The organism is Micromonospora sp. NPDC048905, assembly GCF_040649655.1.
Taxonomy (GTDB): domain Bacteria; phylum Actinomycetota; class Actinomycetes; order Mycobacteriales; family Micromonosporaceae; genus Micromonospora.
Map to the genome: position 1 here is coordinate 114461 of NZ_JBEZFV010000010.1, position 105332 is coordinate 219792.

The 105332-nt window shown below is 70.9% G+C and carries 71 protein-coding genes, 1 tRNA gene and 1 pseudogene (1 of these 73 cut by a window edge); 39 read left to right on the top strand and 34 right to left on the bottom strand.

Annotation, left to right across the window (positions count from 1 at the left end):
- From AB0C01_RS24995 to malQ, 3 genes are all read left to right on the top strand, one after another.
- A protein-coding gene (locus AB0C01_RS24995; protein ID WP_357248472.1) for a carbohydrate ABC transporter permease crosses the window boundary here: on the top strand, positions 1–339 show its end. 498 nt of this gene lie to the left of the window's left edge; the window shows 339 of its 837 coding nt (coding positions 499–837); the start codon falls outside the window, past its left edge; the stop codon is at positions 337–339.
- A gap of 10 nt (positions 340–349) precedes the next feature.
- Positions 350–1558: a sn-glycerol-3-phosphate ABC transporter ATP-binding protein UgpC gene (gene ugpC, locus AB0C01_RS25000; RefSeq protein WP_357248469.1), complete on the top strand. Its 1209-nt coding sequence runs from the start codon at positions 350–352 to the stop codon at positions 1556–1558.
- A 251-nt stretch (positions 1559–1809) separates the two neighbouring features.
- Positions 1810–3909 (top strand): 4-alpha-glucanotransferase, encoded by a 2100-nt coding sequence (gene malQ, locus AB0C01_RS25005; RefSeq protein ID WP_357572240.1) that lies wholly within the window; start codon positions 1810–1812, stop codon positions 3907–3909.
- A gap of 69 nt (positions 3910–3978) precedes the next feature.
- Here malQ and AB0C01_RS25010 read toward each other — a convergent pair whose 3' ends face one another.
- Positions 3979–5088, bottom strand: a complete 1110-nt coding sequence (locus AB0C01_RS25010; RefSeq protein WP_357248464.1) for a winged helix DNA-binding domain-containing protein — start codon at positions 5086–5088, stop codon at positions 3979–3981.
- A gap of 138 nt (positions 5089–5226) precedes the next feature.
- On the opposite strand from AB0C01_RS25010, the gene AB0C01_RS25015 reads away from it, so the two are divergent.
- The 4 genes from AB0C01_RS25015 (at position 5227) to wrbA (ending at position 7706) form a co-directional block, all read left to right on the top strand.
- Positions 5227–5619 (top strand): hypothetical protein, encoded by a 393-nt coding sequence (locus AB0C01_RS25015; protein ID WP_357572241.1) that lies wholly within the window; start codon positions 5227–5229, stop codon positions 5617–5619.
- A gap of 63 nt (positions 5620–5682) precedes the next feature.
- Entirely contained in the window at positions 5683–6441 is a 759-nt protein-coding gene (locus AB0C01_RS25020) for a HipA family kinase (protein ID WP_357248459.1), read from the top strand.
- Entirely contained in the window at positions 6438–6806 is a 369-nt protein-coding gene (locus tag AB0C01_RS25025) for a DUF3037 domain-containing protein (protein WP_357248456.1), read from the top strand. Before AB0C01_RS25020 ends, AB0C01_RS25025 begins: the two co-directional genes overlap by 4 nt.
- Positions 6807–7088: 282 nt before the next feature.
- Positions 7089–7706 (top strand): NAD(P)H:quinone oxidoreductase, encoded by a 618-nt coding sequence (wrbA, locus tag AB0C01_RS25030; protein ID WP_357248453.1) that lies wholly within the window; start codon positions 7089–7091, stop codon positions 7704–7706.
- Between the two features lie 86 nt (positions 7707–7792).
- Here the strand turns inward: wrbA and AB0C01_RS25035 are convergent, their stop codons facing one another.
- Entirely contained in the window at positions 7793–9712 is a 1920-nt protein-coding gene (locus AB0C01_RS25035; protein ID WP_357572242.1) for an anthranilate synthase family protein, read from the bottom strand.
- Between the two features lie 209 nt (positions 9713–9921).
- On the opposite strand from AB0C01_RS25035, the gene AB0C01_RS25040 reads away from it, so the two are divergent.
- From AB0C01_RS25040 to AB0C01_RS25050, 3 genes are all read left to right on the top strand, one after another.
- The gene (locus AB0C01_RS25040) at positions 9922–11334 is read left to right on the top strand and encodes an FGGY family carbohydrate kinase (RefSeq protein WP_357376997.1); all 1413 of its coding nucleotides are present in this window, start codon (positions 9922–9924) and stop codon (positions 11332–11334) included.
- A gap of 216 nt (positions 11335–11550) precedes the next feature.
- A complete protein-coding gene (locus tag AB0C01_RS25045; RefSeq protein ID WP_357572243.1) occupies positions 11551–13971 on the top strand; it encodes a nitrate- and nitrite sensing domain-containing protein in 2421 nt (806 codons plus the stop codon).
- 5 nt (positions 13972–13976) lie between these two features.
- Positions 13977–14390, top strand: a complete 414-nt coding sequence (locus tag AB0C01_RS25050; RefSeq protein WP_357248782.1) for a roadblock/LC7 domain-containing protein — start codon at positions 13977–13979, stop codon at positions 14388–14390.
- An 80-nt stretch (positions 14391–14470) separates the two neighbouring features.
- Here the strand turns inward: AB0C01_RS25050 and AB0C01_RS25055 are convergent, their stop codons facing one another.
- Entirely contained in the window at positions 14471–15814 is a 1344-nt protein-coding gene (locus AB0C01_RS25055; RefSeq protein WP_357248442.1) for a GH1 family beta-glucosidase, read from the bottom strand.
- An 842-nt stretch (positions 15815–16656) separates the two neighbouring features.
- Between AB0C01_RS25055 and AB0C01_RS25060 the strand changes: the two genes are divergently transcribed.
- On the top strand, positions 16657–19563 hold the full coding sequence (locus tag AB0C01_RS25060; protein WP_357572244.1) for a glycoside hydrolase family 48 protein: 2907 nt from the start codon (positions 16657–16659) through the stop codon (positions 19561–19563).
- A gap of 317 nt (positions 19564–19880) precedes the next feature.
- Here the strand turns inward: AB0C01_RS25060 and AB0C01_RS25065 are convergent, their stop codons facing one another.
- A complete protein-coding gene (locus AB0C01_RS25065) occupies positions 19881–20603 on the bottom strand; it encodes a DUF3159 domain-containing protein (protein WP_357248436.1) in 723 nt (240 codons plus the stop codon).
- Positions 20604–20685: 82 nt separating this feature from the next.
- On the opposite strand from AB0C01_RS25065, the gene AB0C01_RS25070 reads away from it, so the two are divergent.
- A complete protein-coding gene (locus tag AB0C01_RS25070) occupies positions 20686–21573 on the top strand; it encodes a phosphatase PAP2 family protein (RefSeq protein ID WP_357572245.1) in 888 nt (295 codons plus the stop codon).
- Positions 21574–21581: 8 nt separating this feature from the next.
- Positions 21582–22250 (top strand): maleylpyruvate isomerase N-terminal domain-containing protein, encoded by a 669-nt coding sequence (locus AB0C01_RS25075; RefSeq protein ID WP_357572246.1) that lies wholly within the window; start codon positions 21582–21584, stop codon positions 22248–22250.
- Between the two features lie 89 nt (positions 22251–22339).
- On the opposite strand, the gene AB0C01_RS25080 is transcribed toward AB0C01_RS25075, so the two are convergent.
- Positions 22340–23203 carry a DUF1028 domain-containing protein gene (locus AB0C01_RS25080; RefSeq protein ID WP_357572247.1) on the bottom strand — a complete coding sequence of 288 codons (864 nt, stop codon included), beginning with the start codon at positions 23201–23203 and terminating at the stop codon, positions 22340–22342.
- A 40-nt stretch (positions 23204–23243) separates the two neighbouring features.
- Complete coding sequence (locus AB0C01_RS25085) at positions 23244–24458, bottom strand: low temperature requirement protein A (RefSeq protein WP_357572248.1); 1215 nt, start codon at positions 24456–24458, stop codon at positions 23244–23246.
- Positions 24459–24611: 153 nt separating this feature from the next.
- Between AB0C01_RS25085 and AB0C01_RS25090 the strand changes: the two genes are divergently transcribed.
- Complete coding sequence (locus tag AB0C01_RS25090; RefSeq protein ID WP_357572295.1) at positions 24612–25595, top strand: LLM class F420-dependent oxidoreductase; 984 nt, start codon at positions 24612–24614, stop codon at positions 25593–25595.
- Positions 25592–26383, top strand: a complete 792-nt coding sequence (locus AB0C01_RS25095; protein ID WP_357572249.1) for an SDR family oxidoreductase — start codon at positions 25592–25594, stop codon at positions 26381–26383. Before AB0C01_RS25090 ends, AB0C01_RS25095 begins: the two co-directional genes overlap by 4 nt.
- Here the strand turns inward: AB0C01_RS25095 and AB0C01_RS25100 are convergent.
- From AB0C01_RS25100 to AB0C01_RS25125, 6 genes and pseudogenes are all read right to left on the bottom strand, one after another.
- Entirely contained in the window at positions 26380–27183 is an 804-nt protein-coding gene (locus AB0C01_RS25100) for a methyltransferase domain-containing protein (protein WP_357572250.1), read from the bottom strand. The two genes, AB0C01_RS25095 and AB0C01_RS25100, sit on opposite strands and share 4 nt — an antisense overlap.
- Before the next feature lie 116 nt (positions 27184–27299).
- Entirely contained in the window at positions 27300–29630 is a 2331-nt protein-coding gene (locus tag AB0C01_RS25105) for a transglutaminaseTgpA domain-containing protein (protein ID WP_357572251.1), read from the bottom strand.
- Positions 29624–30793, bottom strand: coding sequence for a DUF58 domain-containing protein (locus AB0C01_RS25110; RefSeq protein WP_357248414.1), 1170 nt, complete (start codon positions 30791–30793; stop codon positions 29624–29626). Before AB0C01_RS25110 ends, AB0C01_RS25105 begins: the two co-directional genes overlap by 7 nt.
- A 14-nt stretch (positions 30794–30807) precedes the next feature.
- Entirely contained in the window at positions 30808–31803 is a 996-nt protein-coding gene (locus tag AB0C01_RS25115) for a MoxR family ATPase (protein WP_357248411.1), read from the bottom strand.
- Between the two features lie 27 nt (positions 31804–31830).
- Positions 31831–34458, bottom strand: a complete 2628-nt coding sequence (locus AB0C01_RS25120; RefSeq protein ID WP_357572252.1) for a fibronectin type III domain-containing protein — start codon at positions 34456–34458, stop codon at positions 31831–31833.
- Positions 34459–34646: 188 nt separating this feature from the next.
- Positions 34647–35075 (bottom strand): annotated as a pseudogene (locus AB0C01_RS25125) (fibronectin type III domain-containing protein); the annotation flags it as partial.
- Positions 35076–37317: 2242 nt separating this feature from the next.
- Here AB0C01_RS25125 and AB0C01_RS25130 point away from each other — a divergent pair.
- The 3 genes from AB0C01_RS25130 (at position 37318) to AB0C01_RS25140 (ending at position 39084) form a co-directional block, all read left to right on the top strand.
- A tRNA-Leu gene (locus AB0C01_RS25130) sits at positions 37318–37404 on the top strand.
- Between the two features lie 139 nt (positions 37405–37543).
- Positions 37544–38020, top strand: coding sequence for a hypothetical protein (locus AB0C01_RS25135; RefSeq protein WP_357572253.1), 477 nt, complete (start codon positions 37544–37546; stop codon positions 38018–38020).
- Complete coding sequence (locus AB0C01_RS25140; protein WP_357572254.1) at positions 38017–39084, top strand: site-specific integrase; 1068 nt, start codon at positions 38017–38019, stop codon at positions 39082–39084. The genes AB0C01_RS25135 and AB0C01_RS25140 overlap by 4 nt, the downstream gene beginning before the upstream one ends.
- A gap of 492 nt (positions 39085–39576) precedes the next feature.
- Here the strand turns inward: AB0C01_RS25140 and AB0C01_RS25145 are convergent, their stop codons facing one another.
- The gene (locus AB0C01_RS25145; protein ID WP_357572255.1) at positions 39577–40611 is read right to left on the bottom strand and encodes a magnesium transporter CorA family protein; all 1035 of its coding nucleotides are present in this window, start codon (positions 40609–40611) and stop codon (positions 39577–39579) included.
- 335 nt (positions 40612–40946) lie between these two features.
- Complete coding sequence (locus tag AB0C01_RS25150) at positions 40947–41990, bottom strand: NAD(+)/NADH kinase (RefSeq protein ID WP_357572256.1); 1044 nt, start codon at positions 41988–41990, stop codon at positions 40947–40949.
- A 240-nt stretch (positions 41991–42230) separates the two neighbouring features.
- Between AB0C01_RS25150 and AB0C01_RS25155 the strand changes: the two genes are divergently transcribed.
- The gene (locus tag AB0C01_RS25155; protein WP_357572257.1) at positions 42231–42845 is read left to right on the top strand and encodes a superoxide dismutase; all 615 of its coding nucleotides are present in this window, start codon (positions 42231–42233) and stop codon (positions 42843–42845) included.
- 6 nt (positions 42846–42851) lie between these two features.
- Complete coding sequence (locus AB0C01_RS25160; RefSeq protein ID WP_357572258.1) at positions 42852–43112, top strand: superoxide dismutase; 261 nt, start codon at positions 42852–42854, stop codon at positions 43110–43112.
- Positions 43113–43195: 83 nt separating this feature from the next.
- Here AB0C01_RS25160 and AB0C01_RS25165 read toward each other — a convergent pair whose 3' ends face one another.
- Positions 43196–44023, bottom strand: a complete 828-nt coding sequence (locus AB0C01_RS25165) for an SDR family NAD(P)-dependent oxidoreductase (RefSeq protein ID WP_357572259.1) — start codon at positions 44021–44023, stop codon at positions 43196–43198.
- 625 nt (positions 44024–44648) lie between these two features.
- On the opposite strand from AB0C01_RS25165, the gene AB0C01_RS25170 reads away from it, so the two are divergent.
- The 5 genes from AB0C01_RS25170 to AB0C01_RS25190 all read left to right on the top strand — a co-directional run bounded on the left by AB0C01_RS25170 (position 44649) and on the right by AB0C01_RS25190 (position 50405).
- On the top strand, positions 44649–45131 hold the full coding sequence (locus tag AB0C01_RS25170) for a hypothetical protein (protein ID WP_357572260.1): 483 nt from the start codon (positions 44649–44651) through the stop codon (positions 45129–45131).
- A gap of 324 nt (positions 45132–45455) precedes the next feature.
- The gene (locus tag AB0C01_RS25175; RefSeq protein WP_357572261.1) at positions 45456–46253 is read left to right on the top strand and encodes an ATP-binding cassette domain-containing protein; all 798 of its coding nucleotides are present in this window, start codon (positions 45456–45458) and stop codon (positions 46251–46253) included.
- Positions 46250–47011: an ABC transporter permease gene (locus tag AB0C01_RS25180; protein ID WP_357572262.1), complete on the top strand. Its 762-nt coding sequence runs from the start codon at positions 46250–46252 to the stop codon at positions 47009–47011. The genes AB0C01_RS25175 and AB0C01_RS25180 overlap by 4 nt, the downstream gene beginning before the upstream one ends.
- Positions 47012–47056: 45 nt before the next feature.
- Positions 47057–47836, top strand: a complete 780-nt coding sequence (locus tag AB0C01_RS25185) for a MerR family transcriptional regulator (protein WP_357572263.1) — start codon at positions 47057–47059, stop codon at positions 47834–47836.
- 388 nt (positions 47837–48224) lie between these two features.
- A complete protein-coding gene (locus tag AB0C01_RS25190; protein ID WP_357572264.1) occupies positions 48225–50405 on the top strand; it encodes an MMPL family transporter in 2181 nt (726 codons plus the stop codon).
- A gap of 284 nt (positions 50406–50689) precedes the next feature.
- Here the strand turns inward: AB0C01_RS25190 and AB0C01_RS25195 are convergent, their stop codons facing one another.
- Positions 50690–52657 carry an amino acid transporter gene (locus AB0C01_RS25195; RefSeq protein ID WP_357572296.1) on the bottom strand — a complete coding sequence of 656 codons (1968 nt, stop codon included), beginning with the start codon at positions 52655–52657 and terminating at the stop codon, positions 50690–50692.
- Positions 52658–53333: 676 nt separating this feature from the next.
- Between AB0C01_RS25195 and kdpF the strand changes: the two genes are divergently transcribed.
- The 5 genes from kdpF to AB0C01_RS25220 all read left to right on the top strand — a co-directional run bounded on the left by kdpF (position 53334) and on the right by AB0C01_RS25220 (position 60573).
- Complete coding sequence (gene kdpF, locus AB0C01_RS25200) at positions 53334–53423, top strand: K(+)-transporting ATPase subunit F (RefSeq protein WP_357572265.1); 90 nt, start codon at positions 53334–53336, stop codon at positions 53421–53423.
- The gene (gene kdpA, locus AB0C01_RS25205; RefSeq protein WP_357572266.1) at positions 53424–55079 is read left to right on the top strand and encodes a potassium-transporting ATPase subunit KdpA; all 1656 of its coding nucleotides are present in this window, start codon (positions 53424–53426) and stop codon (positions 55077–55079) included. It begins immediately after the preceding gene.
- Between the two features lie 116 nt (positions 55080–55195).
- Entirely contained in the window at positions 55196–57289 is a 2094-nt protein-coding gene (kdpB, locus tag AB0C01_RS25210; protein ID WP_357572297.1) for a potassium-transporting ATPase subunit KdpB, read from the top strand.
- On the top strand, positions 57289–58167 hold the full coding sequence (locus AB0C01_RS25215; protein WP_357572267.1) for a potassium-transporting ATPase subunit C: 879 nt from the start codon (positions 57289–57291) through the stop codon (positions 58165–58167). The genes kdpB and AB0C01_RS25215 overlap by 1 nt, the downstream gene beginning before the upstream one ends.
- A gap of 36 nt (positions 58168–58203) precedes the next feature.
- Positions 58204–60573, top strand: a complete 2370-nt coding sequence (locus AB0C01_RS25220; protein WP_357572268.1) for a DUF4118 domain-containing protein — start codon at positions 58204–58206, stop codon at positions 60571–60573.
- A 102-nt stretch (positions 60574–60675) separates the two neighbouring features.
- Here AB0C01_RS25220 and AB0C01_RS25225 read toward each other — a convergent pair whose 3' ends face one another.
- From AB0C01_RS25225 to AB0C01_RS25265, 9 genes are read right to left on the bottom strand one after another with little or no spacing between them, the layout of a single operon-like run.
- Complete coding sequence (locus AB0C01_RS25225) at positions 60676–66030, bottom strand: amino acid adenylation domain-containing protein (protein ID WP_357572269.1); 5355 nt, start codon at positions 66028–66030, stop codon at positions 60676–60678.
- Positions 66020–67309: an ATP-grasp domain-containing protein gene (locus tag AB0C01_RS25230; protein WP_357572270.1), complete on the bottom strand. Its 1290-nt coding sequence runs from the start codon at positions 67307–67309 to the stop codon at positions 66020–66022. The genes AB0C01_RS25225 and AB0C01_RS25230 overlap by 11 nt, the downstream gene beginning before the upstream one ends.
- On the bottom strand, positions 67306–73602 hold the full coding sequence (locus AB0C01_RS25235; RefSeq protein ID WP_357572271.1) for an amino acid adenylation domain-containing protein: 6297 nt from the start codon (positions 73600–73602) through the stop codon (positions 67306–67308). The genes AB0C01_RS25230 and AB0C01_RS25235 overlap by 4 nt, the downstream gene beginning before the upstream one ends.
- On the bottom strand, positions 73603–78438 hold the full coding sequence (locus tag AB0C01_RS25240; protein WP_357572272.1) for an amino acid adenylation domain-containing protein: 4836 nt from the start codon (positions 78436–78438) through the stop codon (positions 73603–73605).
- A 58-nt stretch (positions 78439–78496) separates the two neighbouring features.
- Entirely contained in the window at positions 78497–79525 is a 1029-nt protein-coding gene (locus AB0C01_RS25245) for an isocitrate/isopropylmalate dehydrogenase family protein (RefSeq protein ID WP_357572273.1), read from the bottom strand.
- On the bottom strand, positions 79522–80691 hold the full coding sequence (locus AB0C01_RS25250; protein WP_357572274.1) for a pyridoxal phosphate-dependent aminotransferase: 1170 nt from the start codon (positions 80689–80691) through the stop codon (positions 79522–79524). The genes AB0C01_RS25245 and AB0C01_RS25250 overlap by 4 nt, the downstream gene beginning before the upstream one ends.
- Positions 80688–81311: a 3-isopropylmalate dehydratase small subunit gene (gene leuD, locus AB0C01_RS25255; protein ID WP_357572275.1), complete on the bottom strand. Its 624-nt coding sequence runs from the start codon at positions 81309–81311 to the stop codon at positions 80688–80690. Before leuD ends, AB0C01_RS25250 begins: the two co-directional genes overlap by 4 nt.
- Positions 81312–81318: 7 nt before the next feature.
- Positions 81319–82716 carry a 3-isopropylmalate dehydratase large subunit gene (gene leuC / locus AB0C01_RS25260; RefSeq protein ID WP_357572276.1) on the bottom strand — a complete coding sequence of 466 codons (1398 nt, stop codon included), beginning with the start codon at positions 82714–82716 and terminating at the stop codon, positions 81319–81321.
- The gene (locus tag AB0C01_RS25265) at positions 82713–83909 is read right to left on the bottom strand and encodes a pyruvate carboxyltransferase (protein ID WP_357572277.1); all 1197 of its coding nucleotides are present in this window, start codon (positions 83907–83909) and stop codon (positions 82713–82715) included. Before AB0C01_RS25265 ends, leuC begins: the two co-directional genes overlap by 4 nt.
- 611 nt (positions 83910–84520) lie before the next feature.
- Here AB0C01_RS25265 and AB0C01_RS25270 point away from each other — a divergent pair.
- Positions 84521–86197 (top strand): hypothetical protein, encoded by a 1677-nt coding sequence (locus AB0C01_RS25270; RefSeq protein WP_357572278.1) that lies wholly within the window; start codon positions 84521–84523, stop codon positions 86195–86197.
- 181 nt (positions 86198–86378) lie between these two features.
- Here the strand turns inward: AB0C01_RS25270 and AB0C01_RS25275 are convergent, their stop codons facing one another.
- From AB0C01_RS25275 to AB0C01_RS25295, 5 genes are all read right to left on the bottom strand, one after another.
- Positions 86379–86723 (bottom strand): YnfA family protein, encoded by a 345-nt coding sequence (locus tag AB0C01_RS25275; protein ID WP_357572279.1) that lies wholly within the window; start codon positions 86721–86723, stop codon positions 86379–86381.
- Positions 86724–86897: 174 nt separating this feature from the next.
- On the bottom strand, positions 86898–87077 hold the full coding sequence (locus tag AB0C01_RS25280) for a hypothetical protein (protein ID WP_357572280.1): 180 nt from the start codon (positions 87075–87077) through the stop codon (positions 86898–86900).
- Positions 87061–87507, bottom strand: coding sequence for a MerR family transcriptional regulator (locus AB0C01_RS25285; protein WP_357572281.1), 447 nt, complete (start codon positions 87505–87507; stop codon positions 87061–87063). The genes AB0C01_RS25280 and AB0C01_RS25285 overlap by 17 nt, the downstream gene beginning before the upstream one ends.
- Positions 87504–87836, bottom strand: coding sequence for a hypothetical protein (locus AB0C01_RS25290; protein ID WP_357572282.1), 333 nt, complete (start codon positions 87834–87836; stop codon positions 87504–87506). The genes AB0C01_RS25285 and AB0C01_RS25290 overlap by 4 nt, the downstream gene beginning before the upstream one ends.
- 353 nt (positions 87837–88189) lie before the next feature.
- Complete coding sequence (locus tag AB0C01_RS25295; RefSeq protein WP_357572283.1) at positions 88190–88681, bottom strand: hypothetical protein; 492 nt, start codon at positions 88679–88681, stop codon at positions 88190–88192.
- A 640-nt stretch (positions 88682–89321) separates the two neighbouring features.
- On the opposite strand from AB0C01_RS25295, the gene AB0C01_RS25300 reads away from it, so the two are divergent.
- The 4 genes from AB0C01_RS25300 to AB0C01_RS25315 all read left to right on the top strand — a co-directional run bounded on the left by AB0C01_RS25300 (position 89322) and on the right by AB0C01_RS25315 (position 96335).
- Positions 89322–89624 (top strand): hypothetical protein, encoded by a 303-nt coding sequence (locus tag AB0C01_RS25300; protein ID WP_357572284.1) that lies wholly within the window; start codon positions 89322–89324, stop codon positions 89622–89624.
- Positions 89614–90684, top strand: coding sequence for a site-specific integrase (locus AB0C01_RS25305; RefSeq protein WP_357572285.1), 1071 nt, complete (start codon positions 89614–89616; stop codon positions 90682–90684). Before AB0C01_RS25300 ends, AB0C01_RS25305 begins: the two co-directional genes overlap by 11 nt.
- A gap of 425 nt (positions 90685–91109) precedes the next feature.
- The gene (locus tag AB0C01_RS25310; protein ID WP_357572286.1) at positions 91110–95507 is read left to right on the top strand and encodes an AAA domain-containing protein; all 4398 of its coding nucleotides are present in this window, start codon (positions 91110–91112) and stop codon (positions 95505–95507) included.
- A gap of 9 nt (positions 95508–95516) precedes the next feature.
- Positions 95517–96335, top strand: a complete 819-nt coding sequence (locus AB0C01_RS25315) for a hypothetical protein (protein ID WP_357572287.1) — start codon at positions 95517–95519, stop codon at positions 96333–96335.
- 1052 nt (positions 96336–97387) lie between these two features.
- Here AB0C01_RS25315 and AB0C01_RS25320 read toward each other — a convergent pair.
- Genes AB0C01_RS25320 through AB0C01_RS25330 form a run of 3 tightly spaced genes read right to left on the bottom strand, consistent with a single transcriptional unit; the run spans position 97388 to position 100146 of the window.
- Positions 97388–98209: an S-methyl-5'-thioadenosine phosphorylase gene (locus AB0C01_RS25320; protein WP_357572288.1), complete on the bottom strand. Its 822-nt coding sequence runs from the start codon at positions 98207–98209 to the stop codon at positions 97388–97390.
- A 40-nt stretch (positions 98210–98249) separates the two neighbouring features.
- On the bottom strand, positions 98250–98786 hold the full coding sequence (locus AB0C01_RS25325) for a hypothetical protein (RefSeq protein WP_357256129.1): 537 nt from the start codon (positions 98784–98786) through the stop codon (positions 98250–98252).
- Positions 98779–100146, bottom strand: a complete 1368-nt coding sequence (locus tag AB0C01_RS25330) for a molybdopterin-dependent oxidoreductase (protein WP_357572289.1) — start codon at positions 100144–100146, stop codon at positions 98779–98781. Before AB0C01_RS25330 ends, AB0C01_RS25325 begins: the two co-directional genes overlap by 8 nt.
- 117 nt (positions 100147–100263) lie before the next feature.
- Between AB0C01_RS25330 and AB0C01_RS25335 the strand changes: the two genes are divergently transcribed.
- Positions 100264–101325, top strand: a complete 1062-nt coding sequence (locus tag AB0C01_RS25335; protein ID WP_357572290.1) for an NAD-dependent epimerase/dehydratase family protein — start codon at positions 100264–100266, stop codon at positions 101323–101325.
- 17 nt (positions 101326–101342) lie between these two features.
- Here AB0C01_RS25335 and AB0C01_RS25340 read toward each other — a convergent pair whose 3' ends face one another.
- Positions 101343–102743 carry a hypothetical protein gene (locus tag AB0C01_RS25340; RefSeq protein WP_357572291.1) on the bottom strand — a complete coding sequence of 467 codons (1401 nt, stop codon included), beginning with the start codon at positions 102741–102743 and terminating at the stop codon, positions 101343–101345.
- A gap of 145 nt (positions 102744–102888) precedes the next feature.
- On the opposite strand from AB0C01_RS25340, the gene AB0C01_RS25345 reads away from it, so the two are divergent.
- The 3 genes from AB0C01_RS25345 to AB0C01_RS25355 are packed head-to-tail and all read left to right on the top strand — an operon-like array spanning position 102889 to position 105061.
- A complete protein-coding gene (locus AB0C01_RS25345) occupies positions 102889–103563 on the top strand; it encodes a glycosyltransferase family 2 protein (protein ID WP_357256137.1) in 675 nt (224 codons plus the stop codon).
- The gene (locus AB0C01_RS25350; RefSeq protein ID WP_357572292.1) at positions 103560–104372 is read left to right on the top strand and encodes a TIGR04282 family arsenosugar biosynthesis glycosyltransferase; all 813 of its coding nucleotides are present in this window, start codon (positions 103560–103562) and stop codon (positions 104370–104372) included. Before AB0C01_RS25345 ends, AB0C01_RS25350 begins: the two co-directional genes overlap by 4 nt.
- A gap of 44 nt (positions 104373–104416) precedes the next feature.
- Positions 104417–105061, top strand: coding sequence for a class I SAM-dependent methyltransferase (locus AB0C01_RS25355; protein ID WP_357572298.1), 645 nt, complete (start codon positions 104417–104419; stop codon positions 105059–105061).
- The last annotated feature ends 271 nt before the right edge of the window (positions 105062–105332 follow it).

Below are 105332 nucleotides of genomic sequence, written 5' to 3' on the forward strand. Positions count from 1 at the left end.
GACCTGGAGAAGGCGGCGAAGATGGACGGCGCCACGCAGGCCCAGGCGTTCCGCCGGGTGATCGCCCCGCTGGCCGCGCCCGGGTTGTTCACCACGGCGATCCTGGTGTTCATCTTCTGCTGGAACGACTTCCTGTTCGCCATCTCGCTGACCTCCACCGAGCGGTCCCGAACGGTGCCGGCCGCGCTGTCGTTCTTCACCGGCGCGTCGCAGTTCGAGGACCCCACCGGGGCGATCTGCGCCGCCGCCGTCGTGATCACCGTTCCGATCATCCTGTTCGTCCTCTTCTTCCAGCGCCGCATCGTGTCCGGCCTGACCTCCGGCGCAGTCAAGGGATAGGTGAGTAGTCATGGCTGACATCGTGCTCGACAAGGTGAGCAAGAGTTTCCCGGACGGGACCGTCGCCGTGCAGGACGTCGATCTGGAGATCGCCGACGGCGAGTTCGTGATCCTGGTCGGCCCCTCGGGCTGCGGCAAGTCCACCACCCTCAACATGATCGCCGGCCTGGAGGACATCAGCTCCGGCGAGCTGCGCATCGGCGGCCAGCGGGTCAACGACAAGGCTCCCCGGGACCGGGACATCGCCATGGTCTTCCAGTCGTACGCCCTGTACCCGAACATGACGGTGCGGGAGAACATGGCGTTCCCGCTGCGGCTGGCGAAGCTGGACAAGGAGACCATCAACCAGAAGGTCGACGAGGCGGCCAAGGTGCTGGAGCTGACCACCCTGCTGGACCGCAAACCGGCCAACCTCTCCGGCGGGCAGCGGCAGCGGGTGGCGATGGGCCGGGCGATCGTCCGCCAGCCGAAGGCGTTCCTGATGGACGAGCCGCTGTCCAACCTCGACGCCAAGCTGCGGGTGCAGATGCGCACGGTGGTGTCCCGGTTGCAGAAGCAGCTCGGCACGACCACCGTCTACGTGACGCACGACCAGACCGAGGCGATGACCCTCGGCGACCGCGTGGTGATCATGCGCGGCGGCGCGGTGCAGCAGGTCGGCCCTCCCCAGGAGCTGTACGACCACCCGCGCAACCTCTTCGTGGCCGGCTTCATCGGCTCTCCGTCGATGAACTTCCTGCACGCCGCCGTACAGGACGGCAGCCTGCACACGGCCCTGGGTGACGTGCCGCTCGGCGACCGGGTCCGCCGCGAGCTGGAGGCGGCCGACGCACCTCGGGAGCTGATCCTCGGCATCCGCCCCGAGCACTTCGAGGACGCCGAACTTGTCGACGACGACACCCGCCGCCGGGGCATGGAGTTCGAGGCGCCTGTCGACATCGTCGAGTCGATGGGCTCGGACAAGTACGTCTACTTCACCGTGGAGGGCGAGAAGGCCAGCGCCGCCGAGCTGGAGGAGTTGGCCGCCGACGCGGGTGCCGCCGACTTCGCCGGTGCGGGTGGCAACCTGGTGACCCGGCTGTCCGCGGAGTCACCGGTGGCCGAGGGACAGTCCCGCCGGGTCTGGTTCAACCTGGAGAAGATCCACCTGTTCGACCCGGCGACCGGCCGCAACCTGACCCTCCACGAGGGCCGAGCAGCCGGCGCGCTCGCCGACTGACAAGGTCCTCTGCGTGTAGGCCCGTCCGGCCCGGGGCAGGCCGGACGTGTCGATCATGGAGTTGTGGTGCCGGGTCCGGGAGCTTACGGGCGTTTTGTTACCCACCACAACTCCATGATCGGCGAGGCGAGGCGAGGCGAGGCGAGGCGAGGCTAGGCGGCGCGGCTGGCGGCGGGGGTGGTCCCGCCCGCCCTGCGCCGCGCCGCCGGTCGTGGGAAGGTGTTTGGGTCGCTTTGTGAGGCGGGGGCGGAATGGACCGACGATTGACCGCGCTGGCCAAGGCGCACGGCGTGTCCACCTGGTACGAGGACTGGCGACACCGTCGCGTCGAGGTCGCACCGGAAACCGTCGTGGGCGTGCTCGGACTGCTCGGCGTGGACGCCACCAGCCCGACCGCGGTGGCCGACGCGCTCGCCGCCGCCCGCGCGGTCGACCGGAGCGCGCTGCCGGCGACCGTGGTGCTCACCCACGGCGCGACCCGGGCGCTGCCCGGCCCGGGTGTGGTGACCCTGGAGGACGGCGGCCGGCGTGCCGTCGACAGTGAGCTGCCGGGGGACCTGCCGCTGGGCTGGCACCGGTTGAGCTGCGCCGGCCGGGAGGTGACGCTGGTCGTGGTGCCCCGTCGGCTGCCCGTACCGCCGCGCACCTGGGGTTGGATGCTCCAGCTCTACGCGCTCAGCTCGGAACGCTCCTGGGGCATGGGCGACCTCGGCGACCTCGCCGACTTCACCGGCTGGGCCGGGGCCACCGGCGCCGGGCTGGTGCTGCTCAACCCCCTGCACGCGGTCGGGCCGGCGCACCCGGTCGCCGCATCCCCCTACTCGCCGGCCAGCCGCCGCTTCGTCAACCCGCTCTACCTGCGCGTCAGCGACACCGCCGCGTACACCACGGCGGACCCGGCGACCCGGGCCGTGGTCGACGCCCTGCGCCCCGACCGTGGGGACCTGATCGACTACGACCAGGTGTGGACGGCCAAGCGGCACGCCCTGGAGCTGCTGCACCCGTACGCCCAGCCGGTCGACCTCGACGCGGACCCGGCGCTGGCGAGCTTCGCCACCTGGTGCGCCCTGGCCGAGCGGCACGGCAACGACTGGCGGGCCTGGCCGGCGGAGCTGCACCACCCGGACGCCCCGGCGGTCGCCGAGCAGCGCCGCCAGCTCGCCGACCGGGTGGCCTTCCACGCCTGGCTGCAACACCTGTGCGACGAGCAGCTCGACGCCGTCACGGCGGCGGCTCGCGCCGCCGGGATGCCGGTCGGCGTGGTGCACGACCTGGCCGTCGGCATCGACCCGGGCGGCGCGGACGGCTGGCAGCTCGCCGATGTGCTGGCCCAGGGCGTCCGGGTCGGCGCGCCGCCGGACGACTTCAACCAGCTCGGCCAGGACTGGGGGCTCGCCGCGTGGCGCCCGGACCGGCTCGCCGCGACCGGGTACGCCGCGTACCGGGACATGTTGCGCCGGACCCTGCGACACGCGGGCGGCCTGCGGGTCGACCATGTCGCCGGCCTGTGGCGGCTGTGGTGGGTGCCGCCGGGCGGCGGGGCCGCCGAGGGCACCTACGTGCGCTACGACGCCGAGGCCATGCTCGGCATCCTCGCGCTGGAGGCGCACCGTGCCGGCGCCGTGGTGGTCGGCGAGGATCTGGGTACGGTCCAACCGGCGGTGACCCGTGGTCTGCGCGGGCGCAACATGCTCGGCTCGACGGTGCTGTGGTTCGCCCGCGACGACCAGGGTGACTTCGTCCCACCGGCCCGGTGGCCGCGCAACGCTCTCGCCACGATCTCCACCCACGACCTGCCGACCGCGCCGGGCTTCCTCACCGGCGAGCACGTGCGGGTACGCGACGACTTGAAGCTGCTCGACACCGACGTGGCGGTGGAGCGGGCTCGCGCCGTCGCCGACCGGGAGCGCCTGCTCACGATGCTGCGGACCGAGCGCCTCCTGCCCGACCCGGCCACGGCACCCGACCCGGCCACGGCACCCGACCCGGCCACGGCACCCGACCCGGCCACGGCACCCGATCCGGCGCTGGACCGGCCGGCCCCGACAGCCCACGACGGCGAGGTGGTGGTGGCGATGCACGCCGCGCTCGCGGCAAGCCCGTCCCGGCTGCTCGGCGTCTCCCTCTACGACGTGCTGGGCGAGGTACGCCAGCCCAACCTGCCGGGCACTGTCGACGAATACCCGAACTGGCGGTTGCCGTTGCCCTCCGGCGTGGCGCAGATCCGCGCGGACCCCCGGGTGGCCCGGGTCGTCGACCTGCTCAATGCGGCACGTCCACGATCGGGTGACGCGCGGTCGGCACGCCCACCATCGGGTGACAAGCGGTCGGCGCGCCCGGCCGAGGACTGACGCCCCCCGACCGGACCGGACCAGGCCGGACCAGGCAAAGCCGGCCAGACGGACCGGGGTGAGCAGTGCTCAGGTCGGCCAGTCGAAGCGGGGCGGCAGCCCGAGGTAGTCGGCGTACCGCTGTAGTGCCTGCTCGACGCGTGCCCGCTCGTCGGCCGCCATCGGGGTCAGCGGCTGGACCGTGATGGTGACGGCGGCCCGGCCCACCTTGCGCTTCCACACGCCCACCACCCGGCCGGCGCGGACCACGGTCGCCTGGAAGATGCCGTTGTTGCCCGGCACCACGGCCGCCTGGTGCGCCGGGTCGAGCATCAGCGTGCGATCCCGGTAGCCGAGCAGGTACTCGTCGAAGCCCGGCAGCGCCAGCACGTCATCGGGTGGGGTGCGCGGCGCACCGGCCAGCGCCGCGTCGATGTGCATCGGTGCGCCGTCGATTCGTACCGTGCTCAGCAGGTCGCCGGCCGCGGCCAGGCCGCGCCGGGCGTCGGTCAGGGTGAGGCCGGTCCAGCCGGCGAACTCGCGGTCGGTGACCGGCCCGTGCCCCCGGACGTAGCGGTGGGCGAGCAGGGCCAGCGCCTCGTCCCGCTCCAGCCGACGTTGCTCCGGCGCCCACTCGTCGAGCAGGGCGAAGGTCTGGTCGGTGCCGACGTTCGGTGCCACACAGGTCACTCCGCGCACACTCGCGTACCAGAGCAGGTGGTAGCCGCGTTGTCCGTCGGTGCCCAGGCCGGCCTCGCGTAGGGTCGCCAGGCACTGTGTACGGGTGAGCCGGCCGCCGCCGGTCAACGCGGTGCCGAGGACATCCACCGCCCGATCCGCGTCGGCCTCGGTGAGCCCGAGCTGTGCCCGGCGGGTCGCCGCTCCGGCCAGCGAACGAACGCCGGTCAGCTCCAGCATCCAGCGGGCGTCGGCGGGTGGGACGAGGTGCACGGTGCCCCGCATCGGCCAGGTGCGCAGCGCCTCGCGCCGCTCCAGGGCCGCCTGCACGTCCGCGACGGTCCGGCCAGCCAGCCGCGCGCCCAGTGACCACAGCCCACTGGCCAGGTCCTGTGCCTGCATCGCGCCGAACCACTCGACGACATCGGCGACACCAGCGGGTCGGGTGCTCGGATGCGGGCGCAGCAGCAGGCTTGTCATCCGCAGACCGAGCGCCTCGGATGCGGTGAGCTCCCCGGTCATCGGGCTCCTTCCCCGGAGGTTGCCGCGTCAGGGTAGGCCACCCCACCGACAGCACCACCTCGGGTGGCATAACCGCAGGTCCAGAGGGAAGGCGGCCGACCGGAAGTACGCGAGCCGCGCGTACGAAAGGGGAGTCTCATGACTGCCGCAAGCGAACCGGCACGGGGTGGCGGCGTATCGGCCGGGTCCCGGGCACACCGGGCGTCCACCGACGCCAAGACCAGCGCGGCCGCCACCTTCGCACTGGTCTTCGGGGTGGCCGGCCTGTTCAGTGTGTTGACCGCGATCCTCGCCTGGCTGGGGCTGGTGCTCGGCATCATCGGGATCATCCTCGGCATCGTCGGCCTCAAGATGGCACGCCGACCTGGGGTGACCGGCCGTGGCGTGTCGATCGGTGGTCTGGTGCTCAGCATCCTGGCGGTGCTGATCGGTCTGGGCCTCGCCGCGGGCATCACCACCTTCGTCAACAACGAGAACGCGGTGGACCGCCTGCAGACCCAGGTCGACAAGCTGCGCGACAAGATCGACTGACCGCGCGTCCCGGTCTGGGGCGGCCCGCCACCCGTCCCGGCCGGTCCCAGTAGGGTGGGCGGCGTGCTCCGCCAGGTCACCGCCATCCGCTACGTCACCCCGCTGCGCGAGGGTGGGTCGCTGCCGGGCGTGGTGGAGGCCGACGACCTGGGCACGTACGTGGCGAAGTTCCGCGGCGCCGGTCAGGGACCCAAGGCGCTGATCGCCGAGGTGATCTGCGGCGAGTTGGCCCGCCGCCTGGAGCTGCGGGTGCCCCCGCTGGTCGTGCTCGACATCGACCCGGTCATCGGGCGAGCCGAGCCCGACCAGGAGGTGCAGGAGTTGCTGCGCAACAGCGGCGGGGCCAACCTGGGGATGGACTTCCTGCCCGGGGCGCTGGGCTTCGACCCGCTGGCGCACCCCGTCGACCCGGTGCTGGCCTCCCGGGTGCTCTGGTTCGACGCCTACGTGGAGAACGTCGACCGGAGTTGGCGCAACCCCAACCTGCTGGTCTGGCACCGGGAGTTGTGGCTGATCGACCACGGGGCCTCGCTGTACTTCCACCACAACTGGCCGCGGGCCGAGGCGGCCGTGCACCGTGCCTACCGGGCTGACGACCACGTGCTCGCGCCGTACGCCTCCCGGCTGGCCGACGCCGACGCCGAGTTGGCGCCCCGGGTCACCCCGGAGTTGCTCACCGAGGTGCTGGCGCTGGTGCCGGGGGAGTGGCTGACCGCCGCCGACTTCGAGACGGCCGACGCCGCTCGCGCCGCGTACCTGGCACATCTGTCCCGCCGGGTCGCCCGCACCGCCGACTGGCTGCCGCAGGGGAGTGCGGCATGAGGCACCCCTTCGAGTACGCGCTGATCCGGCTGGTGCCCCGCATCGAGCGCGGCGAACAGATCAACGTCGGGGTGCTGCTCTACTGCCAACAGCGCGACTTCCTGGCCGCGCGTACGCACCTGGACGCCGACCGGGTCCGCGCGCTGGCGCCGGACGTCGACCTGCCGGCGGTGGCCGCCGTGCTCTCGTCCCTCGACCGGACCTGCTCCGGCGACGGGCCGGCGACCCGGATGCGGCTCGGTGAGCGGTTCCACTGGCTGGCCGCTCCGCGCAGCACGATGATCCAGACCGGGCCGGTGCACACCGGGCTCACCGCCGATCCGGCGGCCGAGCTGGAACGGTTGATGGCGGCCCTGGTCCACTGAGCGGCGGCGGCCCGGGCTCGGCCCCTGATCGCGCTGCGCCAGCTCCGTTGCTGGCGAAGCGCGATCCCCCGTTCAGGTGCTCGGTGCGGGGCGGCGGTTGGTTCCCGCCGGCACCGGTGACATCAGGATCGCGGTCCGTACGGGGCGCGGGGTCGAAACAGTCGGGAAGTTGCGGAAAACTTGAGCCGGCGGACCGGAACAGGGGTCCGCGTGCCCTGCCGTTAGAGGTCGCCCCCAGCGGGTAGTCGCGGGAGCTGACCCGAGACGAGAAGGGGACATCCGATGGCTGCCCAGACCAAGGTAGCGGTGATCTACTACAGCGCCACCAGCATCACGTACCAGATGGCGCAGGCTGTCTGCGAGGCTGCCGGAGATGCCGGCGCCGACGTACGCCTGCGTAAGGTCCGCGAGCTGGCGCCGGACGAGGCGATCCGCTCCAACTCCGGCTGGCAGGCGCATCACCTGGAGACCCAGGACGTTCCCGAGGCGATGGTCGACGACCTGGCCTGGGCCGATGTGGTGATCATGGGTGCTCCGACCCGGTACGGCATGATCGCGGCCCAGTTGAAGCAGTTCATCGACACCACCGGTCCGCTGTGGGCACAGGGTGCGCTGGCCAACAAGGTCTACGCCGCCTTCACCTCGACGGCGACCTCGCACGGCGGGCAGGAGACCACGCTGACCTCGCTCTTCAACGTCTTCTACCACTGGGGTGGCGTCGTGGTCGCCCCCGGCTACACCGACACCAGCCAGTTCATCGCCGGCAACCCGTACGGTGCCTCGCACACGAGCAACAACGGGGAGATCGCCCCGGACGCCGTGGCACTCGGGGCCTGCGCGCTGACCGCCCGACGTGCGGTGCTGCTCGGCACCGCGCTGAAGGCGGGCATGGCCGGCTGACGACGGAGGCGACCGGTGGCGCGGGCGGGGGCTCTCGGCCCGTCCACGCCACCGGTCGCATCCCGCACTACCCGGCGGCGGGACGGCTATGCGCGCCCGCCCGTGGCGGACAGCTCGTCGGCGCTCGGTGCCGGCAGCAGATCAGTCAACAGCTCGCTGAGCACCGCGAGCCCGTCCGGGCTGAGCACCGACTCCGGGTGGAACTGCACCCCGGCGAAGCCACGCCCCCGCAGGGCGTGCACGGCGCCGTCGCCCGCGTCCCGGGCGAGGTCCACCGGCCCGTACGCGCTGGCCACCCGGTCCTCGTCCGCGCGCGCCGTGAACGTGGAGTAGAACCCCACCCGGCGGTCCCGCCCGAACAGCGACACCTCCCGCTGCGTCCCCTGGTAGGGCGCCTCCCGGCGATGCAGAGCCAGCCCCAGCAGCCCGGCCAGCACCTGGTGGCCGAGGCAGACCGCGAGGGTGGGCCGCCCGGTCGCCAGCAACTCGGTCAGCAACTCCCGCAGCGCCACCATCTTCGGCTCGTCCAGGCTGCCCGGGTCACCCGGCCCGGGGCCGACCACCACCAGGTCGTAGCCGTCGACGGGCCCACCCGCGTGCCACGGCCGCAGGCTCACCGCGAGGCCCAGCGCGCCCAGTTGGTGGGCCAGCATCCCGGTGAAGGTGTCCTCGGCGTCCACGATCAACACTCGGCGGCCGACCAGTCCGGGCAACCCGGACGCGTCCGGCGCCCGCTGGTCCAGCCAGAACCGTGCCAGCGGCGCGTTGCGCGCGGCCAGCGCGTCGCGTACCTCCGGGTCGTCGGCCAGCCGGGCGACCGCGCCGCCGCCGGCGGACGCCGCCGGCCCGAGGCCGAGCGCGGCCAGCACACCGGCGGCCTTGGCGTGCGTCTCCGCCACCTCACCCGCCGCCGTCGAGTGTCGGACCAGGGTGGCGCCCACCGGCACCCGCAGGTGGCCGGTGGGGGAGATCTCGGCGGTACGGATCAGGATCGGTGCGTCCAGCGTCTGCCGACCGGCCTCGTCGTGACCGAGCAGCGCCAGCACCCCGGCGTAGTAGCTCCGGCCGCGGCCCTCGTGCCGGGCGATCACCCGGCAGGCGTTCTCCATCGGGCTGCCGGTCACGGTCGGGGCGAACATCGTCTCCCGAAGCACCTCCCGGACGTCGCGGGTGCCCCGCCCGGCCAGCAGGTACTCGGTGTGCGCCAGGTGCGACATCTCCTTCAGGTACGGGCCGATCACCTGGCCGCCGTCCTCGGCGACGGTGGCCATCATCTTCAGTTCCTCGTCGAGCACCATGTACAGCTCCTCGACCTCCTTCGGGTCGGCGAGGAAGCGCAGCAGCGCCGCCCGGTCCGCGGTGCCGCCGCCGGACCGGAAGGTGCCGCTGATCGGGTTCATCATGACCAGCCCGTCGTCGACGCTCACGTGCCGCTCCGGGCTGGCACCGACAAGCGTCCGGGTGCCGGTGTGCACGACGAACGTCCAGTACGCGCCACGTTCGGCCATCAGCAACCGGCGTAGCGCGGCCAGCGCGGCCACCAGCGGTCGGCCCTGCACGGTGGCGTGCAGGGTGCGGTGGATGACGAAGTTCGCGCCCTCGCCGCGGCCGATCTCCTCGGCGAGCACCCGTTGCACGGTCCGGGCGTACTCCTCGTCGGTGACGTCGAAGGCGGCGTCGCTGGTGCGGACCGGTTCGTCGGGCAGCGTGGCCAGGGCGTCGGCCAGCGCGATCCGCCGATGCTCGCGGACCTGGAGGCACTCCAGCGGAGCGCCGTCGTCGACGCAGGCGAAGCCGCGTTCGGTGATCTGGCGGTACGGCACCAGGGCCAGCGTCCGCGCTCCGGGCGTGCCCGGCGGCAGCGGGATGTCGGCCAGGCGCTCGACGGTGTCGACCGGGCCGGTGAACAACTCCAACTCGTCCGCGCCCTCCCGACGCAGCAACGCGAAGGGTCCCGGGTCGGCGCCGCTGGTCACGGCGGTGAGCAGGTCGGTCAGGTGGGTCATCGAGTGTCTCCGTGGGGCCGGGCGCCGCCGGTCGAGGCGGCCATCCGGGCCGGGGAGATCCGGCGGCCGCCTCGATGGCGGCCGCGTGGATGGAGCTACGCGCGGAGGGTGGCCGCCGGGTCGGCGGGCCACCAGCAGGTCGGATGCGCGAGCATGTGATCCACCCTACGCGCCCGGCGCCCGCCCGGCACCGGGTAACTTGACCGGCGATGAACATTCTCGCGCTCGACCTGGGTACCTCCTCGGTACGCGGGCTCGTGCTGGACCCCGACAGCCGTCCGCTGCCCGGTGCCCTGGCCCGGCGCAAGGTCGACCTCGCCATCGGCGACGACGGCACCGGCACGCTGTCCGGCCCCGGCTACCTCGCCTGCCTGATCGAGTGCCTCGACGAGTTGGCCGACGCGGGGCACCTGCACGACGTGGACCTGGTGGCGGTCTCCGCCCAGTGGCACTCGGTGCTGCCGCTGGACCGCGACGGCACCCCGATGGGTCCGGTGGTCACCTGGCTGGACACCCGGCCCGCGCCGGTCGGCGGTACGGCGGGACCTTCCGACCCGGACGGCTTCCATCAGCGCACCGGCTGCTGGTGGCACCGCTCGTACTGGTCGATGCGCCTGCCCTGGCTGCGCGAGCAGTCCGGCAGCCCGATCGCCCGGTTCGTCGGCCTGCCCGAGTACGTGCTGGGCGAGCTGCTCGACGACGCGCCCATGTCGGTGTCCCAGGCGTCCGGGACCGGTCTGCTCGACCTGCGCACCCTGCGCTGGGACGAGGAGGCGCTGACGCTGGCCGGGGCGCGGCCGGGGGACCTGCCGGCCCTCGGCGGGTTGGACTGGCACGGCCGGCTCCGGGCCGAGAGGGCCCGCCGGTGGCCGCAGCTGGCGCAGGCCCGGTGGTCACCGCCGGTGGGCGACGGTGGGGCGTCGAACGTCGGCTCGGGCTGCGTCGACCCGAGCCGGGCCGCGGTCACCGTGGGCACCTCGGCGGCCGTACGGCTGATGCAGCGCATCCCGGCCGGCGAGCCGATGCCCCGTCTCCCCGAGCGTCTGTGGCGCTACCGGGTCGACCACGACCACGTGGTCACCGGCGCGGCGTACGCCTGCGGCGGCAACCTGTTCGCCTGGGCGAACCGGGAGCTGCGGTTGCCCCAGGGCGCTGAGCTGGACGCGGCGCTGGCGCTGGTGCCGGTGGGCGGTGGCCGACCGGCCGACCCGCGCTTCGGTGGCGACCGGCCGCCCGGTCTGCTGCCGGCGGGCAGCGGGCAGCTCCGCGACCTCAGCTTCAGCACCACCTCGGTGGACATCCTGGCCGGGCTGATGCAGGGCCTGTGTGACCTGGTCGCGGAGGATCTCGCGGTGCTGGAATCCACCATCGACAAACCGGTGGGCGTGGTGCTGGGCGGCGGCGCGGTGGCCGCCTCGGTGTGGTGGCGGCAGGCCTTCGCCGCGGCGCTGGCACCGCGACCGGTGTCGCACCAGCGGAACCCGGAGATCGGTGCCACCGGGGCGGCACTTGTGGCGCTGGGCCGGTTCGGAGACGCGATCGGGCTCGCCGACATCGGCCGGACGGACGAGCTGGTCTTACCGACCACGGCAGGACGTTCCCACCCGCAGTATCCTTCCTGAACCTCCGCGTCGCCCGGGCCGTTGACAGCGCTCCCGAGCCTGGTTGGATGGACTGCGCTCCCCGGACCGCGGTGGACGCGGTAGGACCGAGGAGGCAGGGTGGCGGTGGGTTCCGACCCGGCGAGCGGCACGGTGTCGAGCCACCGCCGACGCCGTTTCGACGTCCGAGTCGTGCCGCATCGGCGTCGGTCACCGTTCCGGCTGCGGGACTGGCGGATGAGCACGAAGCTCGCGACCGTGCTGATGGTGCCGTCGATGGCGTTCCTGGTGCTCGCCGGGGTGCAGACCAGCGCGCTGGTCGGGCGGACGACGGCGTTGAACGACTTCTCCCGCCAGGTCGGGATCGGCCGGCAGATCACCACCGCGGTGCACCAGCTCCAGCAGGAGCGCGACCGCTCGGCCGGGGAGCTGGGTGAGCGGCGCGGGGGCGGCGACCGGGACAACGCGGCGTCCAACCTGAAGCCGTTGCAGACGGTGACCGACCGGGCGATCGTGGACCTGCGTCGGGCCGCCGAGCCGCTCGCGGACGCCGACGCGTCCTGGCGGGTCGCCTACTCCGAGGCGATGGAGGCGTACGACCAGGTTGTCGACATCCGGCCGGCGATCCCGCCGGCGGTGCTCAGCAGCGACACGATCCTGAGCAACTACCACCGGGCGATCAGCGCGATGCTCGACCTGCTGGCCGAGCCGACCCCTGGTCAGGACCAGCCCGCGTTGAACAACGCGGTCCTGCGCTACGTGCAGCTGGCCCGGGTCAAGGAACTCTCCTCCCGGCTGCGCGCCCAGCTCTACGCCGCCTCCCGCGCCGGCGGGTACGGCACCGAGGACCGGGTGCTCCTCGCGGACCTGCGCGGCCAGCAGTTGACCGCGCTCGGCGCGTTCCGGGTGGCCGCGACCGACGACCAGATCCGCCGCTACGACGAGACCACGGTGACCCCGGAGTTCCAGGTCGCCACACGGCTGGAGGAACGCAGCCTGCCGGCCAGCGACGCGCCGCCGAAGGTGCTGCCGTCGGAGCAGTGGTGGGCGGCCAGCCAGCAGCGCCAGGACCTGTTGCGCCAGCTCGAGGCGGGGGTGCTGGACGACGCGGTGCGGCAGGCCGACGATGCCAGCAGCGGTCAGCTTCGGACCACCCTGCTGGTCGTCGGCGGCATCGTCGTGGTCCTGCTGGTCGCCCTGCTGATCTCGTTGCTCATCGGACGGTCGGTGGCCCGTTCGATGCGGCTGTTGCGGAGTCAGGCGCTCCGGATCGCGCAGGTCGAGCTGCCGGACGCGCTGGACCGCCTCAAGACCGTCACCGGCGGGGTGCCCGCCATCGACGTCGCGCCCGCGGTGGTCCGCTCGCTCGACGAGATCGGCGAGCTGGCCGAGGCGTTCGTGGCGGTGCACCGCAGCGCCGTCACCGTCGCCGTCGAGCAGGCGCTCATGCGGCGCAACGTCAACGCGATGTTCGTCAACCTGGCCCGCCGCAGCCAGGTGCTCGTGGAACGCCAACTGGAGCTGCTGGACGACCTGGAGCGTGAGGAGAGCGACCCGGACCAGTTGGAGAACCTGTTCAAGCTCGATCACCTGGCCGCGCGCATGCGCCGCAACGACGAGAGCCTGCTGGTGCTCGCCGGCACCGACTCGACCCGACGGTGGAACCGGCCGGTCGGGATCGGTTCGATGTTGCTGGCCGCCGCCGCGGAGATCGAGCAGTACCAGCGGGTCCGCATCGAGTCGGTGTCCGACGGGTATGTGGTCGGGCACGCCGTCGGCGAGCTGGTGCACATGTTGGCCGAGTTGCTGGAGAACGCCACCGCCTTCTCCCGCCCGGACACCCTCGTGGTGGTGACCGCCAGGGTCGAGGCCGCGACCGCGCTGATCGAGATAGTCGACAGTGGTCTCGGCATGAGCCCGGCCGCGCTGGCCGAGGCGAACGCGGTGCTGGCCAGCCCTCCGGCCGCGGATGTCGCGGCGGTGGAGCGGATGGGTCTGTTCGTGGTCAGCCACCTGGCCGCCCGGCTGGGCGTCAGCGTGCGCCTCGACGGGGGCCAGGACGGCCTGGTCGCCCGGCTCGTGCTGCCCGCGGTGCTGTTGGCGCCGGAGGGTCCGGCGGAGCTGGATCCACCCGCGCCGGCGCGGATGCTGGCGACGAGCGCTGCGCGGGAGATGGTGGCGCCGCCCGGGGGCGCCCGGGAGGCAGACGCCCCGGGAGTGGGCTTCGGTGCCCGGGACCTGCCGGTGGCCGGCCGGCGGCCGGGGGCGGCCGTGCCGCGTCAGGCCCGTCCGGTGCCGGTGCGTTCCGAGGACGTGCTGACCCCGGCCGGCGATCCCGGCGCAGGGGCGGGCTGGTGGTCGCGACAGGGTCCGTCCGCTCCGGCGGTGCCCGCCGCGGCGGTGCCGCCGGCCATCCCGGTGACCGCCGGCACCAACGAGCGCGGACTTCCGGTGCGGGTGCCGATGGCGCAGTTGAGCGCGGTCACCCGTACGGCACAACCGACCTCGGCGCCGAACCGCGTCGACCTGGACCCGGAAGCGGTCGGTGGCATGCTCTCCCGGCTCTACAGCGGGGTGCGGCGCGCCGAGGCCGAGGCCACCACCGAGATTTCCGGGCCACCGCCCGGGGCGCACGACGAAGGGGGACGACGACAGTGACGACGTTGAGCCAGGAGGCGCGTGACCTGAGTTGGCTGGTGAGCGCGTTCGCGGACCGGGTGCCGGGCGTGGCGCACGCGGTGGTGGTCTCCTCGGACGGGTTGCTGGTGGCGATCTCCGATCATCTGCCGCGCGACAACGCGGACAAGCTCGCGGCGGTGACCTCCGGGCTGATGAGCATCACGGCGGGCGCGGCGCAGATGTTCGACGGCGATATCGTCAAGCAGACGGTGGTCGAGATGGGCCGCGGCTACTTCCTGGTGATGCAGATCCGCGACGGTTCGATCCTGGCCACCCTGGCCGCCGGGGACGCGGACATCGGTGTGGTGGGTTACGAGATGGCCCGGCTGGCCAAGCAGGCGGGGGAGATGCTCACCCCGGCGCTGCGAGCGGAGTTGCAGCAGGCGCTGCCCCGCTGAGCGGCCGGTCCGGGACCCGGACGGTCACCGGCTCACCCGAGCCGAGCCGTCCGGGCCCGGCACTCCGGGTGGCGGCCCGCTCAGAAGCCGCCGTCGGTGATGACGGAGCGGTACCAGGTGGCGCTGCTCTTGAGCACCCGCCGCTGGGTCGGGTAGTCCACGTAGACAAGCCCCCAGCGCTGGTCGTATCCGGCGTCCCACTCGAAGTTGTCGAGCAGCGACCAGACGTGGAAGCTCTCCAGTGGCACCCCGGCGGCGATGGCCCGGTGCACGGCGGTGAGGTGGTCGCGCAGGAAGCTGATCCGGCCGGTGTCCTGGACGGTGTCGTCCGCCCCCAGCGTGTCCGCCGTGGGCAGGCCGTTCTCGGTGATGGTGAGGGGAATCGGGCCGTAGTCACGGGTGACCCGGGTCAGCAGGTCGTACATCCCGTCGGGGTAGATCTGCTGCCACTCGGCCACCGAGGTCGACCAGCGTCGTACGGTGCCGCCGTCGCCGGTGACGTAGATCGGCGTGTAGTACTGAACGGCCAGCAGGTCGATCGGCGCCGAGATGATCTTCAGGTCGCCGTCGCGGATGCCCTGGACCATCCGGCTCTGCGGACCCAGGTCGGCCAGCAGGTCCTCCGGGTAGCTGCCCTTGAGCAGGGAGTCGAGGTAGAGGCGGTTCTCGTAGCCGTCGTAGAGGTGGGCGGCGGCGGCTGCCTGCGGGGAGTCGTCGGCGGGGTAGCAGGGGTGCAGGTTGAGCGCGGGGCCGATCCGGCTGTCGCTGCCGCTGGCCCGCAGCGTGCCGACGGCGAGACCGTGCGCGAGTTGCAGGTGGTGGGCGACCAGGTAGGCGGCGTCCGGGTCCTGTCGGCCGGGGGCGTGGTGACCGGTGAGGTAGCCGTTCTGCACCACGGTCTTGGGCTCGTTGATGGTGAGCCACGCCGGCACCCGGTCGCCCAGGGCGCGGAAGAGCACGTCGGCGTAGTCGGCGAAGCGGTGGGCGGTGTCGCGTGACTCCCAGCCGCCGGCGTCCTGCAGTGCCTGCGGGAGGTCCCAGTGGAACAGGGTGGCCATCGGGGCGATGCCCCGCTCGTGCAGGCCGTCGATGAGCCGGCGGTAGAAGTCGAGCCCGCGCTGGTTGGGCAGGCCGCTGCCGTCGGGCTGGATCCGTGGCCAGGAGATGGAGAAGCGGTAGCTGCGCAGCCCGAGGTCGCGCATGAGGTCGAGGTCCTCGGCGTACCGGTGGTAGTGGTCGGCGGCCACGTCGCCGGTGTCGCCGTTACGGGTGCTGCCCGGGACGCGGCTGAAGGTGTCCCAGACGGACTCTCCGCGCCCGTCCTCCTTCGCGGCGCCCTCGATCTGGTACGCCGAGGTGGCCGCGCCCCAACCGAAGTTGTCGGGGAAGCGCAGTGGGCCGGCGGGCCCGGTAGGTATCGACATGGATTCTCCTCGTGGATACGGGGCCACCGCCGAGATTCGGGAGCGCTCCCAGAATAGGCCAGGGGCGGCCGGCCCGGTCAGCTGGCCGTCATGGCGGCCGGCGGTGGCGGGTCGAGGCGGTTGGAGGCCCCAGACAGCGAACAAGGCCGCCGGGCGGCGCGGCGCGCCTGTCCCGTCGGCCTCTTTTCCCATCGTGTACGGGGGTTTAGTGTGGGGACGGGGGAGGGCAACCCCCGTCCCCACCGTAACTGCACACACACGGGCGGAATTTGGGTCCTGCCGTGCGTGTCGCGCGGGAGCCGGGCCACGCGAGTGGCTCTGGTTCCACCTCCCTCCGTAAGGCGGGACGATGGCTGACGACGGCGTCCGGGCTGGCCCGTCGTCGGCCCTCGGGTTGGTTCGCCGGGCCCGTCAGAAACGACCCCAGCGATCTTCTTGTTGGAACCTTGTCGATGGAAGCGCTCCCATCGACCGATGTTGCGACTGTAACGCCCGTCACCGCTTTGTGAAAGACCCAAAACGAGATCGAAACAACGGGCTGAACGAGTGGCGTGTGCGCTTGTTGTGGGAGCGCTTCCATGGCAGACTGTCGATTCAACGCGACAGGAGCCACATCGCGTGAGCGCGGGTTCACCGAGGGCAGCCGGCAGCACGATCCCGGTCACGGTCACCCGATCGCAGCCGGCGGGACCCCCTCCCGTGCGGGCCGCACCGCCCTACCCCGGCCGGGCCCGGGGGAGACCACCTTCCCGGCGCCTCGAATCTCCCGCGGACCACCACCCTCGCGGGCAGGCGCCTTCGCCGGGGACCGTCCCGGCCTGGTCCGAGGAGACACCGCGCACATGAGACAACTGGCAAGACGCCGTCGAGTGGCGATCATCGCTGCCGCCGCGCTCGCCGCCGGCGGGGTGACCCTGCCCGCCGGCGCCGCACAGGCCGCGCCCGCCTGCGACGTGGTCTACGCGACCAACGACTGGAACACCGGCTTCACCGCGAACGTGACGATCAAGAACCTGGGCGATCCGATCAGCAACTGGACGCTCAAGTGGACCTTCCCGAACAGCGGCCAACGGGTCGTCCAGGGTTGGTCGGCCAAATACAGCCAGACCGGCAGCGAGGTCACCGCGACGAACGAGTCGTACAACGGCAACCTCGCCGCCGGGGCCTCCACCACGATCGGCTTCAACGGCGCCCACTCGGGCAGCAACCCGAAGCCCACCTCGTTCACGCTCAACGGCACCCCGTGCAACGGCACCCCGGCCAACCTGCCGCCGACGGTCTCGCTCGGCCTGCCGACCGGGCCGTTCACCGCGCCGGCCGACGTGCCGCTGACCGCCACCGCCAGTGACCCGGACGGGACGATCAGCAAGGTCGAGTTCTACCGCAACGGCCTGCTGATCAACACCGACACCTCCGCGCCGTACGCCTACACGCAGGAGGACCTGCCGGCCGGCAGCTACACCGTCCAGGCCAAGGCGTACGACAACGCCAACGGCATCGGGGTCGACGAGAAGGCGTTCACCGTCGGTGCCGCCAACGGCCCGACACTCGTCGCCACGCCGTCCGCGGTGAGCGTCAGCGAGGGTGGCACCTCCACCTTCAACCTGAAGCTCAGCGCCGCGCCGACGGCCAACGTGCCGGTCACCCTCACCCGCACCGGCGACACCGACGTCACGGTCTCGCCGAGCACCGCCACGCTGACCCCGAGCAACTGGAACACCGGGGTCACCGTCACGGTCGCCGCGGCGGAGGACACCGACACCCTCGGTGGCGCCGCCACCATCACCGCGTCCGCCACCGGTCTCGCCTCGCTGGCGGTCACCGCCACCGAGATCGACAACGACACCCCCGGCGGCGACAACACCTACATCGCGAAGTTCCTCGAGCAGTACGGCAAGATCAAGAACTCGGGCTACTTCAGCCCCGAGGGCGTGCCGTACCACTCGGTGGAGACGCTCATCGTCGAGGCGCCCGACCACGGGCACGAGACGACCTCGGAGGCGTTCAGCTTCTGGCTGTGGCTGGAGGCGAACTACGGACGCGTCACCCAGAACTGGGCGCCGTTCAACAACGCCTGGACGGTGATGGAAAAATATATAATTCCGAATCATTCAGACCAGCCAACTGCTGGGTCCGCCGGGACTCCGCAGTACGCCGCGGAGTACAACCTGCCCAGCCAGTACCCGTCGGCGTTGAACGCGAACATCCCGGTCGGGCAGGACCCGCTGCGTGCGGAGCTGCAGTCCACCTACGGCACCGGCGACATCTACGGCATGCACTGGCTGATGGACGTCGACAACACCTACGGCTTCGGTCGCTGCGGTGACGGCACCACCAAGCCGGCGTACATCAACACCTTCCAGCGGGGCACCCAGGAGTCGGTGTGGGAGACCATCCCGCAGCCGTCCTGCGACACCTTCAAGCACGGCGGTCAGTACGGCTACCTCGACCTGTTCGTCAAGGACACCGGTGCCCCCGCCAAGCAGTGGAAGTACACGAACGCCCCGGACGCCGACGCCCGCGCGGTGCAGGCCGCGTACTGGGCGCTGACCTGGGCCAAGGCGCAGAACAAGCAGGCCGACGTCGCGGCCACCATCACCAAGGCCGCCAAGATGGGCGACTACCTGCGGTACGCGATGTTCGACAAGTACTTCAAGAAGATCGGCAACTGCGTCGGGGCCAGCACCTGCCCCGCCGGCACCGGCAGGGATTCGGCGCACTACCTGCTGTCCTGGTACTACGCCTGGGGCGGCGCGTACGACACCAGCCAGAACTGGTCCTGGCGGATCGGCTCCAGCCACAACCACTTCGGCTACCAGAACCCGTTCGCGGCCTGGGCGCTGACCAACACCCCGGAGCTCAAGCCGCAGTCGTCGACCGCGGTCGCCGACTGGACCAAGAGCTTCGAACGGCAGCTGGAGTTCTACACCTGGCTCCAGTCCGCCGAGGGCGGCATCGCTGGTGGCGCCACCAACAGCTGGGACGGCAGTTACGCCCAGCCGCCGGCCGGCACCAGCACCTTCTACGGCATGTTCTACGACGTCGACCCGGTCTACAACGACCCGCCGTCCAACCAGTGGTTCGGCATGCAGGCCTGGTCGATGCAGCGCATCGCCGAGCTGTACCTGCAGACCGGCAACGCGAAGGCCAAGGCGCTGCTGGACAAGTGGGTGCCGTGGGCGATCGCCAACACCACCCTGGGCACCAACTGGTCGATCCCGTCGGACATGGCGTGGACCGGTCAGCCGACCACCTGGAACCCGTCCAACCCGCAGCCCAACACCGGCCTGCACGTCGAGGTGATCAGCAAGGGCCAGGACGTCGGCGTCGCCGCCGCCTACGCCCGGATCCTGATCGCGTACGCGGCCAAGTCGGGTGACGCGGCGGCCAAGACGACCGCCAAGGGGCTGCTCGACGGGCTGTCCGCCGCCGCCGACGCCAAGGGTGTCTCCACCACGGAGAAGCGTGGCGACTACCGGCGCTTCGACGACACCTACAACGCCTCCACCGGGCAGGGCGTCTACGTCCCGCCGGGCTGGACCGGGAAGATGCCGAACGGCGACACCATCGCCGCCGGCAAGAGTTTCCTGGACCTCCGGTCCTTCTACAAGAACGACCCGGACTGGCCGAAGGTGCAGGCGTACCTGGACGGTGGCGCGGAGCCCAGCTTCAACTACCACCGGTTCTGGGCACAGGCGGACGTCGCCATGGCGTACGCCGACTACGGCAGCCTGTTCCCGAACGGCTGACGACGACCCGGGGTGGGTGGCGTGGACCGCCCACCCCGGGATTCGGCCGGGGTCCGAGGAACGACGGACCCCGGCCGGCGGACGGCCTGACACCCACGGTCAGGCCGGGGTGGGCCAGCCATCTGGCCGACGCAGCGGATCGGCTGGCCCACCCCACCGCCCGGACTGGAGCCAACCGCGAAAAAGCCCAGAAATTCGGGCCGTCACGGGATCACGCCGAGGTCCGCAACGGAGTAACGTACGTCACCGGAGAGGCCGCTCCCCCCGTGGCGGCCTCTCCACTTTTTTTGCCCGTCCCGCCCCCGCCCCGCCCCTGGTCAGCTCGGCGGTGCCGACGGCTCTCCACCCACCGGATGACGCAGACCGGGGTGCCCGGCCGGCAACGACCGCCGCAGCACCACCCAGCTCAGTGCCAGCGCCGCGGCCACCAGCGGCCAGGTCAGAGCCACCCGGGCCACCACCAGTGCGAGGACCTGCCCACCCAGATACAGCGGCACGAACACCGCCAGCCGCACCAGGTAGGTCGCCGTCCACACCCAACTCGCCCGGCCGTAGCCGCGCAGCAGCGCCCGGTCGCGCCGCCACCGGGTGCGCTGGCCCAGCACACCGCCGACCAACACACCGAGCAGCGGCCAGCGCACCACGATGCTGACCGCCCAGGCGAGAGCGCTTACGGCGTTGGACAGCACCTGAATGAGAAAGAAGTCCTCGGCTCGGCCGGTGCGCACCGCGATCAGCGCCGCGACGCAGACGGCCAGCAGACCGACCAGCACCGAGCGCGGCCGGTCACCCCGGCGCAGCCGTACGCCGGCCACCACCGCGCCCACCGCCAGCGCCGCGCCGATCCCACCCCACAGCGACTCGCCGCCCAGCAACCAACCCGCCGCGAATGCGAGCGGTGGCAGGGTGGCGTCGACGGCGCCGCCACGCCCGCCCAGCAGGTCCGCGAGCGACTCGGCCCGCGCCCGCCCACCGGAGCCCGACCGCTGGTCCGGGTCGGGTGCGGCCGGGCCACTGTCGTGCTCCGCTGGTCCGCCCATCGCCGCCTCCTCGCTCTGGCACAACCTAACCACCGGCGGGCGGCGGGCCACCGGTCGGCTGGCCGACACCTGCCGCTACGGTGTGCGGATGCGCGCGACGGCACGGGGTTGGACCGCGGTCTGGTTGGTCGTACTGGCCCTCGTCCAGACGGCTGCCTTCCTCGCCGTGTGGCGGGTCGCCGTGCACACCGAGATCGGCCAGTGGGTCGACACCGTCGCTCTCACCGGCAACCGGATCGGGCAGGACACCATCGAAGGTCCTGTCGACCGGATCCTCAACGCGATGTCGGTGGTCTCCCTCGTGGCCGCCACCGCGATGATCGGGTTCATCGCGCTGATCCGGGGACGGTTCGCCCTGGCGATCACCGCGACCCTCCTGATCGCCGGGGCGAACGTCTCGACCCAGCTGTTGAAGTACGGGCTGAACCGGCCCGACTACGGCGTCGACCCGGAGCGCTCGGCGGTGGGCAACAGCCTGCCCAGCGGGCACACCACGGTCGCCGCGGCGGTGGCGGTCGCGCTCGTGCTCGTGTTGCCGGCCAAGGTGCGGGCGGTCGGCGCCTTCCTCGCCGCGGCCTATGCCGCCATCGCGGGCGTCGCCACCCTCTCCGCCGGCTGGCACCGGCCCAGCGACGCGATCGCCGCGTACCTGGTGGTGGGTGTCTGGGCGGCGCTGGCCGGGCTGGTCCTGCTGATCACCCAGCGGGAGCAGGCCGAGGTCGCTCCCGGCGACGCGCACCGCACGGCCGTGCTGGTGCTCGGGGCGGCCGGGGTGCTCGGCCTGGTCGCCTGCGGGCTGTCCCTCAGCTGGCTGGTCGGCCTGCGCGACACCGGCCCGGACGAGCTGAGCCGCCAGCCCCTGTTCGTCGGGTATTCGGGCAGCGCCGCCGGGATCGCCGGCACGATGGCGGTGGTGATGGCGTTGGTGCTCACCGTCGTGCACCGGCTGGTGCCCAGGGTCAAGGGCTGAGCGGACCGATGGACCGGGTCCGCGTGGCGTTCTCCGCGGAGTGCGCGCAGCTCACCGAGATCCTCGCCGAGCTGGTCGACGCCGACCTGGACCGGCCCACCAACTGCGTACCGTGGACGGTCCGGGAGTTGATCGCGCACGTGCGGACCGGAGTCGGTCGGCTGACCGACATGCTCGCCGCGCCCGCCCCGCCCCGCGCCGAGGTCGACGCCGCCGGCTACTTCGGCAGGGCGAAGTTCACCCCGTCTGTCGACGCCGACCGGATCGCCGGAGGCCGCCGCGACGCGTCGCGGGTGGACCGCGCGACGTTGGCGACCGCGATGGACCGCGCTTGGCGGGCCACCGATGCCGCGGTCGCCGCCGCGCCGCCCGATCGCGTCGTACGGACCCGGCACGGCGACGCGATGGGCGTCACCGAGTTCCTGCGGACCCGGGTCGTCGAGGTGGGCGTGCACGGTCTGGACCTGGCCGCCGCGCTGGGCCGGCCGCCCTGGCTCACTCCTCCGGCGGCCGAGGTGATCGCCGACCTGCTCACCGGGGGCCGACCGACACCGGCGGGATTGCGCTGGGACCAGCTGACCCTGATCCGTAAGACCACCGGACGGGCGGCGCTGACCGTCCCGGAACGGGCCGCGATCGACGCCGCCGGCTTCCGCTGGCTCGCCTTCGGCCGCTGACCCGCGCGCTGCTGGCTGCCCCGCGCGCCGGCTTCGGACGCTGCTGGCTGCCCCGCGCGCCGGCTTCGGACGCTGCTGGACGGTCGAGGTCAGCTCGCGGCGCGGGGTGCGGGGACGTGCGGGGCGACGCCGCGCAGGTGCGTCAGCACCACCGGGTCGATCCGGCCCGGCACCAGCCGCTCCTCGAGGTTCTCCAGCCCCGCCCAGGAGACCAACGCCGCTTCCGTGCCACCGTCGGCCACCGGATGGCCCAGCGCGGCGAGCAACGCCGCCACCTCGTCGGCGACCGCGCCGCTCAGGTCCAGCAGGGTGGTCGGGTCGGGCCGGCTGAACAGCATGGTGTGCACGGCGAGCAGCCGGCCCAGCTCGGCGACCGGGTCCGGGTGATCGTCCACCCGGAGGTCGACGAGCACGTCGCTCGTGCCGCCGTACCCGCCGCCGCGCTCGACCACCAGCAGGCCGGCGCTCTGCCGACCCCGCCGGTCGCCGCCGGCCTCGTCGCCGGCCCGCAACGCGGCGACCAACCGCTCGGCGAACGGCAGCGCCGACCCGGTCAGCCAGGCGCCGGCCAGCGCGTCGACGACCTCCGGGCCGGTGAGCACGTTGCCCTGCGCGGCCCAGCCGTCGCCGGCCCGTCCGCCCGCCCACGGGTGGCAGGCCGGTCCGGTCCAGGTGGCACCCGTTCCGTCGACGCCCACCACGCCGAGTTGGCGGTGCTCCCGCTCGGGGTCCGCGGCGATCAGCCCGGCCACCACGTCGGCCGGGGCCACCCCGGTGCGCAGCAGGGTGAGGCCCTGCGGACGGTAGGCGAGGTTGACGTGCGCCTGGGTGGCCAGCGCGCCGACCTCGGCGGCGGCGGCCGGCACCAGCGCCCCGGCGGCGAGGAACTTGCTGGCGACGACGACGCCGTGCCGGCGACCGTCGGCGGAGCGGGCGACGAGCGAGAAGGTCACCCGCCGAGACTAGCGCCGGACGTCGTCGTACCGTGCCGGCTCAGAAGGGCGGCGTGGCGGCCTCCGGTGGGGCACCGCGCGCCCGGCGGGCGTCGACGACCGCGACGGCGGCCAACACGAACACCCCGACCGCGCTGGCGGCCACACCGGGCAGGAACAGCAGTGGCACCGCCGACGCCGCCAACACCAGCAGGGCGATCCACCGGGACGGCGACACCCGCGCGAACACCTCGTACTCCAGACGGGCCCGCCCGGCCAGGAACAGGGCCGGCCCACCGAGCGCCATGGCCAGCCACGCCCCCGGGATCTGTTCCAGCGGATTATGGATGATCAGCTCGTAACCGATCGCGGTGGCCGCGAGACCGACCACCATCACCAGGTGGGTGTCGGCGGCCGACCGGCCGATGGAGGCGGGGTGCCGGGCCTTCACCACCGCCTCGCCCAGGATCCGCCCGGCCCGCTGGACGTAGATCCGCCACAGCATGATCGACGTGGCCAACGCGAGTGCGAACGCCCACACGTGCCCCGACTCGTACGGTCCCTCGCTGTACGCGAAACCCGCCACCAGAATCGTCTCGCCCAGCGCGACGAGGAAGAACTGCTGGTAGCGCTCCGCCAGGTGTTCCCCGGCGATCTCCCACTTGGAGACCGTCGAGCGACCCAGCCACGGCACCGGCCAGCCGCACCGGGCAGCCAGGTACTCGATGGCCAGCGCCGCCGTCCAGAGCGTGACCTGCGCGTTGGTGCTCAGCAGCGCCCCGGTTATCCAGAACACCCCGCTGACGGCGAACACCACAGCCATGCGTACCTTCAGCCGGCGGTACGGGTGGGCGCCCAGCGCGAGCGACAGGATCACCGGTCGGGTCACCTGCGCGACCACGTACGCCACCGCGAACATCAGCGCGGTGTCGCTGAACGCCCGGGGGATCGCCACCCCGAGCACCATGCTGCACACCAACGCGGTGATCACCACGGTCTGCAGCGGCACCCGGTACGGGTCGTAGCGGCTGGTCGTCCACGCGGTGCCCTGCCAGACCGACCAGAGTGCGAGCAGCAGCAGCAACGTCTTGCCGCTCCCGGTAACCGCCGCCCAGCCATGCTCCCGAGCCGGCCCGTCGGTCAGGTCCTCGAACGCGCGCGCGGAGATCCGGGTGAGCGCGAAGACGAACACCAGGTCGAAGAAAAGCTCCAGGAAGGTCGCCCGGCCCGGGTCGCGCTTGGCCGGCTCCAGGTGCCCCGCTGCCCTGGAATCCATGGTCAGCGGCCTGCGCCGTTGGTCCGGTTCACCTCGAAGTCGTAGCATCCGCGCCGGTACGCTCGGCCGGAAACCGGCGATTCTGCCCAACCCGGGGATCTTGCCCGTACCCCCGTCAACGGGCACGATCGATCGGTGACGAATCGATGGGGCATGACGGTGCCGTTGGGCGGGATCGCGCTGGCGCACCACGACGCGGCCTACGCGGCCCTCGAGCGGGCCGGGTTCACCGACGTCTGGTCGTCCGAGGTCGCCGGGACCGACGCGTTCACCCCGTTGGCGCTCGCCGCGGCCTGGGAACCGGGGCTGCGGCTGGGCACCGCGATCGCGCCGGTCTTCACCCGGGGTCCCGGCCTGTTGGCGATGAGCGCGGCGGCGATGGCCGAGGCCGCGCCGGGCCGGTTCACCCTCGGCATCGGCGCGTCCTCACCCGTGCTCGTCCGGGACTGGAACGCCATGCCGTTCGACGAGCCGTTCCGCCGCACCCGCGACATGCTGCGCTTCCTGCGCGCCGCGCTGGGCGGCCAAACCGTCGACCAGGCCTACGACACATTCACCATCCGCCGGTTCACGCTGGAACAACCACCGGCGGTGCCGCCACCGATCCTGCTGGCCGCGCTGCGCCCGGGGATGCTCCGGCTGGCCGGTGCCGAGGCCGACGGTGTCATCCTCAACTGGCTCAGCGCCGACGACGTGCCACGTGCCCTCGCCGAGCTGGGCGAACGGCGTACCGGCTTCGAGGTCGCCGCCCGGATCTTCGTCTGCCCCACCGAGGACGCCGCGTACGCCCGAGCACTGGGCCGCCGGCTCATCACCAGCTACCTCACCGTTCCCGCGTACGCCGAGTTCCACCGCTGGCTCGGCCGGGACGAGACGCTCGCGCCCATGTGGGCGGCCTGGGCCGCCGGTGACCGACGCGGCGCCAGCGCGGCGGTGCCCGACGACGTGGTCGACGCGTTGGTGCTGCACGGCGCACCGCAGCGGTGCCGCGCCGAGGTGCGCCGCTACGCCGACGCCGGTGTCGACGTGCCGATCATGGCGCTGCTGCCCACCCCGGAGGTCACCGCCGGCGGCGCGGCCGCGTTGCTCAGCCTCATCGCCCAGTTGGGCGCCGACCCCGTAGGAGCGTCCGCGTGAACCTCACCGACCGGATCGTGGTGGTCACCGGCGGGGCCGGCGGCATCGGGGCCGCGCTGTCCCGCCGCTTCGCCGCGGAGGGTGCCGCCGCCGTGGTGGTCGCCGACCTGGACCCCGAAGCGGCGGACGCGGTGGCCGAGGGGATCGGCCCGGTCGCGCACGCCATCGCCCTCGACGTCACCGACGAGGAGCAGGTACGCGACCTGGTCGCCGACACCGAGGAGCGCTACGGCCGGATCGACCTGTTCTGCGCCAACGCGGGAGTGACCACCGGCGGGGGAGTGGAGGTCGACGACGCCGGCTGGGACCGGGCGTGGCGGGTCAACGTGCTCGCTCACGTCTACTCGTCCCGCGCGGTGCTGCCCGGCATGCTCGCCCGGGGTGGCGGGCACCTGCTGCACACCTGCTCGGCGGCGGGCGTGCTGACCGCGGTGGGCGACGCCGCGTACACCGCGACGAAGCACGCCTCGGTGGGGTTCGCGGAGTGGCTCGCCATCACCTACCGGGACCGGGGCATCCGGGTCAGCGCGCTCTGCCCGCAGGGGGTGGACACCCCGATGCTCACCGAAGGGCTCGCCGAGGGGCATCTCGGCGCGCGGGTGGTCGCCGCGTCCGGTGCGGTGCTCACCCCGGACCAGGTCGCCGAGGCAGCCGTCGCCGGGCTGGCCGAGGAACGGTTCCTGATCCTGCCGCACCCGGAGGTCGCCGACTACGCCCGTCGCCGCGCCGAGGACCCGGACGGTTGGCAGGCCGGCATGCGCAAACTCGTCCGCCGCCTGACCCGTTAGGGCAGCGGGACGCGTCCGGCGGCCAGGAGATGGGCACTCGAACCGATCAGCGCCGGTTCGCTGCTGTAGAGCCGGGCGAGGTCCAACGCCGCGGCGAAGACCGCGTCCGGTGTCGGCCCCTGTACCGCCGCCTCCGCCGCGGTCCAGGCCGGGCCTTCCACCCCGTGTACGACGACGTCGGTCAGCCCGGCGGCGAAACACTCGTCGGTCAGTTCCTCGACCCGATGGAAGTAGGCATGGGTGAAACCGATCCGTGCGTCGTTGACGCCGTTGGTGAGCAGCGCCCCGGCCTCGTCGAGCAGCCTCCCGTCCAGTCGCCCGGTGGCGGCGAAGTCCAGCGGGCCGGCGAAGCGTGAGATGACAGCGGCCACGACGTGACCGCCGGGACGCGTGACCCGCACGGCCTCCCGCAGAGCCTGGATCCGATCGACGCGGCGCACCAGGTGGTAGAGGGGACCCAGGAGCAGCGCGGCGTCGTACCTCCCGTCGGCATCGGGCAGCGCACGAGCGTCGCCGACCTCCGCCTCGACCGGAGGCTGTCCGGCGCGGGCCTGCGCCACGTGACTCGGCACCAGGTCGACCAGGCGGACCTCGTAGCCGGCGTCCACAAGCATCCGCGCGTACTCGCCGGTGCCCCCACCGATGTCCAGCACCCGGGCGCCCGGGCCGGGCAGGAGAGCCCGCAGCAGCTCGCTCGTGCGGATCCACTCCAGTCGGGCCTGTGGCCGGGCGGACAGACGTTGGTCCTCGCGGTAGCGCACCGTGTAGTAGTCGACGATGTCGCTCGTGTGCTGATCCACCCTCTGATGGTCATCGCTGCGGCACCAGACCGCCACCGTGTTTCGGCCACCGGAGATGCGCCGGTGATCAAGAGGTTCGCGTCCGGAGCGGGCCGCGGTCGACGCGAAGCTCGTCATCACCGCGGGGACCGGCGGGCGCGGCGCAGGGGAGTGGGGTGCACCGACCAGAGGAGGCGCCGCCACCAGGGACGCGCGGAGCGCAGGCTGTGCACATAGGCCATCGCCACCTCGGCGGCGCGGGCGGCCTGGTCGGGTGTCGCGGCGCCCGGGGCGAAGCCCACCTGGTTGAGCAGGGCCGCCAGATCGTCGACGGCCGGGCCGTCGGTCGTACCGTCGGGGGTCGTGCTGTCGGCGGTCGTCTCCGCTCGGGCGGAGGCGAGGGCCTGGCGGGCGTGTCCGGCCACCTCGGTGGCGGCCAGGTCGTCGCCGACCGGGCGGCCGGCCAGCCGGAGCGCGTCGGTGACCTCCCGCCAGGCGCCGGCGATGCGCTGACCGGGGTCACCCCGGACCAGCCGGGCGCGGGTGAGTGAACGGCGCATCGCCAGCAGGGTGAGCAGCAGCGCCCCGACCAGCAGCAGCAGACCGCCGCTGCCGCCGGCGACCAGCAGCGGAGTGGACACGCCGCCCCGGCCGGGCGGACCGTCACCAGCGGCGACCGGCTCCGGTGACGCGGTGGGCTCCACGGTGGGCGCCGGCGCCTCCGACGGTGGCGGATCCTCCGGTGTCGGACGGAAATCCTCCTCCACCGGCCTCGGCTGCTCGTTCGGGCGGGGCAGCGGATCGAACGGCACCCAACCCAGCCCGTCGAACAGCACCTCCGGCCAGGCGAACGCGTCACCGGCAAGCACCGGCCCCTGCCCGCCGGCCCGGAAACCCACCACCACCCGGGTCGGCAGCCCGGACAACCGGCCGAGCACCGCGAACGCCGCCGCGAACTGCTCCGAGGTGCCCTCCTGCCCACCGCCGGCGCGGGGCCCGAAGAGAAAGAAACCCAGATTCGGGTACGCGTGCCCGCTCGGCGCGTCCGCCACCACCCGGTAGTGCTCGGCCAGGAACTGCTCGATCGCCAGAGCCCGCGCGAACGGGGCGCCGTTGTCCTCGGCGAGCTGCGTGGCCAGCCGGCGCATCGGGTCGGGCACCCCGTCGGCCACCCGCAGCACCCGGGCCACCTCCTCGCCGGCGGGCACGTTCGCAGTGGCCAACAGGTTCGAGTCCGGCTGTTCCTCGGCGGAGGTCACCGCGTACCGCAGCCCCGGCGTCAACCCCTCCGGCCGGATCAGCGTCCCGCTCGCCGGGTCGTACGCCACCCGTGCGCCGCTGACCTCCCGGGGCGTCGCCACAGCGGGCAGCAGCCGACCGCTCAGCTCCGCCACGGTGATCTGCTGGCGGACGGTCTCCACCGTGCTGTCCCGGGACGGGGCGGGGGCCGGCAGGATCCGCCCCGCGTTGCGGTACGTCGCACCGACCCGCCAGGTCACCCCGTCGTAGTCGCTGAGCACCGCCAACCGCATCCGCACACCGCGACCGGCGTCGCCGGCCGGCTCGTCCCCCGGTGGGGCGCTACCGGACGCGGGAGGTGCGACACCGGTCCGCTCCGTGCTCACGTCGAGGAGCTTCTGCTCCGGGCGCAGCGCCCAGCCGGAGATCCGAATCAACGGGTTCTCGTCGAGCGTCTGCACCTGCGGCGGCTCCACGTACCGGCGGGGGTCCACCGGCCGCCCGTCGACCTGGTCGGCGACGACCGGTGCGAGCAGCGCGACCAGCCCGACCACCAGCGCCACCCCGAGTGCCGCGCTGGTGGCCAGCCGCAGCCGCACCGCCGCGCGTACCCGGGGAGCCAGCTCGGCAGTGGGGTCGGCGGCGGCCGACGCGGTACCGGTGGGGACCGCCAGACCAGCCGCCGCGACCGCGACGAACGCCACCGTCACCCCGACCGCCGGGGCGGCATTCGGACCCACCACGTAGAGGGCGGCGGCGTAGAGCCCCGCCGCCGGCAGGTAGCCCAGCAGCACCCGACCGGTGCGCAAGGCGACCTCCGCACCGGCCAGCCCGGCCAGCCAGGCCGCCACCACGGGCACCAGCACCGTGTCCGGAGTGGGCTCCACCGGGATCATCGCGGTCAGCAGCCGCGGAATACCGTTGCGCGCGGCGTCAGCGGTGATCTCCAGCAGACCACCCGGAAGCTCGGCCCGATCGGCGGCCAGCCGCAGCGACCACAGTGTCCAGCCGGCCATCACGGCCACCGACACCGGCGCCACCAACCAGGACGGCAGCCGCCGGGCGGCCACGCTGACCAGCACCGAACCGGCCGCCGCACCGACGACCAGCCCGATCAGCAGGTTTCCCGCGTACACCCGGCCCAGCACCACCCCGGCCAGCGCGATCAACCCGATCAGCACCAGCGGGACGACCGCCGCCCGCAGCACCCGTCCGGCACGCGTCACCACCGGCGTACCCCGTCCCACTCGGCGGCGAACTGCGCGCCGTCCGCAGCGTCGACCACCACCAGGCCGGCCGCGCCCGGCGGCGTCGGCTCGGCCGCGCCGAACACCCCGACCACCACCGACGGGTACGCGCCACGCAGCGCGCCGACGTGCCCCAGGTCGTCCCGCCCACCCGGCCCGGTCAGGAAGATCAACGTGTCACCGAGCCGGTCCTGGCGCAGCCGGGTGGCAGCCGCGCGGACCGCCTCGTCGGCATCCGAGAGCGCGGCGGCGGCGAGCCGGTCCAGCGGACCGAGCGCCGCGCCGACGTCCGGCGTCCCACCCGGCGCGGCCGGCTCCGCGCCGGCGAACAACAACACCACCGGCAGGTCGGCACGGTGTGCGGCGGTGACGATCGACGCCGCCGCCTCGCACGCCGCCTCGAACGACTCCGCCACCCCACCCACCCGCTGAGGGTGCGCGACGGCGCGATTGTCCAGCAGCACGATCAGGTGCGGCAGGCTGGTGTCCACGTTCTCCCGCACCATCAGCTCACCCACCCGGGCGCTGGTCCGCCAGTGCACCCGACGCAACTCGTCGCCCACCACGTACTCCCGCAACGAGTCGAACGTGATCGACCCGTGCGGCACCCCGTCCACCCGGCCGTCGAGGCTGCGCCCCGCACCGCGCGGCACCGCCGTCAGCGGATGCACCCGGGGGTAGACCCAGACCGGCACCGCCCCGCCGTACGGGCGGGCCAACGCCACCAACCCCAGCGGATCGCGTCGGGTCACCCGCAGCGGCCCCACCGGCACCACCCCACGCCGATGGGTCGGTACGTCGTAGCGGACCTCGGTGTCCCGACCGGGCCGCAGGCGCAACACCGGCACCGGCACGCTGCGTTCCCCGCACCGGTCCTCGGCCAGCAGGTTCGCCGACCGCAGCCGGCCCGCGTTGCGCACGGTCAACATCATGCTCGCCGGCTCGCCGCGGGCCACCCGGTCCGGATCGGCGTGGCGGGTCACCGTCAGCCGGGGCCGCCAGGCCGCGACCAGCGCGGCGTAGCCGACGGCCGCGCCGGCCGCCGCGCCCAGCAACGTCAACTCGGGGTACGCGAACCGGAAACCCACAGCCAGCAGCACCACGGCGGCGACGAGCAGCCCGATCCCACGGGCGGTGATCCCCATCGCGCTGGTGCCGGTCAGCCCTGCACCGGAGCGGGCTGCCCCGACGGCAGTGGCACCGGCACCGAGGCGACGGCCTGACGCAGCACCTCGGCGGCGGTCAGCCCGCGCACCTGGGCGTCCGGCGTCAGCAGCAGCCGATGCGCGAACACCGACTCGACGAGCGCCTTCAGATCCTCCGGCATGATCCAACCTCGCCCGTCGATGAGCGCGTACGAGCACGCCGCGCGGGTCAACGCGATCACGCCCCGGGGACTGACCCCGACCCGCACCTGCGGGTGGGTGCGGGTCGCGGCGGCCAACCGGACCGCGTACGCGTAGAGCGGCTCGGCGATGTGCACCCGACGGGCCATCCGGACCATCTCCCCGACGGTGGCCGTGTCGGTGACCGGGGCGAGCGCCTCGGGGGAGCGCACGGTCGCGCCGCGCAGCACCTCCACCTCGACCGCCTCGTCCGGGTAGCCGACGGACAGCTTCACCAGGAAACGGTCCAGCTGCGCCTCGGGGAGCCGGTAGGTGCCGTCCATCTCCACCGGGTTCTGCGTTGCCACCACCAGGAACGGCGACGGCACCGGGTGCCGGACCCCGTCCACGGTGACGGTGCGTTCCTCCATCACCTCCAGCAGCGCCGACTGGGTCTTCGGCGACGCCCGGTTGATCTCGTCGGCGATGACGATGTTGGCGAAGACCGGCCCCGGATGAAACTCGAAGTCCCGGCTCGCCTGGTTGAAGATGGTCACCCCGGACACGTCCGACGGGAGCAGGTCGGGCGTGAACTGGATGCGCCGCCACTGCCCCTTCACCGTGGCGGCGATGGCCCGCGCCAGGGTCGTCTTACCGACGCCCGGCACGTCCTCCAGGAGCACGTGACCCTGCGCGAAGAGCGCGGTCAGCGCCAGCCGAACCACCTGCGGTTTGCCGAGCACCACCGCGTTGACGTTCTCGGCCAGCCGGGCGGCCAGGGCGGCGAAACCCTGCACCTCCGGCTGGGTGAGCGGCTCGTGGGTGTTCACGGTCGGCGGTGCTCCTTGCCTGGTGGTTCAGCAGGTGGGCAGGACGTTGATGTTGTCGCCGCCCTCCAGGTTGAGCCAGGCCCAGGGAATGTAGTTCTTCCCCTCGTACTCGACCTGCACCCACCAGGTGCTGCGCTTGTCGTTGTTGTAGATGTACGCGTAGACCTCTTCGCCCGACTTCTTGCAGAACGCCTTCAGCCGGGTCCCGTTGGCCACCCATCCTGCCTGCCGGTCATTGTCCTGCTCGGTAACCTTGAAGATCTCGTTGCCGTTGCGCGCGCCGGCAACCTCCCGGGTGCAGTAGCTCGCCTCCGGCCCGGAAGCGCCATTGCGGCAGGTCGCGATCCCGTACAGCGGTTGGGTGGTCTCGCCCTTCGTGGCCGTGCCCTTACCGGCGGCGTTGGTGGCCGTCACCGTGAACGCGTACGCCGTGCCCGGCGTCAGTCCGGTCATCGTGATGCTGGAGCACGCCCCGGCCTTCGTCGGCTCACCCGGCGTGCTCACCGCGCAGGTGGCCTGACCGCCGCCCGCGTCCACCGTGAACGTCACGGTCGCCGCGGTGGCCGTCGACGACGAGCCGGTCACCGTGACCCGTGGCTCGGCGACCGTACGCGCGGTGGCGGTGGCCTCCGGGCCGGGACCCGCCTCGTTGACCGCCTTCACCTTCACCACCACGTTCTGGCCGTTGCCCAGCCCGGTGACGGTCGTGCGGGTGTCGTTCACCTCGCTGGCCCGTCCACCGACGTCCACCAGGTATTTCGACACCGGTCGGCCGTTGGCCTCGGCGGGCGCCCACTGCACGGTGACCGCGCCCGGCTGGTCGGCGACCGTGGCGGCCCGCAGGTCGAGCGGCGTACCGGGCGTCGTGAAGGGCACCACCGTGTTGCTGACCGGCGACGCCGCCGAACCGGCGCCCTTGTCGTTGACCGCCACAACCGTGAACGCGTACTGGGTGCCGAACTCCAACTCACCGGCGGGCACCACCAGCTCGGTCTTCGTCGACTCACCGACCGGCGCGTTCGTCCCCGCCGAACTGGCCGTCACCGCGTACCGCGCGATGGTGTTGCCCTGGCCGTTCGCCGCCGGCCACGTCACCAGCACCGTGCCGTCCGGTCGCTCCTGGGCGGTCGCGCTCGCCGGCGGGTCGGGCACCGCGGCCGTCGGGATCACCGGGTTGCTGGTGCGCGGCGGACCGTCGCCCTTGGCGTTGACAGCGTGCACCGCGAAGCGGTACGTCTCGCCGTTGGTCAGACCCGTGACCTCCACCGCGCGTTGGTTGGCACCCACCTCCAGGCGCTGGCCGCCACCCTCCACCACGTACTTGATGATCTCGGCGCCGTTCGCGGCGGCCGGCCGCCAGCTCACCCGCGCCTGCGCGTTGCCGGCGGCGGCGGTGACACTGCGCGGCGCGCTCGGCTTGTTCACGCGGGGCTTCTTCGGCGGCGGCGGGGGCGGCGGCGGGGCAACCGGTGGCGGGTCGCCGCCGAGCACGTCGTTGGCGTACTTGTCGACATCGCGCACCTGGTGCTTGTCGTCCACCACCCGGGCGGTCGCCGCGTCGGGAGAGTTGATGAACAGGCGATTCTCCCGCACCTCAAGCTCCAGCGGCCCGTTCGCCCGCCCCTTGATGGTCTCGACCAGCTGACCACCCGCGTCGAAGGCGTAGATCGTGCCGGTGGCCTCGTCGGCGCAGTAGAACCGGTCCGCCCAGGCCACCGCCGGACTGAGCCGGTCGCCCTCGCCCGGCACCGTGAACGCCTGCTCCTCCCCACCGTCACCCACCACCAACACCCGCCGTTCGGCGGGCACGGTGACCGGAACCCGCTGCCCGCTGGTGCGCGTGGGCATCGCCGCCGCACCGGACAGCGTCAACGGCGTCGGGTGAACCTTGCCCTGCTGCACCCGCACCAGCTTCCCGGCTGTGCGGTCGAGCACCGCCACCCCCTCGTCCAGGGTGGACACCACAAGCTCGTGGCTCGCCTCGGCGACGTCGTAGGACTCGACCTGCTTCGGGCTGAGCCCAGGGCCGGCGGGCGCGGCCGAGGCTGGCGTGGACGGCAACGTGGCGGCGGTGATCGCCGAGACGGTGCCCTGGCTCGGCACCGCGATCCAGAGCCGGCCCTCGCCGTCGAACGTCCCGCCGGTGATGCCCGGGGGATAGTGCACCGGCTCGCCGACCGGGGTCAGCGACCGCGGGTCGAGCTGCCGCACGATGCCCTGCACGGCGTCGACGACGAACGCCGAATCTTCGTGCAGAGCGACACTCACACCGAGGCCAGGGGTGGTCCGGGTGGTCGCGGTGAGCTGCAGCGTGGCCAGGTCCAGTGAGCTGACCTGCCCGGTGTGCAGGTCACGCAGGACCAGCAGCCGGTCGGTCTGGGTGATCTGCATCGGGTGCCGGACGGCGTTGGGGATCTCGGTGCGGGTGTCCACCTTGGCGGTGACCCCGTTGACCCGGGCCAGCTCGCTGCGCGCCGCGCTCCACAGCCACGAACTCGCGTCGTAGTTGGCCACCGCGTTGTCGGCCGCGCCGAGCCCGAGGACGGTCAGACCCATGGCCGCCAGCAGCGCGGCCACCGTGCCGACGGTCACCAGCCCGCCGCGCAGCCGGGAGCGGGGGGCGTTGGTCTGTACGGCGTCCTCGATGCTGGCCACAGCCGGCTGCCTCCCGTAAGTCATGGCAGGTGACGCGCATCGCGGCCACCCCTCCCCTGAGCCGGGTGCCATCATATGGCGCTGCTGGTGACGGGGGAACCCGCACCGTCACCCCTGTGGATACCGAGCGTGTGCGCAGTGGACGCCCAGCTCAGCTCGGTTCAGCCCGCACCTCAGCTCGGCACGCCTCAGCTCGGCGACGGTCGGCCCGACGGCCTGCCGCTCGACGGGGTGGTGCGCTCCCGCGTCGTACAGACCTGTCCGGAGGTCGCGAAGCTGTCGGTGGAGTAGACCGCCAACACCGTGAAACAGTGATCCAGCCGCGAGTTCAACCCGTTGACCGTGTAGCTCGTCGCACCCGGGTCCACGGTGGCCATCACCCCCAGGGGCTGCCCGGCCCGACCGGCGGCGACCATGAACGGCACCGCACCGCCGGACGGGTCCGTCCAGGTCAGCGTGATGGTGGTCGCGTCGTCGCGGAGCTGCAGATCGCCGGGGGGTGGCCCGACCGACGCCTGCGCCGCAGCGGTCGGCGAGGTCCCCGCGGGCGGCGGATCGTCGCGGGTCAACACCACCACACCCAGGCCGGCCACCGCCACGACGGCCACCCCGGCCGCCACCGCCGCCCCGATCAGCGTCGCCCGGTTGCGCCCCGCCGACCCGCCTTCACCCGCGTACGAGGGCCGGTGCCCGTCGTGCACCGGGTGGTACTGCTGACCCGGGTACGGCACCTGCGCCGGCTGGTGCTCCCGGGGTGGGTACGGGTCGTGCGTGGGGTACCGATCGTGCGTCGGGTACTGGCCCTGCGGCGGGTACTGGTCCTGCCTGGGGTACTGGTCATGCCTCGGGTACTGGTCGTGCGTCGGGTACTGGCCCTGCGTCGGGTACTGGTCGTGCGTTGGGTACTGGTCGTGGTGGTTCGGCGGTGCCGCTCGCGGCGCGGTCGGCCGCGACCCCGCCGCCTCGACGCCTGCGTCCGTCGACCAGGCCGCCGGCGTCGGCTCGGCGGACGGCACGACGGCACCCGACCATGCGGCGGTCGGCGCTGGCTGGAAGGCGACGGACGGGGCCGACATGGCGTCACCCCTGGTCGGATCGCTGTCCGGCTGGACGGCCGGGATCACCTCGGTCTGATCGAACCTCGCGGAGACGGGCTGGGTGTACCCGGGTGGTGCGGAGACCGGGTAGGTCTGCCCGGGTGGTGCGGAGACGGGCTGGGTGTGCCTGGGCGGTGCGGAGACCGGGTAGGTCTGCCCGGGTGGTGCGGAGACGGGGTAGGCGTGTCCGGGCGGTGCGGAGACCGGGTAGGGGTGGGCTGGTGGTGCGGACGTCGGGGACGGGTGTGCCGGTGGCCCGGAGACCGGGTGGGGGTGGCCGGGCGGCGTCGTGGCCGGTGGTGCAGCGCCTGGTGGTCCGCTGACCGGATGCGCCGGCCCCGGTTGCCCGGCCGCCGGGGACGGTCGGCCCGACGTTGTCACGTCGACGGCGGACGCGACGACCGGTCCGGTCGCCCCGGCGGGTCCAGCTGCGGCTCGGGCAGCCTCCTCGGCGAGGAGCGGTTCGATCTGTCGTACCTGGATCGTGGGGTTGTCCCACGGAGGTGCCGGCGGCCCCGACGTTGGCGCCGGGACGGCCGGCGCCGGGGCGGGTGGGGTCGACGACGGGTGCGGCACGTCGACCGCCGGGTGGGTCGACTGCTCGCCCGTCCGCTGACGGGGCGGGGCGGTCGGCCCGGCCGTCGGTGGCGGTGGGGGCCGCTGACCAGACGGTGGTGGCTGGCTCTCAGTCCGTTGCCGGGGTGTTTGGCCCTGGGCGCTCGGCTGGGTCGGGTGGCCGTCCGCCCCCAGTCGGAGCGGCTGGCTCTCCGACACTGGCTGGGATGGCTGGCTGACCGCCGGCCGGGCGGACCCGGGTGGTTGCTCGTCGGCGCGTTGACGGGGCGCCACCCCGGGTGCGGCGGCGTTGCCGGGTGACTGGGGTGCGGCGGGGCCGTGTACCCCCGGAGGGGTTGCCTGGGGTGCGGCCGGCGGAGGCCAGGGCGAGTTGGCGGGCGCCAGGCCATCGGCGGAGGGCCGCATCGCGGCCAGGGTCGCCATGGACAGGGTCGGGCCGGACAGTGCCGACCGGACGCCGGACTCCGCCGCCGCGTCGACCGGGGCCGGATCGGAGACCGGCCCATCCTGCTCGGCCGGCGTCGGCGCGGATGGGCCGAGGTAGGCGCGGGCCGCGCGTACCGACGGGTGGTGCTCCCCGAGGGTGGCCGGCCCGGCGGTGGCGACGCGGGTGTAGTTGCGACGGGCCTCGTGCCGGTTGCCCAGTTCCTCCGCGACCTCGGCCAGTTCGAAGGCGAGCGCGAGCATCACCGGGTTGGAATGCTCCCAACGCCGCTCGCCCGCCGCGAACGCCTCCTCCAGCACGCGGCGGGAGGCGAGTAGATCGTCCGCCTCGCGGTGCAGTCGCGCCAGCAGGTGAGCGGTGTGCAGCATCTCAGGATGATCCACGCCGTACGGCGGGGGAGCGGATCCAACGGCCTCCGCGAGCAACTGCCGGGCGGCCTTGAGGTCACCTGTGGCGCGCACGGCGAGGGCCCGGTGCTGGGCGGCTGCCAGGGGGGAGGGATGGGACACGTGGCAATGCTGCCGGCAGAGGGCCACCGGACGCTACCCAGACACGCCCTGGGCGGCGGGTCGACGGCGGGTCCGCAGCCCTGTGAGCAGCGACGGAAGCGCCGGGAGAAAGGCGTCGGAAGGCGATGTGCATGATCCACGGGCGGCGTGTACAGTAACTCCCCGTGCGGCCCGCCGTACCGACCATCGGGTGGCAAGATCATCTGGTCGGCAAGGTAGGCTGAACGTGTAGGTCCGGGTGGCGGAATGGCAGACGCGCTAGCTTGAGGTGCTAGTGCCCGTATAGGGCGTGGGGGTTCAAGTCCCCCCTCGGACACCAAAGTTCGTGGATATCCACGCGAGATCAACTTCCTCTCGCGTGGGGACGCGAGCCGCGACGACTCATATGTGCGCACCGACCCCAGGGAGCCGGCGCCACCTGCGCTGACACCCTCGCCCTCGTGCTGGCGGGGGCCTAGGTGAGCCCCGGCAGGCCGCGCCCTCGCCGGCCCGACGAGCAGCTCGTCGAGGCGCTCATACCCACCCCACTGCCGGTCGTATCGCCGGAGCCGGCACCGCTGCCGACCTTGCCCGCGCCCGCCGCCCGCACGAGTGATGGCGTGCTGTTCGACGTGGCCCGACCCGACGCCGCCGGACGCGTCACCGCTCGTGCATTGCTGCGGGCGTTGGGCTGGACACCGGGCCTCACGCTGCACGTCGACGTCGTGACCGCCGCAATCCTGATCACCCCGGCCGCCGAAGGCGCGCACGTCGTGGGCACCCGCGAGGAGCTGCCCCTACCGGCCGCCGCCCGACACCTGTGCGGCATCGCCACCGGCGAACCCGTGCTCCTGGCTGCCCTGCCCCGCCAGAACCGCATTCTCGTGCACCCCTCAAACACCATCACGGCGGTCCTGGCCGACCTGCACGCCCGCATCCTCGCAGAGCCCTCATGACCACGGATCCCGATCGTGTCGCCACCGCCCGAGCGATGCTCGAGCACCTCGGCCTCACCGCCGCCGACCTCACCGGCAGTAACCGGCCCGCCGTGCCGACAGTCGCCGAGTACCTTCCTGCTGTGGTCGCCGCGGCGAGCCCGGGCACCCGACGCACCTACGGCAGCTCCTGGAGACGAATGGCCGCCGCCTACGGCGACCGGCGCATTGACGCGGTGCGCGCCAGCGACCTCGAAGCCCTCATGCGACAGGCCGCCGCAGGCGCCCGCCCTCGCCGCAACTCCCGAAACGGCCGGCACGCCGGCGAGCACCTCATCGCCGCCGCCCGCGCCTTCTACAACCGCGCCATCGCCGACGGCTACCTGACCATCGCGGACAGCCCCGCCCATCGGGTCCGCAAACCCCGCCGGCTGCCCAACACCCGCCGCGCCCTCACCCCTGACGAACTGTCCGACATCAACGCCGCCGCCCGCAGCGGCGGCAACGACATCGTGCTCGACGCGCTGCTGCTGCGCCTGCACACCGAAACGGCCTGCCGACGCAGCGGGGCTCTCGCGCTGCGCCTGATCGACCTGGACACCGACCACGCGCTGATCCGCCTGTCCGAGAAGGGCAGCACGCAACGCTGGCAGCCCATCACCCCGATGCTCGCCAGCCGACTGGACGACCACGCCCGAGCCCGCGGCGCCGTCGCACCGACCGATGCGCTGCTGCGCTACCGCAACGGCCAACCCGCCACCTACCGGCGCTACGACCTGATGTGGAAACGCATCGGCCGACAGTTGCCGTGGGTCGCCGCCCAGGGCATCACCACGCACTGGCTGCGCCACACCACCCTGACCTGGGTGGAGCGGCACTTCGGCTACGGGGTGGCCCGCGCCTACGCCGGCCACACCGACCGCCGCGGACCCGCCACCACCACCTACATCAAAGCCGACCTGCACGCCGTCGCCACCGCGCTGGCCGCCCTCACCGGCCAACCCCACCCGCTGGCCGCCGCCGATAGCGAGCAGCGGTTCCCCCGCCGAGGACGCGGAGGAGATGGGGTGGCCACAAACCCGTGAATCCATCGCTAGAGGGGCCGGGAAAGCCACCGCGCTCTCGATAGGCCGCCGACGGCGCATACCGGAGGTGTGCGCAGCGCTGGTAGGTCTCCGGACTCGTGGGCGGGAGGCGTGGTTGTCTGCTGGCCGCCCTCGGTGCTCGATGGCCGTGAGTGACCCGACCAGCGTTGGGAACACGGATACGCGGACCACCACGACCCGTCGGGGGCGCGAAGTGAGGCGTGCTGTGACGGCGGGGGTACCCGCCCACCGCATGCGCCAGGTCGGCACCGGCCACGACTGACCAACGTCGACCCGATAGGCATCCAGGCTTAGAGGCCACTGAACCGATCCCACAGGAATCACCCGGCGGAGCACTCCTCGGCCCCTCACCTGGGCCTCGGTTCGTCACCGATCCGCAGGGCGAACGCCGTGCCGCAGACCAGGTGGTGCAGCCGACGATGTGCACGACAGCCGGTTGTAATGGGGCTGGGCCTCTGGGCCATTTTGGGGTTACAGCCAGTCGCGTTGCTTGAACGCGCGATGCAGTGCCACACCGGCGGCGATCATGAGGGCCAGGGCGAACGGGTAACCGATGCGCCAGTGGAGTTCAGGCATGTGATCGAAGTTCATGCCGTAGACGGCGGCGACCAGTGATGGTGCGAAGAAGATCGCGGCCCAAGCCGAGATCCTCTTGACCTGCTCGTTCTGGGTGTAGTTGGCTTCGGTGAGCCGCTGCACCTTCTCGTTCTGGATCTGGGCGGCGTTGGTGGCCTTGATGGTCAGGATGCTCTGGTAGAACTCGATGACACCCTGCAGGTACTCACGCTCACCGTCGGCGATGCGCCGCACCCGGATGAACTGGTCGGTGCTGTCGTCGACAAGCGGCTTGTCGTCGCGGGGCAGGCCGTCCAGTGTTGCCATGCGGCCGTAGATGGCGCCGCCGAGCGCACCCATGGTGCGGACGGCGAGCAGCCCGTGTCGGGCGCGGAAGAGTTCGTTGAGGAAGGACTCCGGGTCGCCGACGTTGCCGCCGGTGACCTGTTGTTCAAGGCGCCACACGTCGGCGGTGACCTGTTCGACGTAGTCCTCCTGATTGCGGGTCAGGGCGGCGACGATGGCGTGCGACAACGCGAATGGGCTGGCTGGTTGCAGTCGGCCCTTGGCGATGCGAGCGAGGACCGCGCGCGTTTCTCGTTCTGCCGTGGCTGCCGCTACGGCGGGGTTGACCGGCCCGTGCACGGTGACGAGGTAGTTGCGGCCGATGAACTGGTCGAGTTCGAGGTAGTGGACGTGGCCGCGCTCGCCTCTTTCCGGGGCGTGCAGGATCACGAAGATGTAGTCCCTGTAGGCGTGCATTTTGGGGACGCGGTTGCGTTCGAGGGTGTCTTTGATAGCCAGCGGATGGAAGTGGAAGACCTCGGACAGCAACTGCGCAGCTCCGGCGTGGCCAGCGGGGATGTCGACCCACAGGAAACCGTCGGTGCGGTTGAGTAGGTCCGGGATGTCGTCCGCGCGGTGGCTTTCAAGACCTGTCTTGGTGATCATCCGTACGTCCACTCTGCCAGCATGAGACACACGCGGCGCAATGGGCTCGATATTGACGCCTTCTTAACGTGATGGTCGTGCGCTAAGCCGGGGCTAACCTGCGGGCGGCGCTTACGGTCGATTCGGGCTCGCGCGGCAACTCGTGGGTGACGGGTCGGGTTTCCTTGGCCGAAGATGTGGCACCGCGGGGAATGGCAGCCGGACGAGCCCTTGACACGCTGACCTTCCACGAGCGGGACCCGGTTGGTGGAGGGTCTGGGGCTTGGGGGTCCGCGGTGTCTGTGGGTGCGCCCCGTTGCGGATGTGAGCTGCGGAGCTCGTTCTGGGTTGGGTTCTTATGTCGGCAGGTGCAGGTGGTGTAGGTCCTCTGGCACCGGTAGGTCCGGTCGGTAGACCAGCAGCGGTGGCTGACTGTCGGTGTCGGCGCGGGCGGCGGGAGCGTCGGCGAGGGAGAACTGGTCCCGGAGGCGGCCGAAGAAGTCGTCGACGTCGGCGACGATGAGCTTCGCGCGGCGTCGGGCGGGGTAGACGGAGACCCAGTCGCCGGGGTCGAGGATCCCGTGTACGCGTCCGTCGACGACGACGGTGACCTGACCCGATCGCGGGAGCACTTGGACACCGACGGGTTCGTCCGGGGCGGTGACCATGCTGCGGTTGAACGCCATGTGCGGGGCGACCGGGGTGAACACGAGGGCGTTGAGGCGGGGCGAGAGGACCGGTCCGCCGGCGGCGAAGGAGTACGCGGTGGAGCCGGTCGGTGAGGCGACCATGACGCCGTCGGCGGAGTAGGTGGCGAACAGCCGCCCGGACAGGTACACGGCGACACTGGTCTGCCGGTCCCGGCCGAGTTTTTCGAACACGACGTCGTTGAGGGCGTTCAGGCCCAACGGGACACCCCAACCCACCTGGTCGGGTGTAGCCGGGCGGGGAAGGGGCGGGACAGGATCGGGACCGCGGCCGTAGCGCAGCAGGGTCCGCAGCTCCGGTGGGACCTGAAGCGGTCGCGACGCTCGCAGGGTGAGCAGCATGCGTTTCTGGATGGGTGCGCGTCCGGTCAGGGCGGCGCCGAGCACCCTCGGCAGGTCCGCGGCGGCGAACGGGGTGAGGAAGCCGACCCGGCCGGCCTTCACCCCGAGAACGGGCGCGTCGGCCTCGACGGCGACGGCCAGTCCGCGTAGGAGGGTTCCGTCGCCGCCGATGGTCACGACGAGCTGTGGTCGCTGCGCCATGGCGGCCAGCACCTGGGCGGGGCTCTGCTCGTCCTGCCAGACGTCCAGGGTCAGTGACGTCGCACCGTGCTCGGCGCAGATCCGCGACACCACCTCCGCCGTCTCAGCGGCCTGCGGCCTGGTCGGGTGCACGACGACACCAACGAGCATCCGAACCCCCCACGCCCTCTCGGCTGTCAACTCATCTGACGATGGACACTCCGGCATCACTCTAAGTGCAGGACCCATAGCGAGGTGTCAGGCATCCCGTCTTGTTGCCGGGTCCCTCGTCGCTCACCGCGAGCCGGTGCGACGTCCCTGTGATCAATCACGTCCCCTAACGACATCCCGCCTCTTGTTGCAAGATAATGGCAACAGCCAGACTGTGGCAGCAATGAGAGGACGTACCTGATGGCCGTGTACAAACTGCCCGACCTGCCCTACGACTACGGGGCACTCGAACCCGCGATGTCCGGGGAGATCTTGGAGCTGCACCACGACAAGCACCACGCCGCGTACGTCAAGGGCGCCAACGATGGGCTCGACCGGCTTGCCGAGGCTCGGGACAAGGGCGACTACGCGACGCTTGTCGGGTTGGAGAAGACGTTCGCGTTCAACCTGTCCGGGCACGTGTTGCACTCGATCTTCTGGAACAACCTGTCCCCGGACGGCGGTGACCGACCGGACGGTGAGTTGGCGGCGGCGATCGACGAGCACTTCGGCTCCTTCGACGGTTTCGCCGGTCAGTTGTCGGCGGCGACGAAGGGGGTGCAGGGCTCCGGGTGGGGTGTCCTGGCGTGGGAGCCGCTGAGCCAACGGTTGATCGTGGAGCAGGTCTACGACCACCACGGCAACGTCGGGCAGGGCTCCACCCCGGTCCTGGTGTTCGACGCCTGGGAGCACGCCTACTACCTGCAGTACCGCAACGTGCGCCCGGACTACGTGGACCGGCTGTGGAACCTGGTCAACTGGACCGACGTCACCGCCCGTTTCGACGCCGCCCGCGCCGCAATCCCGAAGATCTGACCCGGCGTGAGCGGGTACACCCCCGAGGCCGCCGAGATCGTGCAACGCGCCGCCGGGGTCATCGCGGCCAAACACCGTGGTGACCTCGTCGGCGCCGAGGCGCTGATGTCGGCGTTCAGCTCCGAGCAGGCCCGTACCCTCGGCTTCTACCTGCTGGCCGACCTCGCGCTAGGCCTGGTCAAGGCGCAGAGCGGCCAGTCGATGGACGACCTGGTCCGGGAACTGACCCTGCTCCTGGCCGACACCGCCCAGTCGCCGCCGGCCTGACCGTCCGCCGGGTCCCGCCGAGTCAGCGGAACCCGGCGGGCGACGCAACCCGCCGCTTCCTGTTCTGCTACGTGTCACTGGACTCACGCTGCACGGTGGCTCACGCTCGCCCCGACGGTACGCTCGCTGAGCTGCCAGAGGCGCTCCACCGCCGCTGCGTCAGCCACGAGCGGCGCCGGCACCGCTGGCAGGCAACCCTCGTAGTAGGCACCGTTGACCGGCACCTCGCCGGTGGCCGCGCGCAGTACCGCCTGCATCCCGTCGATCACTGGGACACCACTGCGGCCATAGATACTGAGGAGCCGCGTTGCCACCACACCCGGGTGAACACTGGCGACCGTCACCTCGGTCCAGGACCTGTCAGCCAGCGCCACCCCGAACATGGTCAACGCCAGCTTGGCCTGCGCGTACGCGATCACCGGCGCGTACCGCTCGATGCGGTTCAGATCACTCCACGGCAGGTCACCCATCCGGTGCAGGCAAGACGACACGTTGACCACTCGCGCGCCGCGCTTGCCGCGCAGCGCCGGCAGCAGCGAGGTTGTCAACAGGTACGGTGCGAGGTAGTTGACCTGCCACGACAGTTCGTTGCCGTCGACCGTCGCTGCCCTGCGCGCAGGGCCAACCATTGCCGCGTTGTTGATGAGCAGTTGCAGCCCCGAGGACTGGGCAACCACCGCGTCGGCGAGCGCACGCACCTGCGACAGCTGCGCGAAGTCCGCGATCATCGGCTGGACCGGTGCCGACGCCGCGACGGTGTCGAGGAGCCGCCGCGTCGCGTCATGCCCCTCGGTCTCCGTCTTGGCGTGCAGCAGCACGTGCCAGCCGCGGGCCGCCAAGGCGCAGGCGACCTCGAAACCGATGCCGCTGCTGGCCCCGGTGACCAGAGCGGTCCGGGAGACCTCGTCCATCTGGCTCCTTTACGCCGGTGTGCTGTCAGCTGTCGGGTTGTGCTCTCGTCGGAAGCAAGAGGTTGCGGCGGGTTCGAAGCCGAACCGGCCCGAACCCGCCGCGCGACGGGGTGCAGCGCGTCGAGAGCAGTCAGCGACATGCGCCGCGCCCGGATGTGGGGGACGGCGATGCCCTGTCTGGACCGCACCGGTCGCCCGTCCACTACGGCTGGGCTCGGACAAGCCCGGCCGGGGTGCGCCACGTCAATCTGACTACCGTCGCTTCTTCCACCTCGTCCTTGCGACGACGAGCACATCGCGTACGGGGTGTGCGCCACAAGGCTCTTCACACCGCTGATACGGAACCCGGCTGGGTATTGACGCCGCCGATACGCCAGCCCGCCGCAAGGGGACTGCCGGTTCCGAACGAATCGTGCCTGCGGCGGATCGTGTCGGCCGGTGCGCGCATCTTGGTGCCGGCACCAACCGGCTCGTATGGCTGCGTAGGTGCCGTTATGGCCGTGTCAAGAATCGGCCCGTGGTCGTAACGGGTGCGTGAAAGCTGTCGACGGTGGCCGGCCCGGCGGACTGAGATGGTGCCAGGTGGACTCGATGCGCGGGTCCGCACGGTTGCCGGAGGTTTGCCATGGCGGTGGATCGCAACCTGTGGGAAGCACGGGGCGCGCAGCGGACACCGACGGGCGTCAGCGTCGCGATCGGCTGGACGGCGATGATCGCCGCGTCCCTCGTGGCGGCGGCGCTGTTCTCGCGCTCGGAGATGCCGGGGCGGGTGCTCGTTGTCGCTGTGGCGGCCGGTGCCTTTGCGGCGCTGGTTCCTGACCTGCGCGCTGTGGCCGCGGTTACCGGTTTGGCCATGGCCACGTTCGTCGGGTTCCTGGCGAACCAGTTCGGCGAGCTGACCGGCGGCGACGGGGCCTGGTCGTACGCCGTGGTGATCGGCTTCGGTGCGATCCTCGGGATCGGCTACCGGTTCATGCGGCAGGTCCCGCAGACACGACACGCGCATTCAGAACCGCTGCAGGTGGTGGCGGACAACTCTTTCCCTGATGAACGTGATGTAGCTGTCGCACCGCCCGACAACGCCTTCGACGGCCGTCGCGCGGCTTGAGCCGCTCGTAGTACCGCCGCGCCTGACGGTTCGTGCCGGCCGCGTCGGTCACTGGTCGCTGCGCGGTGGGCAGCATGCGCGCCCCGGGCATCCCAGCCTGCGCACCTCGGTGGTCATGGCGCCACCGCCCCGGTGGCGGGTGTCACGACCGCGACCGCTGGGCCACTCCCAATCGCATGGCTCCGAGCTCAGGTTGTCAATGCCGTCCAGAGGAATCAGCCGCTCTCGTCGGGAGCGTCATGACACAACTCTCATCGGGCGAACAATCGAATCCGCGCCGCGGGCTTGACCCTGACGCTGCGTCAACCCTTCATGCTGGCTGCCATGAGCAATTCGCCAACAACAGCTCAGGCCGAGCAATCCGCGATCCACGTGCACGGCCTGGAGAAGTCGTTCAAGGACCTGAAGGTCCTGCGCGGCGTGGACATCGACGTCGCGCGGGGCAGCATCTTCGCTCTGCTCGGGTCCAACGGGGCGGGCAAGACCACGGTGGTCAAGATCCTCTCCACGCTACTCAGGGCCGACGCGGGGACCGCCCGGGTCAACGGCTTTGACGTCGCGGCACAGGCTGCCGAGGTGCGCGAGTCGATAAGCCTCACCGGGCAGTTCGCGGCGGTCGACGAGATCCTCAGCGGGCGGGAGAACCTCGTCCTGGTCGCCAAGCTCCGGCACCTCAAGGACCCGCGCGCGATCGCGGACGACCTGCTGAGGCGCTTTTCGCTGACCGAGGCGGGCAGCCGGCGGGTGGCGACGTACTCCGGTGGCATGCGCCGCCGGCTGGACATCGCGATGAGTCTCATCGGGAACCCACCGGTGATCTTCCTTGACGAGCCGACAACCGGGCTGGACCCGGAGGCGCGCATCGAGGTGTGGCAGGCCGTCATGGACCTGGCCAAGGGCGGTACGACCGTACTGCTCACCACTCAGTACCTCGACGAGGCGGAGCACCTCGCCGACCGGATCGCGATTCTGCACGAGGGTCGGATCATCGTGAACGGCACCCTCGACGAGCTCAAGCAGCTCCTCCCACCCGCGAAGATCGAGTACGTCGAGAAGCAGCCCAGCCTGGAGGACGTCTTCCTCACTCTCGTCGGCGCCCGAACGAACAAGGAACAGTCATGAACAAGCATTTCCTCGGCGACACCGCCGTTCTCCTGGGACGCTCGCTGCGCCACATCGCCCGCAGCCCGGACACCATCATCACCACCGCGATCATGCCGATCGCCTTCATGCTGCTGTTCGTCTACGTCTTCGGCGGCGCGATCGAGACCGGGACCGACTCGTATGTGAACTACCTGCTGCCCGGCATCCTGATCATCACGATCGCCTCGGGCATCTCCTACACCGCCTTCCGGCTCTTCCTCGATATGAAGGGCGGCATCTTCGAACGTTTCCAGTCCATGCCGATCGCCCGCTCGTCAGTGCTGTGGGCGCACGTGCTGACCTCGCTGGTCGCCAACCTGATCTCACTCGTCGTCGTCATCGGCGTCGCCCTGATCATGGGCTTCCGCACCGGCACGAGCGTGTTGGGATGGCTCGCGGTCGCCGGCATCCTCGTCCTGTTCACCCTGGCGCTCACCTGGATCGCCGTGATCCCCGGTCTCACCGCGAAGACGCTGGACGGCGCGAGCGCGTTCTCCTACCCTCTCATCTTCCTGCCGTTCGTCAGCTCCGCCTTCGTGCCCACCCAGTCCATGCCCGGCCCGGTACGCGCCTTCGCCGAGCACCAGCCGGTGACCTCCATCGTCAACGCGATCCGGGACCTGTTCACCCAACAGCCGGTCGGCACCGACATCTGGATCGCCCTCGCCTGGTGCGTCGGCATCCTCGTCCTCGCCTACCTGTTCGCAAACGTCACCTACCGTCGCAAGATCTCCTGAACCGGTGTCGACCAGAGCTGGGCGAACTGAGGGCAGGATCAGAGCATGCTGACGATCGGTCAACTCGCGGCCTACGCGGGCGTCACGGTGCGGGCGGTGCGGCACTACCACCAGATCGGCCTGCTGCCCGAGCCGGAGCGGGACGCTTCGGGCTATCGGCGGTACGGCGCGACGGCAGTCGTGTCCCTCATCAAGATCCGCACCCTCGCCGACGCCGGCGTGCCACTGTCGCAGATCAGCCGGATGCTCGACGCCGACGCAGCAGCCTTCGCCGAGGCGATCCGGACCATCGACGACCACCTGCAAGACGAGATCCAACGGCTGCAGACCAGCCGCAGACACATCGCACAGCTCACCGCCGGGGACAGCCTGGCGCTCCCACCGGAGGTGGCCGCCTATCTCGACCGACTCCGGGGCATCGGCGCGTCCCCGCGGATGGTGGAGGCAGAACGCGACGGGTGGATCCTGGTCGCGGCGCGCTGGCCCGACCGCATCGTCGAGTGGATGCCCGGCAAGATCGCCGCTCTCGACGATCCGCAGGTCGTCCGGCTCTACCGGGTGCTCTCGGAGATCTTCGACGGTGACGAGGCCGACGACCCGCGTCTGGCGGAGGCCGCCGACATCATGGCCTGCCTGGCAGAGCAGGCATACGCCGCCGGCGAGGTCCCGCCCGCCGAGGAGGTCGAGGACGACCTCCCGCACGACCTGATCGACGCGCTCGCCGACGAGGCCGACCCGCGGGCACGGCGGCTGCGGGAGCTGATGCGCGAGCGCGGCTGGTCCGGTTGGAACCGGATGGAACGGCTGGCGGCGCCGCCCGACTGACCTGCCGGCGCCGCTTGGCGCGCCTTGATGTCGGCCCCTGGCGTCGGCAGGAGGCTAGGGATCAGGCAGGGGCGATCCTGGCTGTGGTCAGGTCAGTATCCGGCGGGGTGATGGGTGGTGCCACCCTGAGCCATGGCGGTTGCATTCTGAGCCACTCGGTGCCAAAATGGCACCACGAGAGTTGGAGGCGGCGGAAGTCGCCACATCGACGCTTCGATCAGACGACGCGCTGGACACGTCTCCCGTGCCGGCCGCAGGCGGCGACGTCGTTGACCAGGCACTTACTCCGTGAATGGCAACCCAGTCCGCTGTTCTCCGCCGCTGGTTGGCAGTGCGTGGCGGGTGGATATCGCCGGCAATTCATCACCGATGACAGGAGTTCTCCCGTATGTTCGCCAGATTCGGACGCGCGATCGTCCTCAATCCATGGAAAGTGATAGCGGTATGGCTCGTGCTGCTCGTCGGCTCGTTCTTCGCGCCGTCCCTCGCTGATCAGGTCAGCACCGATCAGGCCAGCTTCCTGCCGTCCCGCTACGAGTCGGTGCAGGCGCAGGAGGTGGCAGAACGCGCGTTCGGCCAGGGCGACGGGGCGAGCGCCACCATCGTCGTCAAGCGCGGCGACGGCCAGCCCCTCGGCGCCGCCGACACCGACCGGATCAGTCAACTCGCTCAGACGATCCAAGGCGCCGGCATCGACCGCATCGGCTCCGCGGTCACCGGGCCGCAGGCCGTCTCGCCGAATAAGCTGGTGCAACTGGTCAACATCTCGCTCACCGGTCCACCCGCTGATCCGGTGCTCGGCGACGCGGTCGTGTCCATCCGCGACAAGGCGAAATCCACCCTGGAGGGCTCGGGCCTGTCGTACGCGGTGACCGGAGATGTCGCCCTGCTCGTCGACAACCAGGACGCCTTCGACACCGCTCTGCTGGTGGTCAGCATCGTGACCCTGGCCCTGGTCGTCGGCCTCCTGCTCATCATCTACCGCAGCCCGGTCGCGGCCCTCCTGCCGGTCGTGGTCGTCGGCGTGGTCTCCGCGGTGTCGAGTGCGGTCATCGCCCTGTTCGTCAAGGCGTTCGGCATGCAGGTGGACCAGTCACTGCTGACCATCCTCACCGTGGTGCTCTACGGCGTCGGCACCGACTACATCGTCTTCCTGCTGTTCCGCTACCGGGAGCGGCTACGCGCCGGTGACGCCCCGAAGAACGCGCTCGCCACGGCGGTCAGCCGGGTCGGCGAGGTCATCGCGTCGGCTGCCGCGGCGATCGTGATCGCGTTCGGCGCACTCCTGCTCGCGGTGTTCGGCGGCTTCCGGAGTCTCGGCCCGGGCCTTGCCATCGGGGTGGTCGTCATGGCCATCGCCGCGGTCACGCTGGTGCCGGCCATCGTCTCGCTCATCGGCCCCAAGGTGTTCTGGCCGTCGAAATCCTGGCAGCGCGCACCTCGGGGCAGCGTCTTCCAACGCCTGGGCCGGCTCACCGGACGTCGGCCGGCGGTGGTCGCCCTCGCCTCGGGCGGCGTCATGGTCGCACTGGCGCTGGGCGTGTTCGGTCTCAAGGTCGACTATGACCAGGTCGCGCAGCTGCCCGCCAACACCGAGTCGGCACGCGCCCTGGACGACCTGAAGACCGGCTTTCCCGCTGGTGCCCTCAATCCGACCACCGTCTACGTCCGCGCGGACAACGGCCAGCGTCTCGACCCGGCGACACTCACCGGCTACGCGCAGGCACTGGCCCAGGTGCCCGGGGTCGGCAGCCTGATGCCCGCCTCTGACGGCAGTCCTGCCGCCGTCAGCTCGGACGGCGCGGTCGCCCAGATCAACCTGCTGCTGAACACCAGCCCGTACTCGACGGCGGCCCTCGACCTGGCCGGTGACGACCTTCGGCAGGTGGCCCACGACCAGGCCCCGGCAGGAACGACCGCGCTGGTCGGCGGTGTCAGCTCGGTCTTCGCCGACATCCGCGACGCGAACAATCGCGACCTGTGGGTGATCTTCCCGGTGGCCGGGGTGCTGATCGCCGTGATCCTGGGTCTGCTCCTGCGCAGCATCGTCGCCCCGGTGTATCTCATGATCGCAGTCGGCCTCGGCTTCATGGCGACGCTCGGCGCGACCGTCCTGGCCTTCCAGGGCATCGGTGGCCGGTCGGGCCTGTCATTTTCCTTGCCGATCATCCTGTACCTGTTCGTGGTGGCGATCGGCACCGACTACAACATCCTCATGATCGCCCGGCTTCGCGAAGAGGCGCGAGCCGGCAACGACCCGCGCACCGCCGCCTCACTGGCGATCCACCACGCTGGACCGTCGGTGGCCGCTGCCGGTCTGATTCTCGCCGGCACGTTCACCTCGATGCTGTTCGCCGGGGTGTCGTTCCTGACCGAGATGGGCTTCGCGGTCTCGGTGGGAATCGTGCTGTCCGCGTTCATCATGTCCCTGTTCCTCGTCCCCGGCATCACCGCGCTCCTCGGCCACGCCGCCTGGTGGCCAGGGCACGGCGACGCCACCCGCGCCGACTCGTCGGCAACGCCGGCCGGGGCAAGCCCATCCGAGTCGGCGGCCACGGCAGCGCACTGAACGATCGCGACATGCGGTGGGCGAGGCGAACTGCCCCGCCCACCGCATGTCCACCACATCGTCGCTCACGCCGTCTGCGAGGTCGCTGCCTCGGCCGCGCCTACCGCCTTCGGTAACGCCCGAAACAACAGAGAGGTCGTTTGACGGTCCCTGGGTTGGGAACACCCGTTGCGGTGGAAGTGGGAGCCAACTGGCGGCATCGACCGTCAGTTGGCACCCTGCCATGGGATGCCCATGACCCTGTGCGCTCGATCAGATGCCTTTACTAACCGCTGTTCGCCTCGTCACCCGCCGACGTGGATGCCGGGACGGCGAGCGGGGTCGGGTTCGGCCTTGCGGATGATCTCTCGCACCACCGGCGGGGTGTCTCCGCGGCCGAGGATGAGGTAGCGCAGCAGATGCGCGATGGGATTGCCCTCGGACCACTCGAAATGCGCGTGGGGGCGCAGGCCGGTGGCGTCGCGCAGGGCCAGCAGGATCGCCGCGATAGCGTTCGGCGCTGCCGGGCTCTGCGCCCGCAGCACCCGGTAGCCGTCCACCTCGACCCCGCGGACCCGCAGCACGTCGCTGAACTCAGACGGGTCGATGACCTGAATCTCCAGGAACATGACGTCGGCGGCACCGGGTACCGGGTTCATGCCGCGCTGCGCGCGTTCCTTCGCGCGGTACTCGGCGCTCGTACCGAAGTGCGGGCGGTGCGCGACAACGTCGAGGCGGCCGTCGAACTCGATGGAGTCGACGATGAAGCGGCGCGCGGGTTCGTCGAACTCGATGCGCTCGGCCCGCAGCTCGGTTGTCCGCGAGACGCGGGAGATCAGCGACACCGCGATGATGCCGGCGATGAACAGGCCGGAGATGGTGATGCCGTCCGGCTTCTCGATCACGTTCTCGACCAGCGCGTACAGCAGCACCAGCGTGAGTGCGGCGAACCCGGCGGTGGCCCATCGTTGGCGGCGGCGCAGCGCGGAGATCGTCACCGCGACCGCACCGGACACCATCATCGCCAGGATCCCGGTGGCGTAGGCGCCGGCCTGGGCGTTGACGTCGGCCCCGAACGCCACGGTGATGCCGACGCTGATGATCGTGTAGACGATCACCACTGGCCGCACTGCCCGACCCCACTCGGGTGCCATCCCGTAGGCGGGCAGGTAACGCGGCACGATGTTGATCAGGCCGGCCATGGCGGAGGCGCCGGCGAACCACAGTATCAGCACGCTGCTGACGTCGTAGACGGTGCCGAAGCCCTCACCGAGGTACTCGTGGGCGACATAGGCCAAGGCTCGGCCGCTGGCGGCACCGCCGGGCTTGAACTCCTCGGCGGGGATCAGCACCGTCGTGACGAACGTCGTGGTCAGCAGATAGCCGGACATGATCAGAGCGGCGGTGGTGAGCAGCTTGCGGGTGTTGCGGATCCGGGCGTCGAGACGGGCCTTGGCATCGCCGCCGTCGCTGTCGACCAGCGGCATCATGCTCACGCCGGTCTCGAAGCCGGACAGACCCAGCACCAGCAGCGGGAACGCCAGCACTGCGGGGCCGAGCACGTCGCCGACGCCACCGGTGCCGGCGGTCAGGGCGCTGGTCCAGCCCGAGAGCAGCGCCGGGTCGCCGATCACCTCGATCAGTCCGACGGCCACGATCACCGCGTTCAGCAGCAGGAACACCGCCACCAGAGGGATCGCGACTCCGACTGCCTCGCTGAAGCCGAGCAGGAACACCGCGCCCAGGATGAGCAGCAGCACCACCGTGACGAGCACCGCGGCGCCCTGCCCGTGAGGGATCCCTTGCGGCAGGATCGGATTCTCCAGCAGGTGCACTGTGGCGTCCGCCGACGACAGGGTGATCGTGATGATCCATGAGGTCGCCACGAAGCCCAACAGGACCAGCACGAACACCTTGCCCCGCCAGAACGGCAGAAGTTTCTCCAGCATCGCCACCGACCCCTGCCCGTGGGGGCTCTCGCGGGCCACCCGCCGGTACATCGGCAGCACCCCGAACAGGGTCAGCGCGACGATCAGCAGTGTCGCCAGCGGCGACAGCGCGCCAGCGGCAAGGGCCGCGATGCCGGGCAGATAGGACAGGGTGGAGAAGTAGTCCACCCCGGTCAGGCACATCACCTTCCACCACGAGTGCGGCTTGGCGTGCGACTCGCCGGCCTCGGGGCCCGCCGGTTGCACCTGATGCTTCAGCAGCCACCGCACCAGAGTCCCCGCTGGCGCAGTTGCCGCCGACGCCGTGTCCACACACGCGGGCATCACCAGGCCACCCTCATCGGATCCGTGGCCGTCCACCCGCGATTCCTGGCCGGTGTCGCGCTGCTCGCCGCTGCCTCGACGTGCGTCCGTGCCGGCCTGCTGCCCGTTGACCATCCCGACTCCATCCCCGTCCGCGCCTGGCTGTCGCCACCGCATCTCGCCGAGCCTGCGCACCGGTCAGTTCCCGAGCAGCGCAGAGCCTACCCACCCTGCTCAACCACCCCCGCATCTCCAGGTCGCTGACCGGACAGTCGCCCGCCATGGGCATTTCGGCCCGGCTCAGGTCGCGCTGTCGAAGGGCATTCGCCTCTGAGGTGCGAGCGTCGCTCACCTGCGGGCTGGGCTGCTGTGGGCCGCGAGGACGCAGGTACGTCGTCGGCCCGACCGCGGAGATTCCGGACGCACACCATCCTCAGAGGTCGGTGCTGGTTCCGCGGGTGGTGATGGTCGCGCTGCGGGCGTCCCGGTGCCCATAAAGGTGCCAGCGAAATGGCCAAACCGACCACACGGGCCACGCGGAGGCGTTTCTATGACTCTGGTGGTGCTAACCCATGCAGCCCAGTTCGGTACGCGACCAACTCTCAGAGCGAGCTCCAGTGGTAGATATCGTTTTTGTACTCGTCACGGTGGCGCTGTTTCTGCTCCTCGCCCTGCTCGTACGGGCGGTGGAACGGTTGTGACCGCCGTCAACGTGGCCGGGCTGATCGTCGCCGCGGCCCTGCTGGTCTTCCTGGTTCTCGCCCTGCTGTTTCCGGAGCGTTTCTAGATGAGTGCCAGCACCGCGGGCGTGCTCTTCGTCGTCGCGCTTGTGGCCGCCCTCGCCGCGGTCCACCGCGTCTTCGGCGACTACATGTACCGGGTGTTCTCCGGTGACCGGCACAGCCGGGTGGAGCGGGTCGTCTACCGCCTCGTCGGTGTCGACCCCAAGGGGGAGCAGTCCTGGGGGGTCTACGCCCGCAGTGTGCTGGCGTTCTCTCTGGTCTCGGTGTTGTTCCTGTACGCGTTCATGCGGCTGCAGGACAAGCTGTGGCTGTCGCTCGGGTTCCCCGCCGTCACCGACCACGTCGCCTGGAACACCGCCGTGTCGTTCGTGACGAACACGAACTGGCAGGCGTACTCCGGTGAGTCGACCATGGGGCATCTGGTGCAGATGGCCGGGCTGGCGGTGCAGAACTTCGTCTCCGCCGCGGTGGGAATGGCGGTCGCTGTCGCCCTGGTCCGGGGGTTCGCCCGTAGCCAGACGAACAAGCTGGGCAACTTCTGGGTCGACCTGACCCGGGTGAGTATCCGCATCCTGCTGCCCATTGCCGTGGTGGCAACCGTCGTGCTGATCGCCGGCGGTGTGGTGCAGAACCTGTCCGCCGGCACGGACGTCACCACCGTGACGGGTGCGGCGCAGACCATCACCGGTGGACCGGTCGCCAGCCAGGAAGTGATCAAAGAACTCGGCACGAACGGCGGCGGCTTCTACAACGTCAATAGCGCCCACCCGTTCGAGAACCCGACCACCTGGACGAACTGGTTGGAGATCTTTTTGATCTTCCTGATCCCGTTCAGCATGCCCCGGGTGTTCGGCCGGATGATCGGTCAGCCCCGCCAGGGCTACGCGATCGTCGCGGTGATGGCGATCCTGGCGATCGCCAGTGTTGCGTTCACCAACGCTTTCGAGGTCGCTGGGGACGGCACGGTGCCGCAGGCGGTGGGCGCGGCCATGGAGGGCAAGGAGGTTCGGTTCGGGATCCCCGACTCTGCGACGTTCGCGGCGGGCACCACGCTCACCTCGACCGGAGCGGTGGACTCGTTCCACGACTCCTACACCGCCCTCGGCGGCATGGTCCTGATCGTCAACATGATGCTCGGCGAGGTCGCACCAGGCGGTGTCGGCGCGGGCCTCTACGGGATCCTGGTCATCGCGGTCATCACGGTCTTCATCGCCGGCCTCATGGTCGGCCGGACCCCGGAGTTCCTGAACAAGAGGATCGGCGCCCGGGAGATCAAATTCGCGTCGCTGTACTTCCTGGTCACTCCGGCGATCATCCTGATCGGTGTCGCCGCAGCGTTCGCCACCGGAAACAACTCCACCGCGCTGAACCCCGGTGCCCATGGCCTCTCGGAGGTGCTCTACGCGTTCACCTCGGCGGCCAACAACAACGGGTCGGCGTTCGCCGGCATCACCGTCAACACGCCGTGGTGGGACACCGCGTTGGGGTTGGCCATGTTGCTCGGCCGGTTCGTGCCGATCGTGTTCGTGCTCGGCCTGGCCGGCGCGCTGGCCAGCCAGCGACCCGTACCCGCCACCGAGGGGACCCTGCCCACCCACAAGCCGCTGTTCGTCGGCTTGGTCGTAGGCGTGCTGCTGATCCTCGTCGCGTTGAGTTTCCTGCCCGCCCTCGCGCTCGGCCCCCTCGCCGAGGGCCTGTGAAAGACGTATCGAGGTAGATGATGGCTGACGCTCCCTTGGCGCCCGCCCCGTCGGGCGGGCCCGCCGGTGGCAAATCGCCCGGCCGGGTCGGCGGGGGACTGCTGGATCCCCGGCAGATGCTGCGTTCGTTGCCGGACGCGCTGCGCAAGCTCGACCCGAGGACGCTGTGGCACAACCCGGTCATGTTCATCGTCGAGGTCGGCGCGGTGTTCACCACCGTGCTCGCGATCGTCGACCCGACGTTCTTCGCCTGGTCGATCACCGTCTGGCTGTGGCTGACCGTGGTGTTCGCCAACGTGGCCGAAGCGGTCGCCGAGGGGCGCGGAAAGGCGCAGGCCGCCGCCCTGCGCCAGACGCGTCAGGACATCGTCGCGACCCGGCTGACCGGCTGGTCGCCGGGCGTGCAGCCCGGCCAGTACGGCGAGGAGAGCGTGGCAGCGCCGCAGTTGCGGCTCGACGACGTCGTGGTGGTGCAGGCCGGACAGGTCATCCCCGGCGACGGCGACGTGGTGGAGGGCATCGCGAGCGTCGACGAGTCGGCGATCACGGGCGAGTCCGCGCCGGTGATCCGGGAGTCGGGTGGCGATCGCAGCGCGGTGACCGGTGGCACGAAGGTGCTGTCCGACCGGATCGTCGTGCGCATCACCCAGAAGCCGGGGGAGAGCTTCATCGACCGGATGATCGCTCTGGTGGAGGGCGCGAACCGGCAGAAGACGCCGAACGAGATCGCGCTGAACATCCTGCTCGCCTCCCTGACGATCATCTTCCTGCTCGCCGTGGTGACGCTGCAGCCGTTGGCGATCTTCTCGAAACAGTTCCAGGCCGCCGCCCCGGACACCGCGTCCATCACCGATGACGGTGTCAACGGCGTCGTGCTGATCTCCCTGCTGGTCTGCCTGATTCCGACCACGATCGGTGCGTTGCTGTCGGCGATCGGCATCGCCGGCTTGGACCGGTTGGTGCAGCGCAACGTGCTCGCGGTGAGCGGTCGTGCGGTCGAGGCGGCGGGCGACGTGAACACCCTGTTGCTGGACAAGACCGGCACCATCACGCTGGGCAATCGACAGGCTGCGGAGTTCGTGCCGGTCCAGGGGGTGGACGCCGCGACCGTCGCCGATGCGGCGCAGATGTCCAGCCTCGCCGACGAGACGCCCGAGGGCCGGTCGGTGGTTGTCCTCGCGAAGGACGCCTACGGGCTGCGGGAGCGTGAGCCCGGCGTCATGCCGCAGGCGACGTTCGTGCCGTTCACCGCGCAGACCCGGATGAGCGGCGTCGACCTGGGCCCCGACGTCGGGGCGGGCGCCGGCGACACGCGACAGATCCGCAAGGGCGCCGCCGCCGCGGTGATGAAGTGGGTCCGCGACAACGGGGGGCACCCGACCGAGCAGGTGGGCGAGATCGTCGACGGGATCAGCGGCACCGGTGGAACGCCGCTTGTCGTCGCCGAGTTTGTCGCGGGTCAGCCGGCGCGCGCCTTGGGGGTGATCCACCTCAAGGACGTGGTCAAGTCCGGGATGCGGGAGCGGTTCGACGAGATGCGCCGGATGGGCATCCGGACCGTGATGATCACCGGTGACAACCCGCGTACCGCGAAGGCGATCGCCGACGAGGCCGGGGTGGACGACTTCCTGGCCGAGGCGACGCCGGAGGACAAGCTCGCGCTGATCAGGCGGGAGCAGGAGGGTGGCCGGTTGGTCGCGATGACAGGTGACGGCACCAACGACGCGCCGGCGCTCGCGCAGGCCGACGTCGGGGTGGCGATGAACACCGGTACGTCGGCCGCGAAGGAGGCCGGCAACATGGTCGACCTCGACTCCGACCCGACCAAGCTGATCGAGATCGTGGAGATCGGTAAGCAGTTGCTGATCACCCGTGGCGCGCTGACCACGTTCAGCATCGCCAACGACGTCGCGAAGTACTTCGCGATCATCCCGGCCATGTTCGCCGGTGTCTACCCGAGCCTGGACGCGCTCAACGTGATGCGGTTGTCCGGGCCGGAGTCGGCGATCTTCTCCGCGGTCATCTTCAACGCCCTCATCATCATCGCGCTCGTTCCCCTCGCGCTGCGGGGTGTGCGATACCGGCCGAGCAGCGCGTCCGCTCTGCTTGGTCGGAACCTGTGGATCTATGGGCTGGGCGGCCTCGTCGCCCCGTTCGTCGGCATCAAGATCATTGACCTCATCGTCCAGTTCATCCCGGGGATCTCGTGATGCGCCTACCCAACTGGCTCGCTCAACATCTTGCCGCGCTGCGCGCTCTCCTGGTCGCCACCGTCGTGCTCGGGTTGGCGTACCCCCTTGTCATGGTCGGGATCGGGCACATTCCTGGCCTTCGCGACCGGGCCAAGGGGTCGCTGATTCAGGACGGCGGCACGACAGTCGGCAGCCGACTGATCGGCCAGCAGTTCGTCGACGGCGAGGGCAACCCGTTGCCCGTCTACTTCCAGTCCCGGCCCTCCGCCGCCGGCGACGGGTACGACCCCACGTCGACCGCCGCCAGCAACCTCGGCCCGGAGAACATCGTCGACACCCTCGCCACCAACCCCGATGACGCCACACCCAGCCTGCTCACCGAGGTGTGCCAGCGAAGCAAGGACATCGCGGACCTGAACGGAGTCGACGGCCGTCGCCCGTTCTGCACCCCGGACGGGGTCGGCGCTGTCCTGGCCGTCTTCCGCCGCGACGGGCTGACCGGCCCGATCACCCGAGTGGTCAGTGTCAACCAAGCGTGCCCGGCCACCCCGTTCCTCGCGCGCTTTCAGGACGTGGCCGTCGAGTGCAACACGATCGGCGAGGACATCAGCCAGGGCCTGATCACCCCGGTACGAGGAGACGCCCCGGCTGAGCCGGTCATCCCACCCGACGCGGTCACCGCCAGCGGCAGTGGCCTCGACCCGAACATCAGCCCCGCCTACGCCCGGCTGCAAGCACCCCGGGTGGCCCGAGAACGCAACACCGACCCCGACTCGGTCCAACGCCTCATCGACCGGTACACCGACGGGCGGGCGCTCGGCTTCATGGGGGAGCCGGCGGTCAACGTGCTCCAGCTCAACCTCGCGCTGGACCGCACCTTCCCCACCAACCGCTGACCGCCTCGCCGCCATGCCACAGGGCCGGACCACACGGTGACCAGGGGCCGACTACGCGTCTATCTCGGCGCCGCCCCGGGCGTCGGCAAGACCTACGCGATGTTGCAGGAGGCGCGCCGCAGGGCCGATCGGGGCAGCGACGTGGTGGTCGGACTCATCGAGACCCACGGCCGCGAACAGACCGCCAGCCTGCTCGACGACCTGGAGATCGTGCCCCGGCAGACGATCACCTACCGGGACGCTGAGTTCGGTGAACTGGACATCGACGCCGTCCTGACCCGACGGCCCGAGGTCGCGCTCGTTGACGAACTCGCCCACACCAACGTCCCCGGCTCGCGCCATGCCAAGCGCTGGCAGGACATCCAGGAAATCCTCGACGCCGGCATCGACGTGCTCAGCACGGTGAACATCCAACACCTGGAGTCGCTCAACGACGTCGTCCAGCAGGTCACCGGCACCGCCCAGCGAGAGACCGTGCCGGATGGCGTCGTCCGAGACGCCGAGCAGGTCGAACTGGTGGACATCACACCCGAGGCGCTGCGGGCACGGATGTCGCACGGCAACATCTACCAACCGGACAAGATCGACGCTGCCCTGTCCCACTACTTCCGCGTCGGGAACCTCACCGCCCTGCGGGAGCTCGCCCTGCTGTGGCTCGCCGACAAGGTCGACGACCAGCTCGACACGTACCGCGCCGAGCACGGCATCGGCGAAACCTGGGGCGCCCGGGAGCGGGTCGTCGTCGCGCTGACCGGCGGCCCCGAAGGGGAAACCCTGATCCGAAGGGCCTCCCGCATCGCCGCGCGCACCCCGAAGGGCGCAGATCTCCTCGCCGTCCACGTGACCCGCAGCGACGGGCTCGCCGTCTCCGACCCGACCCACCTCGCCCGTCAACAGGCACTGGTGGACAGCCTCGGCGGCACGTACCACCGCGTCGTCGGCACCGACATCCCCGCAGCGCTGCTCGACTTCGCCCGAGGGGTCAACGCCACCCAGATCGTGCTCGGCGTGAGCCGTCGCGGTCGCTTCGCCCAACTCCTCGCCCGCGGCATCGGCGTCAGCACCGCCGCCCAGTCCGGCAGCGTCGACGTGCACCTGGTCACGCACGAGCAGGTCGGGCGAGGCCGACGCCTACCCCACCCCATCACCGCGCTGTCGCGCCGCCGCCGGCTGGCCGGCTTCGCCGTCACCGTGCCCGGTATCCCTTTGTTGACAGGCCTGCTGCTGGTGGCGGGCGACCAGCTCTCCCTGGCCAGTGACATGCTGCTGTTCCTCGCGGGAGTGGTCGGCGTGGCGGTGCTCGGCGGCTGGTGGCCCGCACTGCTCGCCGCACTCGCCAGCTCGGTGGTGATCAACTACTTCTTCACGCCGCCGCTGCGCACCCTCGACATCGCCCGCCGAGAGAACCTGCTCGCGCTGGTGGTCTTCCTGCTCGTCGCGGCGGCGGTCAGCGCCGTGGTCGACCTCGCCGCCCGACGGGCCCGCGACGCGGCACGGGCCAGCAGCGACGCCCAGATCCTGTCCACGGTCGCCGGCAGCGTGCTGCCCGGCGCCCGGCCGCTCACCGCGCTCCTCGAACAGCTACGGGAGACGTTCGGGCTCACCTCGGTCACCCTGCTCGAACGCACCTCGCACACCCCGCCCGCGCCCGGCCACCAGCACGACCCCCGCGCCTGGCGGGTTGTCGTCTCCGCCGGCGACGAGCAGTGCGCCACCCCGGCCGACGGCGATACGAGTGTGGGAGTCGAGGACGACCTTTCGATGGTGCTCCGGGGTCGGGTTCTGGCCGCCGCCGATCGACGTCTCATCGAGGCGTTCGCCGCCCAGGCGGCGGTCGCGCTGCGCCAGGAGCGCCTCACCGAGGAGGCGGGCACGATACGCCCGCCTGCTCAGGTCGAGAACCTGTTGGACATGAGCCGCTTGCTGACTGGAACGCTCGGGCTGTCGCTGGTACCGGTCGTTCTGTCGGGCGTCGTCGCACAGGCTGCCGGCGAACTTGACGAACCGGCACAACGGGTCCGAGTGCGTCTGCCGGTCAACCTCCCACCCGTGCACGCCGATCCCGCGTTGCTGAAGCGCGTGCTGGTGAACCTGCTCGCGAACGCGCTGCGGTTCAGCCCAGCCGACCAGCCGCCTTCGGTCTCGGCGACTGAAAACTGCGCGCGCGTCGACCTCCGGATCGTGGACCAGGGACCGGGCGTTCCGCAGGATCAGTGGACGCAGATGTTCCGGCCGTTTCAGCATCTCGACGACCGGGACAACCTGGGCCTTGGTCTGGCGTTGTCCCGTGGGCTCACGAAGGCGATGAGGGGCACGCTCACACCTGAGCAGACACCTGGTGGTGGCCTGACGATGGTGCTCAGCCTGCCCACGGCTGAGCCGTCCGCGGAACCGGACGGCAGCTGATGATCCGGATGGCTGCTGTGGGTGGCTCGCCCCGCACACCGTTCACTGGTCGGCAGGGCGTCGGCGCCGCAGGCGTACCACCGGGCGGTGGCTCGACCGTAGTCACCTGGTGTGGCCGGCGCCGGCGAACCGACGGTCTGCCTGCTCCTGGACCGCATCGAGATCCCCCGCGACCTCCACCTCGGGTGTCGCGTCGGGCAATGCGTCCTCCAGCCGGCGCAGCGGCCGGTAGCACAGCCCGATGGTGGCCCAGACGACAAGGCACAGCCCGCACACGACCATCAGGAAGGCCATCCCCCTTCCCGGGCCGCTGCCCAGCGCGGCGCCCAGTGCGGCATGCTCGCGCAGCAGCGGAGCGAACACGTTGTCGGCGAGGGGCCCGGCCACGAGGAAGCCCACCGGCTGGGTGGCGAGCGCGAGCATCAGATTGGTGGACAGGACCCGGCCCTGCAACTCCTGTCCGACCTTGACCTGGATGATCGACAGCCAGTGGGCGTTCAGCACGGCCATGGCGCCCATCCGCAGCGCCAGCCCGGCCGCCACCACGGGGATCGATGCGTGCAGGCCCATCAACACGGTGCCGGCGCCCACCACGAGGGCCGCGCCGATCATGCCGGTCGCGCGGCGTCGGGTCCCACCCCACGGCAGCATGAGTAGTCCACCGGCCGCCGCGCCCAGCCCTCCGACAGTCGTCACCAGGCCGAGCTGGGTGACTCCGGCGAAGGACAGCACGATCGGTTGCACCGCGACGAACATCACCGACGCGAACAGGTTCAGCACGGCGGCGAAACCGATCATCAGCATCAGCGGTCTGCGGCGCGCGATGAACCGCCAACCGCCGGTGAGCGCCCTGCCGAAGGATTCGCGCTGCCGCTGGAACAGCCGGTCGGGGAAGCGGACGGCCAGCAGGGATCCGATGCCCAGGGCGAACGCGCAGACGCCCATGGCGACCACCCCGGACAGGCCCACCCACGCGACGAATGCGCCGCCGAGCAGCGGTCCGACAACGGTGCTGAATCCCGCGCCGAGCCCGACCAGGGCGTTGGCCTGCGGTAGGTAGGGCTTCGGTACGAGTTGCGCGGTCGCCGCCAGGTAGGCGGGTTGGTGGAAGGCCGACGCGATCGAGGTGGCCGCCACGATCAGGCAGACAGCCGGCAGTGACAGCCGCCCGGCGGCCAGCAGGACGGCGAGCACCGCCATGGCCGTGGCGTTGGTGCTGTCCGCGGTGAGCATGATGCGGCGGCGGTCCACCCGGTCGGCTACCGCGCCGCCGAGCGGTGTCAACAGCACAGCGGGCAGGGTCGCGAGCATCGTGACGAGAGCCAGGTCGAGGACGCGGCCGCTGCGTTGATAGGCCCACACACCGAGGGCGAACATGCTGAGGGTGGCACCCAGCATGGACATGAACTGCCCGGCTGCCACGGTGTAGAACGGCCGGAGGCCGGCGGGGCGCACCGGGGGCGCGGCAACCGGCTCGGGCACGCGCCCTGCCATCCAGCCGGCGATCCGGTCACTCAGCAGGGCGGCGAGGTCGGTGGCCTGGTGCCGGACGAAGTAATGGCCCGCCCGGGGGATGGTGGCGAGCTCGACTCGGTCGGCGAACACCCCCCACTCCCGGTACCGCTCCTGGTACAGCTCGGTGGAGTGGTCCGCCTCGCCGACCACGCACAGGATCGGCGCCGACAGGCGGGCGCCCGGTGCGGCCAGTTCGCGGCCGTACCACGCTCGGGTCTCGGCGGAGTCGTGCCGCATGGCCCGCAGTGCCGTCTCGGTGGCGGCCTCGTTCATGTCGTCCAGCAGGCCACCGGTGGTGCGGAGGATGTCGCGGTAGTGGCGGTTCGACGCCCAGCGGTCCAGCGGTAGGACACGGTTGACCCAGGCGGCCGCCCGTCCCGGCAGCCGCGCCGAGGGGAAGTTGCCCGCCACGGTCACCCCGAGCACGACGCGCCCACGGGCCTCCAGCCGGCGGGCCAGCGCGACGGCGGCGGCCGATCCCACCGAGTGTCCGTAGACGGCGACGGGCCCGGTCACGGTCTCGGTGATCTCGTCGGCGAGCCGCTCGGTCACGTCGTCGAGCGATAGGAACTCCTCGTCCGGCCGGGCCGGGTCGTGTCCTGGCAGCTCGACGGCGAGGACGGCCAGGTCGTCCGGCAGTGCTGCGGCGAGTGGCTGGTAGACGGCCGCCGAACCGCCGCCGTACGGGACGCAGACCACCGTCGCCGTGGCGTCGCGTGTCCCGCTGAGCCGGTGCAGGAGACGCCCGTGCCCGGTGTCGGAGGTGTCGAGGTGCGCGGCCAGTTCGCGAACGGTGGGGCGGGTGAACATGTCGATCACCCGCAGGCCGGGGTCGCAGGCGCGGACGGCGCGTACCGCGGCGAACGAGTCCCCGCCGAGGGCGAAGAAGTCGTCGTCGATCCCAACCTCGGCGAGCCCGAGGACCTGTGACCACACCTGCGCCAGGCGATGCTCGGTCGGTGTTCGCGGCAGCGTGCGGTCGTCGACGATCGAGGTCTGCGCGGCTTCGGGCCGGGGCAGAGCGGCCCTGTCGACCTTGCCGTTCGGGGTGAGGGGCAGCCGGTCGATTACCAGGAGCGAGGCCGGCACCATGTACTCCGGAAGGCGTTCCCGCAGCTCGGCGCGGACCTGGCGCTTGTCGAGCCGGGCAGGGGGCTCCGCCACCAGCCAAGCGGCGAGTCCCTCACCGACGGGCAGGACGACCGCCTCGGCGACGCCCGGCACCTGCCGCAGGGCCTCGGCGACCTCGCCCGGCTCCACCCGGTAGCCGCGTACCTTGACCTGGTCGTCGACCCGGCCGCGGTACTCCACCCAGCCGTCGCGGCGCATCCGCAGGACGTCGCCGGTGCGGTACAGCCGTTGCCCGTTGACGGTGATGAACTGTTGGGCGGTCAGCTCGGGAGCTCCGATGTAGCCGCGGGCGACGCCGGGCCCACCCATGAGGAGCTCGCCCGGTATGCCCGCCGGTAGGGGACGGTTGGCCCGGTCGACCAGGAGACCGACGGTGTTGGGCAGCGGGCTGCCCACCGGGACGATTCCGGTGCGCAGGTGCACCGGCACGTCGTCGACGTCGCACACCATCTTGACCATTGTCGACTCGGTCTGACCGTAGTGGTTCTGCACCCGCAGCCCAGGTCGGGCCGCTCGGGCCCGTTCGACGATCGACCACGGTAGGGCCTCGCCGGCGAAGAACAGCAGCTTGCGGGGGAGTACGGCGGCCAGGTCGCCGCGCGCCGCGAGCAGTTCGAAGTGACTCGGCACGAGCTTGATGACATCGACGGGATTGTCGGCGAGGTAACCGGCCAACGCCTCGGGGTCCAGGGCTGTCTCGCGGGCCACGAAGTGCAGGGTGCCCCCGGTGGTGAGCGCCGCGTGCAGGCAGGTGTGGGCGAAGTCGGCAGCGATTGTCGACATGATGGCGTAGGTGCCGCCGTTGACGTCGCTGCCCAACCGTTGCAGGACGCCGTCGAGGTAGTCGGTCGCGCTGCCGTGTTCGACGGCGACACCCTTGGGGGCGCCGGTGGATCCGGAGGTGAAGATGACATGCAGCAGGTGGTCGGGGCGTACCGGAAGGTGGGGCCGGTGTTCGGGGCTTTCCTTCAGCGTGGCGGGGTCGTCGAGGACAAGGATGCGTCTGTCGTCGTCGCCGACCAGGTCGGTGAGCTCTCCGACGGTCACGACGGTGCGGACGCCGGCGGTCTTCAGGATCGAGGCGATCCGGTTCGCGGGGAACGAGGCGTCGAGGGGGACGTAACCGCCGCCGGCCTTGAGGACGCCGAGCAGGGTGGCGGGCAGGGCCACCGAGTGTTCCAGGAGGACACCGACGGGTTCGTCCGGGGCGACTCCGGCGGCGATCAGGGCATGGGCGATGCGGTTGGCCAGCCGCTCCAACTCGCCGTAGCTGAGCCGACCGTCCGGCGCCACGACGGCGGGCGCGTCGGGGGTGCGATCGGCCCACCGCTCGATCAGCGGGTGCACCGTGCCGGCCGTTCCCGGACGGACCGGACCGAGGATCGCCGGCTCGGCGGACGGCTCCAGTCGCACCGCTCCCACCGGCGCGTCGAGGTCGTCGAGCATCCCGTGCAGCAGGTTGCGGTACCAGCAGACGATGCGCTGCACCGTCTCCTCGTCGAAGAGGTCGCTGCGGTAGTTGAGACTGCCGGTGAAGCCGCCCGGCCCCTGCGCCAGGGTGAGGTGCAGGTCGGATTTGGCCGACGAGACCGGGCTGCTGATCGGGGACAGCTCAAGTCCCGGGAAGGTCGGGGCGTCCTGGTCCATGACGAGGAAGTTGAGCAGGGTCTGCACGATCGGGGCTGACGTGGCGCTGCGGTCGGGCCGCAGACGTGCCACCACCTGCTCGAACGGCACGTCGGCGTGCGCGAACGCGTCCAGTGCCACCCCACGCACCCGCCCCAGAAGCTCCGCCCCGGTCGGGTCGCCGGACAGGTCGGTACGCATGACGACGGTGTTCACGAAGCAGCCCACCATGGCGTCCGTGCTGGCGTGGCGGCGTCCGGCCTCCACCACGCCCACCGGTACGTCTGTGGTGGCGCACAGTCGGGCGAGCAGCGCTTGCCAGGCTGCGAGGAACACCATGAACGGTGTGCACCCGGTTCGCTCGGCCACCGCGTGGACCTGGTTGGCGAGCGGGCCGAGGATCGCCACGGCGACCTCGCCGCCCGCCGGGTCGGCGACTGCGGGTCGGGGCCGGTCGGTGGGCAGGTCCAGCAGCGGGGCGAGCCCGGCCAGCCGATCCTCCCACCAGTTGACCTCGGCGGGCTGGGCCGCGCGGGTAGCCAACCACGTGGCGTAGTCGGTGTGCTGGGCGGCGGGCGGTGGGGCCTCGCCGAGCCCGAGCCGTGCGGCGTACAGTGCCGCGAGTTCGGTGCGGATGAGCCCCAGGGACCAGCCGTCGGCCGCCACGTGGTGAAACGTCAGGCAGAGGACAGCCTCGTCACCGCTGTGCAGCAGCACCGCGCGCATGGGCGGCTGGGTTGACAGGTCGAAGGGTTGCGCCGACTCCGCTGCCAGCGCCGCCTCCACCTGATCGGGGGCGACCTCCCTGGTGGCCAGGGGTACGTCGTCGGCTGAGCCGACGATCGTGACGGGGGCTTCGCCGCGTACCTCGATGCGGCTGCGGAGCACCTCGTGACGCTGCGCCAGGTCGCGAACGGCGCCGAGCAGGGCCGATCTGTCCAATGGGCCGCGCAGCCGAAGGGCGAGGCGGACGTGGTAGGCGGGACCGCTGGTGCCGAGTTGGTCGAGGAACCACAGCCTGGACTGCGCGTCGGTGAGCGGGATCGGCGCGGACGGGTCGGCGCGGCGCGAGATGGTGTCGGTGGGTGTCGCGAGAGCCGCGGCCAGGCGTTGCTCCAGCAGCGCCCGCGATCGAGATGCGGTCGTGGTTGGCCGCGAGGTGCCCCCGGGAACCTCAGTTTCCATTGTGCTCAAACTCCATGCTGAGGTCGGAAATCGTGATCCGCAGTCGTCGAACCGCCTCGGTGGCCCGGCGTACGGCTTCGGCGGGTGTCATGGCGCAGGTGGCGGCGAATCCGACACGGTCCAGGGAATTGCGGGGCTCGCGGGTGCGCGCGCCGGGTTCGACCAGATAGCCGCAGGTGACGACCGCAGGCACCGCGTACGCCGCGTCCAGGTCGCCGACGCTCTCCACCACACCGGGGCGGGCGTGCAGGAAGCGGACCGCGGCGTACTGACCGGCACGCCGCGGCAGGGGGCGCGCGAGCGGCTGACCCCTGAGCAGGGTCCAGTAGGCGCGGACGAGTTCCACGTCGTACGCCCACTCGATGAGGTCCACGATCTCGTCGCCGGGGAAACGTCCGGCGCACTCGATGAGGTAGGGCCTGCCGTTCTCGACGATCCATTCGCAGTGCACCACGCCCGTGTCGAAGCCCACCGCGCGGATCACCCGTTCGGTCTGCTCGCGCAGGAGCGCTTCGAGGTCGGCGGGAATGTCGGCGGGCACGAGGTGGCCGCGCTCGACGGGCCGGGGCCCGGGATAGAGGTTTTTGTCGGTGACGTTGGCGAAGACGGGCCGGCCGGTCGACACCAACATCTCCACGCTGTACTCGCGGCCGCACACGTATCGCTCCACCAACATCCGCACCGGGATCGGCCGGTCGGGCACCTCGGCCCGGCCGGTCAGGGCGAGGCACTCGGTGACGCACTCGGCCCACGCGTCGTCCACCTCGTCCACGGATCGCACGATGCGAACGCCGACAGACCCCTGCCGGTCGGCTGGTTTGAGGATCGCCGGACCTGGCTGGGCGGTCATGAAAGCCCTCACCTGCTCCGGGTCTGCGACGGCCTGCGATGCCGGGTTGGGGATGCCGGCCGACCGGGTGACCAGGCGCAGGAACGACTTGTCGTGCAGCAACTGTGCGGCCCCCATGGAGGCGCCCGGAAGCCCGTAGCGTTCGGCGAGTCGCGCCGCGAACACGGTGGCGTCCTCCACCAGCGGGGCGATTGCGGCGGGCGCGAGATCCGGGTGGGCTTTGTAGAACGCATCCGCGGCGCCCGCGAGCTGGTACTCCCACTCGACCAGCTCGCGGATCACCGCCGCGTCTCGCACCTTGGAACGCAGCCCGCGCTTGCGGACCACGTCGGGCTCCTCGATGACGATCACCGAATCGTCGGGCTGGAAGACGCCGATGGCCGCCACCGACCCCCAGGTCAGTCCCACCATGATCACGGGTGCGGTCATGCCGGCTCTCCGCTCGGCTCCGCGGACAGGCGCTCCAGCATCATCAGCTCCACGTGATCGGCGAAGTCCGCTAGGACCGGCCGGTCGAACAGCGCCCGTACCGGCACTCGCTGGCCGAGCGCCTCGCGCAACCGGCCCACCATCCGGGTGGCGGCCAGCGAGTTGCCGCCCAGGGCGAAGAAGTTGCTCTCCAGCCCGAGCCCGTCGACGTGCAGCAGTTCGGTCCAGAGTTTCGCCACCAGCTGCTGCATCATTGACGCGGGCGCGGTGGCCGTCGGTTCGGCCTCCCCAGGTTCGGGCAGCGCGGCGCGGTCGACCTTTCCGTTCGCCGTGGTGGGGAACGCGTCGAGGACGACCCACCGGCGTGGAACCAGGTAGTCGGGCAGCCGGTCACGCAGGTACGCCTCGAACGGCGCTGCCTCGCGGCCGTCGCGCCGGGCGACCACGTACCCCACCAGGTGTTGCTCGGTGGCCGGGCCGGCCACCGTGACCACCGCGTCGGCGACGTCGGGATGCTCGCGCAGCACGGCCTCGATCTCACCTGGTTCGATCCGGTGTCCGCGCACCTTGACCTGGTGGTCGGTCCGGCCCACGTACTCCAGGGTCCGGCGGTGCCACCGCACGAGGTCACCGGTCCGGTAGCACCGCTCGCCGTCCGGCCCGACGACGAACCGGTCCGCGGTCAGCTCCGGCCGGTCGAGGTAGCCCCGCGCCACGCCCGCACCGGCAATCCACAGCTCACCGGTCGCACCGGGCAGCGTGGGCCGTCCCCGCCGGTCCATCACGTGCACCCGGGTGCCGGCGATCGGCCCGCCGATCGGCACCGGGCCGTCACCGACCGGCTCGTCCACCCGCACGATCGTCGAGTAGATGGTGGTCTCGGTGGGGCCGTAGGCGTTCCACAGCTCGCCGATCCGCTGGGCGAGGCCCCTGGCCAGCGGCGGGTCGAGCACCTCGCCGATGCTGATCACCCGGAGTGCGCGACGGTCGGGCCAGTCGGCGGCCATGAGGATGCGCAGCGTCGTCGGTGTCGCCGTCGCGACGGTCACGCCGGTCCGCTGGATCCACCGGGTCAGCGCGTGGCCGTCCGCCGCGGTGTCCCGGTCGGCGAGCGCCAGGCGGGCACCCGAGGCAAGGGTCACCCACAGCTCGTAGCCGAACACGTCGAAGGTGAACGGCACCACGCCGAGGGTGACGTCGTCCGGTCCCATGCCGGGGACGGCGGACAGGGCGGCGACGAACGCGGCCAGGTTCGCGTGGGTGACCTGGACGCCCTTCGGCCGCCCGGTCGAGCCGGAGGTGAACAGGACGTACGCCACCTCCTGCGGATCCAGCTCCGGCAGGTCGACGGGATGGTTGTCGGTGGCAGCCAGCTGCACGTCGAGCACAGTCGCCTGCGGCACCGCGCGGGCCGCCGCGAGGGCCGGGCCGGCGGAGAGGATCACGCGTACGCCCGCGTCCGCGGCCAGCCTGGCCAGCCGATCGGACGGGTGTTCCGGGTCCAGTGGCAGGTACGCCGCGCCCGCCCGCAGCACGGCGAGCAGCGCTGCGGGCAGCAGCCGGCCGCGCGTCAGGCAGACCCCGACCGGTTCACCGGGCCGGACACCGTACGCCGTCAGGGCGGACGCCACCCGGGCCGACCAGTCGGCCAGTTCGGCATAGCTCATCGCGCCGTCGGCGGCGAGCACCGCGACGGCGTCCGGCCTGTGGCGCGCCTGGTCGAGGACGGCGGCGACGACCGTGGCGGGGCGGTCCTGCGGCAGCGGCGCTCCGGTCGTAGCGGAACACAGGTCGTTACGTTCTGCGTCGGAGAGCGGGTCAAGCCTGAGGATCGGCCGGTCCGGTTCGCTGAGCGCGGCGTCGAGCAGCGCGACGAACCACCGCGCCCACCGCCGCACGGTCGCCTGGTCGAACAGGCCGGTCCGGTAGGTCAACGTGCCCGCGAAGCCTGTGCCGTCGTCGATCAGCGCCAGCGACAGGTCGATCTGCGCTGCCCCGCGCGGCGTGTCGATCTGCGCCGCAGCCAGGTCGGCAAAGCGGTTCGGGGCGGCGGGTAGGCCGATGACGTTGAGCATGGCCTGGAACAGGGGCGTGGAGTCCGGGTCGCGGTCGGGGCGCAGCCGTTGCACGACCTGCTCGAACGGCGTCTCACCGTGATCGAGGGCGTTCAGCACCTGGGTCCGTGTCCGGGCCAGCGCCTGCCGCAGCGTCGGGTCGCCGGCCAGGTCGCCGCGCAGCACCAGGGTGTTCGCGAAGCAGCCCACCATCCGTTCGGTGCCGGGCCGCGTACGACCCGATACGGGTACGCCGACCGCGACGTCCTCGGTGTCGGCGAGGCGGGTCAGCAGCGCCTGCCACGCGGTGAGCAGCACCATGAACGGGGTGCAGTCCAGCTCCGCCGCGACGGTCCGGAGCCGGGCGGCCAGACCGGCGGGCAGTACCAGCGGTTCGGACGCGCCCGCCCAGCCGGTCCCCGGGCCGCGCGGCCGGTCCACCGGAAGCCCGAGCGGGGTGACGCCGTGCAGGTGCGCCGCCCACCAGTCCAGGTGCTCGTCCGCGCTGGCGCGCTCGCGCTGCCACTCGGCCACGTCGGCGTACTGGACGTCGAGCGGCGGCAACGGGCGGTCGGTGCCGCGACGCGCCTGGTACAGGGCGGAGAGGTCGTCCAGGATCGTCGTCCAGGACCAGGCGTCGACGGCGATGTGGTGCACCGTGAGCACGAGCACGTGGTCGGTCGCGGAGGTCCGCAGCACCAGCCCTCGCAGGGGTGGTTCCCGGTCCAGGGCGAACGGGCGGGTGGTCTCGGCGCACAGCGCGGCGGCGACCTGGTCGGCGTCCACCTCCATGACGGACACGGGGATGGGGTCGGCGACCGGTACGGCCACCAGCCCACTGTCACCGTCGGCCACGATGGTCCGCAGCACCTCATGCCGGACGCCGACGTCACCGACCGCGGCACGCAGGGCGTCCACGTCGAGTGGACCGGTCAACCGCAGCGCCACGCTGGTGTTGTAGGCGTCGCTGTCCGGGCGGAGCCGCCACAGGAACCACAGTCGCTCCTGCGCCGGCGACAACCGCACCGGGGTCGCGGGGTTCTCGCGCCGGGGGATGGGCCCGGCGACGTCCGGTCCTGCCATGCGGCGTTCCAGTTCGGCGGCCAGGTCACGCAGCACCGGCCGTTCGAAGACCACCCGTACCGGTAGCGCGCAGCCGGTGATCTCGGCCAGCACGCCGACCATCCGGGTGGCGGCGAAGGAGTGTCCGCCGAGGGCGAAGAAGTCGTCGCCCGCGCCGATCCGCCGCGCACCGAGGATCTGCGTCCACGCCTGGGCCACCGCCTTCTCGGCGGGTGTGTCCGGTGCGACCGCGGTGACCCCCGGCTCCGTGGGCCTCGGCGCGCGTCGTAGGGCGACCCGGTCGGGTTTGCCGTTCGGGGTGAGCGGAATCCGCTCCAGCACGACCACGTCGGCCGGCACCAGGTAGTCGGCCAGCGACTCCCGCAACCGGGCGCGGATCGCGTCCGGCCGCAGGGTGTGGCCGGCAGCGGGTACGACCCAGCAGGCGAGACGCCGCTGGTGCGCCTCACCCTCGGGCAGTACGACGGCGTCGGCCACCTCGGACAGCGCCCGCAGCGCGGCGGTCACCTCGCCGAGTTCGACCCGGTAGCCGCGCACCTTGACCTGGTCGTCGGTCCGGCCGAGGAACTGCACCGCGTCGTGGTCGCGTAGCCGTACCCGGTCGCCGGTGTGGTACCAGCGTCCGCCGGCGGGATCGTCGATGAACCGCTGTGCGGTCAGGTCTGGCCGGCCCACGTAGCCGCGGGTGACGCCCGGCCCGCCGAGCAGCAGCTCACCGGGGACGCCGGCCGGCTGCGGCCGGCCAGCGTGGTCCACCACCAGGGCGGTCACGTTGGGCAGCGGGCGACCCAGCGGCACGAGCCCGGTTCGGGCGGACTCGGGGACGTCGTCGACGTCGCAGATCAGCGACATCATCGTGGCTTCGGTCGGCCCGTAGTGGGTGTGCACGGCGAGGTCCGGCCGGAGCCGTCGCACCGCGTCCACGAGAGACCACGGGCAGCCCTCCCCGCCGAGGATCAGCAGTTTGCCGGGTAGGACGGTGGCCAGGTCCCCGTGAGCGGCGAGCATCGTGAGGTGGCTCGGCACCAGTTTGACCACGTCCACCTGGTGCCGGCCGAGGTAGCCGGCGAGCGCCTGCGGGTCGGTCGCGGTTTCCCGGTCGACGAGGTGCAGGGTGCCGCCGGTGAGCCAGGCGCCGTAGAGGCAGGCGAGGCCCAGGTCGGCCGCGACGGTGGACACCACCGCGAAGGACCCGCCTGCCACCTGGGGCATCCGGTCGACCAGACCGGTGACGCAGTGCGCCAGGTTGCCGTGCTCCACCCCGACACCCTTGGGTGCCCCGGTTGAGCCGGAGGTGAAGATGACGTGCGCCAGGTTGCCCGCGACGATCGGCACGGCCGGCCGCCAGTCCGGGTCCTGGATGGCTGCCGGCTCGACGACGTCCGCGAACCCGCGTACGCGGTCGGCCGGTTCGCCCGTCGTCACCACCAGCCGCGCGCCGGCAGTCCGGAGCATGTCCTGGATGCGGGAGGCCGGGTAGGTCGTGTCCATCGGCAGGTACGCGCCGCCGGCTTTGAGGATGCCGAACACCGCCGTGGCGAAGTCAACGCCCGGTTCCAGCAGGATGCCGACCGGCTGGTCCGGGACCACGCCCAGCGCGACGAGCCGGTGCGCCAACCGGTTGGCGCGCATCTCCAACTCGCGGTACGTGAGCTGGCCGTCGGCGCCGACCACGGCCGTCTCGTCGGGCCGCTCGTCGACCCACCGTTCGATCAACGCGTGCACGGGCACCGTCGCGGGCGGGGTGACGGCGCCGGTGAGCGCGGGGGCGGCGGCGGTTTCCAACGGGATCTCTCCGACCGGCCGCCCCGGATCGGCGACCATCCCCGCTAGCAGCGCGAGGAACCACCGCACCAGGTTCTCCGCCGTCTGCGTGTCGAACAGGTCACGCCGATATTCCAGCCAGCCGTCCAGCCCGCAGCCGGGCCCGCCATCGGTCAACTCCATGCTCAGGTCGAACTTGGCCGTCCGGGGCGGCACGTACCGCCACTGCGCGTGCACACCGGGCAGCGCGGGCGGGTCCGCCTTGTCGTACACGTTGAGCAGCACCTGGAACACCGGCGTGGCCGACAGGGTGCGCTCCGGGCGTAGCCGTTCCACCACCCGGTCGAAGGGCGTGCGCGCGCGGGCGAACGCGTCCAGCGCGCCGGCGCGGACCTGGGCGATCAGGTCGCGTCCGGACGGTTCGCCGGTGAGGTCGGTGCGTACCACGATGGTGTCCAGGAAACAGCCGACCGCCGCCTCATCCCTCGCTGAGTGCCGTCCGGCGTGTGGCACCCCCACGACGACGTCGTCGACGTCCGCGAGCCGGCCGAGCAACGCCTGCCACGCGGCCATGAGCACCATGAATGGGGACGCCCCCGCCTCCGCGGCGACCGCGCGGACGAGGGCCGCCGTCGCGGGGGGCACCGCGATCGTCGTGGCCGCGCCCGGCCAGGCCGACGCCAACCGCCGCGGCCGGTCGGTGGGCAGATCGAGTACGGGAGGCAGCCCGGCGAGGTATTCGGTCCACCAGTCGAGCCCGGCCGGGTCGTCGACGTCCTCGGTCACCACGTCCGCGTACTGCGTCGCTGGTGGCAGCGCCTCGCCGTCGCCGCGTCGCGCGGCGTAGAGCGATGCCAGGTCCGCGAGGACGATCCGCTGCGACCAGCCGTCGGTGGCGATGTGGTGCACGGTCAGGGCGAGCACCCAGAAGCCGGGAGTACGGAACACCGTCGCCCGCATCGGCGGTTCGGCGGTGAGCCGGAACGGTCGGCCGGTCTCCGCGGCCAGCGCTGCGGCCAACTCGTCCCCGTCCACGTCGGTGACCGACACCGGCACATCCTCGGCCGGGCGGGTGCGGATGACCGGCTCCGGGCCGTCCGCGTCGATGACGCCGCGCAGCACTCGGTGCCGCTGCGCCAGGTCACGCAATGCGCCGAGCAGGGCCGCCTCGTCCAGGATGCCGGTGAGCCGAAGGACCAGGGGCACGTTGTACGCCGGGCTGTCCGGCTCCAGTTGGGCGAGGAACCACAGCCTGCGCTGCGCGGCCGACAGCGGCATAGGGCCGTCCGCACTGGTGAGGGCGGGCCGGCCGGTTTCGCCGACCATGGCGTCGTGGGCGGCGGCGAAACGCGCCTTCAGCCGGTCGTGCAGGTCGTCGGAGGGGTTGCTCATCTACCTGTTCCTTGGATTCGTGTGCGCCAGCTCGTCGAGGAGCAGGTGTTCGACCGCGGTCGCGAAGTCGGCGAGGACCGGCCGGTCGAACAGCGTCTGCACCGGGATGGCGAGGTGCAGTGCGTCCCGCAGCCGGCCCACGACGCGGGTGGCGGCGAGGGAGTGGCCGCCGAGCGCGAAGAAGTCGTCGTCGGCCCATATCTCCGGCCGGTTCAGCACCTCACCCCACACGGTCGCGACGAGGTGCTCCGCTTCTGTCCTTGGTGACACCCGGCTGCTCCCGGGGTGCAGGGGCTCCGGCAGGGCCGCACGGTCGAGTTTGCCGCCGGTCGTCGTCGGCAGGTCCGCGAGAGTCATCCACCGTCTCGGCACCATGTGGTCCGGCAGCCGGGCGCGGAGCCGAGCCTGGACAACGTCGGCGTCCACGTCCTCGGGTACCAGATAGCCCACCAGGTGGGCGTCGCCGCCCGAACCGCTCACGGTGACGGCGGCTCCGGTGACCTGCGGGTCCGCGCGTAAGGCCGTCTCCACCTCACCCAGTTCGATGCGGTATCCGCGTACCTTCGCCTGGTCGTCGAACCGGCCGTGGAATTCCAGGAGCCCGTCGGCGCGCCACCGGGCCTTGTCGCGGGTCCGGTAACACCGCTCGCCTGGGACGAACGGGTCGGCGACGAAGGCCCGGGTGGGCAGGTTGCGGTAGCCGCGCGCGACTCCGGCGCCCCCGATCCAGAGCTCGCCCACCACGCCCGGGGGCACAAGCCGGCCGAGGGGATCCATCACGTAGCAGCGGTAGCCCGGGTTGGGCAGGCCGAGCGGGATCTTCCCACCGTCCACGGAACGCACCCGGTGCAGGTGGGATGTCACCGTCGTCTCGGTCGGGCCGTACTGGTGCCACAGCTGCCCGACCCGCCCGAGTACCTGTTCGGCGAGCGCCGGGTCCAGCACCTCGGCCCCCGCCATGACTCGTAACGTCGGCATCACCGGCAGGTTCGCGGCCATCAGCATGCGCAGGGTCGTGACGGTGAGGTCGAGCATGGTCACGCCACTGGAGATGAGTCTTTCGACAAGCGCGTGTCCGTCCGTTGTGCAGGCCCGTTCCACGACCACGCAACGTCCCCCGGCAGCCAGCGGGGTCCACATCTCCTGAACGGACATGTCGAAGGACAGCGGTGCGATGACGGGCATGGAGTCTGCGGGGCCCGGCCGGAGAATGGCGGCCTGTCCGGTGATGCAGGCCGCCACGTTGGCGTGGGTCACCTCCACACCCTTGGGCCGTCCGGTCGATCCCGAGGTGTAGATGAGATAGGCGAGGTGCTCGCCGGTGAGCGTGGGAAGGCTGCGCTCTGCCCGGTATCGGCCGAGCTCGTCGATGTCGAGCCCGGGCAGTCCGGCCGGGGCCGGTCCGCGGGCCAGCACGACGCGGGCACTGCTGTCCGCGGCCATCCAGGCCAGGCGGTCGTCGGGGTAGTCGACATCCAGTGGCAGGTAGGCGGCCCCGGCCCGCCATAAGGCCAGAACCGCGGCCGGCAGCAGACGGTCGCGGGGCAGGCTCAGGCCGACGATGTCTCCGGGTCGTACTCCTGATGCCACCAGGCCCTCCGCGACTCGGCGGGACCACGTCTCCAGTTCGGCGTAGGTGAGGTTGCCGTCGGGATCGCTGACGGCCACCGCGTCTGGACGGGAAGCAGCCTGGGCCAGGACCGCCTCGACCACCGTTGTCGGGCGGATTTCGGGTAACGCCGGTCCCTCTCCCCTGATCAGCAGCGAGGCACGCTCGCTCGCACTCACCAGGTCGACAGCGGCCAGCGGTTGGTCGGGGTCGTCCAGCCCCGCGCGCAGGACACCGAGAAGACGTTCGGCGAACGCCTCCATGTCCGTCCGGTCGAAGCGCCCCACGGCGTACTCGACCTGCAACTCCACCTGGTCGGCGGTGCGCGCCACGAACACGGTGAGTTCGTTCGCGGCGGCGCCCGTGCCGCGGTCGCTGTGCAGGTCCAGCCGGACGCCGTGGCGGGACACCGTCGCGGGTTCGTCGATCGGCTGCATGCTCAGGATCACCGGTGTGCGGGAGGCGCCGGCGACGCGGTGGGCCGGCAGGTGCCCGAGAAGGTTGACGGCGGGCAGTTCCTGGTGGGCGAGAGCGGCCGAGGTGGTGGCGGTGCACTGGCGCACCAGGGCCCGGAAGGTCAGGTCGGCGTTCATTCGCAGTCGTAGCGGCAGCACGTCGACAAGCGGACCGAGCAGTGCCCGCGTACCGGGACGGTGGCGACGCGCGGCCGCCGCGCCGATCACCACGTCGGTACGACCGGTGAGACCGCCGACGACGAGCCCCAGCGCGGCGAGGTACCCGGCGAACGGTGTGCTCCCGCTCGCGGTCGCGAGTCGGTGCAGCCGCGTCACCAGTCCCCGGTCCAGGGCGACGGTGAGCCTGGCGCTGGCGTGGCCGGGCGGCTCGGCGCGACCGGGCAGGTCGTCGGGGAGGACGGCGCCGGCCAACTCCGTACCCCAGTAGGTGTCGAGCCGTTCCCGCCGCTGCGGTAACGCGTCGAGCTCCCACTCGTGCAGTGCGACGTCACCGACCTGCACCGACGGGTCGGCCACCGGCTCATCGGCCAGTTCGGCGGCCAGCTCCCGCAGGAACGGCGCGACCGAGCCGCCGTCGAACGCGAGGTGGTCGACGACCACGATCACCTCGGCGACCTCGTCGGCCAGGTGCGCCATGGTGGCCCGCAGGAGCGGCACGTCGCCGTGCAGGTCGAACGCGTACCCGGCGGCGACCCGGTGGACGTCGGCCAGTCGTTCCTGCTGGGCCAGCGGGGACAGCCTGCGCAGGTCGACCTCGTCCACCGGCACCTGGACCGGCGGACGGACAACCAGCCACGGCTCGTCGCCGTCGTCGACCACCACGCTGCGCAGAACCTCGTGCCGCCGGACGATCTCGTTCAGCGCGACCCGCAACGCCGCGGCGGAGACCGGGCCGTGGACGCCGATGGACATCGCGAGCGTGGTGACCGGGCTTGTCGGGTCGAGTTGCCGCAGGAGCCAGAACTCGCGCTGCGCGGAGGTGAGGGGATAGCGGTCGAGGCCGGGTCGCTGGCGTAGCGGTGGTTCCGGCTCGATCGTGGTGAGGGCTCGGGCCAGTCCTTCGACCGTCGGGTGGCTCAGGAACGCCGCCAACGGTACGGCGGTGCCTCGCCGGCGGCCGAGTTCGCTGACCACCCGCGCGGCGGCCAGCGAGTGCCCGCCGAGGTCGGCGAACCGGTCGTCGACGCTGACCTGCGCGATGCCGAGCACCTCGGCGATCACGTCCGCGATCTGCTGTTCGGCCGCGTCGCGGGGGGCGGTGTACGGGGCGTTCGGGTCGCGGCCGACCGCGATCGTGGGCAGGGCAGACCGGTCCGCCTTGCCGCTCGCGGCGACCGGAATGCTCGGCAACACCGCGATGCGCCACGGCACCAGATAGTCCGGCAGCCGGGAGCCCAGCCAGACCCGCAGCTCGGCTTCGGTGACCGTGTCCGATTCGACGTAGCCGACCAGCCGGTCGGAGTCGGCGAGCACGACGGCGTGCCGCACACCCGGGTACGCGGCGAGCGCGGCCTCGACCTCCCCGGGCTCGACCCGGTAGCCGCGGATCTTGACCTGGTCGTCGGCTCGCCCGGCGAAGTGGAACGTGGTTCCCTCGCGGCGGACCAGGTCACCGGTGCGGTAGCCGAACGGGCCGAAGCTGCGCGCGTTCGCCTCCGGCCGCCCGAGGTAGCCGCGTGCGACACCGGGGCCGGCCACCCACAGCTCCCCGACGTCACCCTCGGGCACTTCCGTGCCGTCGGGGCCCCGCACGGACAGGTGCGCCCCGGCGATGCCCTGACCGATCGGCGGCGCTTCGCTGCCGGACCGGTCCACCTCGGCCACTACGCAGATGACCGTGCACTCGGTCGGCCCGTAGGCGTTGAGGACCCGCCGGACCTGGGGGTTGCCGAAGATCCGGTCGCACAGCGCTCGGGTCGACGCCTCGCCGCCGGTGATCACGATCCGCACGTTCGGCGGCAGGGGCTCGCGCAGCAGCACCGAGAGCGCCGACGGTACGACCGCCAGCATGGTGACCTCCGACCGTGCCGGCAGGGTCGGGACGGCGAGCAGGTTGTCGGCGAGGATCACCGTGCCGCCGGACACGAGCGGAATGAAGATCTCCCAGACCGAGGCGTCGAAACACACCGACGAGGCCGCCAGGACGCCGCGGACCTCGGCGGGTGTGAACGCCCGCGCTGCCCAGCGCAGGAAGTTGACCACGTTGCGGTGCTCGACGACGACGCCCTTGGGTGTTCCGGTCGATCCAGAGGTGTAGATGACATAGGCCGCGTCGTCGCCGGTCACCGTGGCGTCTGGGTCGAAGCTGGCGGTCGGCCGTACGTCCTCGACCCGGACCACCGTGGTGGTCGGTGGCGGGATCCGCTGCGCGCCGGTGGACGCCACGATGACCGTGAGCGCTGCGTCCTCGGCGATGAACCGGGTCCGTTGCACCGGGTACGCCGGGTCCAGCGGCACGTAGGCGGCCCCGGTCTTGAGCACCCCGAGCAGGGTCGGCACCAGCCACTCGTCCCGGTCGACGCACACCCCGACCAACGTGCCGCGCCGTACCCCTTGCTCGTGCAGCCGGCGGGCGATGCCGTTGGCCCGCTGGTCGACCTCGGCGTAACTGAGCCGCGTCACGCCGACCACGACCGCCGTGCGGTCTGGTGTGCGCCGCGCCTGCCGCTCGAACGCCTCGTGGACGCACGACGCCCCCGCGAGAGGGTCAGGTGTGGGGGACTGGTCGTGCTGGCGGAACTCGTTGCTCATTGCGTTGGTGCTCTTTCACTGTGGATGCCCGGGGTGCGGAAGAACGTGTGGCGGCCGGTTACGTCAGTGCGGCGCGGATCGCCGCCCCGGCCTGCCGGGTGCTCAGGGACCCTCCGATGTCCGGGGTACAGCGGCCGGCTGTCACCGCTGTCGAGACTGCCGCTCGGATCGCGGACGCCTGCCTCGGCAGGTTGAGACCGTCGCAGAGCAGCGCCGCGCTGAGGATCGCGCCGATCGGGTTGGCCCGCCCTTGCCCGGCGAGGTCCGGTGCGCTGCCGTGCACGGGTTCGTACAGACCGAACCCGTTCTGCGGGTTCAGATTTGCTGAGGCGGCCATGCCGAGCCCGCCGACGAGCCCCGCAGCGAGGTCGCTGAGGATGTCGCCGTACGAGTTGTTGGTGACGATGACGTCGAAGGCCGACGGGTCGGTGACGAGGTTCATCGCTGCCACGTCCACGTACAGGTGCGAGCGTCTGATGTCCGGATGCCGCTGGGCCGCTTCCTGCCAGCACCGCTGCCAGAGCTGCCCGCCGTGGCGCACCGCGTTCGACTTGTCGACCATGCAGACCGACTCACGGGCGATGGAGAACGCGTAGTCGAGCACCCGAGAGATGCCGAGGTGGGTGCTGACCTCGTCGTCGATGGCCATCTCGTCGGGGGTGCCGCGGCGCAGTGTGCCGCCGAACCCGGAGTACAGGCCCTCGGAGTTCTCCCGGACGATCACGCAGTCCACCTGGCGGCGCCGCTCGTCGCGCAGCGGGCTCAACCGCGGATCCCACAGGTACGCGGGCCGGTGGTTCACGTACAGGTCCAGCTCGAAACGCATCCGCAGGAGGACGTCGCGACCGTAGTCCGGCGTCCGCACCCGGGGGTCGCCGATGGCGCCGAACAGCGCCGACGTGGCGTTCCGTACCCGTTCGACGTCCTGCTCCGACATGCCCCGGCCGGTCGCCAGGTACGTGTCGGCGTTGACGTGGTCGAGGACGTCGAAGTCGAGACCGAGCTGCATGTCGTCGAGCAGCGTGACGGCCTCTGCGGTCACCTCGGGCCCGATGCCATCGCCAGGTATGACGGCGATCGTGGTCATCGACTACTCCAGGCGAAATCGGGGCTCAGCCCGGTGAGGCGGTGCTCGGCGGCGTCCAACTGGGCGGCCGGCTTGTTGAAGGCGATCCGGACGAACCCGGAATCCGCGTCCCGGTCGTGGAGGAACAAACGACCGGGAGCGACGAGTACGCCGTATTCGGCCGCGAGCCGGTGCACGAACGTCTGACAGTCCGCACGCCCGTACGGACCCAGCTCGGCGGTCACGTAGCAGCCGCCCTGCGGCGAGTGGCAGTCCAGCCCGGCGCGGCGGAAGATGCGCACCGCCCTGTCCCGCAGCGCCTGCATCTCGGGCCGGGGGTTCCAGCCTGCTCCACCGAGCAGTCCTGACCGTGCGACGGCCTGCTGCAGAGGCGCGGCGGTGCCGCCGGTCAAACCCATGTGCACCTTGCGCAGCGCCTGCGTGACAGCTGGCGCGGCGCGCAGGAAACCGAGCCGCCAGCCGCTGATGGCGTACGTCTTCGACAGGCTACCCACGACGATGCTGCGCTCCCGCAGGCCCGGCACGTCAGCGGCGGAGATGTGCCTCCGACCGTCGAAGACGTACGCCGCGTACGCCTCGTCGGAGATGACGAAGAGGTTGTGGCGCTCACACAGGTGCGCGACCTGCGCCCACTCCTGCTCGTCGAGGACGCGGCCGGTCGGGTTGTTCGGAGAGTTGAGCAGGATCGCCCTGGTACGAGGCCCGATCGCGGCCTCGAGTTCCGCGACGTCCCAACGCCACTCGGGCGCGTGGACGCGCACGAACCTCGGTGTCGCCGACGCCATCGCGATCGCGCTGACGAAGTTCTCGTAGAAGGGTTCGATGACGACGATCTCGTCGCCCGGGTCGAGCAGGGTCAGCGTCGCCACGCTGAGCCCTTCGGACGCTCCCACGGTGACCGTGATTTCGGTCTGCGGGTCGGCGGGTGTCGCGAACGACCGCGCGAGCGCTACACGCAGGTCGGCGTTGCCGCGCGGATCGGCGTACTGGTTGTGCCCCTCGCCGGCGGCGACACCGGCCTGCTCGATGATGGCCTGCGGCGGTCGTGGCCAGCCGGGGGTTCCCACCGCCAGGTTGACGGCGGCACCGCCCGGAGCGGCCTCGGTCAGCTTGCCCAGGCCGCTGACGGGAATGTGCCGCAGCCGACGAGACCCCGCGAATGTCACTGTGCGCTCTTTTCGCTCACCGGACGACGGCCGCGCGGGATCTGCGGCAGCCAGTGCGACCGGGCCCGCTCGTAGACGGCGATGTCGGCGTCGCTCTGCAGGGTGACCTCGATGTCGTCGAGGCCGTTGCGCAGCAGCCAACGCGCCCGCTCGTCGACGGTGAACGACCACGTGGCCGCCCCGGCGGTCACCTCGCAGTCGTCCAGGTCGATGCCGATGTGAAAACCGGGATCGGCCTCGCTGCGATTCAGCAGCAGCTCGACGGTGTCGGCCGGTAGCACCACCGGGAGCAGCCCGTTCCGGAGTGCGTTGCGGGTGAAGATGTCGCCGAACCGGGAGGAGATGACGGCGACGAACCCCCAGTCGCGTAGTGCCCAGACCGCGTGTTCCCGGGAACTGCCCGTGCCGAAGTTCGTGTCGGCCACCAGGATCGTCCCCGCCACGTACTCGTGTCGGTTGAGGATGAAGTCGGGATCTGCGCGCCACCGCGCGAACAGGCCCTCGGCGAGGCCGTCGCGGGTGATGCGTTTGCAGAACTCGGCGGGGATGATCTGGTCGGTGTCGACGTTGCTGCGGCGCAGCGGTACGGCGCGGCCGGTGTGCGACGTGAATGGCGTCATTGGTCTCTCACGCTAGGTCGTTCGGAGTGGCGAATCGGCCGACCACGGCGGTCGCCGCCGCGACGGCCGGCGAGACGAGATGGGTACGCGCGCGGTTGCCCTGGCGTCCCTCGAAGTTGCGGTTCGAGGTGGATGCGACCCGCTCGGTGCCGTCGAGGCGGTCGGCGTTCATGCCCAGGCACATCGAGCAGCCCGGTAGCCGCCACTCGGCGCCCGCGTTCAGGAAGATTTCGTGCAGGCCCTCCTGCTCGGCCTGCGCCCGGACGGGACCGGAGCCCGGCACGACGAGCATCCGCACACCGCCGCTGATACGCCGGCCTTGCAGGACCGCTGCGGCGGCCCGAAGATCCTCGATCCTGCCGTTGGTGCACGACCCGACGAACACCGTGTCGACGTCGATGTCCCGCATCCGCCGCCCGGGCCGCAGGTCCATGTACTCCAGCGCCCGCTCGGCAGAGGCCCGCTCCGCCGGATCACCGAACGACTCCGGCGCGGGCACACAACCGTCGAGGGAGACCGTGTGCCCGGGATTCGTACCCCACGTCACCTGCGGCGCCAACGTGGCAAGGTCGATCTCGACGACCCGGTCGAAGACCGCCGTAGCGTCGGTCACCAGCGACCGCCAGTCCGACACCGCGTCGTCCCAGGCGTTCCCCGACGGTGCGTACGGCCGGCCGGTCAGGTACGCGAGCGTGACCTCGTCCGGTGAGATCATCCCGGCGCGGGCTCCGGCCTCGATGCTCATGTTGCACAACGTCATCCGGGCTTCCATCGACAACGAGCGGACCGCGGCGCCCCGATACTCGATGAGGAAGCCCTGAGCGCCGTTCGTGCCGATCTGGGCGATCATCGCCAGGGCGATGTCCTTCGCCGTCGTGCCCACCGGCGGCAGCCCCACGAACTCGACCGCCATCGTCCTGGGCCGGGGGACCGCGAGCGTCTGGGTGGCGAAAACATGCTCGACGTCACTGGTGCCCACGCCGAACGCCAGGGTGCCGAGCGCACCATGGGTCGACGTGTGGCTGTCGCCGCAGACGATCAGCATGCCCGGCTGTACCAGGCCCAACTCGGGACCGACGACGTGGACGATGCCCTGCCGGCCGTCGCCGAGCGAGTACAGCTCGATGCCGTGCTCGGCGCAGTTGCGGCGAAGGGCCGCGAGCTGCGACTGTCCGCCGTCGTCGGCGAGCAGCAGCGAATGGGTGGGGACGTTGTGGTCCTCGACCGCCAGGGTCAGATCCGGGCGGCGCACCCGGCGCCCCGACAGACGCAGGCTCTCGAAGGCCTGCGGTGACGTCACCTCGTGCGTGAGGTGCAGGTCGATGTAGAGCAGGTCCGTTCGCTCGTCCACGGCGCGGACGACGTGGCGCTGCCACAGCTTCTCGGCCAACGTCAGGCCGCTCATCGGGCGCTCAGCGCGTCGGCGGCAGTCAGGGCGAGCGCGTCGAAAATCTCCTCGCGCAGGACGTCCAACTCGACGCAGTCGCCACCGGCCCGGCCGTTGACGTATGTCTCGAACAGCGCGGTGACCGTGGCCTCGTCCATGACGAGCCCGGCCTCAGACAGCACGTGACGCACGATGGCGCGCCCGGAGTGGCGGGCCACGAGCAGGGACGTCTGGCGGCCGAATCGGGCCGGCCGCACGTACTCGTAGGTTGTCGGGTTCTGCAGGATGCCCTGCTGGTGGATCCCGGCTGCGGTGGCGAAGGCGAACGCGCCGACGATTGCCTTGTTGCGGGGTTCCTCAAGCCCGATGGCCCGCCGCAGCGCCGAGTAGGCGTCATGCAGCGCCTCGGTTTTGACGTCCGTGTAGGCGCCCACCTGGTCGCTCTTGTACGCGAGGAGCGCGACGACCTCCTCCAGCGCGGTGTTGCCCGCCCGTTCACCGATGCCGCCCAGGGTGACCTGAACCTCGTCGGCTCCCGCCTCGATACCGGCGACGGTGTTCGCCAGCGCCAGCCCGAAGTCGTTGTGACAGTGCACCGAGACCTTCCTGGGTGCCGGCACCCAGTTCCGGACGGCGGCAATGAGGTTGCCGAACTCCTGCGGGGTCGCGCAGCCCGTCGTGTCGCCGATCGCCACGCACTCGGCGCCGGCCTCCAGGCTGGTCGCCACCGTGTCGGCGAGGAGATCACGGGAGCCGCGGGTGGCGTCCTCGACCGCCACCGAGACATGCCGGACGCCCAGGGACAGCGCGAAGTCGACAGTGTCCCGAAGCTCGCGCAACGCGGTCTCCCGGGTGATCCCGCGCTTGTGCTCAAGGTGGATCTCACTGCCGGTGGCGAGCACCTGGATCTGGTGGTTCTGGGTGCCGGCGGCCTCGACCGCGACCTCGACGTCGGCGCGGGTGGCCCGGCAGAACGTCGCGACCTGGGCGGTCGTGAGGTTCCTGGCGATCAGGCGCGCCGCGCGGAAGTCCGTCGGCGACGATGCGGGAAAGCCGGCCTCGATGACGTCCGCGCCGAGCGTCTGGAGCCGCAGGGCGAGGTCGAGCTTCTGCTCCGCGGTCATGGCGTTGCGCGGCGCCTGTTCGCCGTCGCGCAGGGTCGTGTCGAATATCGAGATACGGCGAGGTGTCGGGGGGTCGGACGTGGTCACACTCGATCCTTTGTGCACATCGATCGGTATTGGCTGAATGGTGGCCGCTCATGGGTGGTGTGTTCGGCGAGGCCAGAGTCAGTATGGGCTGATAGCGCGATCTGCCAGCACCATGTCCACGCGTTCTTAACGTTCAGCGAGCCGTTCTTAACGCGATTTGCACGGCCCGCCCCGGCGGGTTCGTCAAGGGTGCGTGCGGCCGCTGACAGCCGTCCGATTCGTCGCCTGATTCGACCCGGTATCACGCTCGGTGAGAATTCCAGGTGGCACGGGCAGGGCGTTAACGCCGCCATCGATGCCCGAGGAATCTGCCGCCGAGTATCAGTGCTCGGTCGCGTTGAGAACGTGTTAAGAAATGCCTGCCGACCGTTATGAAGGCGTAGTTTCCGGGTCGGCTGGTTGTGCGTCCGACCCATACTGGCTGTTCGTCGAGCACCCTGCACCGTACGGGTGCTCAGCGCGTCAACCCGCCTGCCCGCGCCTGCCCGCGCCTGCCCGCGCGTGGCCGCCCCGCCCTGTTGATTCCGGAGCTTCCCACGTGAGGGCCGCCATCCAATCAGCGAATTCGCGAGCGGCTTCCCGTAGCACTCATAGAGATCTGAGAGTTCGCCATGATGAGCCTTGAGCCAGTCGAAGAGCTGGTCACCGCCACCGACACTCGATACACCTGGTCCTACCCCGTCGACAGTGCGGTCTCGCAACTGCGGACGAAGAAACTCCAGACGGTCTGGTATGTGGGGCTCCCGCTGACCTCCGCGCACCGAGGCAGCCACTCAGGCGGCGGCGCCCTGATCGACGGTGCGGGGGACCAGGCGCGCTACGCGAACGAAGGCACGGTCTACCCGCACTCGGCGCTGGTCGAGATGATCACCTATCAGGCCAGGTGCTTCCCCGACCTGGACTGGCAGTACCTGGACATGAGCCACCTCGGCTGGGAGGACATGCGCGCGAAGATCCACGCGGATCCGCCTGATGTCGCCGCGTTCACGGTGTACTCGTCAACCGCGATGTGGGCGTACGTGGTCGCCGCGGAGATCAAACGAGTGAACCCCGACGCCGTGGTCGTCTTCGGCAACGACCACGCCGGGATCCTGCACCGCGAAGTCCTCACCGGGACCTACGGATCCAAGGTGGTGGACTTCGTCTGCACGGGAAACAACGGCCCCTTCACCATGATGGGACTGCTGTCCTGGCTGCACGGGCAGCTGGACATCGCGCGAATCCCGTCCCTGGCATACCGCGGCGCCAGCGGAGAGGTCTGCAACCAGCCCGCGCCCACCTACCCGCTGTCCGAGCGGATGCTTCCCGACTACCGGCTCATCGAGGACGTGCTGGAATCCCAGTACGACGACGCGTTCAAAGTCTGGTACGCGTCGCACTACGACCTGAAGCGCATGGTCACCCTACCGCTGGACGGCGGCTGCAACTGGGGCAGGCGCCCCACACGCCGCTGCCTGCACTGCTCCATCCAAGGTCTGACTCCCAAGACCACCACGGTCAGCACGGCGGTGTCGACCCTCGAAGTGCTGGTCGGCCAGTTGAAGTCCAACGTCTACGCGGCCGGCGACTCGACAATGGGGATGTCGCAGAGCCAATGGGGCGGCGGCACCTCGTTTCTGGACGACCTGGCCGCTGCCTGCGCCGAGTCGGAAGTCCTGCGGGGTCAGCGGTTCATGCTCGCCTACGGACTGATCTACGAGTTCCTTCAGTCGGCAGAGCTCTGCAAGGGATTCGTGAAAACCTGGAACGTCGGACTCGAAGCCTTCGACCCCAAGCTCCTGAAAGGCAACTCGAAAGGCATCAACAAGGGCCCGGACAGAGTCTTGGAAGCGTTGGAGTTGGCCAGGAGTCTCGACTACAAGATGTACCTCTCCGGCATCCTCGGCCTGCCCGGCACCACCCTAACGCAACTCAAGGAGGAGGTGGAGAACTGGCTTTCCATCGCGGAGACCTACGCGGGCTCGATCACGACCATCTCCGTGGCCGCGCCGGCGATCATCCCCGGGTCTCGCATGTACCGGGACGCCTTCAAGCAGCACTCCGCCGTCCGGGAATGGCACGGCGAAATGATCCCCATCAGAAAGCTCTCCGAACTCTACATTCGTGAGAACACCGAAGTTGAGCTGGCGGACGTCGAAGCCGCCCTCGCCGAACTCGGGCGCGGCGTCATCTCGCTGGACAACGCGGGCGCGAACATCAAGTTCGGCGGCTACATGCTGGGAGGCGTCGATCACGAGGAGACGTACGAGGAACGCCTGCTGCAGGAGATCTTCGCTGAGTTGCGGTAAACCGTCGGCCGCGCGACGCCGAATGAGGATACGAAGACCGAACGATGATTCCTGGCCCTGATCGACCTCGACACACCCACGCCTGATCCGGCTGCGTTGCCCCGTGTCTCTCACTCAAGAAGGGGCGCACGTGTTGCTGTGAGTGCCTGCTGCAGTCGTGCGGGGCCGATGGTTGCCCTGGTCAGGACCCGCCTGCGGACCGTGGCGCGTACATGATCAGGGCGACGCCGATCAGGCAGATGCCGGCGCCGATGACGTCCCATCGGTCGGGCCGGAACTTGTCGACGATCACGCCCCAGGCGAGGGATCCGGCGACGAACACGCCCCCGTAGGCGGCGAGGATGCGCCCGAAGTTCGGGTCGGGCTGGAAGGTGGCGACGAATCCGTACGCACCGAGGGCGATCACTCCGGCGGCAATCCACCACAGGCCGCGGTGCTCACGCCAGCCCTGCCAGACCAGCCACGCCCCGCCGATCTCGAACAGGGCGGCGACGATGAACAGCAGGATCGAGCGGACGACGGTCATCGGTGGACCGTACCGGGCTGCCCGCGGCACGCGGTCATACCGGTGATTCGGCCGAGCATCCGCATCCGCAGCCGCAGCCGCATCCGCAGCCGCAGCCGCTTCCGCCGACGCAGCCGCCGCGGTAAGAGCGGCGAATCACCCACCACCAGGCGCCGCCGGCGAGGGCGGCGAGAGTCACGGCGACGCCGGGCAGCCACGCGCCGGCGGCGGCCCAACCGGCGCCGGAGCGGATCCCGGCGGCGAGCAGCAGCGGATGGCGCAGCAGGCCGCGCAGGCCAGCCCAGCCAGGCCGGTCAGGCCGAAGGGCAGCCCTCGGCGGGCCCGGGCAGCGATCTGGTCAACGGTCTTCGGCATCGGGGACTCCTCCGACGGCGATGGTGGCGAACGGGATGGGGCAGCACGGCTGTCCGGCGCACGCGACGAGGTCGTCGCAGCCAGCGTCCACCGCGGCCCGCAGTGTGCCGGCGATGACCTGCAGGTCGGCGATCTTCGCCTCGACCTCGGCGAGCTTTGCTTGGGCGCGGACGCGCAGGCCGGCGTCGGGGTGGCGACCGTGACGGTGTCGGCCCGCGTCGAGCAGGTCGGCGACCTCGTCGAGGGTGAATCCGAGTCCCTGCGCCGCCTTGATAACCCTCAGCACGATGACCGCTTCGGCCGGGTAGAGGCGATGCCCACCGAGGGTGCGCTCTGGTTCGGCGAGCAGGCCGCGGCGCTCGTAGTAGCGCAGTGTCTGCGGGTTCACTCCGGCTGCTGCGGCTACCTGGCTGCTGCGCAGCCCGTTCACGCCGTCATCCTGGCGGCGGCCCGGTGCGCGAGCGCGTCGAGGATGTCGACGTGCGCGGCCGGCACCTGCACGGCCAGGCGTAGCGCGTCGGCGTCGCGGTTGATGGTGAAGGTGAAGAACGAGCAGCACGAGCTTTCCCGGTCGGTCAGGTCCCGGGCGCTCGCCTCGGCGGTCAGGTCGAGGCGCCACCGCAGTTCGGTGGGGGACAGCCGCTGCTGCTCGAGCAGGGCGGTGGTGAACAGGTCGTCGAATTCGGCCAGCCGCAGTGGCCGTTGCAGGCTCGGCAAGGTGCACGCTTCGGGTGCCCACGTCTGTTCATCGGTGGTCATACCGATGACGGTAAGCCTGTACCCGGGTACCGGATGCAAGCCCAACGCCCGGCGGGCCCGACAAAGTCGTCGTGGCGCCCCAACCAGCCCCGTCGCCGTAATAGCAGCCTGGCGCACGTCCGGTCGACAGGAACGCGGGCATGTTGTCGTCGCCTCACCTATAACGGTTAGGTTCTCAAGGGCGGCGGCGGATCTTGGCTAGGCGCTGTTCGTAGCTCATCACGCTGTCTCGTCTGAGCCAGTAGACGTTTGGCTGGCGGGCCGACGCCAGTGCGCAGATCCGGGCCAGGTTCAGCTGCACCAGCTCGATAGGGGATTGCGCGAGGGCGAGGAGTCCTCGGGGTGAGCCGGTCTTACGTGCCAGCGGCGATGTCAACGGCGAGGGCGAGGAGGGCTGTGATTGTTTGGAGGATGGCGAGGGCCAACGCACACAAGGCGATCCGGGCTTCAAGCGTCATGCGCTTGCCAGGCGTCTCAGCTACCAGTGGTAGCGCGACGCTGTGAGCAGCTGCCTGCGCCGGGTATAGCGGCAGGGGCGCGAACGACGGCGGGACGATGTGCAACCGGTAGAGCCACGGATCGAGCCAGCTAGCCGCACCCAGGTGGCGAACCCATGCCACCAACTTCTGCCGCTTGTGTTTCCGGCAGCCGACGAGAATCTTGCCGTCCTTCGTGCACGGCTTCCTGGTGGTCTTGGTCAGGACGAGGCACTTGGCTTCGATCCTGAAGCCGAAGTAGTAGCACACGTACAGAAAGAGACCCGCCGAGCAGAACAGGATGCAGACGACGTTCTCCCAGAAGGTGGGCTGCGCGACGGGCTCCGAGTTCGCTGCCAGGAGAAGCACGACACTGCAATCTACAGCAGGCAACCAACTAGGTTCGGACCGTGACGCGGGTGATTGGCTACGGCGGGCCGTGCTTCCTCGGTCCGGGCGGGTCGCACCTCAGGCCGCAGTGCCTCCAGTCGCTGTGACTCCATCACAGTCCACGCCCGGGACCATGCCCTTTCGAGCTCCGTAGCGCCGTTGTTCCCTCCGACCGGACTTTGATACCCCGATCTGGAACCACATTTTGGTCGATGCGAGCTGGTACGCCAGCAGACCTAGGGCGTCGTTGTGGAGCTGGGGGAGCGGCAGGTACGCGAAGGCAAGGGCACGACCGTCTAGCGCACGACCCCGAGACCATCGCCGCGTCCCTCGCCCACATAGCCGGCAAGCTCGGCTTCCCGGACGGGGGAGTGTAGGCAAGGAGCAACTTGTGCAAAGCCACCACTGGGTCGGGTAGGCCGGCGGTTGTCCCGTCATGACACGCCTTACCCGAGTAGTTGAGCAACTCGTCCGTCCGCTGGTCCCTAAGTCCCTGCCCGCCAGCCCAACCCCATTCCCGGTGCCGATGCCCGCGCTACCTGACCGGGTCTCCCCGTCGGCACCCACCGGCCCCTCCGAGTTGCTGCTGTGGATGGCTCTTCCCGCACGCTGCGGCCGCGTGACCGCGCAGCACCTCCTGCGCGCACTGAACTGGGACCCGGAGCACCGCCTCGACATTCAGTCCCACCAGGCAACGATCATCGTCGCCCCTGCTGACGACGGCCGGTATCAGGTGGGCAGCCGAGGCGAGCTGCCCCTGCCGGCGAGTGCCCGGCAGATGTGCCAGATCGAGCCCGGCCAGCCTGTACTCCTGGCCGCCTTCATCACGCATGACCTGCTCGTCGTGCATCCCGTCAGCACCGTCGCCCGCCTCCTCACCGACCTGCACCACCAGCTGGCAGGAGGCGACAGTGACCGCTGACCCGTCTGCTGTCGCCGCCGCACACCAGGTCCTGGCCCACCTGGGCGTCACCGTGGCCGACCTCCAAGCCCACCCCAGCGCCCGGGCCGCCCTACCCACGGTCGCGGAGTACCTGCCGCGCGTTCTCGCCGCAGCCGGGCCTGGAGCACGCCGCACGTACGGCACCTACTGGGAACGAATGGCCGCTACCTGGCCCGACCGACCGTTGGACGGCGTCGCCGCCAGCGACATCGAGGCCTTGAAACAGGTGATGATTGCCAGCGCGGTGTCGCGGCGCAACAGCCGCAACGGCCGGCACGCCGGCGAGCACGTCGTCGCCGCCGCCCGCGCCTTCTACACCCGGGCCATCGCCGATGGTCTGATCGACGCCTCCGCCAGCCCCGCCCACCGGGTCGCGAAACCCCGACGCCTGCCCAGCACTCGCCGCGCCCTGACCCCACACGAGCTGGAAGAAATCAATATCGAGGCTCGTACCGGCGGCAACGACGTCATCCTCGACGCACTGGTCCTGCGCCTGCACACCGAAACCGCCTGCCGCCGCGGCGGCGCACTGGCCCTGCGCCTGGTCGACCTGGACACCATTAACGGACTCGTCCGCCTGACCGAGAAGGGCGCCACCATCCGGTGGCAACCGATCACCCTCGACCTCGCCGAACACCTGCACGAGCACGCCCGCGCCCGCGGCGCGGTCCTGCTCACCGACGCGCTCCTACGCACCCGTGCCGGCCAACCGATCACGAGCCGCCGCTACGACCACCTGTGGAAACGCCTCGGCGAGCGCCTGCCGTGGGTCGCCGTGCACGGGGTGTCCACACACTGGCTGCGCCACACCACGCTCACCTGGGTGGAACGCCACTTCGGCTACGGCATCGCCCGCGCCTACGCCGGTCACACCGATAGCCCTGGATCCTCCACCACCACCTACATCAAGGCTGATCTGCACGACGTGGCCAACGCACTGTCGGCCATGACCGGCCAACCCCATCCGCTGGCCCGTCTGGCAGATCACACCGACCGGTGGTCGCAGGCGAGCGGCGCCGTCTCACCCACGACCGAGTAAGGGATGGGGGCCGCGTGCGGCGCTCCGGGCCAGACGGCTCCGGGGTCACCGCACGCGGCGAGGCCCCGCAAGGCACGCTCTACTGAACACAGCGTCGAATCTGCTCTACTACACTGCCTCGGGGTGGACCGTGACGGAACCGCACGAAGGAAGTCGGGCAATCCGACCTCATCACCACCGCAGTCCGCATGAGGGGCGCCGTACCCATCGGGTCCCGGCCGGCCTCCCCGGGCAAAGTGGGGCCAGCCGTCGACGACTTGCGCCCTGTCCACTGGTGGAGTCGCTAGATGTCGCCCTTCTGGCAGATGGTTGCCTTCAGTAGTTGATTGCGTGCATCCTGTTGGGCTGGGCGAGCCCGAGGAGGCAGAGTGCCGGACCCCGTGTCCCCGACAAGTCCTACCGTCAGACGTCTGACCCAAGGTCTCGTGGCACACCTGCTCGCGCAGGTCAAGAGCAGCGAGCGGCCGAATCGCGACGCGATCGACGAGGCCAACACCTACTGGTTTCGTAGGCTGCCCCAAGACAACGCGCGTTCCCGCGGACCGGTCATCATGCAGGTCGCCTACCCTCCGCCACCGGAACCACCTGTACCCCCAACAGCGCTTCGTGACCTGCTAGACGGTACGGAGTACGGCAATGCCGAAGGTCCGCCACTCCAGCTCGTGACGAACGACAGTGGGCGCGCAGCGACAGGTCCGGCAATTTCCGATTCCCTTCGGCGGGAGTACGAGGACTGGCTCGCCGTGTGGACGACGTGGGCCGAGCAGGAGCGCCGCGTGGGGGAGCAGCGCGCGACCTACACCTACCTGGAGCGACTTCAGCGCCTGGCACAGCAACGCGGCGATGCCGAGGAGCTTGTGCTGGGTGTCGGTCTCCTTACCTCCAGCGTCGCTGGCCGCTGGGCTGTTCGGCGGCACCTGCTGGTCTGGAACGCCGCTATCGTTGAGGACCCGGCGACCGACAGCCTGCAGGTCGCCTTGTCCCTCGACCGGCGGATGAAGATCGAGGACCAAGACTTTCTCACGTCACAGGACGGATACCGCGCCAAACCCTTCGAATCTCCTTGGTTCGATACGGGAGCGCAGCTGCACCCCTTTTCGCCGGAGGTGGTGCGCCTACTGCAACTCTGGCGGCGCCGTTGCTGGGACCGTGCTCTCCACCTTGCTGACGACCGGTGGGAACCTCCGCTCCTCGACGAGGCCGACACGACACGGCTGACCCTCGCCCCAGCCCTGTTCCTCCGCCGCCGTGACCGGAAGGGACTGGAGCGGGTCTACCGCACCATCGCTGACAGCCTTGAGGACGCGGAATCTCCTACCCCCCTCGGGCTGGCGCAACTCGTGACCCCGATCGAGGCAACGGAACGCTGCAATTGGCTCAAGGGCGCGGGACGGGATCGCCCGGTCAACAGCGACGACCCGCTGTTTCCTCTCGCCAGTAACCGAGAGCAGCGCAGGGTGCTGGCCAAGCTCAGCGACGACACGACCGTCGTCGTGCAGGGCCCACCAGGCACGGGCAAGACACACACGATCGCCAACCTCATCTGCGCGCTGCTCGCCGACGGCCAGAGGCTGCTCATCACGAGCCAGAAGGACCAAGCGCTGCGCGTGCTCCGCGAGAAGTTACCCGAGTCGGTGCGGCAACTGTGTGTACTCATGACGGGCATGCAACGGACAGGAACAGACGAACTCGACCGCAGCATCACCGCGCTGTCGGAGCTGTCCTCCACGATCACCGTCGACGAGCTACGTAGCGACATCACCCAACTTCGGCAACAGCGCACCAGCCTGAGCGCTCAGCTCGAGCAGACGATCCGGGGTTTGGGCGTGATCCGCGAACAGGAGTACACGATTCACCCGCCGATCGCCGCTGGCTATGGCGGCACGCTCGCGCAAATCGTCGAACAAATCAACGCCGGCCGCGATCAGCACGGCTGGATCGAACCCCTACCCACCGGCGCCTGCGGGGATGCGCCCCTGTCGAACGACCAGGCCCAACAGTTGTGGCAGCTTCTCACCTCCGCCACACCAGAACGCGCCGCACGAACCCAGCAGTTCATTCCCGACCCCGACCAGGTTCCACACGCCGCGGACGTCGCCGCCACGATCGCCACCATCGCTCACGCTGAGCGGATCCTCGGCGCCGACCACACCGCCACCGCCTGGTCACTCACCACCCTCGACGACGCCACCCTTGCTGAAATTCAGCGCCACGTCGCGGTTGCCACCGATGCCCTGGCATCCTGCGGCCTACCCGACGCGATCACTGACTGGGACCCCGCAGACTGGCGACGCAGAGCCGCCGAAGCGCTCCTAACCCGGCAAAGCCCGGCCTACTGGGAGGCCCTATTCGCCGAACTGCGAGAGGTGGAGCCCCACGTACGTGCCCTCACGGCGCTCAACGACTGCGACATCGACCTGGGCACCACACCCCTCACCGCAGCCCACCTCAGCCGCCTCTCGGGCCAGGCCAAGCGCCTGCGTAGGCACCTGGCCAATGGCCGACGCCTACGCCGCTACCTGCCCCCACGCGCCCAGCTCGACGCCACCGACCTGCTGCAAAGCTGCACGGTTGACGGCGCCCCGCCCGCCACCACCTCAGAACTGACCGCACTGTCCACCTTCCTTCAGGCCGAAACAGCCGTCACCACGGCTCTGGAAGCATGGGCCCAGGTCGGCGTTCCGACGTTCCACGGGCCGCTACGCCGTCGAGTCGCACATCTCCACGACATCTCACACAACGCCTCGGCCCTGCGCACGCTCGCCGCAGCGCGGGACACAGTGGAGCGCCTTCTACGCAGCCACGGAATCCGCTTCGCAGTCCGCAGCCCGCAAGATTGGGACCTCCTCGTCCGCATTGGCCGCAACCGAACGACTATCACCGGGGCACGGCAGGCGTCCGAAGCCATCACTGAGCTCACCAACAGAATGCAGACATGGCGCCGGAACCCAGACGTCGCCCCCGAAGCCGCCGAGCTCAGCGTTGCTCTTGGAAGCAGCGACATCGACCGTTACGCGGCGGCCCGCCGACAGCTTGATCTGGCCAGGAGCGACAAGGACTCACAACAGCGCTGCGAACAGCTGCTCCAGAGACTCGCCGCCGCCCACCCGGCACTCGCCACCCAGATCAGTGAGAACCTCAACGATCCAACCTGGGGACACCGCCTCAACGACCTCGAAGCGTCGTGGGCCTGGAGCGCAGCAGCGGCCTACCACCAGATGATCCGGCCAACAGATACCGAGCAGATCCACGAGCAGCGCATCGGCGATGTTGAACTAGAACTCAACCGCGTGACCGCAGAGCTAGCTGGTAAACAGGCTCTGCAACACTGCCTGGAACATATAACGGAAGAACAGCGTCAAGCTCTCCAGTCCTACAAGACCAACATGGGCGCCTACGGCCGAGGGCAGGGCAAGAACAAGGACCGGTACCTCACCGCAGCGTTCGAGGCGATGAAGAACGCCCAGCAGGCCGTCCCTGCCTGGGTCATGCCCCTATCAGCCGTGATCGACACCATCACGCCACGACCCAACGCCTTTGACGTCGTCATCGTCGATGAAGCCAGCCAAGCCAGCGTCGACAACCTCTTCCTTCTGTGGCTGGCACCACGAGTCATCGTCGTCGGCGACGAGAAGCAGTGCGCACCCGGTGCCAACTACCGAAACAACGACTCCGAGGCCGTGCAAGAGAGCCTAGACCGGCACCTAGCCGACATGGCCTTGAACCTGCGCAACGGTTTCCTCCCCACCTCGAATCTCTACGAACTCCTAGCCACCCGCTTCTCCGATGTCGTTCGACTCTCCGAACACTTCCGATGCATGCCCGAAATCATCGGATGGTCGTCTGCGCAGTTCTACGACGGCAGACTTATCCCACTCCGTCAGTTCGGGGCCGACCGCCTCGACCCCCTCAGAGTCGTGCAGGTCAACGACGCCATGGAAGAGGGACAACGGGCAACCCTGCGCAATCAGGTCGAAGCCAGCGCCATCATCGATCACGTTCAAAAGATCATCGACGACCCGATGTGCCGCAACAAGACCATCGGTATCATCGCGCTGCAGAGCGGCAAACAGACTCAGATCCTTGAGAAGCTGCTCTACGAGCGCATCGACCCGGCCGACATACGCCACCGACAAATTCGAGTTGGCCAACCACCCGACTTCCAAGGCGACGAACGCGACATCGTCCTGCTGTCCATGGTCGTGACGAAGGCCAGAACGGCTCTCACCGGCCGCACCGAGCAGCGTCGGTACAACGTCGCCGCCAGTCGCGCCCGTGACCAACTCTGGCTGTTCACCTCGGTGCCCCCTAACAGCCTGAATCCCACCGACCTTCGCCACTCCCTGCTGACCTACATGCTCCACCCTCCGGCGACCTTCACGGTCGATCCCGAGCTCGATGACGTCACCCCCGACACCCGCACCGAACCCTTCGCCTGCCTGCTGCAGCAACGCGTCTTCCTGGAGCTGCGGCGCCGCGGCTACGCCGTAGTCCCGCACTACCCCGTCGACCACCGAGCCATCGATCTTGTCGTCGTCGGCGACAACGGCCGGCTGGCCGTCGAGTGCGACACACCGTCGCGGTACCGACAACCCGAGCAGGTCCAGCAGGAACTACACCGCGAGCGAGAACTACGCCGAGCCGGTTGGCAGTTCATTCGTATCCGGGACAGCGAATACCTGTACGACCCCGCTGCCGCCCTCGAACCACTCTGGCAGCAACTACAGCAACGAGGCATCGAACCCCGTTCACTGCCCGCAGCACCACGCCAGCAGCCACGTTGGAGACCCACAACGCTGTCCGATGACGAAGACGACCTCTAGGAGACCCGCGTGCTCGAGAGTATCGACGACAACACCCTCGATGAGATCGCCCGAATCGCTTGTGGCGGCGACGACTTTCCCGTGTATCGGCGTGGGGCCGAGCTGCCCAAGCTTCTCCAACAAGCCGGCTGGGAGAACGTCGCGCCCTACAACGGCGAACAGCGCCGAAGCTGGCTCACCAACCAGCTCCGTCAACGTCGAGACACACCCGGGGCCATCGACGCGCTCGTCTGCCGCCTTGCTGACCGACGTGAGTACGTTCATCGCAACGAGCCCTTGGCCGCCGCCGAGGTCACCGAGCTACTCAACAGCATCCTCGCCATCGAAGGCTTCGAGATCGCACACAGCCAGGGGCGACCCGTCATTCGGCCCTACAAGCAGCCAGAGGACCAAGAGCAACAGTCACCAGACGTCATGCTCCACGTGGCCATGGCAGACATCGTCCGCGACGCCGACCTCGCGATCGTCCTTGAAAGTCGGCTCAACGAGGCACGTATCTGCGACCGCAACGGTGCCTACGCCAGCGCGATCATCATGCTCGGCAGCCTTCTGGAAGGCGTTCTCCTCGACGCCGTCAAGGCCCGCACGCCCAACGCACAAAAGCCTCTCGACAAGTGGACCCTGCACGAGCTGATCGAGACCGCCCACCATGAAAAGTGGATACAAGCCGACGTCCGCGGTTTCGCTGGAAAACTCCGCGAATACCGCAACCTCGTGCATCCCAACGCCCAGGTGAAGATCGGCCATGCTCCAGACCGCGATACTCTCAGCATGTGTTGGCCCGTGATCAACGCAGCCCTTAACGACTTGGCGGCCACCGCAACATGACACCGAGGCTGCGGCTGGCCGCTTGACGTACTCGACATGCCTCAAGAGATCCCGTGCGCCAGCGGGCCCCAGCCCTCGTCGGCCGGCTGACCAGCGCAGACATCGAACGAGGGCGGTGAACCTCGTGCACTGAGCGCCGAAGAATCCGACCGCTACGGCTGCCGGCACGTCGACCGGCTGAAGCGCGCCAAAGGCAGAAATGCTTAGCGGCGGCTCGCCGACGCCTGATTGAGCGGTCATAGGGGATAGCTGCACATTCATCTTGGCCAGTCGATGACGGGGCGAGCCGCTGCGCAAGGCATGTGGCCCAATGTGTCCGAGCTACCATTCATGCTCACGCGCAGTGATGTGGATTTGGGGATGGAACCAATCCTGGCCATGCCGTAACCTATGAGCATGTGCACCCCAGAATGGTGCACATATGGTGCGTACAAGAGTTCGAATCCCCCCTCGGACACCAGAGTTCATGGATATCCACGCGAGATCAACTTCCTCTCGCGTGGGGACGCGAGCCGCGACGACTCATATGTGCGCACCGACTCCAGGGAGCCGGTGCCACCTGCGCTGAGACCCTCGCCCTCGCGCTGGCGAGGGTCTAGGTGAATCGCGACCGACCGCACCCTCGCCGGCGACGATGTCCATCCCGTCAACCTATACCCGTAACGCATGGGTGAAGTCGCAGCGACCAAGACCGGCATCGTTTGTCGGCGGCCCGAGACGCCGCCGGACTGACCGACACTCGCATCACCCGCTTGGTGCCCACGCGTTCACCCATGGGGCTGAAGCGCGGCAGGTCGAGCCTTCCCGCCATCTGCCCTTTGGGTGTGTGGTGACGAGGCGGCGGCGCCTCACGGCGACGCGTGCAGCGGCAGGTTGCCGTCGCCTCTCGCCAGCACGGCACGTTCGTGGCAGCTCCCGGGGCGAACAGCTGCTGCGAACGGCGCGGGAAGGGCCGGTGGTGCCAGCCTTTCCCCGCGTTCAGCGCGTTAGCCAGCCACCGCGCTGGCGACAGGCTGCGAGCTGTTTGTCCTTCACCCGTCCTTCACCGTGTGTCAGGGCAGGGTGATCGGAAGCGGGACGCCCTCGTGGCCTCGCCCGCAGGCGCAGGTGGACGGGTCGGGCGGCAGTGCCGGAATGGCCTGGTAGAGCACCTCACGTAGTCGCTCGACGTTTGCGGCGAAGATGCGCAGCACCTCGGCGTGGCTGACTGCATTGGCCGCGTCGAGTCCGGCGTCGAGGTCGGTGACCAGGGCGATGGGGGTGTAGCACAGCTCGAGTTCACGGGCGAGGATCGCTTCCGGGTGCCCGGTCATGTTGATCAGCTGCCAGCCCTGGCGGGCGTACCACTGTGACTCCGCTCGGGTGGAAAAGCGTGGCCCTTCCACCACCACCATCGTGGCGCCGACGACGGGTTCGACCCCGATCTTGCGGGAGTTGGCGGCGACCGTGGCGCGCCCGTTCGGGCAGTACGGGTCGGCGAACGACGTGTGGACCGCACCGTCGTCGAAGTAGGTGCAGGCTCGTCCGCTGGTCCGGTCGACCATCTGGTCGGGGAGGACCAGCGCCCCGGGGGCCAGTGCCGTGGTGAGGGATCCGACGGCGCAGGGTGCGAGGATCTGGCGTACCCCGAGCGCGCGCAGTGCCCAGAGGTTGGCTCGGTAGTTGATGCGGTGCGGGGGGAACCGGTGGTCGGTGCCGTGCCGCGGCAGGAACGCCACCGAGCGGCCACCGACGGTGCCGACGGTGACCGGGTCGGACGGGCGGCCGTACGGGGTGGAAACCTCGACCGCCGTGCCGCCGGCTACCAGGTGGTAGAGGCCACTGCCACCGATCACCCCCACCTCGGCTTGGGGCAGTTCCGCGTACCTGGTCATGCTCGTGCCTTCCTGCGGACAGCGGCCGGGGATCACCCGTTCAACGCGCGGACCCGTCGACCCGTCGCCAGCGGATCTGCCGCACGAGGTACCAGACGCCGCTGACCAGGAACAGCGCGGCGGTGACTACCAGCCAGCGGGCCAGGTACGGATGCTGGTTCTGACCGGTGGCGGCGAGATAGGTTTCCTGGCCCTGCCGCAGGATGCCGGGGAGATACACCAGGAACAGCAGCCCGGTGGCGAGTGCCGGCACCCGGATGTGGTTCAACGGTGACGGCTGCCCCGCGCGGCCCGGTATCAAGTGGTGTGCAGCGGGCGATCGGCCATCCGGGCCGGCGGGGCCGGAGCGCCCGAGCGCGCCGCGCAGCACCCGGTCGGCTGACGCGTAGATCGGAAAGAGGACGAGGTCGTGGGCGACGGCCGCCCCGACGAACCAGAGCAGCATCCGGCCAGCCGTGGCCTCGTCGGCGAGTCGGAGCGCGACCCAGCCGGTGAGGGTGAAGCAGGCGATCAGGAGGACCAGGTGCTGGAGGGACGATCCGTAGGCCGCTCGGAATCGGGGGAGAGGCTCAGCCATCGACGCTGGTCCGGAAGGTGATCTCGGTGACCCATTTCGTGCAGTGCACGCCGGGCAGGGCGGGGACGATCACCCGGGCGGGGAAGCCGTGGTCGGCCGAGAGGTCGGCACCGTTGACCCGTAGAGCGAGTAGGGAGTCGCCGTCGAGGACCTGGTTGGCCTGGAGGATCGCCTGGTTGAACAACCCGGCCTTCTCCAGTGATCGCACCTGCGCCGACGCCGGATCGTCCACACCGACCAGGGCGGCGAGGTCACGCAGTCGTACGCCTGACCAGGTTTGTCGGGTCGACCACCCCTCCACGCAGGCGATCGGCAGGCGGGCGGTGTGCTGGCCCATGGCGAGCAGGCGGGGACGGTCGAGGGTGACGAGGCGATCGCCGCTCCGCACGGTCAACCGCCAGCGGTGCCCGGTCTCGTCCTTGGGGATGCCTGCCGCGGCGGCGGTGCGGTTGATCGGGAAGCCGTTCGGGCCGGTGCCGGGCTGACGTCCGCGGGGCAGTAGCAGCGCGGTGCGGCGCCAGGGTCCGTCGAGGGTCTGCCCGATCGTGAGGGCGCCGAGCAGCAGGGACAGACCACCGACCAGGGCTATCGTGCCGCGTCGGCTCATCGTCGGCGCGCCGGGTGCGGTGGCCACTAGGTCGTCCGGATCGGGTGGCTCGGGTCGGGTCGCGGCCAGCGGGGTACGCAGCTCAGCTTGCAGGGGCTCGTGCTGCCCGGGTCGGTTGCGGTCCCGCAGGGCCGGCCGGGATCGGAGTGCGCTGACCATCCGGGGCAGCTTCAGCGTCACGTGTGCCACGAACGCGGCGATGAAGACCCAGGCTCCGAAGTAGTGCGCGGTGTAGAAGTCGAAGCCGAACAGGTAGGCGTACTGGATGTTGAGTAGGCCGGTCGCAATCTCGAAGAGGATGCCACCAACCAGCAGGAGGAGGGACAGCCGTTCGAGCACCTGGGCCAGGGAGCGGGCCGGTGGCCAGCTGAAGAGTTTCGGGATCACCGACCACAGCTTCCCCAGCACCACGGGAATCAGGATGATGCCGAGCGTCACGTGCAACCCCTGGGTGACCCGGAACAGCCAGGACGGCCGAGTCGGCCAGTCGAATGGCGGCAGCCGTAACCAGCCCACCTCGCGGGGGAGGGCCTGGCCGAACTGGGGGCCGTAGGCGGCGTAGTCGAGCAGCCCGGTGATGATCACCAGCGGCAGCCCGAGGAGGAGCACGGCGCCGTAGACGGCGGTGAGCCACGGACCGCGCAGCGGGCTGCGCCAGCGGTCCCCGGCCAGGCCGCGGACTGGTGGAGGGTGCCGTTCAAGGGCACGCCACCACCGCTGCGGGAAACCCGTCGGCCGGTCCGTCACACCCATACCACGGGACGCTAGACGCCACAGGTGCCCGATCTGGTGCATTCCGGCGATACCGATCGCCTGGCAAGGCGGGTGAAATGACCGCGCCCCGGCCGAGTGCCGTCTACGGTCACCGGGATGCGGGTACTGCTCACCGGCGCGGCCGGTTTCATCGGATCGCAGATCGCCGACCTGCTCGTCGCCGAGGGTCATGACCTGGTGGCGCTCGACGCGTTGCTGCCGCAGGCACACGGCGGGGAACTCCCCGAGTGGTCCCGGCGGCACGACCCGGTGGTCGGTGACGTCCGGGACGCCCGCCTGCTGGACCGGCTTCTGGCCGGTGTGGACGCGGTGTGTCACCAGGCGGCGATGGTGGGGCACGGGCTGGATCCGTCCGACGCCCCCGACTACGTCAGCCACAACGACTACGCCACGGCGGTGCTGCTCGCCGCGATGCACCGCGCCGGCGTGACCCGGCTGGTGCTGGCGAGCTCGATGGTCGTCTACGGCGAAGGTCGGTACGTCTGCGCGACGCACGGCGCCGTGCGGCCCGCCGCTCGCAGCGTCGCCGACCTGGCCGCCGGCCGGTACGAGCCAACCTGCCCAGGCTGCGCGGGCACCCTCTCGCCCGCTCTGGTGCCTGAGGACGCGCTACTCGAGCCGAGAAGCACGTACGCGGCCACCAAGCTTGCCCAGGAACACCTCGCTGCCGCGTGGGCGCGGCAGACCGGCGGGAGCGTCTGGGCGTTGCGCTATCACAACGTCTACGGCCCCCGGATGCCCCGGGACACCCCGTACGCGGGGGTTGCCTCGATTTTCCGGTCCGCGCTGGCGGCGGGTCTGCCGCCGAGGGTGCTGGAGGACGGACGGCAGCGCCGCGACTTCGTCCACGTCACCGACGTCGCCCGGGCCAACCTGCTGGCGTTGACCGCGGCGCCACCGCGCGGCCTCGTGCCGGTCAACGTCTGCTCCGGCGAACCGCACACGGTCGGTGAGCTGGCCGTCGCCCTCGCCGAGGCGATGGCCGGGCCGGCGCCGCTGATCGCCGGTGGCGGCCGGGCGGCCGACGTCCGACACGTGGTCGCCGACCCCCGACGGGCGGCGGAACTGCTCGGCTACACCGCCCGGGTCGGGTTCGCCGAGGGCGTGGCCGCCTTCGCCACGGATCCGCTCCGGGAACCGGCCGCCCTCACCGTCTGAGACCGTCGCCCTGCGGATCAGGAGACCGTCCACAGCAGGTGGTTGACCGCGAGGGCGGTGACCACCTGCCCGGCCAGGCAGACCCGTCGGGCGGGCGGTGGCAGGTGGGCGGCGGCCACCAGCAGCCAGACCACGAACGGTAGCCAGATCCGTTCCACCTCCGCCTTGCTCAGCCCGGACAGGTCAGCCGCGCCGACCGCCAGCACGGCGGCCAGCGGCAGCAGCACCGTGGGCCCAGCTTCCCGCAGGGCGATCATCCCGGCTCGGTCCGGCGCGCGCCATCGCATCGCAACGGTCCGCGCCGGACCGGCCGACGCGAGCGCGCTCCGGCGCAGCGCGGGCCCGAGCACCGGGCCGGCGCAGAGCAGAAGCGCCGCCAGGTTCGCCCACACCCAGTAGCCGTACGGGCGTTCTGCGGCCCAGCCCTGGTGATACCGCTCGACCACCAGGTGGTAGCCGTCCAGCCACCAGAAGCCGGCCAGGGTGAACGCGGCCACCACCGTGCCGACCCCGGCCACTGCCACGAGCAACGCCGACCACCGGTCCCGCAGGCGCAGCGCCACCACCGCCAGGGCCAGGGCCCCGGCCAGCACGAAGCCGTACGACAGGTAGAGGGCGAAGCCGAGCAACAGGCCCCCGACCGCGGCGGCGACCAGTCCGCGCACCGCCAGCAGGGCCAGGCCCGCCGCGACCACCCCGGTGAAGATGCCGTCGGCTGAGACTCCCACCCAGATCGCGCCGGGCAGCAGTACCAGGAACGGCAGCACGTCACGGGCCGCCTGCCCCGCACCGAGCGCCCGCAGCGTCACCGGCACCGACACGGTCACCGTCGCTCCCACCAGCACGCATGCCAGGGCGGCGGCGGTGGAACCGCCGAGGCCGATCCGGTCCAACCCGACGAAGACCAGCAGAGCCCCCGGTGGATGGCCGGCGGTGTGGGTGGACCACGCCTCCGGCTGGAAGTCGAGAATCCGGGCGCTGAAGCCGGCCAGCATGGCCTTGACGTCGGTGACCCGGGGCACCTCGTGCAGGTATTCAGCCTGCGGGGTGAGTCGCCGGGTGAAACCGGCCGACCAGCCGTCCACCAGCGCCAACGACATCGTCCAGGCGACCGCCGCAAGGTAGGCCGCGACCAGCAGCCGCCCCCACCCGGCGGTCCGCGCCCACCGCACGCCCCAGCCGAGCACCCCGGCGGCGACCAGAAGCGCGGCCGGCGTGCCCCAGCCCAGGTGCGGACGCCAGGTGGCGTAGAGCGGCGCGGCGTCGGCGTGCAGACCGACACCGCGCGCGTTGAGCAGCAGCCCCACCGCCACCGCGGCGGCGACCAACGCGACCTCGACGCCGAGCACCACCAGGTCGGCGTCGACGCGTCGGGCGGGCACTTCCGGTCCCCGCCGCTGGGGCGCGAGCACTTTCATGACCACCGGACGGTACGGCCATCGCTGGCCCGGTGCTGCGGGAACGGGCAGGACACCACCGTTCGGTGCGGGAGCGACGCTGGCAAGGATGCTGATGGTCCGATTTAGCCCATCTCGGGCGGCTTGGCGTCCTAGCGTTTCCGGTATGCCATCACCGATCGACGTGGTACTGCCGTGCCTCGACGAAGCCGCGGCACTACCCGGCGTCCTGACCGCCCTGCCACCCGGTTACCGGGCGATCGTGGTGGACAACGGCTCCCGGGACGGTTCACCGGAGGTCGCGGCCCGGCACGGCGCCCGGGTCGTCCACGAAGCGCGCCGGGGCTACGGCGCGGCCGTACACGCCGGCCTCGAGGCTGCCGAGGCCGAACTGGTCTGTGTGCTCGACGCCGACGGCTCCTTCGACCCGACACAACTCCCGGAGCTGGTCGAGCCGGTGGCCAGCGGATCGGCCGATCTGGTGGTCGGTCGTCGTCGGCCCGTCACCGCCGGCGTCTGGCCGTGGCATGCCCGCGCCGGCACCGCGCTTGTCGCGGCGCTGCTGCGGCACCGGGGCATACCGCTGCGCGACCTCAGCCCGATCCGGGTGGCCCGCCGCGACGCGCTGCTCGGCCTCGGAGTCACCGACCGCGCCTTCGGATACCCGTTGGAACTACTCATCCGCGCCGCCGCCGCGGGCTGGCGGATCCGGGAACTCGACGTGCGGTACTCCCACCGCGCCGCCGGCACCCGGTCGAAGGTCTCCGGCTCGGTACGCGGCACGCTCCGCGCGACCCGCGACTTCGCCGGGGTCCTGCGCACTGTGGAGCGATCGCGGTGACCGTCCTGCTGGTGATGGCGAAGGCACCCGTGCCCGGGACGGTGAAGACCCGTCTCTGCCCACCGGCCAGCCACGTCCAGGCGGCCCGGATCGCCGCCGCGGCACTGCTGGACAGTCTGGACACCGTACGCGCCACACCCGGCGTGACACCCGTCCTCGCCCTTGACGGTCGGCTGGCCGACGCCGAGGAAGCCGCCGAGCTGACCGCCGCGATCGACGGCTGGCAGATCCTGCCGCAGCGCGGCACCAACCTCGGCAACCGTCTCGCCAACGCCCACGCCGACGTGGCGGACGCCTACCCGGGTCGACCGGTACTCCAGATCGGCATGGACACGCCACAGCTCACGCCGGCGCACCTCGACGACGCTGTCCACCGCCTCACCCTGAGCGACGCCGTGCTCGGCCCCGCCGTCGACGGCGGGTGGTGGGCGCTGGGTCTGCACAACCCCCGGCACGCCGCCGTGCTGGCGACCGTGCCGATGTCCACCGCATCGACCGGACGCCACACCATCGCGGCCTTACGCCAGCGCGGTCTGCGCGTCGAATCCCTACCCCTGCTTCAAGACGTCGACGAGTGGGCTGACGCCCTGGCGGTGGCCGCGTCGACTTCCGGCGATGCGTCGGGGTGGTCCACCGACGTGATTGCGGACGGTTGTCCTGGGCGGGCCGCGGCAGTCCTGCCCGGGCGGTCCGAGGGCGAAGACGCGGTCCACCCGGAGGCCCGACCGGAGCAGCACGGTAACGGCGGCCGCTTCGCGCGTCAGGTCGCGGCGGTCCGGCGCAGCCTGACGCTCGGAATCCCACGGTGAACCGCAGCGTACGCACCAGACCGGCCGACGCGTTCGCCAGCGCGTTGCGGTGCCGCACCGACGACCACTGGCTGGTGCACGGCGACAACGGCTGGCGCAGCCGCCTACCGGTACGCCGGTGGCACGGCCCCGCCGAGCCGGCGGTGGCCGCACTCGTCGCCCGGTGCACCGGGCCGACCCTCGACCTGGGCTGCGGTCCAGGCCGACTCACACTGGCCCTCACCCGGGCCGGACTGACATCGGTCGGAGTCGACATCTCCGCGCACGCGGTCCACCTGACCCGAGCCCGAGGCGCGATCGCCCTCCAGCGGGACATCTTCGCCCCACTGCCCGCAGAAGGGCGCTGGGCGCATGTGCTCCTGATAGACGGAAACATCGGCATCGGCGGTGACCCCGTCACCCTCCTCGGCCGGTGCCACGACCTGCTGCGCCCCGGCGGCACCGTGCTCGTCGAACTCGAACCACCAGGTCCCGGATTGTGGCGCGGTCAGGCCCAACTGGCCATTCAGGCCGCCTGCGGTAGTTCGCGCCTCGGGCCACCGTTTCGGTGGGCCCGGCTCGACACCATGGCGGTCACCGGCGTGGCCGCTGCCGCCGGGCTCACTGTCCGCGAGGTGTTCCGCCGCGATCGTCGCTGGTTCGGCGAGTTGGACACGGACAGCTCTGGCGCTGTCAACCCAAGGAAGTGAGGTCAGTGCCGGCGAACGTCTGCTCGGCGGTCCGTCGGTCGGGCGTAGGGGCAGGCCCAGCCGTGGGGAAGCCCGCAGGGTGGGCGGGAAAGATGTGACCCAGCAACACCTCGGCCGGTGATCACCACGGGGTCGACCCGGTAGAGATCGCTGCCGGGCGGGCCAGCCATCGGCGGGCCGACCATCGGCGGGCCACCCATCGGCGTCAAGCTGGCCGAGGGCGCCGAGGAGACGGTGGCCCGTGCCACCGACATCCTCGGCATGGACATCA

Bases quoted from the DNA above. Each gene is read 5' to 3' on its own strand.
- ugpC (WP_357248469.1), top strand. From the start codon at position 350: ATGGCTGACATCGTGCTCGACAAGGTGAGCAAGAGTTTCCCGGACGGG.
- malQ (WP_357572240.1), top strand. From the start codon at position 1,810: ATGGACCGACGATTGACCGCGCTGGCCAAGGCGCACGGCGTGTCCACC.
- AB0C01_RS25010 (WP_357248464.1), bottom strand. From the start codon at position 5,088: ATGACCGGGGAGCTCACCGCATCCGAGGCGCTCGGTCTGCGGATGACA.
- AB0C01_RS25015 (WP_357572241.1), top strand. From the start codon at position 5,227: ATGACTGCCGCAAGCGAACCGGCACGGGGTGGCGGCGTATCGGCCGGG.
- AB0C01_RS25025 (WP_357248456.1), top strand. From the start codon at position 6,438: ATGAGGCACCCCTTCGAGTACGCGCTGATCCGGCTGGTGCCCCGCATC.
- wrbA (WP_357248453.1), top strand. From the start codon at position 7,089: ATGGCTGCCCAGACCAAGGTAGCGGTGATCTACTACAGCGCCACCAGC.
- AB0C01_RS25035 (WP_357572242.1), bottom strand. From the start codon at position 9,712: ATGACCCACCTGACCGACCTGCTCACCGCCGTGACCAGCGGCGCCGAC.
- AB0C01_RS25040 (WP_357376997.1), top strand. From the start codon at position 9,922: ATGAACATTCTCGCGCTCGACCTGGGTACCTCCTCGGTACGCGGGCTC.
- AB0C01_RS25045 (WP_357572243.1), top strand. From the start codon at position 11,551: ATGAGCACGAAGCTCGCGACCGTGCTGATGGTGCCGTCGATGGCGTTC.
- AB0C01_RS25055 (WP_357248442.1), bottom strand. From the start codon at position 15,814: ATGTCGATACCTACCGGGCCCGCCGGCCCACTGCGCTTCCCCGACAAC.
- AB0C01_RS25060 (WP_357572244.1), top strand. From the start codon at position 16,657: ATGAGACAACTGGCAAGACGCCGTCGAGTGGCGATCATCGCTGCCGCC.
- AB0C01_RS25065 (WP_357248436.1), bottom strand. From the start codon at position 20,603: ATGGGCGGACCAGCGGAGCACGACAGTGGCCCGGCCGCACCCGACCCG.
- AB0C01_RS25075 (WP_357572246.1), top strand. From the start codon at position 21,582: ATGGACCGGGTCCGCGTGGCGTTCTCCGCGGAGTGCGCGCAGCTCACC.
- AB0C01_RS25085 (WP_357572248.1), bottom strand. From the start codon at position 24,458: ATGGATTCCAGGGCAGCGGGGCACCTGGAGCCGGCCAAGCGCGACCCG.
- AB0C01_RS25090 (WP_357572295.1), top strand. From the start codon at position 24,612: ATGACGGTGCCGTTGGGCGGGATCGCGCTGGCGCACCACGACGCGGCC.
- AB0C01_RS25110 (WP_357248414.1), bottom strand. From the start codon at position 30,793: ATGGGGATCACCGCCCGTGGGATCGGGCTGCTCGTCGCCGCCGTGGTG.
- AB0C01_RS25140 (WP_357572254.1), top strand. From the start codon at position 38,017: ATGACCACGGATCCCGATCGTGTCGCCACCGCCCGAGCGATGCTCGAG.
- AB0C01_RS25145 (WP_357572255.1), bottom strand. From the start codon at position 40,611: ATGATCACCAAGACAGGTCTTGAAAGCCACCGCGCGGACGACATCCCG.
- AB0C01_RS25150 (WP_357572256.1), bottom strand. From the start codon at position 41,990: ATGCTCGTTGGTGTCGTCGTGCACCCGACCAGGCCGCAGGCCGCTGAG.
- AB0C01_RS25155 (WP_357572257.1), top strand. From the start codon at position 42,231: ATGGCCGTGTACAAACTGCCCGACCTGCCCTACGACTACGGGGCACTC.
- AB0C01_RS25165 (WP_357572259.1), bottom strand. From the start codon at position 44,023: ATGGACGAGGTCTCCCGGACCGCTCTGGTCACCGGGGCCAGCAGCGGC.
- AB0C01_RS25170 (WP_357572260.1), top strand. From the start codon at position 44,649: ATGGCGGTGGATCGCAACCTGTGGGAAGCACGGGGCGCGCAGCGGACA.
- AB0C01_RS25175 (WP_357572261.1), top strand. From the start codon at position 45,456: ATGAGCAATTCGCCAACAACAGCTCAGGCCGAGCAATCCGCGATCCAC.
- AB0C01_RS25180 (WP_357572262.1), top strand. From the start codon at position 46,250: ATGAACAAGCATTTCCTCGGCGACACCGCCGTTCTCCTGGGACGCTCG.
- AB0C01_RS25185 (WP_357572263.1), top strand. From the start codon at position 47,057: ATGCTGACGATCGGTCAACTCGCGGCCTACGCGGGCGTCACGGTGCGG.
- AB0C01_RS25190 (WP_357572264.1), top strand. From the start codon at position 48,225: ATGTTCGCCAGATTCGGACGCGCGATCGTCCTCAATCCATGGAAAGTG.
- AB0C01_RS25195 (WP_357572296.1), bottom strand. From the start codon at position 52,657: ATGCCCGCGTGTGTGGACACGGCGTCGGCGGCAACTGCGCCAGCGGGG.
- kdpA (WP_357572266.1), top strand. From the start codon at position 53,424: ATGAGTGCCAGCACCGCGGGCGTGCTCTTCGTCGTCGCGCTTGTGGCC.
- kdpB (WP_357572297.1), top strand. From the start codon at position 55,196: ATGCTGCGTTCGTTGCCGGACGCGCTGCGCAAGCTCGACCCGAGGACG.
- AB0C01_RS25215 (WP_357572267.1), top strand. From the start codon at position 57,289: ATGCGCCTACCCAACTGGCTCGCTCAACATCTTGCCGCGCTGCGCGCT.
- AB0C01_RS25225 (WP_357572269.1), bottom strand. From the start codon at position 66,030: ATGGAAACTGAGGTTCCCGGGGGCACCTCGCGGCCAACCACGACCGCA.
- AB0C01_RS25230 (WP_357572270.1), bottom strand. From the start codon at position 67,309: ATGACCGCACCCGTGATCATGGTGGGACTGACCTGGGGGTCGGTGGCG.
- AB0C01_RS25235 (WP_357572271.1), bottom strand. From the start codon at position 73,602: ATGAGCAACCCCTCCGACGACCTGCACGACCGGCTGAAGGCGCGTTTC.
- AB0C01_RS25240 (WP_357572272.1), bottom strand. From the start codon at position 78,438: ATGAGCAACGAGTTCCGCCAGCACGACCAGTCCCCCACACCTGACCCT.
- AB0C01_RS25245 (WP_357572273.1), bottom strand. From the start codon at position 79,525: ATGACCACGATCGCCGTCATACCTGGCGATGGCATCGGGCCCGAGGTG.
- leuD (WP_357572275.1), bottom strand. From the start codon at position 81,311: ATGACGCCATTCACGTCGCACACCGGCCGCGCCGTACCGCTGCGCCGC.
- leuC (WP_357572276.1), bottom strand. From the start codon at position 82,716: ATGAGCGGCCTGACGTTGGCCGAGAAGCTGTGGCAGCGCCACGTCGTC.
- AB0C01_RS25270 (WP_357572278.1), top strand. From the start codon at position 84,521: ATGATGAGCCTTGAGCCAGTCGAAGAGCTGGTCACCGCCACCGACACT.
- AB0C01_RS25275 (WP_357572279.1), bottom strand. From the start codon at position 86,723: ATGACCGTCGTCCGCTCGATCCTGCTGTTCATCGTCGCCGCCCTGTTC.
- AB0C01_RS25280 (WP_357572280.1), bottom strand. From the start codon at position 87,077: ATGCCGAAGACCGTTGACCAGATCGCTGCCCGGGCCCGCCGAGGGCTG.
- AB0C01_RS25290 (WP_357572282.1), bottom strand. From the start codon at position 87,836: ATGACCACCGATGAACAGACGTGGGCACCCGAAGCGTGCACCTTGCCG.
- AB0C01_RS25320 (WP_357572288.1), bottom strand. From the start codon at position 98,209: ATGACCAGGTACGCGGAACTGCCCCAAGCCGAGGTGGGGGTGATCGGT.
- AB0C01_RS25325 (WP_357256129.1), bottom strand. From the start codon at position 98,786: ATGGCTGAGCCTCTCCCCCGATTCCGAGCGGCCTACGGATCGTCCCTC.
- AB0C01_RS25330 (WP_357572289.1), bottom strand. From the start codon at position 100,146: ATGGGTGTGACGGACCGGCCGACGGGTTTCCCGCAGCGGTGGTGGCGT.
- AB0C01_RS25335 (WP_357572290.1), top strand. From the start codon at position 100,264: ATGCGGGTACTGCTCACCGGCGCGGCCGGTTTCATCGGATCGCAGATC.
- AB0C01_RS25340 (WP_357572291.1), bottom strand. From the start codon at position 102,743: ATGAAAGTGCTCGCGCCCCAGCGGCGGGGACCGGAAGTGCCCGCCCGA.
- AB0C01_RS25345 (WP_357256137.1), top strand. From the start codon at position 102,889: ATGCCATCACCGATCGACGTGGTACTGCCGTGCCTCGACGAAGCCGCG.